A 110162-nucleotide genomic window follows, 5' to 3' on the forward strand; every position below is an offset into this window, starting at 1 on the left:
CCCGCTGTCATGGGCGATCGCCGTCGACGACATCGATGCGACGCGGGCCGAGGTCATCGCCGCCGGCCACACCCCGGGCGATGTCCAGGAAGGGGCTCGCACCACACCCGACGGCGAGCACCTGTCCTGGCGGACCTGCGAGCTCGGACCGGGCGCCCTGCATCCCTACCTGCCGTTCCTCATCGACTGGCGCACGCCGCTGCCGGCCGGACCGCCCGACGGACCCCGCCTTCGCGCGGTCGTCCTCGCGGTCCCCGAGCCCGAACCGCTCGCCGAGCTGCTCAGCGGATGCGGCCTGCGTCGCCGCCGCGCCCCAGGTGTTCACCTCGGCGACGGCCGGGTGGACGTCGAACTGCGGGAGGGCCCCGGCCGGCTGGTCCGCGCCGAGGTCGAGCTTCCCGCGACGCACGCCGGCCCGACGGTCCTCGACGGCCTCGACGTCACGGTCCGGTAAGCGTCGGCCACGACCCGGTGGCCGTGGCGCCGAGGCGGTCGAGGGTGAAGGGCCGCAGCGGGTACGGGCGGTCACCGTCGAGCACCCAGGTGGTGAGCGCCTCGGCGACGGCGGGGGCCAGGGCGAAGCCGTGCCCGCTCCAGCCGGCGGCCACCACGACCGAGGGCAGGCCGGGCAGGGTGTCGATCACGGGGATCAGGTCGATCGTGCTGGTGTCGGCCCGGCTGTTGTCCACGGCCAGGACCTCCGCCCCGGCCAGGGCGGGCAGGGTCGCGGCCAGGTCGGCGAGGGTAGTGCGGAGCACGTCCGGATCGGTCGTCCCGACCCCCGCGACGGGATCCCAGCCGCCGGGCCGTCCGCCGGAGAGCATCACCGCGCCGTCGTCGGTGACCTTCACCGACAGCGACCGGCGGCCGTGGCCGAGCTGGTGGTTGAGCACGAACCCGGGTGGGGCGGTGACGAAGGTGATCTGGGTCGCCTTCTCCCACAGGTGCAGCGTGACCCCGACGGCGTCCCTGAGCAGGCGCGGCGTGGACCGGTTGGCCGCGAGGACCACGCCGCGGCCGGCGCGCAGCCGCTCCCCGGTGGCCAGCTCCAGCGTGACCGCGGCGCCGTCCGCGTCCGGCGCGAGCCCCGCCACGGTGGTGTGTTCGACGACGGCGGCGCCGAGCCCCTCGGCCGCCTTCGCGAACGCCCTGGTCGTGGCCGGGTGGTCGGCGGTGCCGTCGTGCGGGGTGTAGAGGGCGTACCGCACGTCGTCGGCGATGCCGGGCTGCATCTCGTCCAGGCGGTCCCGCTCGACGATCTCGGACGGCACGCCCGCCGCCCGCTGCGCCTGCGCCCTGGCCGCCAGGCTCTGCCAGCCGGCGACGCCGGCGATCTCGACGTCGTAGAGGTTGAGCAGGCCGTTGCGTCGATAGCCGGTGGCGGCGCCGAGCAGGCCGTCCAGCTCGGGCCACAGCTCCAGCGCCCGGCGCGCGAGGGGCAGCTCGCGCAGGTCACGGCCCCCGGCCCGGACGCCCCGACGGCCCGGACCGCCGGACGCACCGCAGGCCAGCTCCCGCGCCTCCAGCAGCGTCACCTCGGCGCCGCGGCGCGCGAGGTTCCACGCCGTCGCGGCACCCACCACGCCCCCACCGACGACCACGTACTCCACGGACCGCACCGGTACACCCTCCATCTCAGCCGACCCTTTCGAGGAAACGTTGCGTGCGTTCGTGCCGGGGCGCGTCGAGCACCCGGGCGGCCGGCCCGTGCTCCACGATCCGTCCCCGGTCCATGAACACCACGGTGTCCGCGACCTGGCGCGCGAAGCCCATCTCGTGGGTGACGACCAGCATCGTCATCTCGATCTTCGCCAGGTCCCTGAGCACCGCGAGCACCTCGCCGACCAGCTCGGGATCCAGCGCGCTGGTCGGCTCGTCGCAGAGCATCAGCTTCGGCCGCATGCACAGGGCGCGCGCGATCGCCACCCGCTGCTGCTGCCCGCCCGAGAGCTGGGCGGGGTAGGCCGCGTGCTTGTCCGCGAGGCCGACCCTGCCGAGCAGCTCCTCGGCCCGAGCGACGGCCTCACCGCGCGGCACCCGCTGCACGCGGATCGGCGCCTCGACCAGGTTCTGCAACACCGTGAGGTGGCCGAACAGGTTGAACTGCTGGAACACCATGCCGATGCGTCGGCGCGCGATCCGGGTTTCCCTCGCCGTCGCCTCGACCAGGTCGCGGCCGCGCCGGCGGTAGCCGACCAGCTCCCCGTCCACCGCGATCGTGCCGGCCTGGATGTTCTCCAGGTGGTTGATGCAGCGCAGCAGGGTGCTCTTCCCGGACCCGGACGGTCCGATCAGGCAGACGACCTCGCCTGGTTCCACCACCAGGTCCACGTCGCACAGCACGTGCAGGGAGCCGTAGAGCTTGTGCACGCCACGCATCTCGACCGCCGGGCGCGCGCTCATCGCCCGGCCTCCAGCGCGAGCTGGGACAGCCTGCGGGAGCCGGCCGCCGACGCGCCGGCCCGGCCCCGGTTGAAGTACCGCTCGACGTAGCGCTGCGCGACGGTGAGCACCGCGGTGAGCACCAGGTACCAGAAGGTGACGACCAGCAGCAGCGGGATCGTCTCGAAGGTGCGGGCGTAGATGATCTGGGCGCTGTAGAGCAGCTCGGGCATGGAGATCACGCTGACGATCGAGGTCGTCTTCACCACGTTGACGAACTGGTTGGTCAGCGGCGGGACGATGGCGCGCATGGCCTGCGGCAGGATGATCCGCCGCATCATCAGCCAGCCCGGCATGGCCAGCGCCTCGGCGGCCTCGCGCTGGCCGTGGTCCACCGAGATCAGCCCGGCGCGGAAGATCTCCGCGCAGTACGCCGACTCGTGCAGCGTGAGCCCGATGATCGCGGCGCCGGTCACCGTGACGACGGTGTTGGTCGCCACCGACACGAGGTCCGGGCCGGACGGGATGCCCAGCGCGAGCCTCGGGTACAGCGCCGCCAGGTTGTAGAGCAGCAGGAGCAGCACCAGCAGCGGGGTCGCGCGGAACAGCCAGATGTAGGCGAGCGAGATCGCGTTGAGCACCTTGTTCGACGACTGCCGCATCATCGCCAGCGCGACGCCGACCACGATGGACAGCGCCATCACGACCACTGCCAGCTCGACGGTCCGCACCAGCCCGGCGAGGATCGCGGGGCCGAACACGTAGCGGCCGAACGTCGCCCACGCGAAGTTCTCGTTGGTGACCGCCGAGACCAGCAGCACCGCGACGGCGAGCGCCACCAGCACGCCGGCGACCCAGTCCCCGTACCTCCTCCTGGACAGGATCCGCGCCGGGAGCTCGGTGGCGCCGGCGGCCGGAGTGTCAGTCATCACCGTCATGACCTTCCGTCGAGGATGTCGGTGTGGTCGAGCTCGTTGTCCCGCAGGCCCCACTTGTCGAGGATCGCCAGGTAGGTCCCGTCCGCCATCAGCCGCCGCACCGCCTCGTGGACCGGGCCGGTCAGCGGCGAGCCCTTGGCGAAACCGGCGGCCACCAGCGCCCGCTTGTAGCGGCCGGCCAGCCGGAACAGGCCCGGCGACTTCGCCGCCACGTACTGGGTGAGCGAGATCGAGAAGTAGAGGACCTCGATGCGGTCGGCGCGCAGGGCCAGCGCCGCGGCGGTCCCGGTGGGATACAGGCGCAGCTGCCAGTCCGGGCGGCCGGCCCTGGCGCAGGTGTCGGCCGCCTGGTCCAGCTGGCCCTGCTGCACGGACCCGACCACCACGCCGACGACGCGGCCACACAGGTCCGGGTAGGAGTGGACGGCGAAGTCCGTGTCGCTCCTGGCCAGGAAGCCCTGCCCGCCGTTGTAGTAGGTGACGAAGTCGGCCTTCTTCTGGCGCTCCGCCGTCGGGCTCAGCGAGGCCAGGATCATGTCGTAGCGCCCGGCGGCCAGGCCGGGCACGATGGCGTCGAGGCTGGTGGGGACCGGCTCCGCAGGCAGGCAGAGCACGTCGGCGATCGCCTGGCTCATGTCCCGGTCGAAGCCGACGATCGTCGCGTCGTCCTCGGCGTGGTAGCCCATCGGCGGGCTGTCCGGCACCATGCCGACCAGGACGCCGCCGCGCTCGCGCACCGCCGGGGGCACCGCCGCCGCCAACGCCGGATCGCACCGCCCGTGCGGGCGCTCGACCAGCGCCGGGTCCGGGGCGGCGGACGAACCCAGCGCGCACCCCGACATCGTCAGCGCCAGGACCAGCGACCACGCGGTCAACCTCACGGTGGGCGTCACGCCCTCACCTCCGCCGCGTCGCACCATCGCCTGCGATGTAGTGTGTACTGCATGAAACCGAGAACGTCTAGTGGCCACTAGATGACGTCCGACCTGACGAAGCGGATCGCCCAGCTCCGGGACCAGCTCGGCGACGGCGGGCTCCGCGTGGTCGACTTCCTCGCCCTGCACCCGACCGAGGCCTCGGTCTTCTCCGCGCGGGAGATCGCGGACCGGGCCGGCGTGAGCGACGCGACAGTCGTGCGCACCGTCAAACAGCTGGGCTACAGCGGGCTCGCCGAGATGCGCCGGGCGGCCGCCGCCATGCTCAACCCGGTGCGCGACCCCGAGCAGACCCTGGCCGAGCACCTGGTCCGCTCCGACGACGGCGGCCGGTTGCTCGACCGCATCGGCCTGGACGCCGCCCAGCTCGCCCGCGCCCTGCCGCGCGCCGTGCCGGCCGAGGTCTTCGAGACCGCCACCCGGATCCTCGCCGACGCCGGGCACGCCCTGATCGTCGGCTACGGATCGGCACAGCCCGTGGCCGACGCCCTGGCCCTCGGCCTGCGGCGCATCGGACGAACGGCCAGCGCCACCAGCCTGACCGGCTACAACTTCGCCGACGAACTGGGCCAGCTGAGCGCGGCGTCGGCGCTCGTGCTGGTCGCGCCGCTGCGCCACGTGCGCGAGCACGACGTGGCGATCAGCGAGGCGGCCCGCGCCGGATGCCCCGTCGTCGTGATCACCGAGGTGCTGGCCAGCCACTTCGCCGACCGGGTGGAGACCATCCTGGTCACCCCGTCCACCGAGAACACGCTGACCGGACCGCCCGTCGTGCAGCTCATGCTCGTCGACGCGCTACTGCTCGCCGTCGCCGCCACCGACCCGGACCGGGCACTCGAAGGCTGGCGGACGACCAACCGCCTGCGCACCGAGATCGTCGGCGGCAACATGGACGTGCCGTTGAACCGCTCCAACGCCGCGCGGGTCACCCGCGCACAACCGGACGCTACGCGCGGCCGGTGAAGCGGGCGAGGAGCAGCGCGAGCCTGGTGTCGCGCTGCGCGGCGGGCAGCCGGGCGCTTCGGGTGAGCGTGGTCAGGCCGTGCAGGGCGGCCCAGAACGTCTCCGTCAGCAGCGCCGGGTCGTCGTCGCCCGCGTGCGGCCGGACCGCCGTGGCAAGCTCGCCGAACCCCGCGTGCAGCGCGGCCGGCGCCTCGGGGGTGGCGAACGGCAGGGTGACGGCCTGCCGGAACATCGCGTCGTAGAGGGCGGGGCGCCGGTCGGCGAAGTCCGTGTAGGCGCGGGCGACCGCGGCGAGAGCGGCGTCCGCGTCCGAGGCCGCCGTCCGGGCGGCCCGCAGCTCCGTGGCCAGCTCGGCGAAGCCCTCCAGCGCGACGGCGGCCACGATCGCATCCTTGCCGTCGAAGTGGCTATAGAGCACCGGCTGGCTGTACTCGACCTTCTCCGCGAGCCGCCGGGTCGTCACCGCGTCCCAGCCCTCGGCCTCGGCGAGCTCGCGGGCCGCGATGACGATCAGCTTTTCCCGCTCCGCGCGCTCGCGCTCCCTGCGCGCCTGAATAGACATACCCCGACTCTAGCAGTGCTAGACAGCCTAGCGATGCACTGATAGTGTCGCTCGTGTTCCTAGCATCGCTAGCCAAGGAGTTCGGATGCTGACGTACGCCGCCTACGGTCTCGCCATCGCGTTGAACCTGATGTTGCTGTTGGTCGGGCTTCGGTTCCTGTTCGTCCCGGTCCCGGCGGCCGCCGGGTACGGGGTGCCGGCGAATGCCGACGGCGACCCCGCCTACCTCACGATCAAGGGCCTGCGCGACGGCGGCTACGGCCTGCTCGGCCTGGCCCTGCTGGCCTTCGTCGACCCCATGGCCTCGGCGTTGTTCATGCTGGTGCTCGCCCCCATACCCCTCGGCGACATGTTCGTCGTGCTCCGCCACGGCGGGACCAGGGCGACCGCGTTCGGGATCCACCTCACCACGGCCGTCGTGATGCTCGTCAGCGCCGCCCTGCTCTTCGCGGTCTGAGCGGTCCGAGCGGACTCAGCGCGGTCACCCGCCGCCGGGCGCGTCGACCCCCGGGCCGAGCAGCGCGACCCGCATCTGGGTGGCCAGCCAGCCGCGGTAGTCGACCTCGGGCCAGCCCCGCCGCAGCACCAGTGCGTCGTAGTGCGCCGGGTCGTTGAACAGCCAGAGCGCGTCGACGGCGCGGTCGAAGTCCAGGCCGGTGCGCAGTGGACCGGTCTCGACCACCCGCCGCACCACCATCGCGGCGCCCGCCCGGCGGTTCGCCGTCAACGTCGTCCAGAGCTCGGCGCAGTCGGCGGAGTCGCCCGCGGCGCGCCGGACGACCTCGAACAGCCGCGCGGCGCGCCCGGCGATGAGCGTGCACACGCCGGCGTAGGCGTCGAGCACCCCGGCCGGGTCGGTCGCCTCCCAGACCGGGGCGAACCAGGGCCGCTGGGCCACCGGCACCGGTTCGTCGTCGCCGGCCAGCGCCTCGTCGAGAACCTGGCGCAGCAGGGCCGGCTTCGAGCCGAAGGCGGCCGCCACCGTCGGCCGCGCGACCCCGGCCAGCTCGGCGATCTCGCGCAGCGAGGCCGCCGCGTAACCGCGCTCGGTCAACAACACGGTGGCCGAGGCGACGATCGCCCGTCGGGTCCGCTCGGCCGCCTCCGCCCGGGTCGGCGAGTGGTAGGCGCGGCGCCCGCCATTGACTTTCGGCATAACTTCACCATACTTGCGTCTATCCGATAGACAGCGGATATCCAAAACTGGAGCGGCCATGACCACGAACGGCCCCTATCTTCTCCAAGACGGCGAAGGCGACGCGTTGTGGTTCCTGGGCAGCCTGGCCACCGTCAAGGCCAGCGGCGCGCAGACCGGCGGGCGCCTCACGGTCGTCGAGTTCCTCAACCCGCCCGGCTTCGCCCCGCCACTGCACCGCCACCTGCGCGAGGACGAGGCCTTCTACGTCCTCGCCGGCACCGCCACGTTCCACTGCGACGGCCAGGCACTCCGCGCCGGACCCGGCGACTTCGTCCTGCTGCCGGTGAACCGCCCCCACACGTTCCTGGTCGGCCCGCACGAGCCGCTGCGCGCCCTGCAGATCACCAGCCCCGGAGGCTTCGAGCGGTTCGCCGCCGAGGTCGCGGTCCCGGCAGCCGAGCGCCGGCTGCCCGACCCCACCCCGGTCGACCCGGCCGCACTCGGCCACGCCGCCGCACGGCACGCGGTGGAGATCCTCGGGCCGCCGCCGTCCCGCTGACCGGCGGAGTCCTCCGAGCTTCTCCCTCGGTGACGGTTGGCCTTCCGGTTGAGGGCTTGGTGCCCTGGTCGCGCGGTGACATCGGGCGAAGGTCATGAGCCACGCACGCGAGGGACGGGCAGGCGTGGTGATCGGCGCCGGGCGCGATGGGAGCGACGCGATGAGTCAGGTCGAGGATCGCACCGAGGTGCTCGTCGAGGCCGTCAGGTCCGCGTTGCGGGCGCCGTCGGGCGACCGCGGTGCGGGTGTGCATGGCACAGGCCGTACGCGAGGGCGCATGGCTGCGGCAGGTCACCGGGCCGGCCCTGAAGCGCCGCCTGTCCGACGCGCTCGACGCCGCCGCCCGCGAACAACAGCGCTCCCCCGGCTACGCCGCCGAGCTGCAACTGTGGACCCGCCGCTACGCCGGCAGCCAGGCCGGGATCACCCCGGACAGCGTCGCCACCCCGCCGGTCGGCCTGGTCGGCGCGTCGCCGCCGCGGCCGACGAGCTCGCCCCGACGCCTCGGCGCGAGCTCAGCTCGGTGCTCCTGTACCTGTGACGGGGCGCCCCGTCGAGGCGACCGGATGGGGCCCTTGGACCTTGGGTGCGGGTGCCGGCTGCCCTAGGCCGCTGCCGGCCCGCGCGGCCACGCTGGGCGGGAGCCCCGGACGGCACCGGGGCGGAAGGAGACCGCAGCGATGGCACAGGCGGCGTTGACGAAGACGGCGTTCGAGCGCCGGCCGGTCGGGTCCACCAGCCGCGGCCTGATCGGGTTCACCCCCTGCCCGGTCGCGGTCATCCCGGCCGCATACAGCCGCCAGATGAGCGAGGAGACACGGCGATGACGGCAGGGACGACACAACAGGTGGGTGAGCTGATGAGCGCCAGGGTGTTCACCACCCACCCCCGGTGCGAGGCGGCGGATGCCGCGCTGGTGATCGGGCTGAGCGATGTCGGCGCGCTGCCGGTGCTCGACGACGGCCGGCTGGTGGGGATGTTCACCGAGGCGGACCTGCTGCGCCGCCAGCGCGCGACCGGCCGGTCGGACCTGCTCGTCGAGGACGTGATGGTTCCGGTCGCGCTGGTCGCGACCCCGGACGGCGACCCCGCCGAGCTGGCCGAGGCCATGCGTCGCCGTCAGGTCCGAACGGTGCCGGTGGTCGACAACGGCCGGCTGGTCGGCGTCATCACCGGCAACGACCTACCCGCGCGGGCGCGCCCGGCCTGATCACGCCGGGCTCGTGGGAACGAACAGGATCGCGTTCGGCCAGAAGTGCAGCGCGCTGCTCGCGACCAGCCCCACCCCGCCGTCGCGGGCGGCGACCGGCATGCCGAGCACCAGCAGCCCGGCCGGGTCGAACACCCCGGACCCCTGGCTGACCAACTCGTGCGGCCAGGCCCGTTCCAGCCGCCGCGCCACCGCCAGCCCGGGAACCTGAGCGGCGACCCGCCGCGCGGCGGTGTCGAGCAGCCACCGGCCCCGGGAGAGCGCGGCGCCCAGGCCCACACTGCGCTCGGCGAACGAGGGCGGCACTCCGTGGGCGAGCACCAGGCCGGTACCCAGGTGCGCGGCGGCATCGGCCGCGGCGGCCAGCACCTCGGCGTCCTTCGGGAGGTCACCGATCGCGACGGTCACGCCGGCCGGTCGCGGCGGGTGGTCGGGCGACGGCCGCGGCAGCAGGATCTCGTGACCGGCCAGCTCGGCCACGGCCCTGGGCAGGCCGCTGGGCGCGCCGTGGGGCGGGCGGGTCGAGGTCTGCCGCAGCGACGGCCGGCCGCCGTGGTCACGGCACCAGTCCAGGACCCACTCGGGCGGGACGGGGTCCGCGAGGAACACGACCACCCGCCGCCCGGCACGTCGCTCGGCGTCCGGCGCGACGGGCTGGGCCGTGACGAGCACGTCAGCCATGGTGGCTCACCTCCTAGGACGCAATCGTCGAGCCCGGCGCTGGCCCCCGGCAGGGTCGAACGTCTTGGCATCGGGTGGCCGGGGTCGTCGGTTCGCCCTCCGCCGTCCCCTCGCCCCCGGCCGTCGAGCTGATCGCCGGCGGCGGATCGGCCGGCGTGGCGCCGGTCGACGCCGCGACCAGCTAGCCCGTCCGGCGCTGGTGGTCGCGGAGCTCGGTGGCGAGCACCGCGACCTGGGTGCGCCGTTCCATGCCGAGCTTGCCGAGCAGCCGGGACACGTAGTTCTTGACCGTCTTCTCCGCCAGGTACATGCGCTGCGCGATCTGCCGGTTGGTCAGGCCCTCGCCGATCAGCTCCAGCAGCGTGCGCTCCCGGTCGGTGAGCCCGGACAGCGGACCCGGCTTCTCCACGCTGGCCCGCAGCCGGGACATCAGCGCGGCGGCCGCCCGGTTGTCCAACAACGACCGGCCGGAGCCGACCGTACGCACCGCCGAGACCAGCTCCATGCCCTTGATGTCCTTGATCACGTAACCGCCGGCGCCGGCCAGGATGGCATCCATCATGGCCTGCTCGTCGGTGAACGAGGTCAACATCAGGCAGTTCAGCCCGGGCAACCTGGAACGCAGCTCGCGGCACAGCTCCACGCCGTTGCCGTCGGGCAGCCGCACGTCCAGCACCACCACGTCCGGGCGCAACGCCGGGATGCGGGCCAGCGCCTCGGACACCGACGACGCCTGCCCGACGATCGTCAGGTCGGCTTCGGCGTCGAGCAGGTCGGCAACGCCGCGGCGCACCACCTCGTGATCGTCGACCAAGAAGACGTTCAGCACTTCTCGACACCCCTTCCGAGCGGGACCTCGGGCTCAGGGTACGACCGCCGGCCCGCACCGGACGAAGTCGAACGACCGGTGATCGGAAGGACCAAAGTCACCGATTCCGGGCGGCGGGAGCGTCGGCGGGGACGATCACCACCGGGACCTCGGAGTGCAGCGCGCAGTGCAGCCCGACCGGGCCGAGCAGCGCCTTGGCCAGCCCGCACCGGCTCCGGCGACCGATCACCACCAGGTCCGCGTCGCGGGCGGCCGCCAGCAGGACCCCCGCCGCCGGCCCGGCCAGCACCCGGATCTCCACCGGCACGCTCGCCAGCCGAGGGTCCGCCCCGGCCAGCCCGGTGGCCATCCGCCACGCCCGCGCACCCAGCTCGACGGACGGGCCGACGAGGCTCGGCGACGCGTCCGCGCCACCACCCTGGCCCGTCGATCGCCGTTCGGACGGGTCGTACGCCCACACCAGCCGCACTCCGGCGCCTCGCCGCGACGCCTCGGCCATCGCGTAGCGCAGCGCGTTGCGGGACGGGGCCGAACCGTCGATCCCGACCACTACCACCCCCGGCCGCCGGTCCGGGGCGCCGGCGTTCTCGCCGGCGCCGGACGCGACCTCGACCCCGGGCCAGGAGAGGCTCATCCCGATCGCCCTGACCACAACGGCTCCACCCGCTCCCACTCCAGGTCCAGGCCCGACTCGATGAGCAGCCACGGCGATGCCGGCAGCAACCGGCCGGCCACCACCATCCCGGCTACCGGACCACGGTCACCGTGCACGGCGCGTGCAGCACGCACGCCAGCCCGACCGAGCCCAGCAGCATGCTGCTGAACCCACCCCGCCCGCGATGGCCCACCACCAACAGGCCGGCATCGTCAGCGGCATCGACCAACACCTTCGCCGCCGCCCCCGCCGTGACGAACACCTCCACCTTCGGCGCCGCCGGATCCCCGGCCAGCAGCCGGTCCACCTCCGCCTGGGTCTGCTCACGGGCGTTCTCCGCGATCTCCTCCGGCGTGACCCCGATCGCCGGCCCCGCCGGCAGCGCCCAGTAGCTCGGCAGCTCGTACGCGGTGACCACACGCAACAGCGCCGAACGCCGCCGCGCCTCCTCCACCGCGACCCTCAGCGCCGCCAGCGAACCCTCGGAGCCGTCCACCCCGACCACGACCGTCCCGTTGTTGCTCATGCCGTCTCCCTGAAGTCTCGTCCGGTCTCGCGCCACGGTTCCGCGCCGAGGCCACGGCGACCAGCCACCAAAGCCCCCAGGCCCGGGGTATTCCGACCTTTTCTGGCGACGGTCGGGCCCATGGCGGCTCGGGTAGGGACGGTCGGCCCTACCGGCGGCACGTCCTCGGGGGCAGGTTGGGCGCCACACGGACACCCGAGTGAGGAGCAGCGAGATGAGCGTGCCACCAGAGGCGGTTGTTGCCGGCGTCGACGCTTCCTCGGACAGCGCCCGGGGGCTCGCCCGGGCGGCCGAGGAGGCCAGGGCTCGCGGGGTGCCGCTGCACGTGGTGCACGCGCTGCCCCCGATCTACACCGAGATGCCCCTGGCCCCGGCCGACGAGCGGGCGTTGTGGGACTCCGCGAAGGAGGTCGTGGACGCGGCGCTGGCGGCGCTCGACCCGAGGCCGGCCGTGCCGGTCACGTCCGAGGTGGTCAACGACCTGCCGGCGAAGGTGCTCATCGGCGCCAGCCGGCAGGCCTCGCTGGTCGTGCTCGGCGCGCGCGGGCACACCGCCCTCTCCGGGCTGTTGCTCGGCTCGGTGAGCCAGCAGGTGTGCTCGCACGCGCACTGCCCGGTCGTGGTGGCCCGCGAGACGGCCGATCCGAACGCGCGGCGGATCGTGGTCGGGGTGGACGGGTCGGCCGGCGCCGACCTCGCGCTGGGCTACGCCATGCAGGTCGCCGCGCGCGACCAGGTGCCGGTGACCGCGGTGTTCGGCTGGCGCGACCACGACGGCCGGACCACCGGCACCGGGGCCCCGGCCTGGACGCACACCGCCGAGCGGATCGCCGCCGCCGAGCGGCTGCTGGAGCGGGCGACCGAGGCCTGGGCGTCGAAGTATCCGGACGTGGCTGTCACCCGCGAGGCGATCCCGGTGGCGGCGTCCCGGATCCTGGCCGACGCCTCCGAACACGCGGCCATGGTCGTGGTCGGCACCAGGGGACGAGGCGGGTTCGCCGGGCTGTTGCTGGGCTCGGTCAGCCACTCCGTGCTGCACCACGCCCGCTGTCCGGTCGCCGTCGTGCGCTAGCAGCGCGCCCTCGGGCTACGCCTCCGGATCGGGTCGCAACCTGTCGTAGCGCCGGTTGAGGGCGCGGTCCTTGTTGAGCGGGGAATGCGCCTCGTCCGGTTCGGCATTGCTGGCGATGCCGACCGAGTTGAGCAGGCTCATCATGTCGACCAGGCGCGAGATGCGGACGTCGTTGTACTCGGTGGGGCGGCGATCGTCGGCGAGGGTCAGCTCGATGGCCCGGTCCATCCAGGGCACCTCGCTGTAGAGGCCGGCGCTCTGAGCGGCGCTCACCATGCTGTACCTGATCAATCCCGGTTGTTTGCCGCGAAGCTGTCCGATGGTGTGCTCGCTGAGCGGGAACAGCCTCCGGTGTGTACGCAGGTAGGACAGTTCCAGGGCGCGGGCGTGGCCGTACGTGCAGTACCGGCAGCCGTTGACCAGGGAGATGACGGTGCACAGCAGGTGGGTGCGGACCGGCCCGTAGAGCTTGAGCGTGCGCTGGTACCTGGGCATGTGGACCACGAACCAGACCAGCGCTCGGACCGGCCCGAGCTGGATGACGATGGCCGCCATGAGACGTGGGCGGAACCCCCACAGGTACATGCCCAGGCGCTCCAGCACGACCGTGGCACCGCGCTTGAGCGCGCTGGACGCCATGACAATCTCCCGGATTGAGAAATTCGATCATAACGGCCACCCAATTTGTGTGAACTATAGGTCCCTCATTTCACGCTGAGTCACCCCTCTTGGTACCCCGCATGTCAACGGCCCGCCGTTGAATTAGGCGCGAACAGGTGTTTCACCGGAGATCGGTGAGGTTATCGCCAACAACTGCCAACAGCGCTCCGCCAACGTGGATCACCGCTTGCGCTGCGTGATCGAATTCGAACACAAAGGACCGGCAATAGTTGCAGGCTCTAACTAACAATATGGAGACTCCGCCGCACACCTACCTGGGCGGCCGCGCACCCCGCACCGTGTGCTACACCCCAACATGCTGCGCGGCGCCGAGGGAAGGAAACCGATGGTCGAGCCGAGAACGCTGTCTGAGCAGGATCTGGCGGAGGTGCGCGCGGAGCTGTCCGCCGGCAAGCCGTCGACCGTGTGGTTCACCCCGGCGTCCGTCGGCGTCCCGACCGGGGGCTCGGCCAAGGTGGTGTCCCTCGGTGATGCGCCCGTGGGCGAGTTCATCCAGGTCAGGCCCGCGGGTTCGCGCGACACCATGTTCTGCTCGCCCGGCGAGCTGACCAGGACACGGCCGCCACGCAAACGAAAACCCCAACCTCCCGAACCGGCCGAGACGCCGACCAGCCCGCCGGCACCGTCGCCGCCCCGGACACCGACCGCGGACAAGGCCCCGCCCTCGGCACCGGCACCGGCACCGGCACCGGCGGCGGCCAAGAGCCCGGATCGTCGACGCCCCTCCGGAGTCACCGTCACCCTGACCGGCTCGGCCGAGGGTGAATGGACCGTCGAGGTGACGATCGGCAGAAAGCGCGCGGTGCGGCCCACCCCGGTGCAGCCGGCCGACATCGCGCAAGCGGCCCGCTCGCTGCCGACCGCGGTGACCGACGCCATCGAGGCATCGCTGGACGCCGCCCGCCAGCGCCAGGTCGAACGCGTCGAGCAGCTCCGCGTCGAGCTCGAAGCCGCACAACGCGCACTGGAAGAACTCAGCGGCTGACGCTCTCGGGTACGGGCGGCTCGAACGTGTGCCGGTGGACCGCGAACATCGCGTCGGGATCGGCGGGTTCGTCCCGCTCGCAGGCGCCCAGCGCGGCCAGCAGCGCATCACGGTCCATCCCGCACCCGATCACCACCAGGCTCGTGCCACGCGCCTGCCCCGGATCCCATCGAGACCGGGAGAACCGCAGGTGCTGCCCGACGGCGTGCAGCAGGTACCGCTGTCGGTGACCGTTCACCCCGAAGTGGACGAAGCCCTTGAGCCGGTAGGCGGTCGCCGGCCGGCGCTGCAGGAACTCGACGAGGCGACCGGGGTCGATCGGCCGGTCGGTGACGAACTCGATCGCCTCGTAGACGGCGTGCAGGTGACCCTCGTGATCACCGTGGTGCTCGTCGGACAGGGCCTGGCCGAGCATCAGCTGCCGGCCGGGAACCACATCGACGTCGAACAGGATCCTCGGCTCCACCGCGGCGTGCCGGGCGGCCAGCACGGGCGCCCGCTCGTTGAGCGAGCGGCACGCCTCGAGCACCCGCGACAGCCCGGCGGCGTCCACCCGGTCGGCCTTGTTGACGACCACCAGGTCCGCCAGCCGCACGTGCCGCTCCAGCGCGGGATGCCGGCTCCGGACCGACTCGAACTCCACCGCGTCCACGACCTCGACCAGCCCGCCGAAGCTCGTGTGCGGACTCCCCGCGTCGAGAACGAGGCGGACCAGGGCACCTGGCTCGGCGATCCCGCTCGCCTCGATGACGATCACGTCGATGTCCGACCCCGGCCGCGCGAGCTGATCGAGCAGCGGCCGGACGCCGGCCTCGTCGGCGACGCAGCACAGGCAGCCGTTGCCGACCGGGACCACTCCCTCGGCGCTGCCGCCGACCAGCATCGCGTCGACGGGGATCGAGCCGAAGTCGTAGACGATCGCCCCGATGCGCGCGTCCAGGCTGCGCGAGAGCAGGTGGTTGAGCAGCGTCGTCTTCCCCGAGCCGAGGAAACCGGCCAGTACGAGCACGGGGACCGGGCGCGGCACGCCCCCAACCATATCGGCGGCGCCGGGGTCACTCCCGGCGAGCCGAGCGGAGGGAAACGAGATGCAACCCGTCTACGTGCTGGACTCGGCGAACGGGCACGTCGTGGCGCGCGGCGCCCGTACTTCACCGCCGGCGGGGACTACGACCTCCGGTCGAACAGGTACACGAACGGTGAGCTGGTCATCGTCGAGCTCGGCGAACTGACCTGAGCGGAGGAGGACGTCATGCTCAGTGAGCGGGAGCGCCACATCTTCGGCGAGATCCAGCGGCGGCTCGTCGCCGAGGACCGGCGAGGCCACGACGTGGTGATCGTGTTGGTCGGGGTGGTCACGGCGGCGTGCCTGGCGGTGGTGAGCGCGATCGTGGTGGCGGCCGCGCTGGTGCTCTCCTGGTTCGCCAGAGATCGGCACCGCGAGGAGTGATCGGGCGGCAACTGTAGACTCGTCGAAACCGAGCGCGGTGGGTCGAAACCAACCGTGTGAGGTTTGGCCATAGGGGCGTAGCTCAACTGGTAGAGCAGCTGGTTTCCACGCCGGTCGGTGCCGTGTTCGAGTCCGGCCGCCCCTGCTGTGACGTGCCCGCGCATCCCTGTGCCGGCGGGCCGCCGGCCGCCGACTCCGGTGTCGGCGGTTCGGCGTCCTTACCGAGATTCGCGGGATGGGCGACGATGGTGGCCTCAGGTTGCCGTGTCACTCGGAGGCGTCATGGTTGCGGCACCCGGATCCGGCCGTTGGTGGCGTGGTGCGCGCGCCCGGTTCGGGCCGGACGCGATGGCCACCGTCGCGGAGGGCAGGCGGGTGGCCGCCGCCGTGCGGTCCGGCCTGGACGGGCCGGGGGCGATCGCGGCGGCCCGGCGGCTGCGCCGGTTGCTCGGCGCGGACGCCGTCGGGCTCGCGGGGCTGGACGGTGCCCTCCTGTGGTCCGGCGACCCCGCCGACCCGGAGGCGGCGACCGAGCTGGTGGGACGGGCGTTGCGCACGGACTCCCGGGCCGGCCGGGGCGGGCGGCTGGTGGCCCCGCTGGTGGCACTGCCGCTGCACGCCCGCGACGAGCTGGTCGGCGCGCTGGTCGTCGAGGGCGAGGTGGCCACCTCGGCGGTCAGGGAGGCGGCGGCCCTGCTCAGCGAGGCGTTGGACCGGGCCCGGCTGGAGGCGTCGTCGGAGGTCGCGGAGCAGGCCGAGCTGCGGGCGCTGCGCGCGGAGATATCCCCGCACTTCGTCTACAACAGCCTCACCGCGATCGCCTCGTTCGTCGGCTCCGACCCCGAGCGCGCCCGCGACCTGATGCTCGACTTCGCCGCGTACGCCCGGCACAGCCTGGCCCGCCACGGCGACTACACCACCGTCGCGGGCGAGTTCCAGGCGATCGAGGCCTACCTCGCGCTGGCCCGCGCCGTGCTCGGCGACCGGCTGCGGGTGCAGGTGCGGATCGCGCCGGAGATCCTGCCGGTCGCGGTGCCGTACCTGGCGCTGCAGCCGCTGGTCGAGAATGCCGTGCGGCACGGTGTCGAGCTGACCAGCGCGGGCGGGCTGGTCCAGGTGGCCGGGCAGGCCGAAGGGAGCGAGTGTGTGATCACCGTCGAGGACGACGGACCCGGCATGGACCCCGAGTACGCCGCGGACGTGCTGGCCGGGCGGGGCAAGCCCGGCAGCATGGGCCTGATGAACGTCGACCGCAGGCTGCGCACCGTGTTCGGCCCCGGCTACGGCGTCGTGATCGAGACCGCCGACGGCGCCGGCACCAGGGTCGTGGTGCGGCTGCCCCGGTTCCAGCCGGGCGTGGTCGCGCAGTGAGCACCCGGGCGTCGGACGGGTTGCGGGTGCTCGCGGTGGACGACGTCGCCCCGGCGCTGGACGAGCTGCGCCGGCTGCTGCTGGAGTCGCCCGACGTCGCCGACGTGGCGACCGCCGCGGACGCGCTCACGGCGCTGCGGCTGATCCAGGCCGGGCCGTTCGACGCCGTGTTCCTCGACATCTCGATGCCGGCGATGGACGGGATGGAGCTCGCCTCGCTGCTGGCCCGCATGACCGACCCGCCGGTGGTCGTGTTCGTCACCGCGTTCGAGAAGCACGCCGCGTCCGCGTACGGCATCGGCGCCGTCGACTACCTGCTCAAACCGGTGGGCAGCGAGCGGCTGCGCGGCGCGCTGGACAAGGTCAGGCGCTTCCTCGCGGCGGACGCCGGCGCCGCTACGGCACCGGTGGCGGCGGAGGTCGACGCGCTGGCCGCCGTGCCGGTCGAGCTGGCCGGGCGCACCCGGTTCGTCCGGCGCGACGACGTGCGGTTCGCCGAGGCGCAGGGCGACTACGTGCGCCTGCACACCCCGTCGGGCGCGCACCTGGTCCGGATCCCGATCTCCCGGCTGGAGGAGCACTGGCGGCCCGCCGGGTTCGCCCGGGTGCACCGCAGCTACCTGCTGGCGGTGCCCGCCGTGCGCGAGCTGCGCAGCGACGTCACCGGCGGGCTGCTGGCGCACACCGACGTGGGCGACGTGCCGGTGAGCCGCCGGCACGCCCGCGAGCTGCGGGAGCTGCTGCTCGACGCCGCGACCAGGGGCGAGTTCGACACCTCCGCCCGGCCGGAACCCCCGCCGTCCAGGGGCGAGCGCCGGTGACCCGCCAGCGCAGGGTCACGGTGGCCAGCCCGCAGACCCGGCTCGCGATGGCTCGCCGCCGCACCGGCGTGCGCGCCGAACCGCCGCACCTCGCCCCCTCCGACCTGGAACGAGCCCGCCGCGTGCACCGCGCGCAGCTGCGGTACGCGGTGCTGGCGGTCGGGCTGCTCGCCGCCCTGATCATCGGCATCCCGATCGTGCTGTTCGCGTTCCCGCACCTCGACGCCGTCCGGCTGGCCGGCGTTCCGGTGTCCTGGCTCGCCGTCGGCCTGCTGCCCTACCCGGCGCTGGTGCTGCTCGCGCGCTGGCAGCTGCGCAGCGCCGAGCGCACCGAGCGCGGCGGACCGGCCAAGAGGCGAGCGTGATCGGCGCCGCGATCGTCCTGGTGGTGGTGGTCACGCTGCTGATCGGGGCGCGCGGGGTCGCCGCGATCCGCAGCACGTCGGACTTCCTGGTCGCGTCGCGGCGGATCTCGCCGACGCTGAACGCCGCCGCCGTGTCCGGGGAGTACCTGTCGGCGGCGTCGTTCCTCGGCGTGGCCGGGCTGATGGTCAAGGACGGCGTCGGGGCGCTCTGGTACGGGGTGGGCTTCACCGCCGGGTACATCGCGATGCTCGCGCTGGTGGCCGCGCCGATGCGCCGGACCGGCGCGCTCACCGTGCCCGACTTCGCCGAGGCGCGGCTGGGCTCGCCCGGGCTGCGCAAGCTCTCCGGCGCCGTGGTGCTGGTGATCGCCACGCTGTACCTGGTGCCGCAGTTCAAGGCGGCCGGGCTGGTGCTCACGGTGGTCAGCGGCACGCCGTACTGGGTTGGGGTGGTCGTCGCGGGCGCGGCGGTGAGCATCACCCTCGCGCTGGGCGGCATGCGCGCCGCCACCTACGTGCAGGCGTTCCAGTTCGGGCTCAAGCTGCTGCTGTTCATCGTCCCGGCGATCTGGCTGGTCCTGCAGGTCGGCGCGGACACCCGGGCCGAGGCGCTGCACCCCGTCGAGTTCACCCGGTTCGAACGCGTGACGCCCGTGCAGTTCCGCCACGACGTCCGGCTGACGATCACCGAGCCGACGGCGGCCAGCACCGCGCCGGGCCGCCCCGTCGAGGTGCTCCCGCCCGGTCGCTACGACGTCGAGGACGGCAGCGTCTGGACCTTCCAGGCGGGCGCCGCCGTGCCGGAGCTGGCCGGGGCGCCGCCGCCGGGTGGCGCGGGCTGGGCGCGCCCGCTGCTGGACCCGAACGGCGCCGGCCACCCGCTGCTCGCGACGCTGTCGGTGCTGGTGGCGACCGTGCTCGGCACCATGGGGCTGCCGCACATCATCGTGCGGTTCCACACCAGCCCGGACGGTCGCGCTGCCCGCCGGACGGCGGCGATCACGGTGCTGCTGCTGAGCGTGTTCTACCTGTTCCCGGGGGTCTACGGCGCGCTGGGCGCGGTGTTGCTGCCCGAGCTGTACCTGACCGGCGGCACCGACACGGTCGTCGTCGCGCTGCCGTCGCGGGTGGACACCGGGTGGGCCGGCTCGCTGTTCACCGCGATGCTCTCCGCCGGCGCGTTCGCCGCGTTCCTGGCCACCTCGCTGGGCCTGCTGCTCGCCCTGTCCGGCGCGGTGTCGCACGACCTGCTGCCCGGGGCCACCGTGCGGCGGCTGCGGCTCACCACGCTGGCCACCGCGCTGTGCGTGGTGGCGCTCGCGCTGCCGTCGGTGTACCTGGACGTCGGCGTGCTCGTGACGTCCGCGTTCACGGTGGCCGCCTCGACGTTCTGTCCGCTGCTCGTGCTCGGGATCTGGTGGCCCCGGCTGACCGCGCGCGGCGCCGTGGTCGGGATGGTGGTGGGGCTGCTCGCGTCGGCGGGGGTGATCGGGACGGGCTTCGCGCTGGCCGTCCCGCCAGGGCTCGCGGCGATCCTGCTCGGCCAGCCCGCGCTGGTGTCGGTGCCGCTGGCGTTCCTGACGATGGTGCTGGTGTCGCTGCGCGGCAGGCCACCGGCGTGGGCGAACGCCGCCATGCTGCGGCTGCACCTGGACGAGACCGAGCGCTCCGCCGACGCCCGCTGAGTTCCGCGTGGGCCGCGACCGTTCGTCGGCATTTCGGACCGTTCGTCGGCCGTTGGTCGCGCCACCCGACGACGTGTCGCGCGCCACTTCCCCCGACGCCCCGTGAACGTTTTCCTGTCCCTCCGGTAGCTGGGCCGGTCGTGCAGGGAGGCATCGTGGGTACCGAGTCGTCACCACCGACGGACGTGCGCGACTGGGAGGCCGCCCAGGCGGAGCCCGAGTTCCAGGAGCTGCGGCGCCGGCTGCGCGGCTTCGTCTTCCCGGTGACCGCGCTGTTCCTCGTCTGGTACCTGCTCTACGTGCTGCTCAGCAGCTACGCCCCCGGGCTCATGGCGATCAAGCTGTTCGGCAACGTGAACGTCGGGCTGGTGTTCGGGCTGCTGCAGTTCGTGTCCACGTTCGGGATCACCGCCTGGTACGTCCACTACGCCAACCGGCGGCTCGACCCGCTGGCCGGCTCCATCCGTGACCGGCTCGAGGGGGAACGGGCATGACGCTCTCGCAGGGCGTGCAGGGCAGCAACCCGCTGCTCAACATCGCGATCTTCGGCGTCTTCGTCGTCATCACGCTGGCCATCGTGGTCCGGGTCAGCCGCCGCGCGAACCGGGGCGCCTCCGACTTCTACACCGCGGGCGCGGCGTTCTCCGGCCCACAGAACGGCATCGCCATCTCCGGGGACTACCTCTCGGCGGCGTCGTTCCTCGGCATCGCCGGCGCGATCGCCCTCAACGGCTACGACGGCTTCCTCTACTCGGTGGGCTTCCTGGTCGCATGGTTGGTGGCGCTGCTGCTGGTCGCGGAGCTGCTGCGCAACACCGGCCGCTACACCATGGGCGACGTGCTGGCGTTCCGGATGCGCCAGCGCCCGGTCCGCGCGGCCGCCGCCACCTCGACGCTGGCCGTGTCGTTCTTCTACCTGCTCGCCCAGATGGCCGGCGCCGGCGGCCTCATCGCACTGCTGCTGAACGTCACCAGCAAGTCCGGCCAGGCCGTGGTCATCGCGATCGTCGGCGTGGTGATGATCGCCTACGTGCTGATCGGCGGGATGCGCGGCACCAGCTGGGTGCAGATCATCAAGGCCGTGCTGCTGGTCGTCGGCGCCGGCGTCATGACGCTGTGGGTGCTCGGCCTGAGCGGGTTCAACCTCTCGGCGCTCCTCGGCGAGGCGGTCCAGCGCGGAGGCCAGGCCGGCGAGGCGCTGCTCAGCCCCGGCAAGCAGTACGGCAAGAGCGGCCTCACCAAGATCGACTTCGTGTCGCTGGCGCTGGCGCTGGTGCTCGGCACGGCGGGGCTGCCGCACATCCTGATGCGTTTCTACACGGTGCCCACCGCCAAGGAGGCCCGCCGCTCGGTGGTCTGGGCGATCTGGCTGATCGGCCTGTTCTACCTGTTCACCCTCGTGCTCGGGTACGGGGCCGGCGCGATCGTCGGCCCCGACGCGATCAAGAAGGCGCCCGGGGCGGCGAACTCGGCGGCCCCGCTGCTCGCCTACGCGCTCGGCGGCACGGTGCTGCTCGGGATCATCGCGGCGGTGGCGTTCGCGACCATCCTGGCCGTGGTCGCCGGGCTCACCATCACCGCGTCGGCGTCGTTCGCGCACGACATCTACGCCAACGTCATCAAGCGCGGCAAGGTCGACGGCAAGCAGGAGGAGGTCAAGGTCGCCCGGATCACCGCGATGGTGATCGGCGTCATCGCCATCCTGGGCGGCATCCTGGCCAACGGGCAGAACATCGCCTTCCTGGTCGCGCTGGCCTTCGCGGTGGCCGCCTCGGCGAACCTGCCGACGATCCTCTACTCCCTGTTCTGGAAACGGTTCAACACCGCCGGCGCGCTGTGGAGCATCTACGGCGGCCTCGGCGTCACCGTGCTGCTGATCATCTTCTCGCCGGTGGTGTCCGGCAAGCCCGTGGACCCGTCCACCGGCCGCAGCCCGTCCATGCTCCAGGGTGTCGACTTCAGCTGGTTCCCGCTGGACAACCCCGGCCTCGTCTCGATCCCGGTGTCCTTCCTGCTCGGCTACCTCGGCACGGTGCTCAGCAAGGACACCGGCGACCCGGCCAAGTACGCCGAGATGGAAGTCAGATCCCTGACCGGCGCCCACACCGAACATTCCGTAGCGCACCAACACTGAGCTGGATTCCGGTTTAGAGCTGTAGCTCGATTCGTTGGCCGTCCGGGCCGACCGTTACCAGCCAGTCGGTGACGGTCGGTTCGCCGCTCTCCAGCCACCATCGGTAGGCACCGGTCACGTCGTCCCATAGCTGGCGCGGTCCGGCCTGCTCGACCGGGTAAGGCGGGTGTGTCCGCAGCTCCAGCGATGCCCACGAGCGTGTGTCCGGTGCGTACAGCCAGAGCTTGCCGAGGTCACCCGTGGTCTGCCACGACCACCAGATGCCGGTGACGCGCAGTCCGATCGCGGTCGCGGCGTCCCGGTTGCCGGCGACGCGGTGCGGATGAAGGTCGGTGGTCGACTTCGCGATGGCTGGCGCGGTGAAGTCCGCGCCGTTGACCCTCGGTTCCCTCGCGGCGCGCAGCGTCATGAAGGAGGCGGGGCCGGCGAGACGTCCGGACGCGGTCCCGTCGTCGTGGCGGGTCAACACGACGACACCGGGTGAGTGGTAGCTGTTGGTCAGGGGCACGACGATCCGTCCGCCGGGCGTGGTCTGGTCCACCCACGGGTAGGGCACGGTAGTCACGCCGACGGTGCTGATCGCCCGGTCGTAGGGTGCACCGTCGGGCCAGCCGAGCGCGCCGTCACCCACGATCGTGGTGACAGCGCCGTAGCCGGTGGCGTCGAGCGCTGCCCGTGCGTGGGCGGCCACGGTGGGGTCAATCTCGACCGTGGTCACGTTATCGGCGCCGACCGTGTGCGCGAGCAGCGCGGCGTTCCAGCCGGTGCCGGTGCCGATCTCCAGAACCCGCTGACCGGGTTGTGGGTCCAGCTCGGCGAGCATCCCCGCGACCACCGACGGTTGTGACGAGGAGGAGGTGACCTCGAAGCCGGTGCCGTCGGGGGCGGGGTGCCCGTCGTTCACCTGGGTGTTGATCGCTTCGTTCGAGTACACCAGCTCGAGCCAGCGCCCGGGATCGTCGGCCCGGCGTAGTGGCACGAGGTCATTGCCGGGCCGGCCGCGTTCGTGCAGGTAGATGACATCGGGGACGAACCGATGACGTGGGACCGTGTGCAGCGCGGCGGCCCAACGGTCCGTGATCTCGCCTTGGTCGCTGAGATCGTGTAGAAGCCGCCGCGACAGCACCTCAGGTTGGTCAGTCACTTCTTGCCGTGCTTACCCGGGTCTGGCTCCTTGGGTATGTTCGGCGCTTGTCCGTCCTTGCTCGGGTCGACTGGCGGTTTCGGCGGATCGTGCTTCCCCACGGCGGGCATCCTTCCTGTTGTGGTTACCTTCCCTGGCCACCGGCGCGGCTAGAGCGCCGGCGTCCACTTCCATGGGCGCGGGCCGTGCTCGCCGCGTAGGCATGCCGTGCGCAGGGCGGCCTCGGCGCGGGCCGGCGGGTGCTCGGCGGCGCGCTGGGCGGCGTAGCAGGCCATGCGTAGCTCGCGGATGTCGCGGAGCAGGTCGAAACCGCCCCAGGTCGTGACGTCGTGGCCGTAGCGGTCGGTGAAGTCGCGGTAGTCCCGCTCGGTGATCCAGCCGAACGAGGTGTGTTTGATCGCGGTCGACACGAGATCCCATTCCGGCGGCCCGACCGAACAACGTTCGAGATCAAGCAGCACCGTCTGCCCGTCGGCCGTGACCACGACGTTGCCGACCCAGGCATCCCCATGCACCACACAAGCCGGAAGCCCCGTAGGCCGGCACTGGTAGCAGTCGCGCAGGTCGGCGAGGTGCTCGCGCAGCCAGGTCCGATCGTCGTCGACCAGCGTCGCGGCGGCGTCGATGCGTTCGGCGAGCCGGACGAACGGGTCAAGCTCGGCGAAGCTGGGCGGCGGCGCCAGGTCGTGCAGCCGGCGCAGCGCCGCGGCCACCTCGGCGGGTGTGCCGTGCCGGTGCGGCGGGAGCTGCCGCCAGAACGTGACGGCCCGCCCCAAGATCTCCACGGGCTGGTCGATGTTGTCGAGCGGGGTGACGGCCGGGATCGCGTGTTCGGCGAGCCAGCGCGCCACCCGTACCTCTCGGCGCGCGGTCGCGGTGGCGCCAGGACGCGCGATACGGGCCACGATCTGACCGGACAGAGCAAAGATCGCGTTCTCGCCGAGGCGTACACACTCGGCCCCGGCGGGATCGATACCGACCTGTGCGCAGGCCTCGGCCAGCGTCCGGACGTGGCCGTCCAGATTGGTGTTCACGACTCCAGAACCACCGTCGTGATGCGGCGGCGCAGGTCGGCCACGTCCCCGATGTCGGTGTGACGGTTGGAGTAGCGGGCAAGCTCCCGGAGGTCGTCGGCGGCGCGGGACGACCGGACGACACTGGCGGCGTCGAGAGCGCGGTGACCGATCACGATCGCTTCCCTCGGGTCACCGGTTGCCATCGTGAGACTCGCCAGCTTGATGTGAGAGATCGTCCGCGATCGCGCGTAGGCGTTGGTGTGGCCGGCGACGGAGGCGGCCAGCCGGTCACGAGCCGGACCCGGCGACCGTCCCTGAACGGCGAGGTCGAACAGGGCGTGTCCGGTGTCGCCGGAATGCTGCGCGGCGTCGTAGTAGGCCATCCACGGCGGGTCGTTCGCCGGCCTGGCGTGGGTGAACGCCTCATCGGCACGCCCGACCGCGAGCAAGGCATCCCGTACCCGGCCCATCTTCGCCAGCGCACGGGCGTGCGCGGTGTGCAGCATCGCGCGCTCAGTGGCGGTGAGCCGGTCCGCCCGGACCAATGCGTATTCGGTCAACGTCAGGCCGTCGTCGGGCTGGCCGACCCACGTCGCTTGTCGCGCCATCGACGAGAGCACCTTCGCCCGTAGATGCCAGTCGCCGGCCTCCTCGGCGCACGCCAGCGCGAAGCGGAAGATGCGGCGGGCGTCGTCGTGGGCGAAGGCGTCGAACGCCATGAACGCGAACGTGTGCGCCAGGTACCCGACCGCAGAGAACAGCGGTGCCCGGTGCTGAGCGGCGTAGCGCGCCTGATCGAGAAGGCCTGCTGACCAGCGCAATTGTGCGAGCACGGCCTCCCGCGCCAGCCCTCCGCCGAATGTGTGGTCCCAGCTCGCGAACACTCTTGCGGCGGTGCGGATCTGCGCTACCTCCGTGGCTCCCACCCGGTCCGGTATCGGGGTCGGCTCGCTGCCGTCCAACAGGTCCAGGACCGGCGCCAGCGCCAGCCCTCCCGCGCCGAGCGCCGAGGCCCGCGCAAACGCCCTCCGGGTCACCTCGGAGACCTTGACCACGGCCCGACGCTTGTTGCTGAATCCCAACGCCACATCGCTGGGAGCGTTCAGCACCGCCCGCATTGCCTCGCGATACAACTTCCCCGGCCACCGGATGACGCCCCGTTCGAGCTTGCCGACATAGTTCGCGTCCATCTCCACGACCCTGCCGTGGTGGTGGAACACGTGAGCGTTCACCAACTCGGCCAGCTCATGTCGCGACAGACACTCGCCCGGCTGATCAGTCGAGTTCATCCGCTCCCGGGCCGCACGTAGCTGCCCATTGGCGTCAGCCACTCCGACCCCCCGTTGTGACCCGTGCTCATCGTGACACGCACACAACACCCGCGGCAGCCCAAACGGCAACCGGGACGATTGCAATCCTCCCCGAACTCTCCCCTTGACATCTGCGACCTTGGAAGCCTCGCGCGCCCGGCCAGCGACGAAGGTATCCGTCGTGATCAGCGAAGACACCCGATGCGGACCGAGCGGTCCCGGAAGCGGCGACCTGCTCATGGCCTGGATCAGCTTCTGGCGGGCGAAACGCCGGGGAACGCGGACAATGCGCGAGGCAAAGGCCCGACGCGCGGCACAGACCGCAGACGGCCAGCACCAGCCGAGGGCCGGCTCGTGAGGAGACGTCACGCGGTCTACGCCGTGCACGCCGTACGCCCCGAAATGATCTGCTCCACCGAGGTCATCTGGACCCTCCAGGACGACGCCGAAACCTACGCCCACGACCTGTCCACCGACCCCGGCGTCCTCGCCGGAGCGGTCACCGAGTTCGTCCTCAACACCCCCGGCGACCGGCACCCGACCGCGCTCTACGTGAACGGCCAACGGCAGGAGGTGCCGCACCTGTCCGACGACCGCAAGATCGCCGCGAACGGCTACATCCAACACCCAACCCAGCGACGGAACAGACGCCTGTGAACCGGCGGCTGTCCAAGGCGTTGACCACCGTGGCCCAGGGAGCGGACCGCGAGATGACCGCAGTCGACATCTGCCGCCGCGCCCACCTACCCCCAGGCGGGATCTACGACGTGCTGATGAAGGCCACCCGGTTCGGGCGGGTGACGAGCCGCTGGGAGCACGTCAACGAGGCGATCCGGCCTCGGAACCGCCTGTACCGGCTCACCCCGGACGGCAAGCAGCGCGCCGCCGAGATGAGCGCGCCCCCATAGATCCCCGTGTCAGACCGTGACGGGTGGAGCCCGGGAGTGACACCGCTTCCCTTCGGCTCCTTACCGGACGGCACGGGCAACACCCCGCCCCGGGAGGCGTCCGAGATCCCGACACCTCCCGGGGCTGGGTCCACCAATGAGACGGCGCTAACCCCAGCCTGTGACGGTACGAGGCATAGACTGCGCCCGATGCCGCCAGCAACGCGCACGCACACAGATGCCAGGCGCGAGCTATAGGCTTCCGACCATGAGCGACATGGACGATATTGGCGCACAGTGGCAGAAAGCCGAACGCGATGACACCTTGACGTGGTGGAACGCGCCGGACTTCCTCGCAGCGAAAAGGCGCCTGCTAGATCTCTTTGAGCTCGTCCCCTCCATAAAGCAGGAGAGCGGGCGGCGTGAGTGGTGGCGGATCGTAGCTGCGCTCGGTGATGCCAGGAACCGCGCAGGGGAAATGGATTCGGACGAGCTGCAACAGCTCATGCACAACCCGCCACCATCTGCAGATGAAGCTGTTGAACGGCTTGCATCGGCTGTAGTGCCGGTACTGGAGGACCGGACCTACGGGCGGCACATGCGGCACGCACTCAGAGAGGGAGCCGGAGAGCGCTTTGCGAGCCGGGAACGAGTCGAGGACGATCGTATCGCAGCTGTCGCGGAGTCACTGCTCCAAATGCTGTCATCCGAGCCGTTCCCCACGCTAATCATTCAGCTCGGGCATGCGAATGAGCCAGGGATACCAAGCCGGGCTTTTGGCAGAATGTGGCTGGACGACGCGACATCTTCTGCATGGACGGTAGTTCGAAGCTTCCACTCCGACGTAGCCAGATGGGGGCGCTACTGATCTTCCTGGCGGTCCAGAGACGCCGCTAAAATCTTCGCCGACAACTTCTCGGCGACATTCAATATTCGCCCGAACTATCAACTCGTCCAGCACCAAACGGATCCGCAGATTGATAACTAATTTGAGCAGTGCGCGCAACCTGAAGGTCTCTAGGACGTGGGCGTGATCGAACGGTTAAATCGATCTAGGGCGCACGAGCTTGCGGCGTTCCGCCAGCTCGCACCCTCGCCACTGGCGGTCGTCAAGCCACAATACGGCAATATCCAGTTCGTCGCTAAGCAACTGGCGAAGGCTCGGGCCGATGTCCTCGCTGAAAGCTGCCACCAGCAAGATCGTAGCTCGAATCTCGGCCTCGAAGAGCTGGAAACGATAGGTCAGCAGTTGTCCGATCGCCGCCCTAACAGCGTCGACGGCCCTCCCGCCCTTGACGGTCTTGACCTCGACAATGCACTGGGCCTCACCGGTTCCTGTCGGCTTTCGTAGCACGAGGTCGATGGGATGCTCGCTGGTGACGGCCCAACTGAGCGCATGCGCGTGCCGTTCGAGGTCGTTCACAACTGCCTCATGCAGGCGTGTCTTGACCAGCGTCCGAGGCGCCAACTCGACCGTGTAGTCATCGCTGCTCTTGGGAACGAAACGACGCATGCTTGCGGGCATCGGACGGTTGTCATCGGCGCGAGGGTCGCTGTTGATCCAGGCCGCTCCGGTTGCGTCGTCCAAGACGCTGGCCGCGCTGTCCAGGATGCGCAGCATGGACCGGAGATCCCGGGACAGTTCCGCATCCCCCGGCTCCTCCTGCAGGCGGTAGGTCTTGGCCGCAATGCTGCCGGCGGCGTATCCGCGCTGCCGGGTCCCTGTTCCGAAGTGGTTCATATCAAGCGGCTCGTCCTTAAGCGAGATGGCTGCCCGTATCCGGTCGGCACGTCGCCTCAACTGAGTTCGCGCTTCCGCAGCGCCCAGCCTCAGGCGGAGTTGATCGCCGCCTTGTTGCACTGTCAAGGTGGCGGCTGCCGAGTCGGCGTGGCGGATTAGCGCGACGTACAGTCCTTCCTGGGGACGCACGGTGATATCCGGGTGGAAGACACCGATCCAAGGAGTGGCTGTCAGGCCGCCGCGCCCAACGTGCCCGGTAACTCTGTAGCCGACTGGAGTGCTCGCCTCAAAGTCCGAAACGATCTCGCGCATGCAGCGACCTGCCTCGATCAAGGTCGACACGCGCGACAGTTCGGTCATCAGCGCGTGTAGGGCCGTTCCGGCGCTCATCGGTCCCCCGGGTTTGCCTCTGGAGCCCGTCCCTGCTCCACCCAACCTCTTGCTATCGGACTTGACCGTCAATAGTTACCTGGTTCGATCAACGTTCGGATCGTCGAACCCCGGCAGGCGCCCCGTACGCGTGGGCCAGTTGCGGGCCAACAGTGCGGTGACTCAGCAAACAGCCTGGTCAGGCACGAATCCGGCCTCTCCTCCGGAGGCGAGAGCGCAGGTTCGAATCCTGCTGAGGGCATCACTGACTCCGTGGCGGCCCGTCGCCGGTGGTCGAGGCTAGGCCGGTGTCCGGGTCGGTGGGTGGGCTGGTTGGCGGGCGGCGGTGCCGATGAGCAGGCCGGCGAACGGGATGGCGGCCAGCGCGATGCTCAGGGCGGTGCTGCCGCCGGTGACAAGGGTGAAGTTGGACAGCACCAGCCAGAGGGTGGCCAGCAGGCCGACGCATGCCAGCGCGGGGGCGATGCGGGCCTGCCAGTGCCGGCCGGCGACCTGGTCGCGGTGGCGGGCGAAGTAGGCAAGGACGGCCAGGGAGGTCGTGAACATCAACAATACGACGCCGACCGTCGCCACGCCGGCCATCGAGCCGAAGACGCCCACCAGCGGGTCGACGCCGAAGACCGCCAACGCCAGAACGATCACCGCCGCGGTGGCGGTCTGCACCAGCGAGGAGAACGCCGGGGAGTCGTGCCGCGGGTGCACGGTGCCCAGGCGCGGCGGTAGCAGGCCGCGGGTGGAGAGCGCGAACTGGTAGCGGGCGATGACGTTGTGGAAGGACAACACGCAGGCGAACAGGCTGGTCAGCAGGAGCACGTTGACGATGTCGCGGCCCAGTCGGCCGAGCCAGGCGTCGGTGGTGTCCAGCAGCATGTTGGCGTTTCCGTCGAGGGTGGCCTTGGCGACGGTGGCCACCTGGTCGGGGCCGATCGCCACCACGAACGACCAGCACGTCAGCGCGTAGAAGCCGCCGATGATGAGCACCGCCGCGTAGGTGGCGCGCGGGATCGTCCGGTCGGGGTCGCGGGCCTCGTCGCGGAACACGGCGGTCGCCTCGAAGCCGATGAAGCCGGTCGTGGCGAACAGCACCGCGACGCCCAGCGCGCCGCCGGCGAACACGTCCGGGTGGAACGACGCGAGCGTCAGGCCGGCGGGGCCCGGCCTCGCGGCGATGGCGATGTCCAGGACGAGCACGATGCCGATCTCCAGTGCCAGGGCCACGCCGAGCACCTTCGCGCTGAGCTCGATGTGCCGGTAGCCGAGCAGCGCGACGATGGCGAGCACCGCGAACGAGTAGGCCGGCCAGGGGACCTCGGGGCCGCCGTAGAACCGCACGGCGTCGCCGATGGCCCAGCCGACGTAGCCGTAGATGCCGACCTGGATCGCGGTGTAGGTGATCAGCGCGACCACGGCGATGCCGGTGCCGGGCCGCCTGCCCAGCCCGACCGTCACGTAGGAGAAGAACGCGCCGGCCTCCGGGACGTGTGGCGTCATCGTCACGAAGCCGATGCTGAACAGCAGCAGCACCAGGGCGGCGATGAGGAACCCGACGGGCGCGCCCGGGCCGTTGCCCAGGCCCATGGCCAGCGGCATGTTCCCGCCGATCACGGTCAGCGGCGCCGCGGCGGCCACCACCATGAACACGACGCCGACGGCACCGAGGCGCCCGGTGAGACGGTGCCTGCTCATCGGTCCTCCGAACGGTTGTCGAATGCCCGCCGCAGCAGGTCGTGGTCGATCGCGTGGGCCGTGACCCCGTGCGGACCGGTGAGCGTCGTGGCGGCCACCATCGCGTTGAGGATGGCCTCCTCGGTGGCCTCGATGGTCATGTCGAACAGCCGCGTCATCAGTTGCGGCGCGACCATCCGCAGCGGTATCTCGGGGCGCGCGGCGTGCGGGTCCTCGTCCCAGGCGTACGGCGGGATGCCGGTGTTGCCGGTCGCGAACGCGAGCATCAGGTCGCCGCTGTACTGCTCGCCGGTGCCGCCGACCCGCGCCACGGCCAGCGCGGCACGCTGGGCGAGCCGGGTGCACTGGTGCGGCAGCAGCGGCGCGTCGGTGGCGACGATGACGATGATCGACCCCGAGCCGGGTTGGTACCGGTCGGGCGACTCGGGAAGCGGCACCCGGTCCGGTCCGATCAGCCGCCCGACCGGCACGCCGTCGACCTGCAGCCGCTCGCGCCGCCCGTGGTTGGCCTGCACCAGGACGCCGACGGTGTACCGACCGTTCGCGGTGCCGGACACCCGCGACGCCGTCCCGATGCCGCCCTTGAAGCCGTGGCAGATCATGCCGGTGCCGCCGCCGACGTTGCCCTCCGCCACCGGCCCCGGACCGGCGGCCGCCAGGGCCGCGTCGACGTGCTCGGCGCGCACGTGGTGGCCGTTGATGTCGTTCAGCAGGCCGTCGTACGTCTCGCCGACCACCGGCAGCGACCAGTAGACGCCCGGCCCCCTCGCCCGAACCTGCGCCCGGACCAGCGCGTCGCGGACCACGCCGACGCTGTGCGTGTTCGTCAGCCCGATCGCCGAGGTCAGCTCGCCGGACTCGCGGATCCACTCCAGTCCGGTGAGCTCGCCGCTGCCGTTGAGCCGGTGCGCGCCGGCAAAGACGGGTTCGGTCCAGATGTCGGCGTGCGGGAGCACGACCGTCACGCCGGTGTGCACCCCGGACGGCTCGTCCAGGGTCACCTGCCCGACGCGCACGCCGGACACGTCGGTGATGGCGTTGTCCGCTCCGGTCGGGTGCCAGCCGACGACGATGCCGAGATCCCTGGCTCGCACGCTGCTCCTCCGGGGGAAGTTGTTTTCACTGACGGAAAATAATGAGCCCGCCCCGGTGATTCCGCAAGGGGTCGGCGCGAGAATGGGCCGGTGCCACGACCCAACCGACAGCGCGAGCGACGACAGGAGATCCTCGACGCCGCCATCGACCTCATCGAGCGTCACGACCTGGCCACCCTGCGCGTCACCGACGTGGCGGCCGAGCTCGGGCTGACCGCCAACGCGGTGCGGTACTACTTCAAGGACATGCACCAGCTGCTGTCCGAGCTGGCGCTGCGGTCGGACGTGCGGTTCTACGACGACCGCCTGGCCATGGTGCGGCGCACGGCGGACCCGGCCGAACAGCTGGCGCTGACGATCGCCTCCGGGCTCCCGACCGGACCCGAGGACGCCGAGTGGCGGGCCATCTGGCGCGCGGTGCTGGCGGCGGGCTTCGAGCTCGACCAGCGCCGCGAGGTGCAGGGCATCTACCACCGGCAGGTGGGGCTGTACGCGGAGATCCTCGCCGGGGGCGCCTCGGCCGGACGGTTCGCGCTGCGGGGACCCGCCCAGGACGCCGCCATGACGCTGATGGCCATGGAGGACTACCTCGGCTACCGGATCGTGGCGCGCGATCCCGACGTCACCAGGGCCACCGCCCTGCGGCTGATGCGCCAGTACGCCGAGATCGTCACCGGGGTCGCGCTGCCCGCGACGAGCTGAGACGCGTCAGCGTGCGGTGAGGCCGGCGCGGCGGTCGCGGTCGGCGAGGGCGGCGGCGTACAGCTCGATGTCGCGCAGGCCGACGCCCCGCCCGCTCGCCCGCAGCCGGGCGACCAGTGGCACCACCTCGTCGGTCCACCACCGCTGCCCCAGCTCGCGCGGGCCGACCCCGACCAGGCCCCGCCGGAAACCCCAGGCCTCGGCGGCGTCGGCCAGCCGCGCCCAGTCGGCGGGGCTGTCCAGCCACAGCGTGGGCCGGGTGTCGGCGGGCAGCGACACCCGCGTCAGGAACTCCCGCTCGGCCGCCTTGCTGGCCAGGTGCGACAGCCGCAGGCACCACATCGCGTAGGCGGTGGTGCAGATGCGGCGGACGATCGCCGGCACGCTGTGCTGCTCGCGCGCCCTGGCCACGGACACCCGGTGGTGCCCGTCGACCACGAAGTACATCTCGCCGAGCTGGATCAGCTCCACCCGGGGCAGCGCGATCCCGGCGGCGACCGCCTCCGCGACCGACCGGTGACGCGCCCGCAGCGCCTGGTTCAGCAACCGGAATTGCGCGTCGAAGTCCCCGGCGCGGCCGACGGTGCCGACGATCCGCTCGGTGCGCACGTCGTCCGGGTAGACGATCACGTCGCCGTCCCGTCCCAGCGCGGCGATCGCGTCCGCGAAGAGCACGGGCGCGCGGTAGTCCGGGTCGTCGCCGCGCAGGTCCCGCAGCCACCGGCTCATGCCCTCACTGTAGGGACTCGATCACGTCGGCGGCCGCCGACGCCCCACCGGCGGCCGGCCAGGCGCGGGCCGTTGGCGAACTGGTCGGCCGCCTGCGGCACCGCGACCCCCGCTCCCGGACGACGACGTCGTTCGGGATGTCACCGAGCCCGGCGACGTCGGTGTACGGGCCGACGGCGAGCACCGTCGTCCAGCCGGTGCCGTGCATGGCCGTGATGCAGTCGCGCCAGAACCCCGGCCGGTCGCTGAAGGCCGACCCCAGCGACACCAGCAGCAGCGGCCGGTCCGGCGGTGTGCCGAGATCGGCGAACGAGCCCTGGTGCGAGCGGTCGCCGATCACTGGTCCGACGAAGGTGTAGCGGGCGCGGTCGACGCGGTCGAGGTTCGGCTGCATCGCCTCGGGGATCAGCACCACCGACCGGTCCGGCGCGCCGAGGAACTCCCGGTTCCCGAGCCCGACCCCGACCTCCGCGAGCCAGCCGTCCATCTCCGACTGCCAGGCCAGGCCCTCCGGGGTGCCGTAGAAGGCATACGCCTCGGCAAAGTCCTCCTCGAAGGTGTCCCAGGCGATCATGTGCGGGGCCAGCTCCACCCTCGGCAGGTCGTGCACCCGCGAGTACGCGTGCCCGGCCCAGCCGCTGCCGTCGTAGCACAAGACGTCCGGCCTGTCGTGCTCCAACGCCGGGCTGACCTGCGCGTAGGCACCGCGGGCCTCGTCGGACAACAACCGCATCACCTCGATCCCGCCCTCGGGCCGCTGCTCCCCCTTCGCCGGGTCGGGCAGGTCGGTGTGGATCAGCAGCGGGGTCGCGCCGGTGGCCGCGACGGCGGCGGCGAAACGGTCCGGGACCGGGTAGGTGACGCGGTGGCCGCGCGCGACCAGCTCGGACATCACCGACAGGTTGGGGTGCACGTGACCGTGCGCGGCGCACGTGGACATCAGAACGTGGCTCATCAGGACTCCTGGCTCGAACGGGCGGCGGCGGCGGAAGGCGAGCGCCTGGCTCAGCCGCACAGGAGTTCGAGAACCACGACGACGATCATGCCCGGCCCCGCCGGCCGGCTCACCCCAATTCCCCCGACCTGGCGGCGCTCGGCATCCGTGCCTCTGTTCCGCTGTTCCGCGAGTCGGGCGTTCTGGCACACCGAGTCGCGGGTTCTGGCACACGGTTCGACACCGGTCGGCGGTCTCGGATGTGCCGAAAACCGCGACTCACTGTGCTGAAACGCGCGACTCGCCGACTAGATGTAGCGGGGCCGCCCGGCCCGGGCGCCGGCGATGATCTGCGCGAGGTACACGACGGTCATCATGGCGAACGGCACGGTCCAGCCGCCGGTGACGTCGTGGAGCAGGCCGAACAGGAACGGCCCCAGCGCGGCCAGCAGGTACCCGATCCCCTGCGCCATGCCGGACAGGCGCGCGGTGTCCTCCCCGGTACGGGCGCGCAGCGCGATCACCGTCAGGACCAGGGAGAACACGCTCATCCCGATGCCGACGAACAGCGCCCACAGCACCGGCGCGGCCCTCGGGGCGACCATCAGCCCGACCACGCCGAGCAACCCGACCAGCCCGAGCAGCACGATCCACCCGGTCTGGCTGCCCCGGCGCGCGGCCATCGCGGGCACCACCAGGCTGATCGGGACCGCGACCAGGGAGACCGCCCCGACCAGCATCGCCGCCGCCGGCCGGCTGACGCCGGCGTCCATCAGCACCAGGGGCAGCCAGCCGAGCATGATGTAGGCCAGGAAGGCCTGCCCGCCGAAGAATACGGTGACCGTCCACGCCAGGCCGCTGCGCAGCATCGACGTACCCGCCGGGCGGCGTTGCGCACCGCTCGACAGGCGCGCGGCCGCCCCGCTGCCTCCGCGCCGGCGCGCGTGGTGTCGGTACGCCACCGCCCACAACCCGAGCGCGAGCACCGCGAGCACCGCCCAGCCCGCCAGCGACCAGCGCCAACCGCCGAGCGCGTTGTCCAGCAGCGGGCTCAGCCCGGCGCCGAGCGCGCCGCCGCCCTGCAGCGCGGCGGTGTAGATGCCGGTCATCAGGCCGATCCGCAGCGGGAACGAGTCCTTGACCACCACCGGGATCAGCACGTTGGCCAGCGCGATGCCGGAACAGGCCACCAGCGTCCCGCCGAGCATCAGGAACGGGCCGTCCAGCACCCGCACCACCAGGCCGACCCCGAGCACCCCCATCGCCGTCCCGACCGCCGGCCCGATCCCGAGGCGGCGCGACAGCCACGGCGCGGCCAGCCCGGCCACCGCGAAGCACAGCCCGGGCACCGTGGTCAGCAGCCCGGCCCAGGTGGTCGACGCGCCCATCGCATCGCGCGCCTTGTCCAGCACCGGGCCCACGCTGGTGATCGCCGGCCGCAGGTTCATCGCGGCCAGCACCACGGCGGCCGCGAGCAGCACCCCGCCCGCCGCGCGCTCGAACCCGGCGTGCGACGCGCTCGACAGTTGCTCCCTGGCCTCAGACCTCACCGACACACGGACTACCATCCCAGACGTAGGATGATTGGTTCTATCGATTGTGACGTGTCAGTCCCGGCCCGCGCGCCAGACAGGGCCGGATGTCCCCTCGGAGGCGCATCGTGGCGCTCGAAACCACCCGGCGCGCCGGGCTCGTCGACCAGGTGATCAGGCAGCTCCGCACGGCGGTGACCGGCGGCGAATGGCCGATCGGCGGCCGGATACCGCCGGAGACCGAGCTGGCGGCGACGTTCGGGGTGGCCCGCAACACGGTGCGTGAGGCAGTCCGCGCGCTGGCCCACGGCGGGCTGCTCGAGGTGCGCCAGGGCGACGGCACCTACGTGCGGGCCACCAGCGAGGTGTCCGGCGCGGTGCGGCGGCTGTGCGGCAGCGAGCTGCGCGAGGTGCTGCAGGTCCGCCGCACCCTGGAGGTGGAGGGCGCCCGGCTGGCGGCGAGCTCGCGCACCGAGGAGGAGCTGGCCGAGCTGACCGAGCTGCTGCACCGCAGGGACCGGGCCAAGGCGCGCATCGCCGAGCCCGGACAGATGGCCGAGTTCATCCGGCTGGACGCCGAGTTCCACCTCGCCGTCGTCGGTTCCGGGCACAACACGCTGCTCACCGAGCTCTACCGGGGGCTCACCGAGGTGGTCGTCGCCAGCGTGGCCACCACGTCGGGGGACGCCAACGACATCGGCCACGGCCGGCTGCTGGACGCGATCGCCGCGGGCGAGCCGGACCGGGCCGCCGCCGAGGCCGGTGGCTTCCTCACCGAGCTGCTGCACGAGCTGGCCAGCCCGGGCGAGTGAGCCTACGACACCAGGTCCGCGTTGCGCGTCTCCCGAATGGCGCAGGCGAACGCGGCGGACACCATCATCATGACGACGAGATAGACGGTGACTGCCCAGGTCGCCCCTCCCGTCGCGGACAGCAGCGCGGTGGCGATGAAAGGCGCGACCGCGCCGCCGACGAGCGTTCCGGCGGTGAAGGCGACGGAAACTCCCGAATACCTGACGCGAGGGCCGAACAGCTCCCCGAACATCGACGGCTGGATCCCGGCAATGGCGAGCAGGCTGGCGTTGAACAGCACCAGCAGCACCAGTATCAGCGCCGGTGGCGCGGTCTCCAGCAGCGAGAAGTACGGGATCGAGATGACCAGGCTGAGAAAGGTCGCGCCGAGGAGAACCGGGCGCCGGCCGCACCGGTCGCTGAGCGCACCGGCCGCGATCGGGATGCCCAGCGACAGGATGCTCGTCACCATCAGGATCGTGAGCATGGTGGACTGATCCAGGTGGCGCTGTGTCGTCAGGTACGAGATGGAGAACACATTGTTGATGTAGTAGCCGACGGAGGCGCCCCACCACATTCCGCTGGCCAGCACGAGCTCGCGGCGGTGTGTCCTGACCAGCTCGACCAGCGGGACGGCCGGTCTCTGGGCGTTGCCAGGCCGCCCGCCTTCCATCACCGGCGACTCGGACACCCGTGAGCGGATGAACACGCCGATCGCCACGACCACGATGCTCAGCAGGAACGCCAGCCGCCAGCCCCAGCTCAGGAACTGCTCCTTCCCGAGCACGGAGTTCAGGACCAGGATCATTCCGGTCGAACTCAGCGAGCCGATCTGGGTGGCCATCGCCGGCCATGAGGTGTAAAAGCCGCGCTTTCCCGGAGGGGCGTGCTCCAGCGTCAGGAGTTGCGCGCCGGCGGCCTCACCGCCGAGCCCCAGTCCCTGCCCGAGCCGCAGTATCACCAACAGCACGGGTGCCCAGATCCCGATCGAGTCGTAGGAGGGCAGCAATCCGATCAGGAAGGTGGAGACACCCATGATCGTGAGCGTGACAACCAGCACCGGTTTTCGCCCGACGCGATCGCCGAAGTGGCTGAAGACGATCGCGCCGAGCGGCCTCGCGCCGAAACCGACCGCAAAGGTTGCAAACGACGCCAACGTGCCAACCAACGGCGATACGGCGGAAAAGAAGACATTTCCGAAGACGAGCGCGGCCGCCGTGCCGTACAGGAAGAAGTCGTAGTACTCCAGGCCGTTCCCGATGGTGCTCGCGACGGCGATCTTTCGTATGGTCCCTAATCGGGCCGAGCCTTCCCTGACGTCGGTGTCAGCCATGGACGATCTCCTTCTGGGGCGCCTCGAACAGGGCACGTCTGCAAACGGTTGCTCAGTGTTGGTCAATCGTTCCTGGATGTCAAGGTTCGCCCATAGAACGCCGTGACCGGCCACGATGGCCCTCAGCGCCCGCGTCGTACGGACCGACGCTTGCTGTCAACCCGGGTTGAGCTGGCAGGCTCGACGGGCGAGATGTTCCGGCCGGGTCGGGAGGAGTCCCCGGGTGACAAGTGCCGAATGGAAACAGGAGATGCGCCGCACGATCGCGGCCATCTCGGACGCTCAGTATGCGCTGCTGCAGGCGAACACCGAGCTGACCGGAAAACGGTTCGGGGTGGCCGGTTACGGCGACCGGGTTGCCCTGATCGACGCGGCGGCGCTGGAGCTGGCGGCCGGCAAGTGGCTGTACAACAGGTCCACCGGAGAATGCGCCGACTATGCGCGGCGGACGCCCTCGGTCGAGGATCTCCGGGTCGCCCGCGACCGCCTTCATACGGCAATCCAGCTTGCCGACGCGAGCCGGACCGGGAGCCGGGCTCCCGCCGCCGGGCAGTGCACGAACGCGGGCACCGAGATCTCGTACTACGGCGAGGTGCCGATCGTGCCGAGCATCTGCCCGGTCGTCATCCTGCGTGGCGACTCACGAGCCATGGGTGCGCAGTACGTGCGGCAGTGCGTGGACATCTTCGGCAGGTTCGTTTTCGAGCACGTGGCGGCGCGGGACATCTCCGGCGAGAAGGTGGAGATCCTGCGTTCCTGGGAGCGGGCGATGCGCGAGCACACGCCCGAGATACTCGACATGTGCGCCGGCATGGCGGACGGGGCCCGGCAGGTGGACATTCCGCTGAGCTACGAGCACGCCGTGGCGATGTGGACGGACCTGCGCCCACCCGCGCCGGAGCCGGCGCCGATCGGCGTGCTCGATGCCGAGGGCGGCGAGGAGCTGGGCGGCTATTTCGGCCTTGTCCGCATTCCTACCGGCGAGACCGGCACCTGTTCGGGGGCGGCGGCCTGGGGCGGTGCCACCCGGGACGGCCGGGCCTGCTTCGCGTCCTCCACCGACCACGACTGCACCTTCCAGGTCACCATTGTCGCCTACCCGGACGACGGGTATCCGTTCGTCTATACGCCGTTCTCGGTGAACGGTTCGATTCCCGGGCTCGGCAGGTTCGGGTTCTCCGGGCATCCCGGTTTCAACGGCCGGGGCGTGACCTATGTGCACCACGGCGGATACGAGAGCTGCGCCGAACCCAGGGAACTGTGGGGCTATGGCGTGACCCGTGGCGCCGCGACCATGCACATCCTGCGGTATGCGTCCAGCGCCCGCGAGGCAATGCGCATGGAGCTCGGCTTTCCGGTGGGCGACGCGGGCCGGATCCTGGGCAGCGCCGGCGGGTTCTACGTCGATGACGAGTACGGCTATGTCCTGGAGGACCGCACGCCGGGCCGGCCGGTCTACCGGGAATCGACGAGCGATCCCGACGGCGCGCCACACGATTTCCTCTACGCGACGAACAACCTGCTCAGCCCGGATCTGGGCCACGGGTTCTGCCCGCCGCCCGGCGGATATCGGTACGGCACCGACACCGGCTGGTTCACCCCCGACCCGCAGCGGGTCGGCGAGGCGTCGCCGGGCGCGGTGACCCGGCAGCTCTGCGCCGCGTCCAGCTTCTCCCGCAACGCGTACCTGTACCGGGGGCTGCTCGGGCAGAGCGGCACGATCTCGCCGGAGTCGCTGCTCGCGCTGTTCCGGACCGGCCCTCGGTTCGCGGCGAGCGCCTGGGCCGGCGGCGACGGTGGCGGTGGCGGGCGCCGAGGCCTTTCCGGAGACCTGGTGGAGGCATCGGTGGGCGGGCGGCACAACGCCTTCATCGCGTTCGGCTCGCCCGCGACCGGGCGGTACAGCGGCGCGATCGGCCTCATGGCGCCCAGGGAGAGCTTCGCCAACGGGACCGCGCACGGCTACTGCTACGTCGACGAGACGGGGGTGCCGTGGGAGCTGCGCCTCGGCGAGAGCTGCGAGTCGCTGGTCGCCGACGCGCGGGCCACGGCGGAGCGCGACATCGAGTCGGCCGACCGGCTGCTGCGGAGCGCCGGTGCGGCGGCCGATGCGCCGTTGCTGCGGCGGTTGCTGGGCACGGCCCGCGCCGAGCTGGACGCCGGCGGCCCGGGACGATCCGGCGACGTCGACGCCCTGGCCCGCGCCTGCCGGGCGTTCACCCGTGCCCAGGTACGCGCCCGGCAGGTAGTGGACGCGTTGAAGGGAGGCCCGGATGGGCCATGACGCCGAGGTCGTCGTCCCCGCCGGAACGAGGGTCCAGATCCGCTACACGCTGTTGGAGCCCGGGGAGCGGGCCGCTCAGCTGCCCGCCGACACCCGCGCGGTGCCGTACGAGGTCCGCGCGAAGGGGCTGCTGGTGGCCGACACCCGGGTGGGCGGGCGCGCGCGGATACGGACCCCGACCGGGCGCAACCTCGACGGCGTGCTGGTCGCGGTGGAACCGGGCGACGACCACACCTTCGGCACGCCGCACCCGGTGCTGGTCCGGCTGGCCGACGACCTCGCGCGCCGTCGCCAGGAGCGGGAGAACGCCCGATGAGCTATGACTCGGTGATGGCGCGCAAGGCGGAGATACTGCGCGCCTCGACCGGAATCGACTACCCGGGCCTGGCCCTCGGCCGGCTCGCCTTCGACACCGAGTCGCTGATGGCGCGGGTCGGGTACGACCTGCCGGAGGTGCGCGCCGTTCAGCTGCGCGCCGGGGTCGGCGACACCCCGCTGCGCGAGCTGCACAACCTCACCGGGCTGGTGCGCGAGCACGCCGAGCCGGGCAAGGGCGCCCGCATCCTGGTCAAGGACGAGGCCGCGAACCCGTCGGGCAGCTTCAAGGACCGGCGCGCCTGCCTGTCCGCGCACCACGCCCGGCGCGCCGGGTTCGCCGGGCTCGTCGCGGCCACCAGCGGCAACTACGGCGCGGCGGTGGCGGCGCAGGCGGCCGCGAACAACATGAAGGCCATCATCATCCAGGAGGCGTTCGACAGCCGAGGCCTCGCGCAGCCCGAGATCCTGGAGAAGGCTCGCAAGTGTGAGGCACTGGGCGCCGAGGTCATGCAGACCACCGTCGGCCCCGAGCTGTTCTACGTGCTGCTGCGCACGCTGGAGGAGACCGGCTACTTCAACGCCTCGCTGTACACGCCGTTCAGCATCGCGGGCATCGAGACGCTCGGCGCGGAGATCGCCCGGCAGACCCGCGCGCTCACCGGCCGCGATCCGGACATGGTGCTGGCCACGCACGCGGGCGGCGGCATGGTGACCGGAACCGCGCGCGGGCTGCGGGCCGCCGGGGCGCACAACACGGTGGTGACCGGCGTGAGCGTGTCGCTGGAGGGCCTGCACATGGCCTCGGACCGCGACTTCAACCGCAAGTCGTTCACCACCGGCCACACCGGGTTCTCGGTGCCGTTCACCACCTGGCCCGACCGCGTCGACGTCCCGCGCAACGCCGCAAGGCCGCTGCGCTACCTGGACAGGTTCGTGCTGGTCACCCAGGGCGAGGTCTTCTACACCACCGAGCTGCTCGCCCGGCTGGAAGGCCTCGAACGAGGACCGGCCGGGAACACCTCGCTGGCGGCCGCGCTGGTGCTCGCGCGCGAGCTGGACTCTCACCAGACGGTGGTCGTCAGCGAGACCGAGTACAGCGGCGCCGGCAAGTCCCCCGCCGCGCAGCTCGCGTTCGCCGCGCGCCAGGGCATCGACATCGGGTTCGGACCGTCCGAGGAGGACCGCCCCGGCACGGCGATCCGGGTTCCGCGCCGGCTGGACGAGCTGGGTGTGCGCGAGGTGGACCTGGCCTCGCTGCGGGCGTCCTACCTGCGCCGGGCGGCCGCCGAGCTCGGTTCGAACGTGGGCGACGAGGCGGGGTTCCTGGCCGAGGACAGCCGCTCGAGCCTCTCCGAGGTGCACGCCGCAATGGCTGGAGGTGACCGTCATGACTGAGTCCGACGCGGACCTGCTGGCGAAGGAGGCGAAATACCTGTCGCCCTCGGCGCGGATCGGCTTCTTCCCGCTGGTGGTCGACCACGGGAACGGCTGCTGGTTCACCGACCGGTCGGGGCGGAGGTTCCTGGACTTCCATTCCATGGCGTGCGTCCTGAACACCGGGCACAATCATCCTCGGGTGGTCGGCGCGATCCAGAAGCAGGCGGACAGGCTGATCCACGTGAACTCGGCCTACATGACCCACGAGGGCCTGGTCACGCTCGCCGCCCGGCTGGCCGAACTGTGCCCCGGAACCGTTGCCCGGCGCGTTGCCTTCGGCCTGTCCGGCAGCGACGCGAACGACGGCGCCATGAAACTCGCTCGCGCGGCCACCGGACGCTCGCGGATCATCGCGTTTCGGCATTCCTATCACGGCAACACCTACGGCGCGCTGAGCATGTCGGCGGTCAGCCTCAGCATGCGCCGGGGGTTCGGCCCCGAGATACCCGACGTGCATCACGTGACGTTCCCCGACGTGTACCGGATGGACGGCGACATCACCGACAACTGCATCGCCGAGCTGGAAGACCTGTTCGCGACGCGGATACCGGGTGACGAGGTTGCCGCGGTATTCATCGAGCCCGTTCAGGGCGATGCCGGAATCGTCGTTCCGCCCGCTCGATATCTGGAGCTATTGGCGGAACTGTGCCGGCGGCATGGGATTCTCCTGGTCGCCGAGGAAGTTCAGACCGGAATCGGCCGCACCGGCGCCTGGTTCGCCTGCGAACGGTTCCCGGTGGCGCCGGACATCGTCGTGTGCGGCAAGGCGCTCGGATCCGGCATGCCCGTTTCGGCGGTCATCGCCCGCGCCGAGCTGATGGACGCCTGGTCGGCCCCCGGGCACGTGTTCAGCACCGCGGCGAACGCCCTGTGCTGCGCCGCGGCGAACGCGACCCTGGACATCGTCGAGGACGAAGGCCTGCTGGAGAATGCCGTGCGGATGGGCCAGCGGCTGCGGGCGGGGCTGGTCGCGCTGGCCGCCGGGCACGAGGTCATCGGCGACGTGCGCGGCGACGGGCTCATGCTGGGCGTCGACCTGGTGACCGACCGTGCCACCCGCGAACGCGCGCGGACCGTCGCCGCGTCGGTGGTCGCGGCGGCCTTCGACCGGGGGCTCTACCTCACGTTCCTGCGCGGCAACGTGCTCAGGATCGCCCCGCCGCTGACCATCGGCCCCGACGAGGTGGACCTCGGCCTGGAGATCCTCGGGCGGTCACTGGACGACGCCGTGGCCGGGCGGGTGCCGGAGGCGGACATCGCGGCCGTGGTGGGGTGGTGAGGGTGGACGAGCGGCTGTTCCGGGACACGGTGGGGAGGTTCGCGAGCGGGATCGTGATCGTGACAGGGGTCCACGACGGAACGCCGCGCGGCATGACCTGCCAGTCGTTCGCCTCGCTGTCCACCGAGCCGCCCCAGGTCCTCTTCTGCCTGGCCCGCTCCTCGGCGAGCTGGCGCGGCATCCGGGACTCCGGGCGCTTCTCCATCAACGTCCTGGCCGACGACCAGCAATGGCTCAGTGACAGGTTCGCCCGGACGGGCGCGGACAAGTTCGACAACGTTGCATGGCAGCCCGGCGAGAACGGCGCGCCCCTGTTCGAAGGTTGTCTGGCTCATATCGAATGTGACCTGCGGACGGTGTACGACGGCGGTGACCATGACATCGCCGTCGGATCGGTGCGATCCGTACGATCTGCCGTGGGCTCGTCACCACTGCTCTATTTCAGGGGGTCGTACGCGGGCGTGAGGTAATGCTCGACGGTCGCCCGGAAGTTCGGACATTGCTCCAGCGTGTTTTCCAACGGACAGTCGAGTAGGTGGCTGAGGTAGCTCCGGGCGGTGTCGAGCTGCGCCATGTGGTTCTCGATGTCGGCCAGCTTGGAGGTGATGGTGTCGCGCCAGTCGCGAGCCTGTGACTCACCGGTGAGGATGAGAGCGATGTCGTCGATGGCGAGCAGCCCGGTGGTTCTCCACAACTTGATCAAAGCGATTCGGTAAAGCTGGTCGGTGTCGTAACATCGACGGCCGGATCTCCGATGCGGCTCACCGAGAAGCCCTCGGCGCTCCCAATAGTGCAGCGTCGACCTCGGCAGGTCGAATCGCGCCGCGACATCTGTGATCGTGAACAGCTTCTCCATTCTTCTATTTGACATCAACCTCGGTTGAGCTGGCAAGGTTTTGGGCGTAACGATGAGGGAGGGTTATTCATAACTCCGGCCAGTGAGGGTGGGCCGGAGGTCCGCCCGAGCGCCGGAGCCGCGCCGGACCGGCGTGACCTGGGAGATCGACGTGACGGCGCGTCACCGCCGAAGGCGGTGTTGATGAATAACCCGACTTTGAATAAGACACAGGAAGGACGAACAGCATGAATACCGATCCGCGCACGGCCGACGCGATTGTGTCGCGCGTTCAGGAGATTTCGCCGCTCCTGGAGTCCCAGGCGGCGGCCAACGACGCGGCCGGCCGGCTCAGCGACGAGACCGTCGAGGCGCTGCGGGACAGCGGGGTGCTCGGGATGCGCGCGCCCGAGGAGTACGGCGGCGCGAACCTGGGGCCGCTCGGCACGCTGCGGGTGCTGGAGGCCGTCAGCTACGGCGACGCCTCGGCCGGCTGGGTCAGCGCCGCGACGACGATCATGGCGAACGTCCTGCACTTCCTGGACGAGGAGACGGCGTCCAAGATCTACGCCGACGGCGTGCCGTTCCTCGCCGGCCAGCTCGCGCCGGGCGGGACCGCGGAGAAGGTCGAGGGCGGCTACCGCGTCTCGGGCCGCTGGTCGTACGGCAGCGGGATCGTGCACGCCAACTGGGTGTGCGGCGCCGCGCACGTGGTCCGGGGCGGCGAGCGGAGCAACGAGATGATCGGCTTCCTGGTGCCGAAGGACCAGGTCGAGCTGGCCGGGAACTGGGACGTGGTGGGGCTGCGCCCGACCGGGAGCTTCGACTACACGATCACGGACGCGCACGTTCCCGAGGCGTTCAGCCTGGGCGACTTCAAGACCGGCACGATGCGGTGGGGCGGCGACGCCACGCTGCCCGGGCTCACCGGCTGGTTCAACGTCGCCCAGTCCAGCTGGGGGCTCGGCGTGGGCCGGCGCGCGCTCGACGAGATCGCCGCCTTCGCCCGCCGACCGGCGAAGCGCGGGGTCCGGCTGGCGGACTCGGAACCGTTCATGCGGGAGTACGCGTTCGCGGAGGCGCAGCTGCGCAGCGCCCGCGCCTGGATCGTCGAGACGTGGTCGGGCATCGAGGCGCGGCTGGCCGACGGCGAACCGCCGACCACCCGCCAGCTCACCCTGGTCCGGACCGGGTCCATCTACGTCAGCGACGTCTACCGCGACATCGCGACCTTCGCCTTCCGCCAGGGCGGCGGCACCGCCCTGCGGGAGGGCCCGCTGCAGCGCGTGTTCCGCAACGCCATCTCCGGCGGCCAGGCGATCCAGGTGTCGCACCAGATGTACGACCACTGCGCGCGCGACCTGCTCGGTGAGGCGGACGGCATGAGCTGGCGGATCCACGAGCTGGTCCGGTCGGGCGCATGAAGGCCGACCGCGCGCGGCGTCCGGTCGTCGGGGTGATGCTCCAGTCCAAGGAGGGTTTCGTCGAGGCCGGCCCCGAGGAGCTGGCGGCCGGTGAGAGGTCGATGTGGCCGGCGAACAACCCGGACTTCTGGCCGGTGCCGCTGCGGACCGCGGTCGCCGAGAACACCGACACGCCCTCGATGGTGGCCGCCGCGCCGGCCGCCGTCCGGGGCGTGGTGGCGGCGGCCCGGCGGCTGGACGAGCACGTCGACCTCATCGTCGGCGGCTGCGGGTTCATGTGGGCCGCCCGCGACCGGCTCGCCGGCGCCACCTCCACCCCGGTCATCGCCAGCACCCTCGACCTGCTGGACTTCGTGCTCGGCATGTCGAGCCAGCCCGTCGGCGTGATCACCTACAGCGCCGCGGCGCTGGGCGAGCTGGTCGAGGAGCACCCCGAGCGTGCCCGCATCCGGCTGCTCGGGCTGGACGAGCTGCCCGCCTGGTCGGCGCTGGGCCGGACCGACTACGTGGCGCGGGGCGGCTGGTCGCGGGCCGAGCTGGGCAGGGAGCTGGTCGGCCGGCTCGCGGAGAGCCTGTGCGACGGCGGCGAGCTCGCGGCCGTGAACGCGATCCTGGTGGAGTGCGCGGCGGTGCCCGTCTTCCGCGCCGAGATCCGGAGCGTCACCCCGCTCCCGGTCTTCGACGTGTTCTCCCTGGCGGCCGCCGCCATGGCCTGACCCCCGCCGGCCCCGCCGGATCGGTGACGCAACTCGTGGTGCAAACTGTTGCAGGTATTCTGGAAACGAGTTGCGGCTTCTGGCGGGGTCGACGGGTGGTCGGGTGGCACAGCGGATAGAGCGCCCTCAGGTGACGATGCGCACGATCGCGGACGAGGCGGGCGTGCACGTGTCGACCGTCTCCCGGGTGCTGAGCAGGAACCTCACCGCGGAGTCCGAAGCCCGGCTGTCGGACGGCGCGCGCCGGGTGCTCAAGGTCGCGCGCAAGCTCGGCTACGTCCCGGACACGCACGCGGCCAGCCTGCGCGGCCGGCGCACCAAGATGCTCGGCGTGCTGGTCCCCCGGCTGGCCGACGTGGTGCTGGCGAACATGTACGAGGCCATCGAGGAGGCGGTCACCGACCTCGGCTACCAGAGCGTGGTGGCCACCACCCGCGACCAGCCCGAGGAGCAGCGGCGCCGGGTCAGCCTGATGATGAGCCGGCGCGTCGACGGCCTGCTGGTGGCCGACGCGTCGCTGGCCGGCGGGTACGTCGACGAGCTGGCCGCGCGGGACGTCCCGTTCGTGCTCGTCAACCGCCGCTACCAGGACTTCGTGGCGGTGACCTGCGATGACGAGCTGGGTGGCCACTTCGTCGGCACCCACCTGGCCGACCTCGGGCACGAGGTGATCGCCATCACCGGTGGCCTGCCGTACGCGAGCACCACCCAGGACCGGGTCGCCGGGGTGCTCGGGGCGTTGCGCGAGCGCGGCCTGGACGTGCCCGAGGAGCGGATACTGCTCACCGGCATCACCGGGCCGGACGGACGCGCGGCCGCCGACCGGCTGCTCGCCGCCGAACCCCGCCCGACGGCGATCTTCGCCGCCAACGACTGGGCGGCGATCGGCGTGATGGGCGCGCTGCGGGACCACGGGCTCACGCCGGGCACGGACGTGGCGGTGGTCGGCTTCAACGACATCCAGGTCTCGGCCGACCTGCCGATCCCGCTGACCACCGTGCGCAACCCGGTGCGGGACATCGGCGCCACGGCCGCCCGGCTCATCGCCGACCGGGTCGAAGGCCGCCCGGTGTCGTCGGTGCTGGTCCAGCCGAGGCTGGTGGTGCGCCAATCCAGCGACCCCCGGATGGCACAGCGTGCCCGGACTCACGCCGTCGCGCCCTGACCCGTCCGAGGACAACCGCCCCGACAACCGGCCGGGTCACGGGCTCCGCACACACCGAGTGGCCGCCGCACACATGTCCAGACCTGTGTGCTGCGCCGCAACGCTGTGTGCCGTGCCCCGCGGGCCACGCGGCCCCGGTACCGATCACGCGAGCAGGGCCTGGGCGTGGCCGCCGAGGATGCCGGGTAGGTGCTCGGCCGGCGCCTGCGCGCGCACCAGGTCGACGGCCTTGCGCGCGGACCAGTACGGGTAGTCGCTGGAGAACAGCAGCCGCTCGGGGCCGACGACGCGCATGAGCAGGGCCAGCGTCTCGGGCTGGTTGCAGACGGTGTCGAAGTACAGCCGCCGCAGGTAGTCCACGAACGGGCGGTCCAGGTGCGGCCACCAGCCCTTGCCCCGGTAGACCTCGATCCGTCCGTGCAGGTAGGGCAGGGTGCCACCGGCGTGCGGGTGCACGATCGTCAACCGGGGGAAGCGGTCCAGGACGCCGTCCACGATCAGCGCCATGGTGGCGAAGCTGGTGTCGAACATGTAGCCGATGGGCACCTCCATCCGGGACGGGGTCACCCTGGGCTCGCGGAACGACCGGGTGGGGTGCAGGAAGACCGGCAGGCCGAGCCGTTCGATCTCGGCGTAGAGCGGCCACAGCCGGGGCGCGGCGACCGACTCGCCGGCGATGTTCCCCGGCAGCAGCACGCCGCGCAGCGCCAGGCGCCGCACCGCGTCGTCCAGCGTGGCCAGCGACGCGTCGGTGTCGGACAGCGGCAGGTGGGCCAGGCCGAGGAACCGGCCGGGGTGGGCCTTCTGGGCGCGCGCCATCTCCTCGTTGAGCAGCGCGCACAGCTCGCGGGCCTCGCCGAGGTCGCGGTCGGCCAGGTCGCCGGTGACCGAGGCGCTCACCACGGCGGTGTCGATGCCGACGGTGTCCAGCACCCGCACCTGGTGGTCCAGGTCGGTGAACCGCCTGTCGAACGTCCACACCTCGTCGGCGGAGATCTCGTACAGATAGCCCTCGGGGGTCCGCCGCGAGCGGGGGTAGGCGTCCCGGCCCAGATGGTGGTCGAGCAGCGCCGGCGGATGCCAGTGCCACTGGCTGTCGACGACATGCATCAGGAACCGTCCTTTCGGGCCTGGGCGACCAGCGCGCGCACGCGCGCCGGGGTCAGCGGCAGCTCGGTGCCGAAGCACCTGCCGAGCGGGCGCAGCGCGTCGTCGACGGCGGCGGCCAGCGCCGGGCCGGGCCCGATCGACCCGCCCTCCCCCATCCCCTTGATGCCCTGGATGGTGAACGGCGACGGGGTCTGCAGGTGGGTGACGCCGATGTGCGGGATGTCGGTGGCGCCGGGCAGCAGGTAGTCCATGAAGGTGGTGGCCAGCGGCTGGCCCTGCTCGTCGTAGACGAACTCCTCCAGCAGCGCGCCGCCGAGGCCCTGGGCCACCCCGCCGTGCACCTGGCCGGTCACGATCAGCGGGTTGATCATCCGTCCGCAGTCCTCGACCACGTGGTAGCCGAGCAGCGTGACCCCGCCGGTGTCCGGGTCGACCTCGACCACGCACAGGTGCGCGGCGTTGGCGAAGGTGCCCCCGCCGGGCTCGGCGTCGTAGGACGACACGGCCTCCAGCACCGGTTCCATGCCGCGCGGGAGCTTCTCCGGGCGGTGGTAGGCCCAGCGGGCCAGGTCACGGACGCCGACGCTGCGCCACGGCGCGCCCTTGACGACGGCCGCGCCGTCGACGAGCTCCAGGTCGGACGGGGCGGCCTCCAGCACCTCGGCGGCGAACTCCAACAGCTTGTCCGCGACCTGCCGCGCGGCCTTCTCGCTGGCGCCGCCGGCGAGCACCGCGCTGCGGCTGGCGAACGTGCCGTGCCCGTACGGGGTCTGCGCGGTGTCGCCGAAGCGGACCTTGATGTCGGCCAGCGGCAGGCCGAGCTGGTCGGCGACCATCTGCGCCATGGTCGTCTCGTGGCCCTGGCCGTGCGAGTGCGTGGACAGCTGCACGGTGACCCGCCCGGACGGGTCCATCCGCACGGTGGCGGTGTCGTAGCCGAAGATGATCGGCACGCCGCGCTTGACGAACTCCGAGGTCGCGTGCGCGCTCTGCTCGGTGTAGCAGGAGATGCCGATGCCCAGGTAGCGGCCCTGTTCCCGAGCCGCCCGCCGCTCGGCCCGCAGCCGCTCGTACCCGCTGTCCACCAGCAGTTTCTCCAGCGACTCCCGGAAGCTCCCCGAGTCGTAGAGCAGCCCGGTCACCGACCGGTACGGGAACTCCTCGGGGCGGACCAGGTTGCGCCGGCGCACCTCGGCCTGGTCGATGCCGACCTCGACGGCGACGGCGTCCATCACCCGCTCGATGGAGAACGCGGCGGCCGGCCGGGCGACGCCCCGGTACGGCCCGAGCGGGGTCTTGTTGGTGGCCACGCTGAACGCGTCGCACTCGTAGTTCTGGATGCGGTACGGCCCCGGCAGGATGCCCAGCGCCATGCCGGTGTCCATGGTGGACGTCCACGGATACACCGAGTAGGCGCCGCAGTCGACGTAGACCCGCGCCCGCAGCGCGGTCACCACGCCGTCGGCGGTGTACGCCGCCCGCACCTCGTGGTGGTGCTCGCGGGCGTGGATGCTGCCGATCATGTGCTCGACCCGGTCCTCGATCCACTTCACCGGGCGGCGGGTGCGCACGGCCAGCAGGCAGACGGCGATCTCCTCGGGGAACAGGTGCCCCTTGATGCCGAACCCGCCGCCCACGTCCGGCGCGATGACCCTGACCTGGTTCTCCGGCAGGCCCAGCGCGTCGGCCAGGCCGGTGCGCACCAGGTGCGGGATCTGGGTGGCCGTGTAGAGGACCAGGGTGTCCTCGGCCTGGTCGTAGTGCGCGATGCAGCCCCTGGTCTCCAGCGGGATGCCGGAGTGCCGGTTGTTGACCAGCTCCAGGGTGACGACACCGTGGGCGGCCTCGAACGCGCCAGCCACGTCACCGCCCTCGAAGTGGCGCTTGATGAACAGGTTGTCGGTCCAGCTCTGGTGCAGCCGGGGCGCGCCGTCGGCGATCGCGGCCGGGATGGACGCCACCACCGGCAGCTCGGCGTAGTCCACCTCGACCAGCTCGCAGGCGTCCTCGGCGACATACCTGTCCGAGGCGGCCACGGCGGCGACGGTCTGGCCGGCGAACCGGACCCGGTCGGTGGCCAGCGCGGGGAACTCGGTGGACTGCCAGGTGTCCATGGTGGAGTCGCAGACGATGCCCCGAGCGGTGCCGTGCAGGTCGGCGCCGGTGAGCACGGCGTGCACGTCGGCGCGGGCCAGCGCGGCGGCGGTGTCCACCGCGCGGACCTCGGCGTGCGCCAGCGGGCTGCGCACGAACGCGGCGTGCAGCATCCGGGGCAGCACGATGTCGTCCACGTAGCGCGCCCGCCCGAGCAGGAACCGGGGGTCCTCGGTGCGCTTGACGCTGGCGCCGAACAGCTTGGGTTGCCTCGCGTCCGGCGTGCTCATCGGGCCATCTCCCGAGCGGCGTGCCGGATCGCGTCGACGATGAACACGTACCCGGTGCAGCGGCAGACGTGGCCGCTCAGCGCGCCCCGGATCTCCTCGTCGGTCGGGTCGGGGTTGTCCTCCAGCAGCTTCGCGCCGGCCAGCACCATGCCCGGGGTGCAGAAGCCGCACTGCAGCCCGTGCTTCTCCCAGAACGCCCGCTGCACCGGGTGCAGGTCGTCCTCGCCGTCGGCCATGCCCTCGATGGTGGTGATCTCCGCGCCCTCGGCCTGGACGCCGAACATCAGGCAGGACCGCACCAGCCGCCCGTCCAGCCGGATGGTGCAGGCACCGCACGCGCCGTGCTCGCAGCCGACGTGGGTGCCGGTCAGCGCGAGGTCCTGGCGCAGCACGTCGCAGAGCAGCTTGCGGGCCGGCACCCGGACGGTCTCCGGTCGGCCGTTGACGGTCATCGACACGGTGTGCATGTCAGGCTCCGATCCGGGTCAGGGCGTCGGACAGGGCGCGGACGGCGAGGGTCCGGACCAGCTCTCGATCGACACCGTCGCCGAGGGATGCGGCCACCGCGTCGCCCGCCCAGGCGAGTTGGTCGGGGCGCAGCCGGGTGCCGGTCAGCGCCCGCTCCGCCTCGGCCAGCCGCAGCGGGCGCCCACCGACCCCGGCCACGCCGATCCGCACCCGCCGCGCCGAGGCCGACACGTCGACGGCCATGTCGACGGCCACTGCGGCCACCGCGAAGTCGCCGGCCTTGCGGGCGAACTCGCGGAACCCCCAGCCGCCGGCCCGTGACGGCACCGGCCAGCGCACGGCGGTGAGGATCTCGTCGGCGGCCAGCGCGCAGGTGAAGTGGTCGACGAAGAACTCGGCCGCCGGCACCGTCCGCCGCCCCGCCGGGCCGGCCACCACGAACTCCGCGTCCAGCGTGACCGCCACGCACGGCAGCTCGGCGGCCGGGTCGGCGTGCGCCATGCTGCCGCCGATGGTGCCCCGGTTGCGGATCGCCGGGTAGCCGATCAGCGCGGCGGCGTCGGCCAGCAGCGGGCAGGCCGCCGCGACCAGCTCGGAGGAGGCCAGGTCTGCGTGCCGGGTCATCGCGCCGACCTCCAGGACGCCCGCGTCGACCCGGATGCCGTCCAGCCCGGGCACCCGGCCCAGGTCGACCAGCGCCTCGGGCCTGGCCAGCCGCAGGTTCATCAGCGGGACCAGGCTCTGCCCGCCGGCCAGCGGCTTGGCCTCCCCGCCGTGCTCGGCCAGCAGCGCGACGCACTCCTCGACGCTGCGCGGCGCGTGGTAGCGAAACTCCGCCGGCTTCATCGCCGCGACCCGGCCGGCTTCATCTCCTCGACGACCACGTCGCCGTCGATCACCACCGGCTCGTCGTCCAGGAACAGGCTGCAGTCGCGCATCGGGATGTCCAGGTGGCAGGCGGTGTCGTTCGGGCCGCCCAGCTCGTTGTTCGGGCCGATGGAGAACATCACGTTGCCGTACACCGAGCGCAGCTCCATGCCCATCCCGCCGGGGAACGACGGCGGCCACAGCCCGTGCCAGTGCGCGCGCTCGTCCAGCCCCCAGCCCACGTGCGACATGCCGTAGCCCCTCGGGTCCCGGAACGACTCCATGTACGACCTGATCAGCTCGGCGTCCAGGCCGCCCCGGATGTCGGTGATGAAGCCGCGCTCGATCCGGAACCGGACCGGGCCGCTGACGTAGGTGTTCTGCGGCAGCAGCGCGTCGCCAGGGCCGAGCACGATCTCGCCGTCCACCCCGTCATCCGCCCCGCCGGTGAACACGAACGCGGCCGGCCAGTGGTCCCAGCGGCCGGGCTGGTCGGTGTAGCCGTACTCGGTGATCGTCGGATAGGCGCCCAGCCGGTAGGTCACGTCGGTGCCGTGCGGGTTGGTGAACCGCAGCGTCGACGCCTTGGCCAGCAGCTCGGCGCCGGCCTCCACCCGCTCCCGGTGCTCGGGCGTGGGGAACAACCTGGCCAGCAGCTCGATCGGCTCGACCGCGCTGAGCACCCGGGTGCCGGCCTCCTGGATGGCCATCTGCGCGGGCGAGAACAGCAGGAACACGCAGTCGATGACCAGGTCGGCCCGGCTCAGCGCCGCCACCGCCTCCGGGTTGTGCGCCAGCTCGGACGCGCCGACCGCCCAGGTGCCGTCCGTCGGCAGCCCCTCCGGCAGCCGCAGGTGGTAGGCCCTGGCGCCCAGGTCGCGGGCGGCGTAGAGGAACGCCTCGGCGTAGTTCTCGCGCCGCCGGCCCTGGGAGAGCACGACCACCCGCTCGCCCTCGTGCACCCGGCACAGCCGCAGGTGGCGGCGGAACAACTGCTGCATCTCGGTGGGGTTGATCACGGCTCGCTCCCTTGGCTGGTCAGGAACTGGGTGAGGACGACTCGGCAGCCGGGCCAGTTGTCCCACGGCACCATGTGGCCGGCCGCCGGGACGGTCAGCACCGGCACGCGCGGGTTGGCGGTCCGCAGCTCGCGCGCGCCGGCATCCGTCACCACCGGGCTGTCCTCGCCCCTGACCAGGACCGCCGGTGGGCGCAGCGCCGGCCAGTGGGCGAAGAAGTCCTCGTCGTGGAACCCCCGGTGGGTTTCCAGGACGGCGGTACGGTCGCAGCTGGCCAGCTCCTGCGCGCGGATCCGAAGCTGCGGCGCCGGCCAGCCCGGGTAGTGGCGGCGGACCGCCTCCTCGGTGGTGCCGGCGTACGCCTCGTCCAGCTGGGCGGCGAAGGCGGCGGCCGTGGTGGGGTACGGGTCGCGGCCGGGGCCGGACAGCGGCGGGTCGATGAGCACCAGCGGCCCGTGCGCGCCCCGGGACCGGACGCTGTACGCGGCGGCGATCCGGGCGCCCAGCGAGTGGCCCACGACGGCCGGGGCGGTCAGGCCGAGCGCGGTGACCAGCGCGGACACGTCGTCGGCGTAGTCCGCCAGCCGGTAGCGGCCCGGCGCTGCCCGTTCGGTGCCGCCGCGCCCGCGCAGGTCGGGCACGTGCACCCGGTGGGTCTGCGCGAGCGCCACGGCGATGAACTCGGCGGCCAGCGCGGTGGTGGTGATGCCCGGAAGAACCAGCAGGTCGGGGCCGGTGGCGCCGTAGCTCAGGACGCGGTGGCGCAGGCCGTTGGCGTTCACCGTCCGGGAGCGTCCGCTCGGGGTGATCATCGGGCGGGTGTCGTCACGGAGGTGAGGTAGCCGCGCACGTCGGCGCCGTCGACCACGTCGGCGTACTTCTGGTCCATGTCGAACAGGTTCGCCTCGTGCGGCTCCCGCGCCCGGTCGGCCACGCAGTCCTCGGGCACCAGCACCGGGTAGCCCAGCGTCACCGCGTCGACCACGCTGGCCCGGACGCAGCCGCTGGTGGTCGCGCCGCACACGACGAGCGTGTCGACGCCCCGGTCGGTGAGCATGGCGTGCAGCTCGGTGCCGGCGAACGCGGACGGCCCCTTCTTCACCAGCAACGGCTCGCCGGCCCGGCGCCGCAGCCGCCCGTCCAGCTCCGCCGGCCGGGATCCGACGCGCAGCTCGGCGAGGCCGGGCGCCTTCGCCAGCCACGCGCCCGCCTCGTCGGCGTCGCCGTAACCGATCGTGGTGAACAGCACCGGCACCGCCACCTCGCGCGCGGTGTCCAGCACGGCGGCGGTCGCCTCGACGGCGGCCGACATGTCCGAACCCGTCGGGTACGCCGGGTCGGTGAACCCGAGGGAGAAGTCCACCACCAGCACCGAGGGCCGCCGCCCCCGGCGCACCCGGCCGCCGAACCCGGAACGCCGGTAGCGCTCCACCAAACCCGCCGTCGTGCCCACTCATCCTCCCGACGCGCAATGTGAAGGAAACACTATGCAACCGTTTGCGACCTGTCAACGAACGTGCCCATCGCGCCAGAGATTGCCAACGCGACCGCGCCTGACCGCTTGACTTGAGCAATCGTTCGCCGATAATAGAGCGAACGGTTGCGCAGAGCAGGCACACCGAGGAGGCCGCCAATGACGACAGCCGCACACACCTCAACCACCTCAGGCCGGGGCCGACGCGAGCGCCTGGTGCTGGCCCTGTGCTTCGCGGTGATCCTGTTCGACGGGTACGACCTGATCGTCTACGGGGCCGCCGTCCCGGCCATCCTGCGCTACCAGCCGTGGGGCGTGACGGCCGTCGAGGCGGGGGCCATCGGCAGCTACGCCCTGGTCGGCATGTTGCTGGGGGCGCTGATCGCGGGCCGGCTCACCGACGTGGTCGGCCGGCGGAAGATCATGCTGGCCAGCATCACCTGGTTCTCCCTGGCCATGGTCGGCTGCGCGCTGGCGCCGAGCCCCGAGCTGTTCGGGCTGTTCCGGTTCCTCGGCGGCATCGGGCTGGGCGGCGCGATGCCCACCACCATCGCGCTGACCACCGAGTACAGCCCGGTGCACCGGCGCGGGCTGAACAACGCGCTGATGTTCTCCGGCTACACCGTCGGCGGGATCCTCGCCGCCGCGCTCGCGCTGGTCCTGATGCCCACGTTCGGCTTCCGCTCGGTGTTCTGGGTCGGCGCGGCGCCGCTGGTCCTGGTGGTACCGCCGCTGCTGCGCTACCTCCCGGAGTCCGTCACCTTCCTGGCCGCCACCGGGCGCCGGCCCGGCGCGCTGGAGCTGTTCTCCCGCCGCCACCGCGCACCGGCGGCGCTGTTCGCCGTCGTCAGCTTCGTCGGACTACTGCTGATCTACGGGCTCAACACCTGGCTGCCGCAGATCATGAAGTCCGCCGGGTACTCGCTGTCCAGCTCGCTGCTGTTCCTGGTGATGCTCAACCTCGGCGCCATGATCGGCACCGTCGTCGCGGCGCCGCTCGGTGACCGGATCGGCATGAAGCCGGTCACCGTCGTCGCCTTCGGCACGGCGGCGGTCTCGATCTTCCTGCTCAGCCTGCCGATCCCCGAGCTGCCCAGGTACGCCGTTGCCGCGCTCGCCGGGTTCGGCACGATCGGCACCCAGATCCTGGTCAACGCGCACATCGCGATCCACTTCCCGGACGCCATCCGCGCCACCGCCCTCGGCCTGGCGCTCGGCGTCGGCCGGCTGGGCGCGATCGCCGGCCCCGCGTTCGGCGGCCTACTCATCGCCCACGGCGTGAGCACCGCGTGGAACTTCTACGCGTTCGCCATCCCGGCGCTGCTCGGCGTCGCCCTGGCCGCCCTGCTCCCCGCCCGCACCCCCGACTGGACGCGGCCCACCTGAACGTCCCGCGAGCCAGGCCCCGACGACCATCAGCACCGACCCGACGCCCTGCACCACCGTGATCGACTCGCCCAGCCACAGCCACGAGCAGGCCAGCCCGAACACCGGCACCAGGAACATCGCCGACGACGCGGTCGCGGGCCCGATCCCGCGCACCGCCGCGTAGTACATGACGTAGGCCAGCGCCGTGGGCAACACCGCCAGGTAGCCGAGGTTGACCCAGAACCCCGCCGGCAGCGCGGACCACGAGGTCGCGGCGAACGCGGGCACCGCCACCACGCCGAGGGCGAGCGCGCCGGCCGCGGTGGCATAGGTGGTGACGGTGAACGCGGGCAACCGGCCGAGCACCGGCGCCCCGCGGATCGTGTACGCCGCCCAGCACGCCGCCGCCCCCAGGTACAACAGGTCACCCACCACCCGGTTCGACCCACCCGGCGGGATGCCGACGAAGAACACCACGGCCCCGCACACCGCCGCGCCCAGCCCGAGGGCCGTCCGCGCCCCCGGCCGCCGGCGGCCCAGCAACGCACCCACCGCCGCCGTGATCACCGGTGCGGTCGCCGGCACGATCACGGTGCCGTCGGCCGACGGCGCCAGCGTCAGGGCCAGGAAGAAGAACATGTTGTAGCCGAACACGCCGAGCATCCCCAGCCCGGCGATCCGGCCCAGCTCACCCACGGCCGGGCGGGCTCGGCCGAGCACCGCGTGCAGCCCGAGCAGCACCACCGCGCCGAGCCCGAACCGCAGGAAGGCCGCCGCCTGGTGCGGCATCGCGTGCACCGCGAACTTCGAGGAGGCGAACCCGCTGCCCCACAGCGCCACGACCAGAACAAGCGAGAGACGAGTACGCACACCGTGGATCCTCCGGGCACCCGAGCGGGCCGTCTTGCACGCTGGTGCGGGCACAATGACCCGGTGGAATGGGTGCGTTACCGCAGGCTGGCCGACCGGCCGGTCGAGGCGATGCAGGCCCACTTCGAGCGGCACGTCTACCACCGGCACACCCACGAGACGTACTCGTTCGGGCTGACCGAGTTCGGCGCGCAGTCCTTCGACTGCCGGGGCGAGTCACGCACCAGCGCGGCGGGCATGGTGATGGCGTTCAACCCGGACGAGCCGCACGACGGGCGCTCGGCCGCCGAGCAGGGCTTCACCTACCGCATCGTCCACCTCGGACCCGAGCTGATCGCCGACCTGCTCTCCGACAAGACCGCCCGCCCCACCGGCCTGCCGCTGTTCGCCGAGCCCGTGCTCTACGACGCCGAACTGGCCCGCGCCCTCGGCCTGCTGCACACGAGGATCTGCACCGACGCTGGAACGCTGGCCCGCGACGAGGCGCTGGCCGGCACCGTCGCCGCCCTGGTGCGCCGAGGCGCCCGCGGCGCCCCGCTCGAGTCCTCCGCCGCACAACTCACCCACCGCGCCGAGGCGACCGCCGCCCGCCGGGCCCGCGCCCTGCTCGACGAGCTGTACCTCGACGACCTCACCGCCCAGGACCTGGCGGCCGCCGCCGGATGCAGCCGGTTCGCCCTGTTCCGCGCCTTCAAGGCCGCCTACGGCCTCGCCCCCAGCGACTACCAGCGCCAGCTCAGGTTGCGCGCCGCCCGCCGGCTGATCGCCGCCGGGCACTCGCTGGCCGACGCGGCCGCCCGCTCCGGGTTCACCGACCAGGCCCACCTGACCCGCTGGTTCCGCCGCTGCTACGGCATCACCCCCGGCACCTACCGAGGGGTGGCCGGCCGGGCGATCTGAGGCGTGCCGAGGTCGTTGTTGTCGATCACGACGGACGCCAGGTCGCTCGGCCGGCACCTGTCGAGGTAGAGGCGTTGGCCCTGGACGTAGCGCCGGTTGGACGGGGCCGCCGGGTCGGGGTCGAGGTCGCCGCGTTCGGCGGCTCGGGCCAGCGAGACGGCGAAGTCGACGTGGAGAAAGACGCTGTAGTCCCAGTAGGAGCTCAGTTCGGGCCGGTGCAGGAAGATCCCGTCGAGGATGAGGATCGCGTTGCGGGGCGCGTACGACCAGACCTGCTCGGCCGGCCGGTCGGTCGCGTGGTCGAAGGCGCGGGTGCAGTACCGCCGGTCGCCGGCCGGGCCGAGCGGGTCCAGCAGCATCGCGCGCAGCTTCGGGTAGTCGTAGGAGTCCTGGAAGAAGCCCTCGGGAGAGTCGCGACCGAGGCGGTAGCGGATGCGTCGCGGGTGGTGGAAGCCGTCCACGCCGGCGCGGATCGTCGGCCGTCCCCACGGCGCGATGGCGGCGGCGACCTCGTCGGCGAACGTCGTCTTGCCCGCGCCGTCGACGCCGTCCACGCCCACTCGGACGACCCGGTCCGGATGCAGCTCGGCAACGCTCGCCGCGATCTCCACGAGGACCGCCGCGCGCCTCGGTGTGCGAATCACTAGGGCAACGATGCCACTTGCCGTCTTATCGACGTGATGTATACATTACGCCTATGTCGGGTCTACGAGCCGTGAGCGGGCGGGGCGAGAGCGCCCAGGACGCGGCCTACCGTTGGTTGAAGCGCCACATCGGGTCGCTGCCGCGCCAGGAGGGCACGTTCCTGACCGAGGCCGAGGTGTGCGAGTCCACCGGCACGTCGCGGACGCCGGTGCGGGAGGCGCTGCTGCGGCTAGAGGCCGAGGGCTTCCTGCAGATCGTGCCCAAGAAGGGCGCGTACGTCCCGCCGATCACCGACACCGAGGTGGAGGCGGTGATGCAGGCCCGGGGGCTGGTGGAGGACTGGTGCGTGCGGCGGGTGGCGCCGGTCGCCGGCGGGCTGCCGGTGGAGCTGGAGCGGCTGATCGCCGAGCAGGAGGGGCTGCTGGGCGACCCGGTGGCGTTCATCGAGTGCGACCGGGCGTTCCACCGCGCGATCGTCCGCACCGCCGGCAACGCGGTGCTCAGCGAGTTCTACGAGACGCTGCGCGACCGGCAGGTCCGGATGGGGCTGCGCGCGATCGCGGCGGCGCACGACCGGGCCCGCTGCGTGCTGGCCGAGCACCGGGCGATCCTGGACGCGGTGCGCTCGGCCGACTCGGCTGCCGCGTCCGAGGCGGTGGCCACGCACCTGAGCAGCACGCTGGCCACGCTGCACCTGCCCGGCGTGGCGCAGTGGGTCGACACCGACGAGTCCGCCGGCGGGGTGTCCTGATGCGGGTGGCGTTGGTGCAGGTGGCCAGCCCGCCGGGCGAGCCGGTGGCGCGGCGCCGCGAACGGGTGGGCCAGCTGGTGGCCGAGGCGCGGGGCGCCGACCTGGTGGTGCTGCCGGAGCTGTGGCCGTCGGGCTACTTCGCGTTCGACAGGTACGAGGAGCTGGCCGAGCCGCGCGACGGCGACACGGTGGCCTCGGCGCGGGAGTGGGCGCGGCGGCTGGGCTGCTTCCTGCATCTCGGGAGCTTCGTCGAGCGCACCGCCGAGGGCCGGTTGCACAACACGGCGGTGCTGGTCGACCCGGCCGGCGAGGTGGTCCACACCTACCGCAAGATCCACGTGTTCGGCTACCGCTCCCGCGAGGCGCAGCTGCTGACCCCGGGCGAGGACGTCACCGTCGCCGACACTCCGCTGGGCGCCCTGAGCGCCACGACCTGCTATGACCTGCGGTTCCCCGAGCTGTGGCGGGCGCTGGTGGACGCCGGCGCGCACACCGTCGTGGTGCCGGCCGCGTGGCCCGCCGAGCGGCGCGCGCACTGGCAGCTGTTGACCACCACCCGGGCGCTGGAGGAACAGGTGGTGCTGGTGGCGTGCAACGCCGTCGGCGTTCAGGGCGAGACGGCGCTCGGCGGCCACAGCCGGGTGGTCGACCCGTGGGGGACCGTGCTCGTCGAGGCCGACGACCGGGAGGGCATCACCCACTGCGAGGTCGACCCGGCCGTGGTGGCCAAGACCCGGGCGGAGTTCCCGGTGCTGGCCGACCGCCGCCTGGGCTGATCCCTGGTATCGAAACACAGAGAGGACGTTCACTTCCATGCCGAGCTTCCGGCTGCACGCCGTCGACACCGGCGAGGACCTCGCCTTCGAGCCCAGGCGGCTGATCGTCGCCGGCTACACCGGGCGGGACGCCGAGGCGGTCCGGGCGCACATCGCCGAGCTGGCGGCGATCGGCGTGCCCGAGCCGGCGTCGATCCCGACCTTCTACGACCTAGACCCCGCGCTGCTCACCACCGGCCCGCTGGTCGAGGTCACCGGCGAGAACACCTCCGGCGAGGCCGAGCCGGTGCTGGTCCGCCACGCCGGCCGCCACTACCTCGGCGTCGGCTCCGACCACACCGACCGCGACCTCGAACGCACCGACATCGGCGCGTCCAAGGCCGCCTGCCCCAAGCCGTTCTCCTCCCAGGTCGTCACGCTGCCGGCGGAAGCCCAGTGGGACGGCATCGAGCTGGCGTCCACTGTGGACGGCGTGGACTACCAGCGCGGCACGCTGGCGGCCCTGCGCACGCCGGACGACCTGCTGGCCCGGCTGGCCGACACGCTCGGCGAGCTGGACGGCGACCTGGTCGTGTTCGGCGGCACCCTGCCGCTGCTGACCGGCGACTTCCGCCCCGGCACCGGGTGGCGGACCTCGCTGCGCGCCGGCGAACACACGCTGACCTGCTCGTACGAGACGAAACGGAGGACCACCTGATGCGCGGTGGAGCCGACTACCTGGCCGCCCTCAAGGACGACCGGGAGATCTACCTGGACGGCCAGCGGGTGCACGACGTGGTCCACCACCCGGCGTTCGCGCCGATCGCCACCACGATGGCCGAGCTGTTCGACCTGGCCGCCGACCCGACCAACGAGATGACCTACCGCGCGCCGGAGATCGACGCCGAGGCCAACTGGGTGTTCTCCATCCCGCGCTCGCGCGAGGACCTGACCGCGCGCCGCCGCGCCATCGAGACCTGGGCGCGCCACACCCACGGCTGGGTCGGCCGCAGCCCGGACCACGTCGGCGCGTTCCTCGCCGGGTTCGCCGCGCACCCCGAGGCGTTCGCCGCCGAGCACCGCGACCTCTCGTCGAGCGTGGTCGAGTACCACAAGCGGGTGCTGCGCGAGAGCCTCTACGTCTCGTACGCGATCATCCCGCCGCAGGTCTCCCGGGCCACCACCGCGCACGCGTGGGACGGCGAGTTCATCCAGGTCGGCGTGGTCGCCGAGCGCGAGGACGGCATCGTGGTGCGCGGGTCGCAGATGCTGGCCACCGGCGCCGCGGTCGCCGACGAGATCTTCATCTCCTGCATCAAGCCGCTGACCGCCGAGGACCGCGACTTCGCGCTCGGCTTCACCGTCCCGGTCGCGGCGTCCGGCCTGAAGCTGTACTGCCGCCGCCCGTACGCCACCGCCGCCAGCAGCGGCTACGACTACCCGCTGTCCACCCGCTACGACGAGACCGACGCGCTGGTCGTGTTCGACGACGTGTTCATCCCGTGGGAGCGGGTGTTCGTCGACCGGGAGGTGGCCGGGCTGCGCCGCCAGTTCTTCGACACCGGCGCCCACGTGCTCGGCAACTGGCAGGCCCAGATCCGGTTCGCGGTGAAGCTCCAGTTCATTGCCGGGCTGGCCCGCAAGATCACGTCGGTGAACGGCGTGGACAAGATCCCCGGCGTGCAGGAGAAGCTGGGCGAGCTGGCCAGCGTCGCCTCGCTGGTGGAGTCCGCCGTGCTTGCCGCCGAGTACACGGCGGAACCGGACGACGCCGGCATGTGGCGGCCCGGCGGGCGGGCGGTGTACGGCGCGATGGGCCTGCAGGCCGAGCTGTACCCCCGGGTGCTGGCCATCCTGCGCGACCTGGCCGGCGGCGGCGTGCTGCAGCTTCCGGCCAGCGTGGCCGACCTGCACAACCCGGCCACCCGCGCGGACATCGACAGGTACGTGCAGTCCCCCGGCGTCGAGGCGGTCGAGCGGATCAAGCTGTTCAAGCTGGTCTGGGACGTGGTCGGCTCCGAGTTCGCGGGCCGCCACCACCAGTACGAGATGTTCTACGCCGGCGCCCCGTTCGTGGCCAAGGGCTACGCCTACCGCAACTACGGCTACGAACGGCACGTGGCCGACGTCGAGGAGTTCCTCGCCGGCTACACCGCCGAACCCCCGCGCTGAACCCTCACCACAGGAACGGAGTTGCCCCATGGCCAAGCCCGAACACGAGTTCTTCCCCGTCGACAAGGTCGAGTTCACCCCGTGCGCCGGCGTGGTCGCCGAGCTGACCGAGCGGATCCTCGCCGCCGACCCGGACGCCGGCGTCGCCACCCGCATCCTGCGCTTCGAGCCCGGCACCGACACCACCCCGAACGGCGTGCAGGTGCACGACTTCTGGGAGGAGGTCTACATCCTCGAAGGCTCCATGACCGACCTGCGGCTGAACGAGACGTTCTCGGCCGGCACCTACGCCTGCCGTCCGCCCGGCATGGAGCACGGCCCGTGGCGCAGCGAGGAGGGCTGCACCACCTTCGAAGTCCGCTACCGCGTGCGCTGAGGGAAGGAGCGGCGAAAATGGATCCCGTTTCCGACTTCCTCCGCCAGTACGGCCGCACCGAGGACGACCTGCTCGACGCGCGGACCCTGAACGCACCCGGGGTGTTCGCGGGCGAACGGGAGTTCATCGAGTTCGCCGAGCGCGACTACGGCACCGACAAGCACTGGGCGTTCGAGATCCGGCCCGAGGAGTGCGCGCTGATCGTGGTCGACATGCAGGAAGACTTCGTGAACCCGGCCCACCCGATGTGCGTCCCGGAGGCGTACCGGCAGGTGCCGCGCATCCAGCACGTCATCGAGGAGTGCCGGCTGGCGAACGTTCCGGTCATCTACACCGAGCACACCATCGCGCCGGACGTCGCCCACGACTTCTACCAGTACTGGCCGCCGATCAAGGCGGGCGCCATCGCCGAGGGCAAGCCCGGCAGCAGGGTCTACCACGGGTTCAGTCCGCGCGAGGGCGAGCGGATCATCTCCGCCAAGCACACCTACGACTCGTTCGCCGGCACCGACCTGGACTACGCGCTGCGCAACCGGGGCGTGAAGACGCTGATCATCAGCGGCACCCTGACCAACTTCTGCTGCGAGTCCACCGCGCGGACCGGGTACTTCCTCGGCTACCACATCGTGTTCGGGTCCGACATCAACGCCACCGACAGCGCGCTCGCGCACGAGGCCACCCTGCGCACCATGCGCCGGGGGTTCGCGCGCGTGCTGGACCACGGGCAGATCGTCGACACGCTGCGCGGCACCGACGCGCTGCACCAGGCCGCTACCAGGGCCGCGCGGTGAGCACCATGACGACGGTCGACCCGGTGGCGATGCGCCGCGCGATGGGCCGCTTCGCCACCGGCGTCGCCGTCATCACGGCCCTGGACGCCGAGGGCACCCCGCACGGCATGACGCTCAACTCGCTCACCTCGGTCTCCCTGGACCCGCCGCTGCTGCTGGTCTGCTTCAACCACGGCGCGCGCACCGCCACCGCCGTGGCCGACACCGGGCGGTTCGCGGTGTCCGTCCTGGCCGCCCGCCAGGAGCCCATCGCACGGCGCTTCGCCGCCCGGGGCGACGACCACTTCGCCGGCCTGCCGCTGTCCTACGGGCGGCACCGGGTGCCCGTCGTCCCCGACGCCCTCGCCCACCTCGAATGCACGGTCGACCGGACAGTCACGGCCGGTGACCACGTCGTGGTGTTCGGGCTGGTGGAGCACACCTGCGAGCGCGACGGCCAGCCGCTGGCGTTCCTCTCCGGGCGGTTCGGCGACTACACCGACCGGGGCCACGACCCGGTGCCCTGGTCCTTCTAGGCCTTCTCGGAGTCACGATGACAGGAACGGTCGCCCGCAAGTCCCACACCAGCCTGCCGCTGGTCGCCGGCTCCAGCCTGGCCGGCACCGCCGTCGAGTGGTACGACTTCTTCCTCTACGGAACCGCCTCGGCGCTGGTCTTCAACAAGCTGTTCTTCCCCGGCTCCGACCCGCTGGTGGGGACGATGCTGGCGTTCGCCACCTACGCCGTCGGGTTCGTCGCCCGCCCGGTCGGCGCGGCGGTGCTCGGCCACTACGGCGACCGCAAGGGCCGGCGCGCGACGCTGATCGCCAGCCTGCTGCTGATGGGTGTCGCCACGTTCCTGATCGCGCTGCTCCCGCCGTACTCGGCGATCGGCGTGACCGCGCCGGTGCTGCTCGTGCTGCTGCGGCTGGTGCAGGGGTTCGCGCTCGGCGGCGAGTGGGGCGGCGCGGTGCTGCTGGTCTCCGAGCACGGCGACAGCCGCCGCCGCGCGTTCTGGGCGTCCTGGCCGAACGTCGGGCCGCCGCTGGGCAACCTGATGGCGGCCGGTGTCCTCGCCCTGCTCGGCGTGCTCATGCCCGCCGACGCCTTCCTGTCCTGGGGCTGGCGCATCGCCTTCGCGCTGTCCGCGCTGCTGGTGGTGCTCGGCCTGTGGCTGCGGCTCTACGTCGCCGAGACGCCGCTGTTCTCACGGGAGCGGGCGAATGCCACCGGGCTGCCCGTCGGCGTGGTGATACGCGAGCACTGGCGCCCGGTGCTGCTCGCCGCCGCCACCCGGTTCGGCGAGAACGCCGGGTTCTACATCTACTCGCTGCTCGTGATCACCTACGTCACCAAGATGCTGGGCCTGTCCCAGTCCACCGCGCTCGGCGCCGTGATGGTCGGCCAGGCCGTCGCGGTGGTGACGATCCCGCTGTTCGCCGTGCTGGCCGACCGGATCGGCCGGCGCCCCATCTACCTGGCCGCGTCGGTGGCCACCATCGTCTGGGCGTTCGTGTTCTTCGGCCTGCTGGACAGCCGCAACACCCTGGCCATCGTGACCGCCGTGACCGGCGGCCTGCTGATCTTCGCCGCCTACAGCTCGGTGATCGGCGCGTTCTTCTCCGAGCTGTTCCCCACCGAGATCCGCTACTCGGGCGTCTCGCTCGCCTACAACCTGGCGTCCGTGCTCGCCGGCTCGCTCGCCCCGCTGATCGCCCTCGCCCTCTACTCCGCGTTCGGCACCGGCTACGCCATCGCCGCCTACCTCGCCGCCATGGGCGCCGTCTCCCTGGTCGCGTCGCTGATCGCCAAGGAGACCCGCTCGGTGGACCTGGCATCGGTGAACCCTCCCGGCGGGCGCTCCCGCTGAGCGGTCAGACCAGGGGAAGCACCGAGGCGGGTAGGCTCCGGGCCACAGAAGTCAAGCCCCCGACGCAGCGCCAACAGCCCGGGGGAAGGCCCGAGGAGCAAACTCGGACATGACCGATCCAACTGACGCCCCTGATACGCCGGAAGCAACCCGGCCCACGTTGTTGAAAGCACTCCTGCGTCAACGGCGCTGGCAGACGTACAAGCGGTTCCGCAGGGAGTACAACCGGGCGGCGGCCACGGTCGACCGCGAACTGGTCGGCACGTACCCGAGCGATGCCCAGTACCGACGCTGGATCAACGGGCGAATCGGTGGTGTCCCCCGCTCCGAACCGTGCGCGGTGCTCGAAGCGATGTTCCCCGGCTACACCGTCGAGCAGCTATTCGAGCCTTATCAAGATGGCCGGAGCGCGGAGCACCGCGAGACTAACACTGAGGTGCTCACCAGCGCGGATAGTCCGCCGGTCGGTGGTCACCACTCTGCAAATTCCGACACCTCAAATGGGTCAGAAAGCGAGGTGAAGGACGTGAACCGAAGGCAACTTTTCAATACGGCCGCGACGTTTGCTCCTGCCCTCATATTGCCCGCGTCCGTGCCGGTGCGTGTCGACATGGGCGATGTTGACCAGTACAAGCAAGACATGGAGTACCTGCGGGCGCTTGATCACGCGTCCGGCTCCAGCGAGAAGGTTTACCACTTGGCGGAGCATTCGCTGGGCCACCTGGTACGGATCATGGAGACTGCTTCGTATACACCTGGCGTTGGCAATCAGTTGCGATCGATTGCCGGAGAGTTGATGGCGTTGGCCGGCTGGTTGTCATTCGACGCCGGTCGTTATCGAGATGCTCACTCCTGGTACCTGAAGGCCCAGCACGCCGCGCGCATCTCCGACGACACCGATACAGAGGTGTATGCGCTCAACGCGATGTCCCTGGCGGCCGATCACGAGGGCCGGGGCAGGGACGCGGTCGATCTTGCCCAGGCCGCTAGCCGGATCGCGCGGCGGAGTCGTCCCACTCCTCGGCTGTTGTCGCTGCTGGCGGCGCGTGAGGCGTGCGGTCACGCGCACAACGGCGACAGCGCTGCCACGTGGCGGGCGTTCGGCCGGGCCGAGGCTGATCTCGATCGGGGCCAGCACGATGATGATCCGGCTTGGTTGACGTTCTGGCGGCCTGCCTCGCTCGCCACGCAAGGTCGCCGAGCCGCCTACTGTCTGGGAGATCTAGACGAGGCGGAGCTGCAAGCTCGGGAAGCGCTAGCAGCCGGCGACCAGAAACATTATCGACGTAACTACACCATTTACCAGGCCAATCTAGCCATCGTTCTGACCGCGCGAGGCAACGTGGATGAAGCCGTGCCTGCTATCACAAGCGCGGCTAAAGAGGCCACTCAGATCAGCTCGGTGCGGCTCACTACGAAGGTCAGATCAGCGGTTCGCGATCTCAATGCGCACCACGGGGAAATGCCCGCCGTGCGCGAGTTGACCGAGTGGACCACCACCAATCTACCAGCGCCGGTCAGGGATACGAGCGCATAGCGGGATCTTCATGACCGCGCCATGACCGCTTAACGACCGCGAGTGACCGGTCCAGCGGCCTACCGATGCCGCACGCGCGTGCGCGACCGTTGACGCATGATCGACTACGGGAGTGGATCGGGACGGCTCGACCGCGAGCCACCAGCGACGGTGACCTTCGGCTTGATGCTGGACATGACCGACTACCACGTCGACGCCGTCTATGACCCCAAAGACCCGTACCCGCTCGCGGCGTGCGGAGTGCACCTCGTTCCCGGGATCTTCATACCCGGCCCGGTCCTGCTGCATCGTCGCTGTCTGGCGGCCATCCCGGACCCGGATGACGTCGAGCTCCGCCCGGCGTCGGCCGTCCGGCGGCGGGCGCTGGACGCTGACCCGGACGACCAAGCCGGACCCGTCCTCAAGGTTGTCCGTTGGCGTCTGGCTCGGCTCTACGACCGGCGGATACGTCGCGCCCTGGCGTCGGAGTGGTGTCGTGGCTGACCGGAAAGCAAGGAGACGCGCGCGATGAACACGTCAAGGTGTCTTGTGGTTCTCGAAGTACAGCGTGGTGTTCTCCTCCAAGCCTCGATAGGCGCCTACGAGGAGGCTCCACATGTCCGACCTAAGATACCGCTCACTCTCTCCAAGCGACAAGAAGGCAAACTCGCTGATCTCATTATCAACGATTCTAATACGATCGATCGTATCCGAGTTTAGTACGCCACCATCGAATATGAAGATCAGCTGATCATCCCATGGACCACGGGGGCCGACCCAATCGACAACTAGGAGGCGTCCAACACTGACGTCGATGCCGAGTTCTTCTCTCAGCTCACGCTTGACGGTTGACACCAACGACTCATTCGCCTCAGCCATTCCGCCGGGCACGTCCCAGAAGTCCTTGTACACAGGATTGACAAGTAATGCACGGTCGACACCGTCTCGGAGTAGCAGATCAACCGCTACACGCTTTCGCGCCTGCGCGCGTTGCCCTCCGCGAGGTAGGCGAACCGATCGGGATCATCGGAGTAGCTTGTGCTGGCCAACCGATATCATCACCCTCAGAACGAGCGCGCTCAGCCTTGAATTCTCCCACGACGCGAGGAGCGCGCGAACCTCTTTCACCTCCGGAGGCGTCCGACAGCTCGTGCCGGGGCTGGGAGGCCGTGCGCGGGCACGAGTCGGCCTTCGCGGTCTTCCGGGCGCCGGGGCGGCGGGGCGGCGGCAGTTATAGGCACCTTCCTCGAGCGCCATCGCCGCCCACCTCGCCGCCATGGGTCTCGGTGAACGGGCGCACGTGACGTCACCTCGCCGTTCGATATATCACAGGTCAGTTGCCATACAGCCGACCCTGCAACGGGACGGTGGCCAGGACGGTCAAGGTTTGGTTTCGACGACCGGCCGTTCGACCCTTCGGACCTAGACGCGCTCCCCTGCCGGGTGTCTACTCCCGAGTCCTCAGGAGAGGAGCGAGCCATGAGCGGCCTGGTGAAGCGGAGCCTCGGCGACCCGGAAGAGACTCGACAGTTCAAGGACGGAATGGGCCAGCTCGAGCTGGTCAACCTCGACGAGGGTGGGGTCGGGCGCGCGACCTTCCAGCCCGGCTGGCAGTGGTCCAAGCACGTCAAGCCGATCGCGGGCACGGACAGCTGCATGTCCGCCCACCTGGGCTACATGATCTCCGGACGGATGACGGTCCGGATGGACGACGGGCAGGAGGAGACGTTCGGCCCCGGCGACTTCATGAGCTGTCCGCCCGGTCACGACGCCTGGGTCGTCGGCGACGAGCCGTGTGTCGTCATCGACTGGCAGGGCTTCGTCGACTACGCCAAGGAGGGCTAGTCCATAGTCAGGCCACAGCTCCCTCCTAACTTCCCGACCTACTATCTCCGTACGTAGATAGGAATTGCTGCCTGGTTGGGACGGAGGGAGCACGCGGCCATGAGAAGCGCTCGGCTGGGGCTGGCGAAGGGGTGGCCGGCGCGCGGGTCGCTGCCCAGGGTGTTGCGGCGGTTGACCCCGAACAGCTTCGGCCAGGCCGGGGACGGTCGTGAGCGCGCGCTGGCGCGGCACGTGCTGGCCACCACGCCGTCCGGCGACCTGGACGCCGTGATCGCGGCGATCGACGAGTTCGCGTACCAGAAGGCCCACCTGATCAACGTCGGCGACGAGAAGGGCGCCATCCTGGACGCCGCCGTGCGCTCCGCCGAGCCCCGGCGGCTGCTGGAGCTGGGCACCTACTGCGGCTACAGCGCGCTGCGGATCGCGCGCGTGATGCCGCCCGGCGCGCGCCTGGTCAGCATCGAGCGCGGCGCGGCGAACGCGCGGATCGCCTCCCGCATCCTGCGCCACGCCGGCGTGGCGCAGCGGGTCGGCGTCGTGGTGGGCAGGCTCGACGACGGCGGGGCCACCCTGGCGCGCCTGCGCGAGCGGCACGGCTTCGCCCCCGGCGCCCTGGACTTCGCCTTCCTCGACCACGGCAAGGAGGAGTACCTGCCCGACCTGGAGCGCATCCTCGCCCAGGGCTGGCTGCGCCCCGGCTCGATCGTGGTCGCGGACAACATCGAGAACCCGGGCGTGCCGGACTACCTGCGCTACATGCGCCGGCACCAGGGCACCCTCTGGCGCACCACCGAGCACCACACCCACGTCGAGTACCAGCACCAGCTCCCCGACCTGGTCCTCGAATCCGAGTACCTGGGCATCCGACCCGACTAGCCGCGCATCCTCGGGTCGCGCGTGGGGTCGGCGTACATCAGGTGGCAACCACGGCTGATCGCCTCGGGACGCAGCTCGTAGTGCCAGGGCTCGTTGCGGTAGATCTGGCACAGCCCGTACCGGGCGCCGTGCTCGGACAGCCACGCGGTGGCGTCGGCGCGCCCGACGTCGATCGCGTGCCCGGACACGTGGGGAGACGTGTCCGCGGTGGCGACCCATCGGGCGGCCTCCTCCTCCGAGCCGTACTTCGCGACGGCGTCGCGTAGAAGCTGGTTCTGGTACGCCCGGGAACGCCAACCGCTGTTGACGTAGAACACGACACCGTCGGCGGCGGCGTCCATGGCCGCGTCGCGCAGGGCCTGCAGCAGGTCGGGGTCGAGGTTGGCCACGCCGGGATACCTGTCGTCGAACACCGTCACGCCGCCGGGGAGGCCGCCGTCGGCCTCGGCGGCCGTATCGCCGAGGCGGTCGCGCAGGGCGTCGATGAGCGAGGGCGCCCGGTAGACCAGGGTTCCGATGATCGCGGCGGTGACGACGACCAGGCCGACGGCGGTGGGCCGGAACGTCCCTCGGGTCGCCGTGCGTGCTGCCACTGTCTGACTCATGCCACCAGTTCAGGCGGCGCGGCGTTGCCGGCGCGTATCCGCTTTTCGGTACGCCGGCGATATATCCGGGCTCGTAGCATCGGGCGCATGCGCGTGTTGGTCGTCGAGGACGAGCCCTACATGGCGGAGGCCATCCGCGATGGCCTGCGCCTGGAAGCGATCGCCGCCGACATCGCCGGCGACGGCGACACGGCCCTGGAGCTGCTGAGCATCAACGCCTACGACCTCGCCGTGCTCGACCGCGACATCCCCGGGCCCTCCGGTGACGAGATAGCGAAGAGCATCGTCGCCTCCGGCAGCGGCATGCCGATCCTGATGCTCACCGCCGCCGACCGGCTCGACGACAAGGCCTCCGGGTTCGAGCTCGGCGCCGACGACTACCTCACCAAGCCGTTCGAACTTCGCGAGCTGGTGCTCAGGCTCAGGGCGCTGGACCGCAGGCGCGCGCACAGCAGGCCGCCGGTGCGGGAGATCGCGGGCCTGCGCCTGGACCCGTTCCGCCGCGAGGTCTACCGCGACGGCCGCTACATCGCGCTGACCAGGAAGCAGTTCGCCGTGCTCGAGGTTCTCGTGGCCGCCGAGGGCGGTGTGGTCAGCGCCGAGGAACTGCTGGAACGGGCCTGGGACGAGAACGCCGACCCGTTCACCAACGCCGTGCGCATCACCGTCTCGGCGCTGCGCAAGCGCCTCGGCGAACCCGGGATCATCGCCACCGTGGCCGGCGTCGGCTACCGCATCGAGGCCCCGGCGTGAGCGTGGACAGGCAGCCCGGCATGAGCGTCCGCCTCAGGCTCACCCTCAGCTATGCGGGGTTCCTCATGCTCGCGGGTGCCATGCTGCTCGGCGCGGTCTGGGTGTTCCTGCTGCGGGACGTGCCGCTGCGAAATCTCATTCCCCGCCTGGCCTACTTCCCCCTCGTCTTCGATCCGAGCAACGCCGGCCCCATCATCTTCGGCCCGGCGGCGGTCCTGGTGCTCACGTTCCTGCTGGTGTTCGGCCTGGTGGGAGGGTGGATCCTCGCCGGCAGCATGCTCGCCCCCCTCACGCGCATCACCAATGCCACCCGCATGGCCGCGGCCGGATCGCTCTCGCACCGGGTCCGGCTGCCGGGACGCGCGGACGAGTTCCGCGAGCTGGCCGACGCGTTCGACGCCATGCTCGCGCGGCTCGAAACGCACGTCGCCGAACAGCGGAGGTTCGCCGCGAACGCCTCCCACGAGCTGCGCACCCCGCTGGCGACCACGCACGCGCTGCTCGACGTGGCCCGCAACGACCCGAGCCGCGACACCGGCGAGCTCGTCGAACGCCTCCGCGCCGTCAACACCAGGGCGATCGACCTCACCGAGGCGCTGCTCCTGCTCAGCCGCGCCGACCAGCGGTCCTTCGCCCGAGAACACGTCGACCTGTCCCTCGTGGCGGAAGAGGCCGCCGAAACGCTGCTCCCCGTCGCGGACAAGCGCGGCGTCACCATCGAGACCTTCGGCGACATCACCCCCGCCAGCGGCTCACCCGCGCTCCTGCTGCAGCTCGCGACGAACCTCGTTCACAACGCGATCGTCCACAACCTGCCCGACGGGGGCGCCGTGTGGGTCAGCACCGGCGTTCGCCCCGGGAGCGTGGTGCTCACCGTCGAGAACACCGGCGAGGAGCTCACCCGGGAGTTGGTCGCCACGCTCGCGGAGCCGTTCCAACGCGGCGCCGAACGCGTACGCACCGACCACGCGGGTGTCGGCCTCGGCCTGGCCATAGTCAGGAGCATCGCCCAGGCGCACGACGGAGCCCTCACCCTCACCCCCCGCCCCGGCGGTGGGCTGCGCGCCACCGTGGAACTGCCTACCGTGTGATCGGGAAATCGAAGTAGGTGTCCGGGTAGGGTTCGTCCTTCAGCGAGTAGTGCCACCACTCGTACTCGTATGAGCGGAAACCGCAGTCCTCCATGACGGAACAAAGGTATTGCCGGTTCTCCGCCTCGACCTGCGCGATTCCTTGTGCGCCATGATGCGAGATCGGATCCATCAGGTCATGGTCGCCGCCCATGGGGGCGAGCTCACCGGTGGTCAGGTGATACAACGTCAGGTCGACCGCGCCGCCTCGGCTGTGGCCGGACCTGGCGGCGACGTATCCCCTCTCGAACATCTCGACCCTGTCGATGTTCGGATAGTGTCGCGTCTTCGTCCGGCCGTCCTCCGGCTGTTGTGACCAGCGCACGAAGCAGTCCACGGCGCGTTGCGGGCGATAGCCGTCCCAGAGAAGCAGGCCGAAGCCGAGGGACGCGGCCTTTTCCCGCACGCTTTTCAGGGCCGTGCACAGGGCTGTCGTCCCGACCACCCGATTGACCAGGTAGCCGTCGACCGGCTTGCCGGTGAAGTTGGCCCAGGTGGCGTACCTGGCATCCCACCGTATTCCGGGTACGAACTCGTCCACGAAGACGAAGTCATCGATCACCGTTGGTTTCCCCCAGGGTCAACGACACCATCCGGTCGATCACTTCGGAGAACGGCAGTCCGGCGGCGGTCATCATTCTCGGATAGCGGCTGTACGGGGTCATGCCGGGCAGGGTGTTGACCTCGTTGAGCACCACCGAACCGTCGTCCTTCAGGAACGTGTCCACCCGCGCGAGCCCCCGGCAGCCCATGGCGCGATAGATGGCCTTTGCGGTCTCCTGGACGAGCGCGCGCGAATCCGGCGAGATGTCGGCCGGGACGATGAAAGTCGCGTTCTCGGAGCCGCTTTCGGGCGCGCTCTCCTGGTGGATCCTGAAGAAGCCGTGAGACAGTGCGACCTGGTCCACCTCGCCCGCGATCAGGTCCGTGTCGTTCCCCAGTATCGCGCACCCCACCTCGCTGCCGACCACCGCCTCTTCGATCAGCACCTTCGAGTCGTACTGTCGTGCCGTTTCGATCGCGCTCGACAGTTCTTCTTTCGTGGACACCTTGCTGACCCCGAAGGACGAACCCGAACGGGCCGGCTTCACAAAGACGGGATAGGCGAGCCGGTCGGGGTCGACGGTGTCGCCCGCCATGACAATCCGGTAGTTCGGTGTGGCGATTCCCGCGCTGCTGGCGACGGTGTAGGTAAGGGTCTTGTCCATACACACGGCGGAGCTCTGGATGTCGCAGCCGACGTAGGGGATGCCGGAAAGCTCCAACAGGCCCTGGATCGCGCCGTCCTCGCCGAGCTTGCCGTGCAGCACGGGGAGCACGACGTCCAGGCCGATCGCCTCGTATTTCCCCTCGTCCAGGACCAGCAGGCCGCGCACGTCCCGGTCCGGTGAGAGCACGGCCGGGCGGCCGGCGTCGTTCTCCCAGTCCGCGCCGGGGCCGTCACACAGCCTCCAGGCACCGCCCTTCGTGATCCCGATCCAGTACGGTTCGTACCGGCCGGCATCGAGGTTCTGTTCGACCACCCGCGCGGACTTGACGGAGACGGGATGCTCCTCGCAGGCGCCGCCGAACAGAATCCCGACCTTCAACCTATCCATGCCGTCTCCCACTTTCGAATTCCAAGCAGTTGATGATGCTGTTCTCGACTGTGTCGCTCAGGGCGTGGTCCGTGTAGTAGGCGGTGTGTGGGCTGATGAGCACGTTCGGCATCCGCTGTAGCCGCAACAGGAGCCCGCTCTCGATGGGCTCGTTCCTGCGGTCGGCGTAGAAGATGCCCTCCTCCCCTTCCAGGACGTCCAACGCCGCGCCGCCCAGGTCACCGCATTCCAACGCCGCGACGAGCGCCTCGGTGTCGATCAGCGGCCCGCGTCCGGTATTGACGACGAACGCGCCGCGCCTCATCCGCGCGATACGTTGGCGACCGAGGAGATGGTGCGTGTCCGCGGTGAGCGGGGTATGGAGGGTTACGATGTCGCTCTGCCGTAGCAGCTCGTCAAGGGGAACGTAGTCGGCGGCGGCCCTGGGACAACTGTCATGAGCCACAATGCGGGCGCCGAAACCCCGCAGCCGGTCTATGACCGCCGCGCCGATGCGCCCCGTTCCGATGACCCCGACGGTCAGGTCGCGCAGTTCCCTCCCGCGCACGTCGTTGAGCCTGTAGTCATGGACGTCGGCGCTGCGGACCATGGGCTTCGCGTGTCGTATCGCCATCAGCATCAACATCAACGTGTAGTCCGCCACGCTGTCGGGCGAATAGGCGACATTCTCAACGGAAATGCCGACGCTCGCCGCATACTGCACATCGATATGGTTGTAGCCGATGCTCCTCGTGGATATGTACCTCACGCCGGCCCGACCGAGCGCGAGAAGGGTGGAGTTCGTGATCCGAGCCTTGTGACCCACGCTGATGCAGCGGTTTCCGGATGCCAGCTCGACATTGGCCTCGGACACCGCCGCCTCGGTGATCGCCGGCGCGACGCCGAAGCGAGGCGCCAACTCCCGGAACAGCACGGCCTCGTCCGGCGCGCAGCAATAGACGGTCATTCCCACTGCCGGGGCGGCCGAGGTCGCCGTCGAACCGGGGCGGCGGGCCGCTGTTCGCGCTGGCTCGCTGTAGGTCATGCCGCCCAGTCAAGACAGCGCGGTGTTGCCGGTACGTATCCGGTTTTCGATACGCCGACGATATGTTACCGACGAGTAGCGTCGAGGGCGCGGCGCTCACGTACGCTCACAACGGTGAGCCTTCGTCAGTTCGAGTACGCCCTGGCCGTTGCCGAGGAGGGTTCGGTGACGGCGGCGGCGGAGCGGCTGCACGTCGCCCAGCCGTCGATGTCCCAGCAGATCCGTGGCCTGGAGCGGGAGCTCGGCGTGAGCCTGTTCGCCCGCACCCCGACCGGGCTGGTGCCCACCGTGGTCGGCCGGGCGTTCCTGCGGGAGGCGGAGGCGGCGGTGAACGCCGCGCGGCGGGCGAGGGAAACGGCGCGCGCCGGCGCCGACGAGCTGGTGGGCGAGCTGGTGGTCTCGGTGCAGATGGGGTTCGGCACGCGGCAGCTGCCGGCCGCGCTGGGCGCGCTGCGCCGCCGTTTCCCCAGGCTGGAGGTCACCGTGTTCGAGGAGCCCAGCTCCGCCGAGCTGGAGCGGCTGTGCCGGCGCGGCGTGCTGGACCTCGCCCTGATGGCGGCCTGCAAGCGCAGCCCCGCCGACGCCCACCACCTCGGCGACGAGGAGTTCGTCGCGGTGCTGGGCGCCGGGCACCCCCTGCTCGCCGCCGACCGGGTCGAGCCGCGCGAGCTGGCCGGGGAACCGTGGGTGCGGTTCGACCGCGACAGCGCGCTCGACGGCGTGCTGCTGGACGTGCTGCGGGACAACGAGCTGCCCCCGACCACCGTCGCCAGGGTGTCCCAGACCGCGACGGCCGTGCGCTGGGCCGCGGACGGGCTGGGGGTGACGCTGGTTCCGGCCTCGGCGGTGCCGGACGGTTACGAACACCTCGTTCGCCCGGTGTCGCCGGCCGTGTACCAGCCCGTGATCGCCGTGCTTCGGCAGCGCCCGGGCCCGGCGGAGACGGCCCTGCTCGAGCTGCTGGGCCAGCAGACCTGGTCCGACGCGGCTCAGAGCTCGGCGCCGGTGGTGTAGGTCGCGTCGAAGGCGAGGAACGCGGCCGCGACGGCGATCTCCTCGGGGGTGCCGAACCGCCGCATGGGGTTGTCCGCGACCCGCTCCGCCTTGAACCGCGCGGCGGCCTCCTCGGTCATCCCGTGGCCCAGGATTCCCGTGTCGATGGGGCCGGGGCTGACCGCATTCTTGTCGCGGCATCTGTCCATATCGGCATCAGCCCCTGGGAAACTCGCCGCCGTCGACGACGAGATTGCTCCCGGTCAACCAGCTCGCCTTCTCGGACACGAGGAACAGCACCGCGTGGGCGATGTCGTCGGGCCGACCGTCGCGCCCCAGCGGCGTGGTCGCGGTGCTCTGTTCCGACGCCCCGGCCAGGCTCGCCCACCGCTGCCGCGTTTCCTGGCCGCCGGGGGTGGCCGTCCTGCCGGGGGTCACGGTGTTCACCCTGATCCCGAACGGGGCGAGTTCGAGCGCCAGCCCCCGGCTGTAGTTCTCCAACGCCGCCTTCGCCGCCGTGTAGTGCAGGAACGGTGCCACCGGGGCGGGGACAGCGGCCGAGGACACGTGCACGATCGCCCCCGAACGCCGTTCCCGCATCCCCGCCGCCAGCAGCGAGTCCAGCCGCACCGACGCCAGGAAGTTCAGGTCAAGCGCGTCCTGCCACGCTTCGTCGGGGATGGCCGAGCTGCCCTCGTACGGCCGCGCTCCGCCCGCGTTGTGCACCAGCACGTCCACCCCGCCGAGCGCCTCCCGCGCGGCCTCCGCGAGCGCCCGCGCCCCGGCCCGGGTCCGCACGTCGGCCGGCACGAAGCTGGCCCCTTCCGGCACCGTGCTCGTCCCCGACCTGGCGGTCGTGAGCACCTTGGCACCCTCGTCCAGGAGCTGGCGCACAATGGCCGCCCCGATCCCGCGAGAACCGCCTGTCACCAGAGCCCGCTTCCCGGCCAGCTCGCGCGATCCGTTCTCAATTGTGGCCATCGCCACCGTTCCTTTCGACGAAGAAGAACCCCTTTCTCACGCTACGTCTGAAAAGGAACGAGAGACAAAGACCAAAAGTCAGCGGACGATATAGGGAGTTCCTATAGGCCTGGTACCGCGCTAGCGGTCGAGGCTCGCGCGCAGACGGCCAACCCGTCGGTGAACGCGCCACGACCGCAGCTGGTGGAGCAGTATGCCCCAGCCCACCGCCACGAGGCCGCAGTTACTGAAGTCTCTGGCGGCGTTGCACACCGCCAACATGAGCAGTACGCCGCCGGTAACGAGATCAGACACGCTCTTGCGGGGCACGTATTCAAGGCGGTCGGAGGCCAGCCGAGCGGCTGCCGACTGGATCTGTCGATCGGCTGGTACGGGGCCGCATACCGCGGCGCACACCGCCTCCGCGCCCTGCGCGTCGGTGGCCGACGGGCCAATCAGCTCGTGCGCCCGGTTGCGCGCGCGGCGTATCCGGCGAGCGTTGTACAGCGCCACGAGCCCGCCGCACAACACCCCGAACAAGACTCCCCACGCTCCCCAGTCGAGCAGTTCACGCACTGTGCCCACGTGAAAGAAGGTGCCGCCGAGCCCCGTAGCGGTGACAATGCCGGTGACTGCCAGCCCGCTCAAGGAATACCCCGAGTACCACAGGTGCGTCAGAACAAATCGCACCGTTCCCCCCTGTCCGCCACAGTTGACGACCTCGGCGTATCCCCCTTGAGCATTCGATGGTAGGTCCTTGTCCGACCTCCCGCATGGCCACCATGACGGCGCCGCAATATGCCGAAGCGACTAGTCCCAGGATTCGGCCGGCGGTGCGACGCCCGCGGCGGGCAGGCCGTCGTAGAAGCCGTCGCCGGAGTACGAGGTCATCTCCAGGTGCAGCCCCCAGGAGGTCCGCAGGTAGAACCAGCGCTGGCCGGCGACCGGGGCGTCGGGGTCGACGCCGTTGGGACCCGCCATCAGGGTGACGGAGGGGACCTCGCGGAAGTAGGCGTAGGCCGCGTCGATGTCGTCGACGTAGAAGGCGAGGTGGTGGCCGCCGATGTCGCTGTTGGCCGGGGGTGTGGTGCGCTGGTCGGGGCTGGTGTACTCGAACAGTTCGAGGTTCATGGTGCGGCCGAGGCGGATCATGGCCAGCCGGCAGGAGGCGTCGGGGTGGACGTCCAGCCTGGTCCTCATCGCGGCCGGGCCGGTGAAGGGGCCGTCGGTGAAGACCAGCCGGCCGCCGAGGTGCTCGGTGAAGAAGCGGACGGCGTCGTCCAGGTCGGGGACGGTGAAGGCGACGTGGTCCACGCTGCGCAGGGTGGGGACCCGGTTCGAGGTCATGGTCTTCCTTTCACGCGGTGAGCTCGCCGGCGGCGGCGGTCCGCAGGGCGAGTGCGGCCACCGTCGGCGCGGGGTTGACGGCGGCCGAGGACACGAACGGGGAGCTGTCGACGATCCAGAGGTTGTCGACGTCGTGCGCGCGCAGGCCGGGGGTGACGACGCTGGTGGCTGGGTCGGTCCCCATCCGGGCGGTGCCGCACTGGTGCGAGCTGGCCTCGATGCCGAGCTCCTGGTGCAGCACGACGGGATAGCCGGCGCGCCGCGCGACGTGTTTCATCCGCTCGACCAGCCGGCGGTGCGCCCGCAGGTTGGTGGCCTTGCGCGCGAGGACCACCCGGCCGCCGGCGCCGAGCGTGACCCGGTTCTGCAGCAGCGGCAGGTCCTCGGACTGCAGGAACAGGTCGATCGTGTGGCGGGTGACCGCGTCGAGCACCGGCAGCGGGATCCGCTTGCGGGCGTTCTTGACCATCGGCCCCCGGATCTTGCCGAGCCCCTGCACGTTGCCGAGCGGGTACGGGGTGTCCGGCCCGGCGGAGTACCAGTCGTTGATGCCGATCGTCTTCTGGAACACGACGTCGTTGCGCCGGCGCGGGTCGGCGGCAAGGAAGAACGTCGTCACGTGAGCCATGTAGTTGCGTCCGACCTGGTCGGAGGCGTTCGCGAGCCCGTTCGGGTGCGCGTCGGAGGCGGAGCGCAGCAGCAGCGCCGCCGAGTTGACGGCGCCGGCGGAACAGACGAACCGGCCGGCCTCGATGCGCACGGCCCCGGTCCGGTGGCGGGCGTGGGCGGCGACGACCCGCCGGCCCGAGGGGTCGGTCTCCAGCCGCTGCACGGCGGCGTTGGTCAGGATCGAGACGTTGCCCGAGCGCAGCGCCGGGCGGACCGCGCTGACGTCGGCGTCGCCCTTCGCGTCGACAAGGCACGGGAACGCGTCGCAGGTCGCGCACCGCACGCAGGCGCCGTTCTCCCCCAGGTCCACCGCCTGCGGCAGCCCGAACGGGTGCAGCCCCTGGGCGCGGACCGCCGCCGCGAAGCCCTCGATGGCGGGCTCGTGGCCGATGAACGGGTGCGGGAAGTCCGTCGAGCGCCACGGGTCGGTCGGGTCGTCGCCCAACGTGGCGTGCACCCGGTAGATCCGTTCGAACTCGGCGTAGTGCGGTTCGAGGTCGCGGTAGGTGAGCGGCCACGCCGGTGACACGCCGTCGACGTGCTCGACCTCGCCGAAGTCGTGCTCGCGGAAGCGGGGCATCGTCGCGCCGTAGAACTTCGTGCTCCCGCCGACGTAGTGGTAGTTCCCCGGCAGGAAGCCGCGCCCGTTCGGCTCGTACCAGTGGGCGGAGTTCTTGTACCGGTTCTCCATGTGCACCGCGCGGGGCGACCAGTTCTGCGGCTCGCGCGGCAGGAAGTCGCCCTGCTCGACGATGAGAATGCGGGCGCCGCTGTCGCGCAGCGCGTAGGCGAGCGTGCCGCCACCCATGCCGGAGCCGATGATCGCGATGTCGTAGCGAAGGGTCGGCTCGGGATCGGTGATCACCGAGGCGAGGTGGTCGGTCAGTTCGGGCATCGTCGCACGGTAGCCCGGCCGCCGGGGCGCGGCCCATGCACAGCCTGTGCAGCCGTGCCCGGCGATGTGTCACAGGTTGGGCGCTGCGCCGGGTGGGGTGAGTTGCCGAGACTGCTCCCCAACCGTCAGCGCCGATCAGGAGGATCCGAGATGAACGGCCCACCGACCGACGACGAGCAGCTCAGGGCGCTGGGGTACGAACAGAAGTTCACCCGCGAGATGAGCCTGTGGGCCACCTTCGCCCTCGGCTTCCTCTACCTCTCGCCGCTGGTCGGTGTGATCGCGCTGTTCGGCCAGGGGCTGTCCACCGCCGGCCCGCCGTCGATCTTCTGGATCGTGATCGTGGCGGGCGGGCAGTGGCTGGTCGCGCTCGTGTTCGGCGAGGTCGTCTCGCAGTACCCGCTGGCCGGCGGGCTCTACCAGTGGGCGCGGCGGCTGTGGGGCGGCCGGTACGCCTGGTGGCTGTCCTGGGTCTACCTGTTCACCGTCATGATCGGCATTACCACCACCGCGTTGTTCAGCGCCGACTTCGTCGCCAGCCTGTTCCTGGGTACGGCCGAGGACCCGGGCGCCTCCGCCGCGCACAGCCCGGGCGCGACGCTGCTGATCGCGGTCGTGGTCGCGGCGCTCGGCCTGGTGCTCAACGCGACGGGGACCAAGACGCTGGCCCGCATCGCGAAGATCGGGCTGGCCGCCGAGCTGGTGGGTGTGATCGCTGTCGGTCTGTACCTGTTGGTGTTCCAACGGCACAACTCGTTCTCGGTCCTGTTCGACAGCATGGGCACCGGGGCCGGCGGCTACTTCGGCCCGTTCCTGGCCGCGTCGCTGGTCGGGCTGCTGCTGTTCTACGGCTTCGAGGCCTGCGGCGAGGTGGCCGAGGAGGTGCCGAACCCGGCGCGCCGCATTCCGTTCGCGATGCAGCTGACGGTGCTGGTCGGTGGCGGCGCGGCGCTGCTGGCGTTCGCCGGGTACCTGCTGGCCGCGCCGGACCTTCCGGCGATCGTGTCGGGCGCGGACGCCAAGCCGATCCCGTCGATCCTGCAGGCGGCGCTGGGGACGGTCGGGACGAAGATCTTCCTGGTCATCGCGCTGACGTCGTTCCTGGCCTGCGTGATGGGGCAGCAGGCGGCGGCGAGCCGGCTGGTGTACTCGTTCGCCAGGGACCGGATGTTCCCGGGCAGCGGGTGGTTCGCCGTGATGTCCGCCCGGCGGCGGGTGCCGTTGCGGGCGCTGCTGTCGGTGAACGCGGTGCCGGTGCTGTTGTTCGTCTTCGCCTACTTCGCCCCGGACTCGATCTTTCGGATCGCGGCGTTCCAGATGCTCGCCGGCTACTGCGCGTTCCAGATGGTGGTGCTCGCGGCGCTGCGGGCCCGGCTGCGCGGGTGGCGCCCGGCGGGGCCGTTCACGCTGGGCCGGGCCGGGCTGCCGGTGACCGTGGCGGCGCTGGGTTACGGGGTGCTGGCGATGGTGGTGCTGAGCCTGCCCAGCGGGGATGCGGACCTGCCGTTCTACGACCGGTGGATCGCGCTCATCGGGTTCCTGGTGGTGGCGGTTGCCGGCCTGGTCTATCTGCTCACGGCCAGGCCGGACCGGGCCTCCGACGCGCCCCAGGGCGATGCGATCGAGGTGGCCGAGCGGATGCGGGCGCGGCGGCGGCAACCTGACGCCGCCCTGGACCGCGCGCCCGCCGAGCGAAGCTGACACCGCCCACGGCGCGAGTTCCGCCGGCGGTGAAACCCGGCCCGACCGGGCACAACGCTCACTACCGTCCGGTCTCATGACGACGGTTACCACGCGCACGGTCGAGTACCCGGCCGACGGTCTGACGATGATCGGGCACCTCGCGCTGCCGGCCGGTATCGACCGACGGCCCGCGGTGCTGCTCGGTCCAGAGGGCACGGGGCTCAGCGACGTCGAGCGGCGCCGGGCCGACGCCCTCGCCGAACTGGGGTACGTGGCGCTCGCCTTCGACATCCACGGCGGGCGCTATCTGGGCGACCCCGAGGAGATGCTGGCCCGTTGCCTGCCGCTGCTCGACGACCCCGACCGGATGCGGGGCATCGGCCACGCGGCGCTCGATGTGCTGCGCGCCGAACCGCGGGTCGACCCCGACCGGATCGCCGCCGTCGGCTACGGCACCGGTGGCGCGATCGCGCTGGAACTCGGGCGCGACGGCGTCAACCTGCGCGCGATCGGGACCGTCAACGCACTGACCACCGGCCGGCCGGGGGAGGCGGCGCGCATCCGCTGCCCGGTGTGGGCCGGGGTCGGGTCGGAAGACCCGATCATGCCGCCCGCGCAACGGGACGCATTCATGGCCGAGATGCAGGTCGCGGGCGTGGACTGGCGCCTCGTGGTCTACGGCGGCGCCCTGCACGCCTTCCACCACCCGCCGGTCGACCATCCCGTGGTCCCCGGCGTCGGCTACCACCCACGGCATGCGCGGCGAGCCTGGCACGACGTCGTCGACCTGCTCGCCGAGTGCCTGCGGTCGTCGCCCTGTCCCGACCGATGATCGGCCTCGACCGTCGGTGCTGGCCGTCAGCGCTCGGCGTAGTGGTGCGGGATGTGGTCCACCAGGTGCCCGGCGAACTGGTAGGCCTGTTCGACCAGCTCGCGGAGGTGGTCGCTGGTGATCCGATAGACCACCCGACGGCCGTCGCGGCGGGTTTGGACCAGGCCGGCGATGCGCAACCGGCCCAGGTGCTGGGACACCGAGGAGCGGGTCGCGTCGACCTGGGCGGTGAGCGTGGTGACGTCCTGCTCACCCTCGGCAAGCAGGCGCAGTAGGTGCAGGCGGACGGGTTGGGCGAGGTGGCCCAGTACGTCGGCGGCGAGCTCGAGCCGGTCGCCGGTGGTGGGTTGTCGCAGCGGGCTCGCACCTGCCACGTTGTTGTGCGCGCGCATGGTTGCATGATGGCGGGCGGTCGCGCATGCTGGCAAACGTGGGCTCGCACGGTCATGGGCACGGTCATGGGCACGGGCATGGACATGGACATGGACATGGACATGGACATGGACATCGGCATGGGGCCTGGGGGGCGTTGCGGTCGGTGTTCAGGCCGCACAGCCATGACGCGGCGGACTCGGTGGACTCGGCGCTGGAGGCGAGCGCGGAGGGCGTCCGGGCGGTGAAGATCAGTTTGGTGGCGCTGGGGGCGACCGCGCTGGCCCAGGCGGGCGTCGTCGTGGTCACCGGGTCGGTGGCGCTGCTGGCCGACGCGATCCACAACTTCTCCGACGCGCTGACGGCGGTGCCGCTGTGGATCGCGTTCGTGCTCGGCCGCCGGCCGGCGTCGCGCCGCTACACCTACGGGTACGGGCGCGCCGAGGACCTGGCCGGGGTGTTCATCGTGGGGATGATCGCGCTGTCGGCGGTGGTGGCGGGCTACGAGTCGATACTGCGGTTGGTCTCGCCCCGGCCGATCGACAACATCGGCGTGCTGGTGGCCGCGGGGCTGGTCGGGTTCGTCGGCAACGAGCTGGTCGCGGTGTACCGGATCCGGGTCGGGCGGCGGATCGGCTCGGCCGCGCTGGTCGCCGACGGGCTGCACGCCCGCACCGATGGCTTCACCTCGCTGGCCGTGGTGCTCGGCGCGCTCGGGGTGCTGGCCGGGTTCCCGCTGGCCGACCCGATCGTCGGGCTGCTGATCACCATCGCCATCCTGTTCGTGCTGCGCGGCGCCGCGCGCGACATCTACCACCGGCTGATGGACGCCATCGACCCCGCCCTGGTCGACACCGCCGAGGCCAGCCTGCGCGCGGTCCCCGGCGTGCTGGACGTGACCTCGCTGCGGCTGCGCTGGGTCGGCCACCGCGTCCGGGCCGAGACCTCCATCGCCGTCGACCCCGGCCTCGGGATCGTGGCCGCCCACGACATCGCCACCGAGGCCACCCACCGGCTGCTGCACGACGTACCGAAGCTGGTGGCCGCGTCGGTGCACGTCGGCCCCAGCGCCGAGGACTGGCGCGACCACCACGCCGCGATCGCCCACCACCCGCAGGCCCTGGAACCCGGCGCGATCCGCTGAGACGCCGAGGTGGCGCAGGGGTGTGCGAGGTCGGGGTGCGGTGTGCTGAAACGCGCGACTCAGTGTGCTGAGACGCCCGACTCGCGGGGTGGTGGGAAAGGCGAGTGCGCGCTTCAGGGGGCGGTGGTGCGGGAGATGCCACGGCCGGCCAGGACCACGGCGGGGGTGAGCAGGTGGGTCGCCGGGTCGGCGCCCACGACGGAGAGGGCGGCCACCACCCGGTTGCGGGCGTCGGTGATCCGGGTCGCCACCGAGTGGGCGCCCCGGCTCATCTCCTCGCGCACGACGGCGACGCCGGTTCGCCGGCACTCGGCGAGGGCGGCGCGCAGCTCGGCCGGGTCCGTGGTGGTCGCGGGGGTGTAGCGGGTCAGGCCGTCGGCGGTGACCTGGGCGAACAGGTCTTCGTCGGCGTGGGCGAGGAGTACCTTGCCGACGGCGGAGGCGTGCAGCGGCAGCCGCCCGCCGACCTGGGACACGACGGGCACCGCGTGCGGGGTGGAGATCCGTTCCACCACGAGCGCCTCGGCGCCGTCCAGGACGGCCAGCTGGACGTGCTGCTGGGTGGCCGCGTGCAGGTCCTCCATGACGGGCATCGCGCGCACCCGCAGCGGCAGCCCCCGGGGGTTGAGCGCGCCCAGCTCCCAGAGGCGCAGGCCCGTCACGTAGGCGCCGCCGGGCAGCCGCTCCAGCGCGCCCCAGCCGACGAGCTCGCCGACCAGCCGGTGCGCGGTGGCGTGGCGCAGGCCGGTGAGCCGGCAGATCTGGGTGAGCGTCAGGTCCGGGTGTGCGGGGGTGAACGCGCCCAGGATCGCCAGCGCCCTGGACAGCACCGTGCGGCCGCGCTCGGGGCTGTTCGCCATGGCGTCCCGCCTCCCCACGACAGCCAAGAATGTCCGTTCACCGGACATCATGCTGCCCGACCGGACCGCGGCGCCGGAAGGTGTGTGCCACCTCCCCAACGGCGTGGTCAGGAGATGCCCAGTGGCTGTCACCGGTTCTGTTCCGACACGGGTCCGCAGCACGTGGTGGGTGCTGGCGATCTGCTGGGTGACCATCGTGGCGGACGGCTACGACCTGATCACCTTCGGTTCGGTGCTCCCCGACCTGCTGGCCTACCGGCCGTGGGGCCTGACCCCGGCCCAGGCCGGCCAGCTCGGCGGGTTGGCGCTGCTCGGGACGCTGGTCGGCGGCGTCGCGGTGGGCACGCTCACCGACGTCCTCGGCCGGCGGCGGATCATGTTGGGCTGCCTGGTGTGGTTCTCGGTGGCGATGCCGCTGACCGGCCTGGCGCCGAACCCGGAGATCTTCGGGCTGTTGCGGTTCGTCACCGGGCTCGGGCTGGGCGGGGTGGTGCCGACGGCGATCGCGCTGACGATCGAGTACTCCCCGACGGCGCGGCGGCAGTTGCGCAACGCGGTGATGTTCTCGGGGTACTCGGTCGGTGGGGTGCTGGCGGCGGTGCTCGCGATAGTGGTGTTACCGGTGGGAGGTTTCCGCGCGATGTTCTTCATCGGGGCGGCGCCGCTGGTGCTGGTCGTGCCGGTGGCGTACCGGCTGCTGCCCGAGTCGGTCGCGTTCCTGGCCGCCCGTGGCCGGATGGCGGAGGCCCGGCGGTACGCCGCCCGCTACGGGCTCGAACCACCGGAGCCGCCGTCCGGAGCCACGGCCGGGGCGTGGCGGCTCGACTCGGTGCGGGTGTTGTTCTCCGGCAGGTACCTGCGGGCCACCGTGCTGTTCTGGCTGATCTCGGTGATCGGCCTGCTGTTGGTGTACGGGCTGAACACCTGGCTGCCGGAGCTGATGCGCCGCTCCGGGTACTCGATGGGCTCGTCGTTGGCCTTCCTGCTGGTGTTCAACGCCGGCGCGGTGGTCGGGGTCATCGGGGCCGGCGCCCTCGCGGACCGGGTCGGCGAGCGCACCGTGATCTGCGGGTCGTTCCTCGTCGCGGCGGTCTCGGTGCTGGTGTTCGCGCTGCGCCCGGCCACCGCGCCGCTGCTGGTCGCGGCGGCCGCCGCCGGTTTCGGCGCCAACACCCAGACGCTGGTCAACGCCTTCGTCGGCGGCTACTACCCGGCGTCGGCCCGCGCGACCGCGCTGGGCTGGGAGTTCGCGGTCGGGCGGATCGGCGCGATACTCGGTCCGGTGTACGGGGGCGTGATCGTGACCGCCGTGGCCACCGGGGCGCTGGCCCCGAGCTGGAACCACTACGCGTTCGCCCTGCCCGCGCTGCTGGCCGCCGGCCTGGTCCTGCTCGTCCCCCGGGAGGTTCGATGAGTCCGCGCGTGGCGGTGGTGGGTGGCGGCATCGGCGGCCTGGCCTCGGCGGCGATGCTGCACCGCGCCGGGATCGAGGCCACCGTGTACGAGCAGGCGGGCGCGCTCACCGAGGTCGGTGCCGGGCTGGTGGTGTCCCCGAACGCCGCGCGCCTGCTGCGCCGGATGGGCCAGCTGGACCGGTTCGCCGAGCGGGCGGTGCCGCTGCGGGTCGGGTGGGAGTTTCGGCGCTGGGCGGACGGGCGGGTGCTGTTCAGCCAGCGGCTGGGCGAGCTGTGCGAGCGCCGCTACGGCGAGCAGTGCTACGTCGCGCACCGCGCCGACCTGCTCGACGTGCTGCGCGCGGCGGTGCCCGAGGCGTCGCTGCGGCTCGGGCGCCGCCTGGTCGGCATGCGGGTCGGCCCGGACGGCGTCGAGCTGGACTTCGGCGACGGCTCGCGGGCGGTCGCCGACGCGGTCGTCGGGGCCGACGGGGTGCACACCACCGTCGGGCGGTTCGTGGCGGAGGCCGGCCCGCCTCGGCTGTCCGGGCTGTGCGCCTACCGCTGCCTGGTGCCGGCGGACCGGGTTCCGGCGTTCGCGCTGCGCCCGGTCCAGACGCTGTGGCTGGGGCCGGACCACCACCTGGTGCACTACCCGATCCGGGCCGGGGCCTTGGTCAACATCGTGGCGTTCGGGCCGGCGCGGGGCTGGCAGGCCGAGTCGTGGTCCGCCGAGGGGCGCATCGAGGACCTGCGCGCCGAGTTCGCCGGCTGGGCCGACGAGCTGACCGCGCTGCTGGCCGGCGCCGACCGGGTGGGCCGCTGGGCGCTGCTGGACCGCGACCCGCTGCCCCGCTGGACCCGAGGCCCGGTCGCGCTGCTCGGCGACGCCGCGCACCCGATGTTCCCGTTTTTCGCCCAGGGCGCGGCGCAGGCGATCGAGGACGCCGCGGTCCTCGCCGGCTGCCTGGCCCGCCGGCCGGACGACCCGGCGGCCGCCGTGCGGCGCTACGAGGCGATCCGCCGCCCGAGGGTCGGCCGCGTGCAGGCGCTCAGCCGGGACCGGCAGCAGAGCAACCACCTCCCGGACGGGCCGGCCCAGCGCGCTCGGGACAGCTCGTTCGCCGGCGAGGACCCGTTGACGCACAACGGCTGGATCTACGGCTACGACGCCGAGCACGCCGCTTCCTGACGTCAACGGCGGCGGGCCGTGCGCGACGGCGGCTCGCCGAAACGCCGCTGGTAGGCGGCCGAGAAGCGGCCCAGGTGGCCGAACCCGAACCTCGCCGCCGTGGCGCTGACCGAGTCCGAGGTCTGGGTCAGGTGCCGGCGGGCGGCGTCGAGCCGGCGCTCGCGCAGGTGCCTCATCGGGCTGGTGCCGAGGTGTTCACCGAACGCGCCGGTCAGCGTTCGGGCGCTGTAGCCGGTGGCGGCGGCGATGTCGCCCAGCGTGATCGGCTCGGCGAGGTTGTCCTCGATGAACTCCAGTGCCCGGCGCACCGACCGGGGCCTCGGCGGCGACTGCCCGGTGCGCAGGGCCTCGCTGTAGCTGTGGCGGTGGGTCAGCAGCAAGGCCGTCGCGAAGGTCCGCAGCTGCCCGAGCCGCATCGCCGGGTGGTCGGACAGGGAGTGCCCGGCGCCGAGCTGGTCCAGCATCGTGTCCAGCACCAGCCGCAGCCCGTCGGACCGCCGGTGTGCCAGGTCGAGGGCGAAGTCGAACCGCACCGGCCCGTCGGGCGCGGCGCCGAGGAGGTTGGCGAGCTCGCGCTCGACCAGGTCGCGGTGCAGCCGGATCCCGACCGTCCGCGTGCCGGACAGCGCGGGGGCGAGATGGTGCACGTCGCCGGGGTTGAACACGCCGATGAGGTCGGGCCCGCCGACGATGCGCTCCTCCCCTTTCGCCGAAAGCAGATCACCCGAGATGACCACGTTGACGAAATACGAGGACTCCGAGCCTCCGCCCGCGATGTCCACGCAGATCCGCGAGTCGACGAAACCCACGGTGAACTGATCGGTGACGATTCCGCGCACCTCCGCCGGGGAGTGCGCCGGCAGCAACCCGCCGGCCCGGATGTCGCTGCGAAAAGTGCGGCAGAGGGCGTCGATCAGTTCGGCGGGATCCTCGGTACGGGTGACGGGGTACCGCCGCAGAATCGCCGTCGACGCCATTTCTTCAGTTTACCTCCAAAACTGGATATCGCTCGCCACGAATGGATAGCTCGACAGCGCCGCGGTTCATAACATCCCGAACCATGAGCGCGCTGAGCCACGACCCGGATGTGATCAAGGTCGTCCACACCTACGGCGTGGGCCTGCACACCACGGAGACCGACCCGGACGTCCACGACCCGCAATGGCAGCGGCGGCAGGTGCGCGGGTTCGTCGAGTTCGCGGTCCAGGCCGAGGCCCTCGGGTTCGACGGGATCACCGTGACCGAGCACCACGCGCCGTCGATGACCTGCCCGTCCCCGCACCTGCTGCTGGCCGCGGCGGCCGAACGAACCACCCGGATCCGCATCGGCACGGCCGTCACCACGCTCCCGCTCTACAGCCCGATCCGGGTGGCGGAGGAGGCCGGCACGCTGGACCTGCTCAGTGGCGGCCGGTTCGAGCTGGGCATCGGCCGGGGCGTCCCCGGCGAGACGCTCATGGCGACCGGACGGGACCTCGACCCCGACCGGCTGATGCGGCAGTGGCTGGAGGGCCTGCGGCTGCTGTGGACCGCGCTGACCGAGCGGGACTTCACGTTCGACGGCGAGTTCACGCAGGTCACCCGGCCCACCACCATCGCGACCCGGCCGTTGCGGGACCCGTTGCCGGTCTGGCTGGGCGGCGCGAGCCTGGACTCGATGGGCCAGGCGGCGCAGCGCGGCTGGAACATCATGCGCAACTTCGGCACCCACGAGGACCACCGGAACGCCTTCGAGCACTACGTGAAGACCGGCGCCGAGCACGGGCACTCGCTGTCGGGGGCGAACCTCATGATCGAGCGCTTCGTCGCCCTCGGCGAGACCCCCGAGCGTGCCGAGCGCAACCTCGACCGCATGACCAGGGCGTACGGGCGGTTCATCGCCGTCTACACCGCGGGCGGGCTGCGCGCCGTGCCCGAGACGGACGCCGAGTTCCACCTCGACAACGCCGCCAGGAAACGGCGACCGGTCATCGCGATCTCGGGAACCCCGGAGGAGATCGTGCGGAGCCTGCGGCAGACCGTCGAGGAGACGGGCGCCCGCCGGCTGCTGGTCGAGACGTTCTCCTCCGACGAGATGGAGCTGTTTGCGCGCGAGGTCCTGCCCGCGCTCAGGGAACACCCGTGAACACAGTTCTCGACGCGATCGACAACGCCCGCCTGACGTCCAGATACTGGAGTATGACGAGCTTCGTACTCATCGTCGGGGCGCTCGAGTTCTTCGATCTTCTCGTCATCAACTTCGTCGTCGTTGTCATTGCGCGGGAGTGGAACCTGACCTTCGGCCAGACGACCGTCATCCTTCTCGCGGCGGGCATCGGCTCCATTCTCGGCTCCTTCATGTGGGGCCATCTCGGCGATCGATATGGCCGGAAACGCCCACTCATGGTCGCGGTCGCGCTGTTCTCCGCCTGCTCTCTCGCAATGGCGTTCGCCCCCTCGGGGGTTGGTGGTACCTGGCGCTGTTCCGGGTCCTCATCGGAGTCGCGGTGCCGGCCGCGCCCATCCTCGGCACGCCGCTGGTCCTCGAGTACACGCCGACGAGGTACCGCACGTTCCTCGGCGCCTACGCCTCGGCGGGGCTCGTCTCGGTGGGCGGCCTGCTGGCCAGCACGGTGAGCGCCCTGCTGATCACGACGATCGGCTGGAGGGGCCTGTTCGTCGTCGGGGCGGCGCCGATCGTGCTCGTGGTGTGGGGCGCGGTGGCGGTTCGGGAGTCGCCGCGGTGGTTCCTCGCCGCGCAACGCCCGATGCAATGCGTGGGTGAACGCTGGTATCTGTACCTGAGCCATTTCTGGCACTCGGGCTGGACGGTGATGGACGTGACCGACGCCGAGTCGCCGGAGCTCATACGCTTCGTCGAGGGCCCGACCAACACGCTGACGTCCCAGGTCCAGGTGGCGGACGGGCTGATGGTGACGTCGCTGGAGAAGCCGTTCGCGGAAATCTACGGCGCGGATACCGACAGGTTCGAGGAAGGCGTTCTCGCCTTCGACGTCGCCACCGACCCGGCTAGCCCCGTCCCGGTCGGCAGGTACAGCACCGGCGGCGTCGGCACCCACCGGAATTTCTGGGCCGGCGGACGGTACGCATATCTCGCGGCCCAGCCGGACGGCTTTGACGGGAACATGCTGGTGGTCCTGGACCTGGCGGATCCTCGCAATCCGGTGGAGGCGGCGCGCTGGTGGTGGCCCGGCCAGGCGGCGGACGACGACGACGAGCCCAGCCCATACGACCATTACATGCACGGTCCGGCCTATGTACACGGACAGCGGGCGTATGTCAGCTACGGTCGGGTCGGGGCGGTGATCCTGGATGTTACGGATCCGGCCGAACCCGCACTGGTGAGCCGAGTGGACTTCGGCGACCTCGGTAGCGTGCTGGGTTGCCACTCGGCCGTGCCGATCCCGGATCGGGACCTGTTGATAGTCAACAGCGAGGCGATCAAGGAAGGGTACGACGAGCCGTTGAACTACGCGTTCATCGTGGACATTGCGGATGAACACCGTCCTCGGATCATTGGCCAACTGCCGATTCCAACTCCGGAAGAACGCACCGGATTCCGGAACTACCAGGAGAAGGGCGGGCGCTTCGGCCCGCACAACCAGGCGCACCATCAGGGGCATTCGGTGTTCAGGGTCATGGACGACCACGTCCTGATGACGTACTTCAATGCCGGGCTGCGGCTCTACGACATTCGTGACCCGTACAATCCGGTGGAAAGCGGCTACTTCGTCCCGACCGACCCGCCGAAAAGGCTCGGGCCGCTTCCCTCGGGGCGGCTGGTCAACCAGTCCGAGGACGTGATCGTCGATGCTCGCGGCTACGTGTACAGCACCGACAAGAACCAGGGCCTGTTCGTCCTCCGGTTCGACGACCTGACATGACCGACTACAACCCTTTCGACCACACGACACCGCCCGCCGCCTCAGCCAGGCGGATCCGGCGCGTGGTGACGGGAGTGACCGGCGACGGCAGGTCCACGATCGTCGTCGACGACGTCCCCGCCGGTCGCGCCGGCCACGGGGTTCCCGGCTATGTCGTCACCGACCTGTGGCGAGACGCGACAGGTCCGGAGGACACGGTCGGGCCGCCGCCGGGCGGCAGCGTGTTCCGGATCCTGGAGCTGCCGCCGGACAGGGACTGGCGCTTCGACGGCGACGGGAACGAGGTCATTCCGCCGGCGTTCCACACCACCGACTCGCTGGACTACGCGGTCGTGCTCGACGGAGCAGTCTGGGCACTGCTCGACGACACCGAGGTCGAGCTGCACGCGGGCGACGTGCTCGTCCAGCGCGGTACCTATCACGCCTGGTCGAACCGCTCGGACCGGCCCTGCCTGCTCGCGTTCGTCCTCATCGCGGTCGACCCGGGGCGAGCACGATGTCGAAGCGGGCACTAGCCCAGTCGCGGCCGGCGAGGTCGCGCCCGTCCGGGGTGGCGGAACCGGCCGGGTGCTGTGCGAAGTCGACGACCAGGGAGTCCTTGACGCCGAACACCGCGTCCCTGGCCAGGTAGCCGTCCCCGCGCACGAAGATGTGCGTGACCAGCGTGCGCAGGCCCGGGGCGCTGACCTTGAAGTGCAGGTGCGAGGCGCGCATCGGCGAGCGGCCGGCCGCGGCGAGCAGCGCGCCCACCGGGCCGTCGTGCGGGATCGGGTACGGGGTCGGGGTGAGCGCCCAGAACCGGTAGCCGCCCGTCTCGTCGGTGAACAGGTGCCCGCGCGCGGCGGTGCGGTCGTCGTCGTACTGCACGTCGTAGAGGCCGTCCCCGTCGGCCTCCCACACCTCGATGCGCGCGCCGGGGACAGGGTGGCCGTCCGTGCCCGTGACCGTCCCCTCCACCCAGCACGGCTGCCCGGCCGCGGCCGCGGAGATGTCGCCGCCGAGCGGGATCTCCGGGGCGCCCTCGACGAAGAACGGCCCGAACACGGTGGCCTCGGTCGCGTTCGCGTACGCCTCGTTGTTGATCGCGATCGTCTGCATGGAGGCGCCGAGCACGTCGGAGAGCAGGATGAACTCCTGACGTTTGGCGTCGGTGATGCGGCCGGCCTCGGTGAGGAAGTCGATCGCGGTGCGCCACTCCGCCTCGGTCAGCCGGACCTCGCGCAGGAACGCGTGCAGGTGCCGGGTCAGCGCCCGCATCAGCTCCGCGAGCCGCGCGTCCCCGGCATGCTCGAAGGAGGCGATGACCTGGTCCACCACCGCCTGTTCACGTGCTGACTGCTCGGTCATGTGGTGGTCTCCTCGTCATGTACGGGGTCGGCGCCGCGCCACGCCGCGTCCAGCAGTCGTCGCAGGCCGGCGGCGGTCACCGGGCGCGGGTTGTGCTTCGGCACCGCCGCCAGGATCTCCGGGACGGCGTCGTCGATGTCGGCCTCGGCCAACCCGTGGTCGCGCAGCGCCCTCGGCGCGTCGAGGACGGCCCGCAACCGCTGCAGGCCCGCGAGGGCGGTGTCGGTGCCGAACGCGCCGGCGATGCGTTCCTCGGCGTCCGGCGCGGCCGGGGCGTTGAAGGCCAGCACGTACGGCAGCACCACCGCGTGGGTCTGGGCGTGCGGGAGCCCATAGCGGCCGCCGAGCACGTGACAGATCTTGTGGTGCAGGCCCGAGCCGGCCGAGGCGAACGCCACCGCCGCCAGGTACGCCCCGTACAGCACCTGCTCGCGCCCGGGGAGACCGCCCGGCTCGGCCACCACCCGAGGCAGCCCGGCCGCCAGCGCGCGTATCCCCTCCCCGGCCAGCGCCCGGTCGATCGGGTCCGCGCGCGGCCCCCACATCGCGTCCACGCAGTGCGCCAGCGCGTTCAGCCCGGACGCGACGCTCATCGCCACCGGCAACGACAGCGTCAGCGCCGCGTCGTAGACCACCGCGCGCGGCAGCACCCGGTCGTCCACCCCGGTGGTCTTGCGCGCGCCCTCGGTCAGCCCCCACACGTTCGTCGCCTCCGAGCCGGCGTAGGTGGTCGGCACCGCCACGATCGGCAGCCCGGTGCTCAGCGCGACCGCCTTGGCCAGCCCGGTGGTGGACCCGCCGCCCACGCTGACCAGGACGTCAGCGCGGTCCGCCGCCAAGCGTGCCCGCCGTGCCACCTCCACCGGAACGTGCATGGCCACCTCGTCGTGCCGTACCGCCACCGCCACGCCGGCGGTGACCCGGCGCGCCAGGTCCGCCTCGGCCGGCGCCGCGATCACCATGACCCGCGAGCCGCCCAGCCGCCGCACCGACTCCGCCACCATCGCCCCGGCCTCACCGGAGGCGAAGCGCACCGCCTGCGGCAGCGTCTCGTGCTCAAACCGCACCGAGGACCCCGCCGAACAGCCCGGTCAGCTCGGTCACCGCCGCGTCCGCCGCCGGGCTGAGCCCCGGCATGCCGAAGAACGGATGGATGAGCCCGGGATAGACCCGCAGCGCGGTGCGCACGCCGGCCTGGAGCAGCCGGGCGGCGTAGACGATCCCGTCGTCGCGCAGCGGGTCGAAGCCGGCCACCCCGACGACGGCCGGGGCGACGCCGGCCAGGTCGGCCGTCAGCGCCGGGGAGATTCGGGGGTCGGCGGCCAGCGCGTCGTCGTCGTGGAAGTAGTACCTGCGCACGGTGTCCAGGTCGGAGCGGTTGAGGAAGTAGCCCTCGGCGTTCTCCTCGACCGATGGGTGGCGCGCGGCGAAGTTGGTCACCGGGGACGCGAGCAGCTGGCCGGCCACCGGGATGCCGGCGTCGCGGGCGGCCAGCGCGGTGACGGCGGCCAGGTTCGCGCCCGAGCTCTCGCCGGCCAGCCCGATCCGGTTCGGGTCGCCGCCCAGCTCGGCCGCCGAGTCGACGGCCCAGCGCAGCGCGGCCAGCGCGTCGTCGACCGCGGCGGGGAACGGGTGCTCAGGGGCGAGCCGGTAGTCCACCGACACCACGCACGCGCTCAGCTCGTGCGCCAACCGCCGCGCCACGTCCTGCATCAGGTGCGCGCTGCCCAGCGTGAACCCGCCCGGATGGAAGTACAGCACGGTGGCCACCGGGTCGGTCACCGGATGGATGATCTTCCCCCGAAGCCCGTCCCCGCCGATGACGGCGTCCCGGACGCTTCCGGCCGGGGCGAACTCGGCGGGGTCCCAGCCCGCCTCGATCGCCTCGGCCATCCGCCGGCGGGCCTGCTCGGGCGTGCCGGCGAAGGTCTCCGGCGCGCCGGCGGCACGCAGCGAGGACAGGAACTCCGCGATCTGAGGGTCCAGCGTCATGACAACCTTTCGGTGAGAAGACGGTCGTGGGATGCGGCGGCGAGCGTGCGCGCGTGGTCCAGCAGGCCACCCACCAGCGCGCCGCCGCGCTTGCGGACCACGCCGCCGACCAGCACGGTGTCCACGTTGCCCGGGTGGGCGGAGGCGACCAGCGCGGCCACCGGGTCGCTGATCGGGAACAGGTTCGGGTCGTCGGCCCGGACCAGCACCAGGTCGGCGGCCTTGCCCACGGACAGGCTGCCCACCCGATCGCCCAGCCCGAGCGCGTCGGCGCCGCCCTGGGTGGCCATCGCGAACACCTCGTGCACGCTCAGCGTGCCGTCGTACCGGGAACGGCCCTCGGCGAGCTGGCCGCGGTGCGCCGCCAGGCCGACCCGCATCTGGGTGAACAGGTCGGCGGCCCCGAACGCCTCGGTGTCGCTGCTGAGCGCGGTGGTGATCCCGAACGCCCGCAGCCGGTCGATCGGGGTGTGGCCGATGCCGGGCAGCCCCTGCTCGTGCTGCGGCGCGACGGCGACCGACACCCCCGCGCCGGCCATCATGGCGAACTCCTCGTCGCTGGACTCGCTGCAGTGCACGAACGTCAGGTCCGCGCCCAGCAGCCCGGCGCGATCCAGCCGGCCGATCGCGCCCATGGCCCCGAACTCCGGCCCGCAGCCCATGTGGATGGAGGTACGGATGCCCAGCTCGCGGGCCATCGCCAGGTCCGCGCGGGTGACGTCCATCGTGGACAGCTCGGGGCCGCGCGCGGCCAGCTGCAGCGTCACCAGATCGTCGTCGTCGGCGAGCAGGTCGCGGCGGATCCGGCGCACGTCGTCGGTGTGCGGCCGGTCGCTGCCCTGGATCCACGCCGCCAGGTCGACCAGCGGCCAGCCGTGGCCGAACACCGCGCGGATGCCGCTGTCGCGCAGCGCGGCGACGGCCCGGTCGCTGTGCGCGGGCGAGTTCTGCACGTGCGACCAGTCCATCAGCGTGGTGGTGCCGGCGTCGAGCGCGGCCAGCGCGCCGAGCAGGTTGCCGGCATAGACGTCCTCGGGGCGGTACCTCGGCCCGAGCCGGCCGAACATCTCCCCGAAGTACGTGGTCAGGTCCATCTCCGTGCACCGGTGGCGCACCGAGGACTGCCAGGTGTGCTTGTGCGCGTCGACCAGGCCCGGGATCACCACCATGCCCCGCGCGTCGATCACCTCGGCGCCCTCGCGCGGCAGGCCCTGGCCGATCCGCGCGATCCGGCCGTCCTCGACCAGCACGTCCGCGCCGCGCACCGTGCCCAGCGCCGGGTCCCCGGTGACCACCCACGCGCCCTCGGCCACCAGGACCCGGGTCATCTCCGCTCCCCTTCCAGGGCCGCCCGGTAGGCCGCCGCCACCTGCTCGTCGCTGGGCCGCCCGTCCCAGGCGCGCGCCACATAGGCGTCCGGACGCACCAGCACGGCAGCCGCCGCCGCGCCGGGCAGCGCGCCCGAGGCCGTCACCGCGGTGATCCGCTCGGGCAGCTCGCGCGGACCCCCGTCCGCCTCCGCCAGCACAAAACCCGCGCGCCGCGCGGCGACCTCGGTGTAGCTCGCGCCGTGCGGCGAGCCCACCGCGAAGTCGCCGACCCTGACGCCGTCCGAAGGATGCGGGTCGCCGTCGCGGTGGTACGAGGTGCCGAACCCGCTGAGCCGGTCCCGCAGGCTCGCGTTGACCTCCGGGATCGGCACCAGCTCCCGCTCGACGAAGTCCTTGAGCGCCAGCCCGCCCGGCGAGAAGTCGAAGTGCAGCGCGCACTGCGCGGCCACGTCGTCCATCAGCGCCACCAGCACCGGATGCCGCTCGTCGTGGTAGCTGTCCAGCAGCGCGTCCGGGGCGTGGCCGGCCGCGACCCAGCCCAGCTTCCAGCCCAGGTTGAACGCGTCCTGGATGCAGTAGTTCATCCCGATCCCGCTGGCCGGGTAGTGCACCCGGGTCGCCTCACCGGCCAGCAGCACCGGGCCCCGGCGAAACCGCGGCACCATCCGGTGCGCGTCGCCGTAGCGCGACAGCCACTTCGCCGAGCGCACCCCGAAGTCCGTACCGAAGATCAACCGCAGCGACTCGCGGACCTCGTCGACGGTCACCGGCTCGGACTTCGGCACCTGCCTGCGGTGTTCGGCCACGATGATGAACCGGGTGGTCCGCTCGCCGAACGGGTAGCTGAGCACCCAGCCGTGCTCGTTGCGGGCCATCCGCATCGACGCCCGCCACGGGAACGGCAGGTCGGCGTCCACCGCCACCGCCGTCATCCGCGTCGGCCGCCCCGGGAACGGGATCCCCGCCCCCGCCCGCACCGCGCTGCGCGCCCCATCGGCCCCGACCAGGTACGACGCGGTCACCTCGACCGACCGGCCCGCGTCGTCGCGCGCGGTGACGACCACGCCGTCGGCGGTCTCGGCGTGCCCCAGGTAGGACACGCCCCGGCGCAGCTGCGCCCCCTGTTCGGCCGCCCAGTCCGCGAGCAGGTGCTCGGTGGTCGTCTGCGGCAGGATCAGCGCGTAGCCGAACTTGCTGTCCAGCTCGTCGTAGCGCAGCCCCAGCAGCCCGGCGTACATGTAGCGCGGGACCTCGAAGTCCGGCCGCCACCGCGCCGCCGCCGCCCGGAACCGGCCCATCAGTCCCCGGGCGTCGAACAGCTCCAGCACCCGGGGCTGGATCACCCCGGCCCGCGAGTGCGTGTCCCCCGTGCGCCGTTCCAGCACGACCACCCGGGCGCCGGAGCGGGCCGCCTCGGCCGCCACCGTCAGCCCGGCCGGGCCGCCACCGACCACCACGACATCGGCGCCGTTCGACATGGACGTCCTCCTCACCGGTGAGCGGACAATTGACCGCTGTACGGTCACTTGACCGGAAAGGAGCATGCGACCCGGGGGCTGAACTGTCAATAGCCGAACGGACGTCCGACCGTAGAGCGGCTAGTCTGTGGGCCGTACGCGGTCGAAGGGAGCCAGATGCCACGCGAAGACGCCGGGCCCGACTTCGTCGAGGCGCTGGCCCGAGGCCTCGACGTGATCAGGTGCTTCGGCACCCGCCCGGTAGCCATGTCCCTGACCGAGATCGCCACCGCGACCGGCCTGGCCCGCCCCACCGCGCGGCGCATCGTGCTCACGCTGGAACATCTCGGTTACGCCCGCACCACGCCCCAGGGCGTCGTCCTCACCCCCAGGGTGCTCGAACTGGGAGTGGCCTACACGCTGTCCACCGGCCTGTGGGACGTGGCCCAGCCCCACCTGCTCGACCTGGTCGCGCGCACCAACCAGGCCGCCTCCATCGCCCAGCTCGACGGCTCGGACATCATCTACGTCGCCCGCGCCGAGGTCCCGAAGGTCGTCGCGCTGCGTGTCGACGTCGGCACCCGGTTCCCCGCGACCAGCACCGCCCTCGGCAAGGTGCTGCTCGCCGCGCTGGAGCCCGAGCAGCTGCGCGCCGCCCTGGACACGCCGACGCGCTCCCCCGTCACACCGGACAGGCCCGCCGCACCCGACCGGCTCGACGCCGAGCTCCGCGAGGCCCGCGCCCTCGGCTGGGCCTCCACCAACGAGGAGATCGCGCCCGGAATCCGGTCCGTCGCCGCCCCGCTGCGCGGCGGCGACGGCCACACCATCGCCGCGGTGAACATCACCGTGATCGCGGCCGAGGTCAGCTACCAGCGCCTCATCGACGACCTACTGCCGCTGCTGCTGCAGGCCACCAGCGGCATCGGCCGCGACTACGAGCTCATCCATGCCGCGCCCCAGCGCGTCGCACCATCTCGTTGATCCAGATGGGCGCGAACGGTGACGTGCAGTTCGGCGGCGTCGGGTAGTCCTCGAGCACCCGCAGGCGCTCGCCTATGTCGATGGCGCGGGCGCGGTGCTCGGGGTGCTCGATGCCGATCTGGGCCAGGCAGTGGTTCATCGCCCACTGCAGCCGGTCCGGGGCGCCCTTCATCTCGGCCTCGATGACGTCGAGCAGCCCGGCGAGGTCGAGGCCGTCGGGCTTCTTCGCCACCCGCTCGGTGGTCAGCGCCCAGCCGGCGCCGGCCACCACCGGGTCCGGGTCCGCGAGCCAGGCCTGGCGCAGCTCCTCGGCGTGCGGGCTCTTCTTCACCACGTAGTTCACCAGCCAGTCGTGCGCCTTGGGGGTGCGTGCCCGGCGCAGCATGGCGTCCAGCTCGTCGCGCTCGAACGCCTTCGGGCGGCAGACCAGGGTCGCCAGCAGGCGGGCGGCGGTGTCATCGGTCGCCCAGAGCTGGCGCGCGAGCTCCTGGTGCGTCTTCAGCCGCTTGGCCAGCGCGCGCAGTTTCGTGAGGTTCACGCCGTGGTCGTCGCCGTGCCTCTCGTTCACCTCGCGGGTCTTCGGGTCTTCGAGCGCGGCCAGCTCGGCCATCACCTCGTCCAGGGTCGCGTCCGCCACCTCGGCCTCCCGTTCGTCGGCGCGTGCCCATCGTGGCAGCGGCGAAATCTCCGCCGACCACCGGCTACATCGCCGATACGCGCGGCCGGCGTTCGTCCTTAGCCTCGCCACCGGAGTGTGGTCGCCCGCCGTGCCGTGATCGATGCACAACCGCGCGGGCCCGGCGGGGGTCGGTAGGGGCATGACGTTGTTCGGCTGGGTACGGGTGGTCACCGTCGCGGTGTGCGCGCCGGCGATCGTGTGGCTGGCGTGGCTGGTCGGGCGGACGGTGGGGCGGTGGGCGGCGCAGGGGCGGCCGTTCGTCGCCGTGCCCGGGGTGACGGTCCTGGTGGGGATGCTGGTCGCCGTTGCGCTGTTGGCCTGGTTCGGGGTGGCGGCGGGGTCGGCGAGCGCCGGCGCGGCACGGGCGGCGAGGCACGGCACGCGGTTGACCGTCATCGCCGGCAGGGTGGCCGTTCTGTTCATCGGGTTGGTCGCGGTGGCGTCCGGCGGTGTCGAAGCCCTGGTCACCGCCGGCGTCCTGGTCGTGACCCTGACGTCGAGCGGCATCGTGCTGCACCGGGCGTCGGCGCGGCTGTCCCGGTCCGGCGCCGCCGACGACCTGCCCTATCCGACCCCGCTGCCCGCCTCGGCCCGAACCGCGCACGTGGACGCGGTGGTCGATCACGGCTTCCGGGCCACCGCGTGGGGCGTCCTGTTCATTCCCGCCCTGTTCCTGCTCGTCACCGCGCTGGTGTGGGACGGCTCGGTCGAGGACGGCCTGTGGGTGCGGCATCCGTTCGTCGCGTCGGGCCTGCTCGGGGGCGGGCTGCTGCTGGTGATGATCATGATCCCGGCGATGGTGCGCCACACCCGGGCCAGGAACCGGCACAAGGCGCTGCTCGCGGCCTACGGCATCGAGGTGAACGACGCGGGCGAACGGCTGCCGCCCCGCCGCGCGCGGTGACGAGCCGTCCGGACGGCGCGCGACAGACATCTTGACATCTAATCGTTCGATATCTAACGTTTACGGTGACCGAGAGGGGACCGGCGATGGCCACCGAGACGCGAGCTGATGGCGACACGCACCGTTGGCTTGCGCTCGCGGTCGTCTCGCTGGCGCAGTTGATGATCGCGCTGGACGCCACCGTGATGAACGTGGCGCTGCCGTCGGTGCAGCACGCGCTGGGACTGTCCGACGGCGACCGGCAGTGGGTGATCACCGCGTACACGCTGGCGTTCGGTGGGCTGCTGCTGCTCGGCGGCCGGTTGGTGGACCGGCTGGGCCAGGCGCGGACGTTCCTGGTCGGGCTCGTGGGATTCGCCGTGGCGTCGGCCGCCGGCGGCCTGGCGGCCGGGCCGGTGTCGCTGGTGCTGGCCAGGGCCGCGCAGGGGGCGTCGGCCGCGGTGCTCGCGCCGAGCGCGCTGGCGCTGCTGTCGGTCACGTTCACCGCGCCGCGCGAGCGGGCCAAGGCGTTCGCCCTGTTCGGGGCGATCGCGGGCAGCGGAGGGGCGGTCGGCCTGCTGGTCGGCGGCGTGCTGGTGGGGCAGCTGAGCTGGCGCGCCTGCCTGTTCGTCACGGTCCCGGTCGCGGCGGTGGCCGCCCTCGGCACCCGTTACCTGCCGGTTCCATCGTCGGCACAGTCGCCGTCCGGACCCCGGACCGGTCTGGACGTCCCGGGCGCCGCGCTGGTGACCGCCGGGCTGGTGGGGCTGGTCGCGGGCTGCTCCCGGGCGGCGAGCGACGGCTGGGCGTCCGGCTGGACGATCGGGCCGCTCGCGGCCGGGCTGGCGCTGGTCGCACTGTTCGGGTGGCGTCAGGCGCGCACCGAGCAGCCGCTGCTTCCCCCGCGCATCCTGGCCGACCGAGCCCGCGCGGGCGCCTGTCTCACGGCCGGGGTCGCGGTGGCCGGCATGCTCGGGGTGTTCCTGTTCCTCAGCTACTACCTGCAGGTGGTGCTGCGGTACTCGCCGGTGGTGACCGGGCTGGCCTTCCTGCCGCTGTCGGTCGCGGTGTTCGGCTCCGCGCAGCTGGTCGCCGCGCGGTTGCTGCCGCGCTACCCGGCCCGCGCGCTGATCGTGCCCGGGCTGCTGGCGGCCGCCGCCGCGATGGGCCTGCTCACCCGGCTCACCCCGGACAGCGGATACGCCTCGCTGGTGCTGCCCGCCGAGATCCTGCTCGGCGCCGGCCTGGGCTGCGTGTTCACCCCGGCCATCAGCACCGCGACCGCGCACGTCGAGCGCCGGGACGCCGGGATCGCCGCCGCCGTGGTGAACACCGCCCAGCAGGTCGGCGGCTCGGTCGGGCTCGCGCTGCTGAACACCGTGGCCGCCTCCGCTTCTGCCGGCTACCTGGCGGGCGGGACGGCCGCGCTCGTGCACGGCTACACCACCGCCGCCTACGTCGCCGCCGGCCTGATGCTCGCCGGCGCCGCGCTGGCCGCACTGCTGATCCCTGGAAGGAGCACCCGATGATCCTGGTCACCGGAGCCACCGGCCACGTCGGCGCCGAGCTGGTCCGCCAGCTCGCGGCCGCCGGCACGAGCCCGATCCGCGCGATGACCCGCCGCCCCGAGTCGATCGACCCCCCGCCCGGCGTTGAGGTGGTCAAGGGCGACGCCGACGACCCGGCCGGCCTGCACCACGCGTTCGCCGGCGTGGAACGGGCGTTCCTGATGTCCGCCCAACCCACCGGCCCCCGGGGCGAGCGGCCCACCCACCTCCCCCGGCTGGTCGACGCCGCCGCCCGCGCCGGGGTGGCGCACGTGGTGGCGCTGTCGGTCTTCAGCGGCGGCGAGGGCGACGACGCGATCGCCGAGTGGTGCGGGCACATCGAGGACGCGGTCACCGGCTCCGGCATGGGCTGGACCCTGCTGCGCCCGGGCCGGTTCATGTCCAACGCGCTGCACCTGGCCCGCCAGATCCACCACGGCGACCAGGTCACCATCCCGTTCGCCAACCGGCCGGCCGCCTCGATCGACCCCGCCGACATCGCCGCCGTGGCCGCGCTGGCGCTGACCACCGACGGCCACCACGGCGCCGCGTACCAGCTGTCCGGCCCCGAGGTGCTGACCCCGACCGAGGAGCTGGCGATCCTGGCCGAGCTGCTGGGCCGGCCGCTGCGCGCGATCGACCCGCCGCTGGACACCGTGCGCGCCGGCATGCTGCGCGGCGGCGTCCCGGAGGACGTCTTCGACGCGATGGTGGCCCGCACCGTGGGCTCCGACGTCGGCACCGAGCTGCTGCCCACCGTGGCCGAGCTGCTCGGCCGCCCTCCGACCACGTTCGCGCGATGGGCGCGAGCGCATCTCGACCACTTCCGCACCGAAGGGAAACCCGCCCATGTCTAGCACCGAAGAGCAGGTCCTGGAGTTCGGCCGGCGCTGGGCCGACGCCGAGCAGCGCGGCGACGCGGACGCGCTCGACGCCATGGCCACCGACGACTTCACCCTGGTCGGCCCGTTCGGCTTCCTGCTCGACAAGTCCCAGTGGGTGCACCGCTACCGCTCCGGCGCGCTGGTCACCCAGGAGCTGACCTGGCGCGACGTGACGGTCCGGGAGTACGGCGACACCGCCGTCGCGGTCGGCGTCCACGCGCAGCGGGCCGCCCACCAGGGCCGCCAGAACGACGGGGAGTTCCGCTCCACCCACGTCCTGGTCCGCGCCGCCGACGGCTGGCGCCTCGCGTCCATGCACCTGAGCCGGATCGCCACGCCGCCGGCCTCCTGACCCCCGAAGGGACCGCCATGACCAACGACCTGAACTTCGACGTCCTGCTGCGCCACGAGGAGACCGCCGGCCACGTCTCCCTCTGCGAGAACACCGTGCCGGCCCACTGGGCGGGCACCCCCCTGCACCACCACGGCTTCGACGAGGCCTGGTACGTCCTCGACGGCACCCTCACCCTGCAGCTCGGCGAGAAGATCCTGCGCGCCGGCCCCGGCACCGTGACCTTCGCCCCCCGCGACACCATCCACGCCGTCGCCAACCACGGCGACGTCCCCGCCCGCTACCTGCTGGTCTGCACACCGGCCGGGTTCGAGCGCTACTTCGACGAACGCCAGGCCGCGATCACCGGCATCGCCCCACCGCCCGAGGCCCGCAAGGGCTACCCCGTCACCCACGTCGTCGGCCCGGTCATCCGGGCAGAAGGAACCAACCCGTCATGACCGTCGAGCTCAACCACACCCTCGCGCCGGCGCCGGACAAGCACGCCGCCGCCAGGTTCCTCGCCGACATACTCGGCATCCGGACCGGCACGCCATGGGGACCGTTCGTACCCATCCCACTGACCAACGGCGTCAGCCTCGACTACGTCGACTCCACCGACTACCGTGGCCAGCACTTCGCCTTCCTGGTCGACGACGCCACCTTCGACGCGATCCTCGGCCGCATCAGGGCGGCGGGCGTCCCGTACTGGGCCGACCCGTTCCACAACGAACCGGCCGAGATCAACCATCTGTTCGGCGGGCGCGGCCTCTACTTCAAGGATCCCGCCGGGCACAACATGGAGATCCTCACCAGGGACGCACCGGCGAGCCTCACCGGCTGAGCACGGGACCGGGCGGGCCTTCCCGCGATCCGTACGCTGATCCGATGTTGCGCGGACGTGACGCGGAGCGGATGTCCATCGACTCGCTGCTGCGCCGGGCCGGTGAGGGGCACGGCGGTGGCCTGGTCATCGGCGGGGAGTCGGGCATCGGGAAGAGCGCGCTGCTGGCCTACGCGCGCGAGCGGTCCGGCGGGTTCGGTGTGCTCGACGCGGTCGGGCTGGAGGCGGAGACCGGGCTGGGCTACGCCACCGTCAGCCAGCTGCTGTTGCCCGTGCTGGGCCTTCGGGACCGGCTTCCGGCGCCGCAGGCGCGGGCGCTCGGGGTGGCGTTCGGCCGCCACGACGGCCCCACCCCGGACCGGTTCCTGGTCGCGCTGGCGGCGTTGTCGCTGTTGTCGGAGAGCGCCGGGGAGCGGCCGGTGCTGTGCCTGGTCGACGACGCGCACTGGGCGGACCGGCCGTCGCTGGACGTGCTGAGGTTCGTCGCCCGCCGGCTCGTCGCCGAGCCCGTCGCGATGGTGCTGGCGTCTCGGGTGGGCGAGCGGGGCTCGGTCGAGGGGGCCGGCCTGGACGTGCTGACGCTGTCCGGGCTGGCCCGCGACGCCGCCCGCACCCTGCTCGTGGAGCACGGGGGGAGCCGGCTCACGCCCGCCGAGCAGGACGAGCTGCTGGACGCCAGCGCGGGCAACCCCCTCGCAATCCGCGAGTTCGTCCGCGCCGGCGTGCGCCCCAGCCCGTCCGGCGAGCCGCTGCCGCTGGCCGAGGGGCTGCGGCGGGCGTTTCGGGCCAGGGTGGCCGGGCACGACCCGGACGCGCGGCGGCTGTTGCTGCTCATCGCGGCCGCCGGCGCCGGGCAACTGGACGTGGTGCGCAAGGCGGCGGCCTCGCTCGGGGTGGACGCCTGCGCGCTCGAGTCCGGCGCGCTCGACGAGCTGGTCGCGGCGCGCGGGCCCGGGCTCCGGTTCCGGCATCCGCTGATCAGGTCGGTGGTCTACCACGATGCCGGGCCGGGCGACCGCCGCGCCGCGCACCACGCGCTGGCCGAGGCGCTGCGGTCCGAGCCGGCCGAGGGCGACCGGCGGGCCTGGCATCGCGCGAACGCGGCCGAGGGCAGCGACGAGACGGTCGCCGCCGAGCTGGAGGCCGCCGCCGAGCGCGCCATCCGGCACGCCGGCCCGGCCGCCGCGGCCGCCTCCCTGGAGCGGGCGGCGGAGCTGACCCCCGCGCCCGAGAACCGCCGGCGGCGGCTGGTGGCCGCCGCCTCGGCGTGGCTGCAGGCCGGCGACACCGCGCAGGCCACCACGCTGCTGGACGGCCTGGACCTGGCCCCCTCCTCGCGGGGCGCGCTGGCCGACCAGGCCGTCGAGCTGCGGGCGCTGATCGCGCTGCGGGCGGGCTCGCCGGCCGAGGGCGTGGCCCTGCTGTCCCGGATCGTGCCCAACGCGGTGCGGGCCGTCGACCGGGCCGTCGATCGAGACAAGACCGTCCGGCTGCTGCTGCTCCTCGGCGAGGCGGGGTTCATGGCCGGCGCCCTGGACGTCTGGCCCCGCATCGCCCTGGCCGCCCGGGAGCTGACCGAGCGGTCCGCCGAACCCGACGACGGGCTGCTCGGGCTGCTCCAGGCGGTCTACGCCACGCTGCTGGGCAACCGGGCCGAGCTGACCGCCCGGCAGATCGCCGCGCTGGAGCACCTCGACGAGCCCGCCACGCTGGTCGGCGCCGCCGGGATGCTCACCGTGACCGGCCACTTCGAGCTGTCCCGCCAGTACCGGGACCGGGCGATGCGCCGCGCCCGCACGCTCGGCGCCGCCGGAAGCCTGGCCTGGGTCCTGCTGTCCCGGGTGCACGACGAGCTGCTCGCCGGCCGGCTCGGCACCGCCCGCGCCCACGCCGAGGAGGGCCACCGGCTCGCCGGGGAAACCGGCCAGCCCAACACCGCGTGCCGCCACCAGAGCCTGCTCGCGCTGCTCGCCGCCCACGAGGGCAGGAGCGCCGACGCCCAACGCCTCGCCGAGGACGCGCTCACCCAGGCCACCCTGCACGACCTGCCCGACGTCACGGCCTGGGCCCGCCAGGCGCTGGGCCTCAACGACCTCATCGCCGGGCGGGCCGTCGACGCGCTGCGCCAGCTCGAAGCCATGGCACACCCCGGACGGACCGCCCTGGGCACCGTCGTGCACGCCGTACCCGACCTGGTCGAGGCCGCCGCCCGGGCCGGCCGGCCGGATCGCCTGGACGGCGAGCTGCTCGCCCGCTTCAACGACTGGGCCGACAACACGCGGGCACCCGAGCTGCTGGCGCTGGCCGCCCGCTGCCGCGCCCTGCTGGCCGCCGACGACGACGTGGAGTCCGAGTTCGCCGCCGCGCTCGACCTGCATGCCCACGCCGGCTGGTCGGTGGAGACCGCCCGTACCCAGTTGCTGCTCGGCGAGCACCTGCGCCGCCGGCGCAGGCGGGCCGACGCCCGGGGTCCCCTGCGCGAGGCGCTGGAGGGTTTCACCAGGCTGGGCGCGCTCGGCTGGGCGGCCCGGGCGCGCGCCGAGCTGCGCGCCTCCGGTGAGTCGGGCAACGACCCGGCCCCGAACGCGCTCGCCGCGCTGACCGCCCAGGAGCTGCGCATCGCCGTCGCGATCAGCGAGGGCGCCACCAATCGGGAGGTCGCCGCGCAACTGTTCCTCAGCCCGCGCACCGTCGACTACCACCTGCGCAAGGTGTTCAGCAAGCTCGGCATCGCCAACCGCGCCGCGCTGGTCCGGCTCGTCATCGCCGACCACGGCGTCGACCGGTGACATAGCCGATTCGCCCCGATCTTCGCTTCTCTAGCGTGACCTCGGTAGTGCTCGTTGCCCAACCGAACGCGGACTCCCGAGGTCACCAGCGACATGAAGACGACGAGCACATCGCGGCGCACCATCGGCGTCCTGGCCACATCGATCACCGTCCTGGGCCTTGTCCTGGGCGCGGCGGGCCGCGCGGGCGATCGGGGTGTCGTCACCGCCGCGCCGGCCCCGGTCGCCTCCGTCGCCTCTGTCGCCTCCGTGCCATGGGCCACGGTGACGGATCCGGGCAGCGGAGCCTCGGTACGGCTGGCCGGGCCGGCGCAGCCGGGAACCATGCCGGTCCAGGGCCGCCTGATGCTGTACAAGTACGTCGCCAGCCTCCCCAACGACGGCGGCCAGCAGCGGCTCAACGTCACCGACCTCGCCGCGCCCGTGCGCGACCCGGAAGCGATGACGAAGAAGATCGCCGACCAGGTGGGCGGCACCGTGATCGCCAGCAAACCGGTCACGGTGAACAACTACCCCGGCGGCGACTTCCGGGTCACGACCGACATGGGTGGACGGCGGGTGCTCGTGCTCGGCCGGGTCGCCTACACCCCGCGCCACAGCGTCCAGGTGCTCACCCTTGCCCTCGTCGAGAACGAACGGGACGCCGTCCCACTGCACGAGCAGGCGGTCGCCAGCCTGCGCATCCCCTGACCGTTGAGGAGTTCGCCGATGAGAAGGTCCACCGCTCGAGACAGGGCAGCGCTGTCGGGGGCGCTGAGCGGGCTCGCGTTCGTGGTGGCGATCGGTGGTGCGAACCGGCTCGCCAAGGGGCCGTTCCCCCGGCCGGGCTCCACGGCCGAGGAGATCCGCACCTACTACCGCGACAGCAGGGCCGCTGCCCGGTTCAGCGTCGCCTGGCAGGCCCTCGCCGTGCTCGCCCAGGTCCGGTTCACCGCGTCCGTCGCCCGGCTCGCGGCGCGGCACACCCGCCGGCCCGGCTTGATGCGGACGGCCACGCTGGTCAGCGGCGGTGCGGCGGCGGCGTGCCTGGCGGCGTCGGCCGCCACCCAGAGCACCTTGACGATGCCGATCGAGCGGGACGACGAGGCCGTGCTGGACACCACCCGGCGCGTCTTCGTCGCGGGCGGCCCGGTGCACGGCGTCGCCTACGGCGTCTTCACCGCGCTGCTCGCCGAGTCCGGTCGGGACGCCGGCCTGCTCGGACCCGCCGCGACGCGGGTCGGCTGGCTGTCGGCGGCGGCAAGCCTGCTCTCGCCCGCCTACTTCCGCTGGGAACAGGCGGGGTGGCTGATCCCCATCGGCAGGTTCTCCGGATACCTGGTGAGCGGAATCCTCGGCGCGCGACTCAGCCGCCCTGACTCCCCAACCGCGGCGGCGCCGGCCGGGTCATGACGGTCGTCAGACCGCACGCACCGCGTGCCGTCACCATGAGGAGTCCGGATGACCGCCCGAGCCCGAGCCCCGCTGGCCGCCGCCGCACTGGCGGTGGCCACGATCTTGTTCGGCACCGCCTGCACGACGTCGTCCCAGGTGTGTGACCTCACGTCGTGCAAGGTCAACCTGACCGGAGAGCAACGGGTCAAGGTCAGGCGGATCCTGTTGCACGTCGGCCCCATCGAGCCGAACACGGTGACCGTCGCGAGCGGCGGGGACGCGGCCCGCCTCTCCGCCGGGCAGGCAGCCGTGCTCGGCGGCACCCGGGTGAAGGTGGTCTCGGTGAACGCACCGCACGTCAGCCTGGTGGTCGAGTGACCGTGTCCGGGTCAGAGCCGCCACGCTCGGCGGTACCGAATGTGCAGCGTCCGAGGCGAACGGGCGGCAAGCCGGTCGGTCACCGCATGCCGGGAAGCGGGCCTCCGTGCAGCCATTCGGCTTCGGCGCGTTGGATGTCGTCCTCCAGCGGGCCGCCCCTGGTGGGGGACTCGGCGGTGACGGGGTAGCCGCTGCGGGACAGGATGTATGCCAGGCCGGCGTATTCGCGGGGGAACTGGCCCGCCGCGTCGGCATCGACGTCGAACCGACCCGTCGGGCTGGTGAACGCGCACAGGTCGTAGATCGACGCTCGGTACGCGATGCGCCAGGAGTCGCCGAGGCGAACCAGGCAGTCCAGGAAACGAATGTGCGTGACGGCGCCCAGGTCGAGGTCGAGCTGGTCGGTGAGCAGCTGCGCGTCGGTCTCCGCCAGGGCTCGGTCACCCAGCACCGTGATCAGCGGACTGGCGATCACGTGCTTCGACCGCAACGACCTCCCGGACGCGCGCCGCCGGCAGCTGGCGACGAAGTCGTCGGCCGAACCGTGGAACCACGCGAGGTCCAGGAACGCATCGGGCGCGAACAGGTCGGCGAGCCGGTCCCACCTGCCGGCGTCGCGGTGCCGTCCCCAGGCGGTCATCAGCTCGGCGATCGAAGCCCAGTCGCTCATACCCCGACCGTAAGCCGGCGCGGGTGCGCCCGACGGCCAACCGATGCCCCGGAACGGACAGGGGGCGACCTACCCTGAGAGCGGGAGGTGATCGGCGTGGCGGGGTCACCGATCCTGAGCATCGAGCGGGCCGGGTCGCAGCGCCACCGGCGGCTCGACAGCCACTCGCACCCCGAGCCGATGCTGCTGTGGGCCAGCACCGCGACCGTCACGATGCGCACCGCCGCCCGCGACTGGCTGGTCCCGCCGGGCCACGGCCTGTGGGTGCCGGCCGGCGCGGAACACAGCGAGACCACGCTGCGCGACGGCGAGGTGTGCGTCGTGCGCATCACCGCCGCCGACTGCCCGATCGCCTGGCCCGAGCCCACCGGCGTGTCGGTCGGCCCGCTGTTGCGCGAGCTGCTGCTGCACCTGTCCCGGTGCCGCCGCGACGACCCCAGCCGCCACCACGCCGAGTCGCTGCTGTTCGGCCTGCTCACGCCGCTGCCGGCGCACACCATCCAGCTGGCCATGCCCAGCGACCCTCGGGTGCGCGGCGTCGCGGAGAGCCTGGTCGCCAACCCCGCCGACCCGCGCGAGCTGGCCGTCTGGGCCGGTGAGGTGCACAGCGCGGTCCGCACCCTGTCCCGGCTGTTCGTCAGCGAGACCGGGCTGACCTTCGCCCAGTGGCGCACCCACCTGCGCATCCGGGCCGCCGCCGAGCACCTCGCCGCCGGCGCGTCGGTCGGCGCCACCGCCCGAGCCATCGGCTACCGCAAGCCCAGCGCGTTCATTGCCGCCTTCCGCCGGACCACCGGCCAGACCCCCAGCACCTACCTCCGGCACAACCCACCGTCCTAGTGGCCGCCACGCAGCCGGGTCTCGTCGAGGTCCAGCTCCTGGCTGATCTCGAGGTTCGTCCGCCCGCTGATCTCGCCGCGACCGTAGAGGCGATGCAGCGCGTCGCGTTCGGCCCGCAGCAGCCGCAGCCGCAGCGCCTGGTCGTCCTCGGGCGCCTCCGTGTCGGCCCGGCCGTCGGACTCGTTGTCCAGCAGGCCGCGCAGCCGGTCCCGGCGCAGCTCGAACACCTGGCGCATCGCTTCGGTGCCCGCCGTGTCCCGGCGCTCCTCGGCCGTCATGCCGTCCAGCTCGCGCAGCGCGGCGTCCACCGTGGCGCGCCTGGCCCGCAGGCCCTCGGTCCGTTCCCGCTCGCCGGGGCTCAGGCGCAGCCGGCGCAGCAGCGCCGACAACGGCATCACCTGGCCGACCAGCGTGGCGAGCACGATCACCATGGTGAGGAACAGCAGCAGGTCGCGGCGCGGGAACGGGGCGCCGGACGGCGTCAGCACCGGGATCGACATGATGACCGCCAGCGACACCGGCCCGCGCGGCCCGCACCAGCCGAGGACCAGCCGCTCGGCGCGCGGCATGGACACCACCGCCTCCTCGCGGGACGGCAGCCGCGCGAGCACCGGCTGGATGAACAACGCCCACCCCATCCGCACCAGGACCGTCACCGTGACCAGCGCGAGCGAGGCCAGCGCCAGGGTGGCGACCGAGTAGTCGTTCACCACCTCGACCATCGCCGGCACCTGGATGCCGAGCAGCACGAACAGCAACGCGACCAGCAGGGTGTTGAGCACCCGCCAGAACGTCTCGGTCTGCACCCTGGCGGTCGGCGCGACCAGCCCCCGGCCCCGGGTGCTCTGCCACACCGCCGCCGTCACGGTGGCCAGTACGCCCGAGGCGTGCAGCAGGTACGCGGGCACGAACGCGATGAACGGCGTGACCAGGGAGAGCACGACGTGGCTCGGGCCGTCCCTGATCCGCCCGCGCAGCCAGGTCACGGCGAAGCCGACCAACAGCCCGGCGCCGATGCCGCCGCCGACCTCGACCAGCGCCCCGACCGTGGCCGAGCCCGCCGACTGCTGTGTCCCCACGCTCGCGACGGCCATCGCGAACAGGCTCAGCGCCACCCCGTCGTTGACCAGGCCCTCCCCCTCCAGCACCGTGACCAGCCGGCTGGGCGCGCCGGCCTTCTGCAGCACGGTCGTGGCCGCCACCGGGTCGGGCGGCGCGATCGCCGCCCCGAACGCGATCGCCGCCGCCCACCCGACGTCCGGGAACAGCGCCAGCAACGTGGCCGCCGCCGCGGCCGCCGTGGCCAGTACCAGCCCGAACGCCTGGCCGATCACCGGTACCAGGTGGTCCACCGTCTCCCTGGGATCGCTGAAGAACGCCGCGTAGTAGAGCAGCGGCGGCAGGAACAACAGCAGCACCAGCTCCGGGGACAGCTCGGGGCGCCCCAGGCCGGGCAGCAGGCCGGCGGCGGCGCCGATCAGCACGTACACCGCCGCGTCCGGCACCCCGAGCCGGTTGGACAACAGCCGCCCGAGCAGCACCGCCACCGCGAGGGCGACACCGACGGCAAACATCTGACCCGCCACGTCACCTCTGCTACCCGTTGATCGGCGGGCCATGCCTGGCGCGGGGTTGGCCTCGGGTAAGCGGAACCGAGGCCACCGCTCCCGTCACGGCGGCCCCGGCTCGCCACCGTTCGTGAGGGGGTGGACGAACGGCGGCGATGTCTACCCCCTCGTGCCATGCCTAAACCGTGTAGACGCGCGCCCCT

Annotated in this window: 117 protein-coding genes, 1 tRNA gene and 2 pseudogenes (1 of these 120 only partly in view); 67 read left to right on the plus strand and 53 right to left on the minus strand. The window is 71.9% G+C overall.

All coding sequences use genetic code 11. The features are described from left to right. On the plus strand, positions 1 to 454 hold the 3' portion of the coding sequence (locus tag N912_RS53415) for a VOC family protein (protein WP_051580515.1). The gene continues 218 nt to the left of window position 1, outside the view; 454 of the gene's 672 nt are visible here — the last part of the coding sequence; its start codon lies off the left edge, out of view; its stop codon occupies positions 452 to 454. On the opposite strand, the gene N912_RS53420 is transcribed toward N912_RS53415, so the two are convergent. The 4 genes from N912_RS53420 to N912_RS53425 are packed head-to-tail and all read right to left on the minus strand — an operon-like array spanning position 441 to position 4213. Beyond that, positions 441 to 1634 (minus strand): FAD-dependent oxidoreductase, encoded by a 1194-nt coding sequence (locus tag N912_RS53420; protein WP_051580516.1) that lies wholly within the window; start codon positions 1632 to 1634, stop codon positions 441 to 443. The two genes, N912_RS53415 and N912_RS53420, sit on opposite strands and share 14 nt — an antisense overlap. A gap of 1 nt (position 1635) precedes the next feature. Then, positions 1636 to 2403 (minus strand): amino acid ABC transporter ATP-binding protein, encoded by a 768-nt coding sequence (locus N912_RS0120625; protein WP_028923891.1) that lies wholly within the window; start codon positions 2401 to 2403, stop codon positions 1636 to 1638. After that, the gene (locus tag N912_RS0120630; RefSeq protein WP_028923892.1) at positions 2400 to 3311 is read right to left on the minus strand and encodes an amino acid ABC transporter permease; all 912 of its coding nucleotides are present in this window, start codon (positions 3309 to 3311) and stop codon (positions 2400 to 2402) included. The genes N912_RS0120625 and N912_RS0120630 overlap by 4 nt, the downstream gene beginning before the upstream one ends. A gap of 5 nt (positions 3312 to 3316) precedes the next feature. Then, positions 3317 to 4213 carry a transporter substrate-binding domain-containing protein gene (locus tag N912_RS53425; protein WP_169747919.1) on the minus strand — a complete coding sequence of 299 codons (897 nt, stop codon included), beginning with the start codon at positions 4211 to 4213 and terminating at the stop codon, positions 3317 to 3319. An 81-nt stretch (positions 4214 to 4294) separates the two neighbouring features. Here N912_RS53425 and N912_RS53430 point away from each other — a divergent pair, with 81 nt between their 5' ends. Further along, a complete protein-coding gene (locus N912_RS53430) occupies positions 4295 to 5218 on the plus strand; it encodes a MurR/RpiR family transcriptional regulator (RefSeq protein ID WP_037065785.1) in 924 nt (307 codons plus the stop codon). Here the strand turns inward: N912_RS53430 and N912_RS0120645 are convergent. After that, positions 5202 to 5780 (minus strand): TetR/AcrR family transcriptional regulator, encoded by a 579-nt coding sequence (locus N912_RS0120645; RefSeq protein ID WP_028923893.1) that lies wholly within the window; start codon positions 5778 to 5780, stop codon positions 5202 to 5204. The genes N912_RS53430 and N912_RS0120645 overlap by 17 nt on opposite strands. A gap of 85 nt (positions 5781 to 5865) precedes the next feature. On the opposite strand from N912_RS0120645, the gene N912_RS0120650 reads away from it, so the two are divergent. Further along, a complete protein-coding gene (locus N912_RS0120650) occupies positions 5866 to 6237 on the plus strand; it encodes a DUF4267 domain-containing protein (RefSeq protein WP_028923894.1) in 372 nt (123 codons plus the stop codon). 24 nt (positions 6238 to 6261) lie between these two features. Here the strand turns inward: N912_RS0120650 and N912_RS0120655 are convergent, their stop codons facing one another. Continuing rightward, positions 6262 to 6936 carry a TetR/AcrR family transcriptional regulator gene (locus tag N912_RS0120655; protein ID WP_028923895.1) on the minus strand — a complete coding sequence of 225 codons (675 nt, stop codon included), beginning with the start codon at positions 6934 to 6936 and terminating at the stop codon, positions 6262 to 6264. A 58-nt stretch (positions 6937 to 6994) separates the two neighbouring features. Here N912_RS0120655 and N912_RS0120660 point away from each other — a divergent pair, with 58 nt between their 5' ends. From N912_RS0120660 to N912_RS53435, 4 genes are all read left to right on the plus strand, one after another. Then, positions 6995 to 7477: a quercetin 2,3-dioxygenase gene (locus N912_RS0120660; protein ID WP_028923896.1), complete on the plus strand. Its 483-nt coding sequence runs from the start codon at positions 6995 to 6997 to the stop codon at positions 7475 to 7477. Between the two features lie 251 nt (positions 7478 to 7728). Further along, entirely contained in the window at positions 7729 to 8085 is a 357-nt protein-coding gene (locus tag N912_RS0120665) for a hypothetical protein (protein ID WP_156993812.1), read from the plus strand. A gap of 72 nt (positions 8086 to 8157) precedes the next feature. Next, positions 8158 to 8304: a hypothetical protein gene (locus tag N912_RS63600; RefSeq protein WP_156993814.1), complete on the plus strand. Its 147-nt coding sequence runs from the start codon at positions 8158 to 8160 to the stop codon at positions 8302 to 8304. Then, entirely contained in the window at positions 8301 to 8687 is a 387-nt protein-coding gene (locus N912_RS53435; protein ID WP_084211058.1) for a CBS domain-containing protein, read from the plus strand. The genes N912_RS63600 and N912_RS53435 overlap by 4 nt, the downstream gene beginning before the upstream one ends. Here N912_RS53435 and N912_RS60535 read toward each other — a convergent pair whose 3' ends face one another. The 4 genes from N912_RS60535 to N912_RS0120695 all read right to left on the minus strand — a co-directional run bounded on the left by N912_RS60535 (position 8688) and on the right by N912_RS0120695 (position 11378). After that, positions 8688 to 9368, minus strand: coding sequence for a hypothetical protein (locus tag N912_RS60535; protein ID WP_051580519.1), 681 nt, complete (start codon positions 9366 to 9368; stop codon positions 8688 to 8690). It abuts the gene before it with no gap. Between the two features lie 181 nt (positions 9369 to 9549). Next, a complete protein-coding gene (locus N912_RS0120680) occupies positions 9550 to 10197 on the minus strand; it encodes a response regulator (protein ID WP_028923898.1) in 648 nt (215 codons plus the stop codon). A gap of 97 nt (positions 10198 to 10294) precedes the next feature. Next, the gene (locus N912_RS53440; RefSeq protein ID WP_051580520.1) at positions 10295 to 10831 is read right to left on the minus strand and encodes a universal stress protein; all 537 of its coding nucleotides are present in this window, start codon (positions 10829 to 10831) and stop codon (positions 10295 to 10297) included. A gap of 112 nt (positions 10832 to 10943) precedes the next feature. Continuing rightward, positions 10944 to 11378, minus strand: coding sequence for a universal stress protein (locus N912_RS0120695; protein ID WP_028923899.1), 435 nt, complete (start codon positions 11376 to 11378; stop codon positions 10944 to 10946). A gap of 214 nt (positions 11379 to 11592) precedes the next feature. Between N912_RS0120695 and N912_RS0120700 the strand changes: the two genes are divergently transcribed. Then, on the plus strand, positions 11593 to 12450 hold the full coding sequence (locus N912_RS0120700; protein ID WP_028923900.1) for a universal stress protein: 858 nt from the start codon (positions 11593 to 11595) through the stop codon (positions 12448 to 12450). 15 nt (positions 12451 to 12465) lie between these two features. On the opposite strand, the gene N912_RS0120705 is transcribed toward N912_RS0120700, so the two are convergent. Further along, positions 12466 to 13089, minus strand: a complete 624-nt coding sequence (locus tag N912_RS0120705) for a hypothetical protein (RefSeq protein WP_028923901.1) — start codon at positions 13087 to 13089, stop codon at positions 12466 to 12468. Positions 13090 to 13426: 337 nt separating this feature from the next. Here N912_RS0120705 and N912_RS0120710 point away from each other — a divergent pair, with 337 nt between their 5' ends. Then, positions 13427 to 14116 (plus strand): DUF6319 family protein, encoded by a 690-nt coding sequence (locus N912_RS0120710; RefSeq protein WP_156993816.1) that lies wholly within the window; start codon positions 13427 to 13429, stop codon positions 14114 to 14116. Here the strand turns inward: N912_RS0120710 and N912_RS0120715 are convergent. Then, positions 14106 to 15143: a CobW family GTP-binding protein gene (locus tag N912_RS0120715; RefSeq protein ID WP_051580521.1), complete on the minus strand. Its 1038-nt coding sequence runs from the start codon at positions 15141 to 15143 to the stop codon at positions 14106 to 14108. The genes N912_RS0120710 and N912_RS0120715 overlap by 11 nt on opposite strands. Before the next feature lie 225 nt (positions 15144 to 15368). On the opposite strand from N912_RS0120715, the gene N912_RS0120720 reads away from it, so the two are divergent. The 8 genes from N912_RS0120720 to N912_RS0120755 all read left to right on the plus strand — a co-directional run bounded on the left by N912_RS0120720 (position 15369) and on the right by N912_RS0120755 (position 21942). Next, the gene (locus N912_RS0120720; RefSeq protein ID WP_028923904.1) at positions 15369 to 15566 is read left to right on the plus strand and encodes a hypothetical protein; all 198 of its coding nucleotides are present in this window, start codon (positions 15369 to 15371) and stop codon (positions 15564 to 15566) included. A 71-nt stretch (positions 15567 to 15637) separates the two neighbouring features. Next, a tRNA-Gly gene (locus N912_RS0120725) sits at positions 15638 to 15711 on the plus strand. A gap of 137 nt (positions 15712 to 15848) precedes the next feature. Continuing rightward, positions 15849 to 16937: a sensor histidine kinase gene (locus N912_RS0120730; RefSeq protein ID WP_028923905.1), complete on the plus strand. Its 1089-nt coding sequence runs from the start codon at positions 15849 to 15851 to the stop codon at positions 16935 to 16937. Next, the gene (locus N912_RS0120735) at positions 16934 to 17758 is read left to right on the plus strand and encodes a LytR/AlgR family response regulator transcription factor (RefSeq protein ID WP_028923906.1); all 825 of its coding nucleotides are present in this window, start codon (positions 16934 to 16936) and stop codon (positions 17756 to 17758) included. The genes N912_RS0120730 and N912_RS0120735 overlap by 4 nt, the downstream gene beginning before the upstream one ends. Further along, positions 17755 to 18123, plus strand: a complete 369-nt coding sequence (locus tag N912_RS0120740; RefSeq protein ID WP_028923907.1) for a hypothetical protein — start codon at positions 17755 to 17757, stop codon at positions 18121 to 18123. Before N912_RS0120735 ends, N912_RS0120740 begins: the two co-directional genes overlap by 4 nt. Further along, positions 18120 to 19808: a sodium/solute symporter gene (locus N912_RS53445; protein WP_051580523.1), complete on the plus strand. Its 1689-nt coding sequence runs from the start codon at positions 18120 to 18122 to the stop codon at positions 19806 to 19808. Before N912_RS0120740 ends, N912_RS53445 begins: the two co-directional genes overlap by 4 nt. Positions 19809 to 19960: 152 nt before the next feature. Then, on the plus strand, positions 19961 to 20302 hold the full coding sequence (locus tag N912_RS0120750; protein WP_051580640.1) for a DUF485 domain-containing protein: 342 nt from the start codon (positions 19961 to 19963) through the stop codon (positions 20300 to 20302). Continuing rightward, positions 20299 to 21942, plus strand: a complete 1644-nt coding sequence (locus N912_RS0120755) for a solute symporter family protein (protein ID WP_028923909.1) — start codon at positions 20299 to 20301, stop codon at positions 21940 to 21942. Before N912_RS0120750 ends, N912_RS0120755 begins: the two co-directional genes overlap by 4 nt. Before the next feature lie 13 nt (positions 21943 to 21955). On the opposite strand, the gene N912_RS0120760 is transcribed toward N912_RS0120755, so the two are convergent. The 3 genes from N912_RS0120760 to N912_RS0120770 form a co-directional block, all read right to left on the minus strand. Further along, positions 21956 to 23086 carry a methyltransferase domain-containing protein gene (locus N912_RS0120760; RefSeq protein WP_156993818.1) on the minus strand — a complete coding sequence of 377 codons (1131 nt, stop codon included), beginning with the start codon at positions 23084 to 23086 and terminating at the stop codon, positions 21956 to 21958. A 149-nt stretch (positions 23087 to 23235) separates the two neighbouring features. Further along, positions 23236 to 24120 carry a phosphotransferase enzyme family protein gene (locus N912_RS0120765; RefSeq protein WP_051580525.1) on the minus strand — a complete coding sequence of 295 codons (885 nt, stop codon included), beginning with the start codon at positions 24118 to 24120 and terminating at the stop codon, positions 23236 to 23238. Further along, the gene (locus tag N912_RS0120770; RefSeq protein ID WP_028923912.1) at positions 24117 to 25433 is read right to left on the minus strand and encodes an NsdA family TPR-like regulatory protein; all 1317 of its coding nucleotides are present in this window, start codon (positions 25431 to 25433) and stop codon (positions 24117 to 24119) included. Before N912_RS0120770 ends, N912_RS0120765 begins: the two co-directional genes overlap by 4 nt. A 333-nt stretch (positions 25434 to 25766) precedes the next feature. Between N912_RS0120770 and N912_RS0120775 the strand changes: the two genes are divergently transcribed. The 3 genes from N912_RS0120775 to N912_RS63605 all read left to right on the plus strand — a co-directional run bounded on the left by N912_RS0120775 (position 25767) and on the right by N912_RS63605 (position 27167). Continuing rightward, the gene (locus N912_RS0120775) at positions 25767 to 26069 is read left to right on the plus strand and encodes a hypothetical protein (protein WP_156993820.1); all 303 of its coding nucleotides are present in this window, start codon (positions 25767 to 25769) and stop codon (positions 26067 to 26069) included. Between the two features lie 53 nt (positions 26070 to 26122). Then, positions 26123 to 26320 (plus strand): helix-turn-helix domain-containing protein, encoded by a 198-nt coding sequence (locus tag N912_RS53450; RefSeq protein ID WP_156993822.1) that lies wholly within the window; start codon positions 26123 to 26125, stop codon positions 26318 to 26320. A 247-nt stretch (positions 26321 to 26567) separates the two neighbouring features. Beyond that, a complete protein-coding gene (locus N912_RS63605) occupies positions 26568 to 27167 on the plus strand; it encodes a hypothetical protein (RefSeq protein ID WP_156993823.1) in 600 nt (199 codons plus the stop codon). Between the two features lie 174 nt (positions 27168 to 27341). Here the strand turns inward: N912_RS63605 and N912_RS0120785 are convergent, their stop codons facing one another. The 3 genes from N912_RS0120785 to N912_RS0120795 form a co-directional block, all read right to left on the minus strand. Further along, complete coding sequence (locus N912_RS0120785) at positions 27342 to 28400, minus strand: MrcB family domain-containing protein (protein WP_037065790.1); 1059 nt, start codon at positions 28398 to 28400, stop codon at positions 27342 to 27344. Between the two features lie 309 nt (positions 28401 to 28709). Beyond that, positions 28710 to 30116, minus strand: coding sequence for an APC family permease (locus tag N912_RS0120790; RefSeq protein ID WP_037065792.1), 1407 nt, complete (start codon positions 30114 to 30116; stop codon positions 28710 to 28712). Then, positions 30113 to 31210, minus strand: a complete 1098-nt coding sequence (locus N912_RS0120795; protein ID WP_028923916.1) for a DmpA family aminopeptidase — start codon at positions 31208 to 31210, stop codon at positions 30113 to 30115. The genes N912_RS0120790 and N912_RS0120795 overlap by 4 nt, the downstream gene beginning before the upstream one ends. A gap of 90 nt (positions 31211 to 31300) precedes the next feature. On the opposite strand from N912_RS0120795, the gene N912_RS0120800 reads away from it, so the two are divergent. Next, entirely contained in the window at positions 31301 to 31912 is a 612-nt protein-coding gene (locus N912_RS0120800; RefSeq protein WP_028923917.1) for a TetR/AcrR family transcriptional regulator, read from the plus strand. A gap of 6 nt (positions 31913 to 31918) precedes the next feature. Here N912_RS0120800 and N912_RS53455 read toward each other — a convergent pair whose 3' ends face one another. From N912_RS53455 to N912_RS0120815, 3 genes are all read right to left on the minus strand, one after another. After that, positions 31919 to 32641, minus strand: a complete 723-nt coding sequence (locus N912_RS53455; RefSeq protein ID WP_051580527.1) for a hypothetical protein — start codon at positions 32639 to 32641, stop codon at positions 31919 to 31921. A gap of 4 nt (positions 32642 to 32645) precedes the next feature. Then, positions 32646 to 33596, minus strand: a complete 951-nt coding sequence (locus tag N912_RS53460) for a glycosyltransferase (RefSeq protein WP_084211114.1) — start codon at positions 33594 to 33596, stop codon at positions 32646 to 32648. 287 nt (positions 33597 to 33883) lie between these two features. Next, positions 33884 to 35023, minus strand: a complete 1140-nt coding sequence (locus tag N912_RS0120815) for an MFS transporter (protein WP_051580641.1) — start codon at positions 35021 to 35023, stop codon at positions 33884 to 33886. A 212-nt stretch (positions 35024 to 35235) separates the two neighbouring features. On the opposite strand from N912_RS0120815, the gene N912_RS0120820 reads away from it, so the two are divergent. Further along, complete coding sequence (locus N912_RS0120820) at positions 35236 to 35919, plus strand: FadR/GntR family transcriptional regulator (protein ID WP_028923919.1); 684 nt, start codon at positions 35236 to 35238, stop codon at positions 35917 to 35919. A gap of 2 nt (positions 35920 to 35921) precedes the next feature. On the opposite strand, the gene N912_RS0120825 is transcribed toward N912_RS0120820, so the two are convergent. Then, entirely contained in the window at positions 35922 to 37232 is a 1311-nt protein-coding gene (locus tag N912_RS0120825) for an MFS transporter (protein WP_037065794.1), read from the minus strand. A 223-nt stretch (positions 37233 to 37455) separates the two neighbouring features. Here N912_RS0120825 and N912_RS0120830 point away from each other — a divergent pair, with 223 nt between their 5' ends. The 5 genes from N912_RS0120830 to N912_RS53475 are packed head-to-tail and all read left to right on the plus strand — an operon-like array spanning position 37456 to position 43020. After that, the gene (locus tag N912_RS0120830; protein WP_156993824.1) at positions 37456 to 39516 is read left to right on the plus strand and encodes a C45 family peptidase; all 2061 of its coding nucleotides are present in this window, start codon (positions 37456 to 37458) and stop codon (positions 39514 to 39516) included. After that, complete coding sequence (ortA, locus tag N912_RS53465) at positions 39506 to 39832, plus strand: 2-amino-4-oxopentanoate thiolase subunit OrtA (RefSeq protein ID WP_051580529.1); 327 nt, start codon at positions 39506 to 39508, stop codon at positions 39830 to 39832. Before N912_RS0120830 ends, ortA begins: the two co-directional genes overlap by 11 nt. After that, positions 39829 to 41229, plus strand: coding sequence for a 2-amino-4-oxopentanoate thiolase subunit OrtB (gene ortB, locus N912_RS0120840; RefSeq protein WP_028923922.1), 1401 nt, complete (start codon positions 39829 to 39831; stop codon positions 41227 to 41229). Before ortA ends, ortB begins: the two co-directional genes overlap by 4 nt. Continuing rightward, on the plus strand, positions 41222 to 42550 hold the full coding sequence (locus N912_RS53470; protein ID WP_037065937.1) for an aspartate aminotransferase family protein: 1329 nt from the start codon (positions 41222 to 41224) through the stop codon (positions 42548 to 42550). The genes ortB and N912_RS53470 overlap by 8 nt, the downstream gene beginning before the upstream one ends. A 2-nt stretch (positions 42551 to 42552) precedes the next feature. Next, positions 42553 to 43020 (plus strand): flavin reductase family protein, encoded by a 468-nt coding sequence (locus N912_RS53475; RefSeq protein ID WP_169747920.1) that lies wholly within the window; start codon positions 42553 to 42555, stop codon positions 43018 to 43020. On the opposite strand, the gene N912_RS0120855 is transcribed toward N912_RS53475, so the two are convergent. After that, positions 42987 to 43406, minus strand: coding sequence for a MerR family transcriptional regulator (locus N912_RS0120855; protein ID WP_028923923.1), 420 nt, complete (start codon positions 43404 to 43406; stop codon positions 42987 to 42989). The two genes, N912_RS53475 and N912_RS0120855, sit on opposite strands and share 34 nt — an antisense overlap. 227 nt (positions 43407 to 43633) lie before the next feature. Between N912_RS0120855 and N912_RS53480 the strand changes: the two genes are divergently transcribed. From N912_RS53480 to N912_RS0120870, 3 genes are all read left to right on the plus strand, one after another. Then, the gene (locus tag N912_RS53480; RefSeq protein ID WP_084211060.1) at positions 43634 to 44809 is read left to right on the plus strand and encodes an acyl-CoA dehydrogenase family protein; all 1176 of its coding nucleotides are present in this window, start codon (positions 43634 to 43636) and stop codon (positions 44807 to 44809) included. Continuing rightward, complete coding sequence (locus tag N912_RS0120865) at positions 44806 to 45525, plus strand: aspartate/glutamate racemase family protein (protein WP_028923924.1); 720 nt, start codon at positions 44806 to 44808, stop codon at positions 45523 to 45525. The genes N912_RS53480 and N912_RS0120865 overlap by 4 nt, the downstream gene beginning before the upstream one ends. Positions 45526 to 45661: 136 nt before the next feature. After that, the gene (locus N912_RS0120870; RefSeq protein WP_037065948.1) at positions 45662 to 46690 is read left to right on the plus strand and encodes a LacI family DNA-binding transcriptional regulator; all 1029 of its coding nucleotides are present in this window, start codon (positions 45662 to 45664) and stop codon (positions 46688 to 46690) included. 144 nt (positions 46691 to 46834) lie between these two features. Here the strand turns inward: N912_RS0120870 and N912_RS0120875 are convergent, their stop codons facing one another. The 7 genes from N912_RS0120875 to N912_RS0120905 are packed head-to-tail and all read right to left on the minus strand — an operon-like array spanning position 46835 to position 53991. Continuing rightward, positions 46835 to 47800 carry an amidohydrolase family protein gene (locus N912_RS0120875; protein WP_028923926.1) on the minus strand — a complete coding sequence of 322 codons (966 nt, stop codon included), beginning with the start codon at positions 47798 to 47800 and terminating at the stop codon, positions 46835 to 46837. After that, the gene (locus tag N912_RS0120880; RefSeq protein WP_028923927.1) at positions 47800 to 50184 is read right to left on the minus strand and encodes a xanthine dehydrogenase family protein molybdopterin-binding subunit; all 2385 of its coding nucleotides are present in this window, start codon (positions 50182 to 50184) and stop codon (positions 47800 to 47802) included. Before N912_RS0120880 ends, N912_RS0120875 begins: the two co-directional genes overlap by 1 nt. Next, complete coding sequence (locus N912_RS0120885) at positions 50181 to 50651, minus strand: (2Fe-2S)-binding protein (protein WP_028923928.1); 471 nt, start codon at positions 50649 to 50651, stop codon at positions 50181 to 50183. The genes N912_RS0120880 and N912_RS0120885 overlap by 4 nt, the downstream gene beginning before the upstream one ends. A 1-nt stretch (position 50652) precedes the next feature. Further along, a complete protein-coding gene (locus tag N912_RS0120890) occupies positions 50653 to 51498 on the minus strand; it encodes an FAD binding domain-containing protein (protein WP_028923929.1) in 846 nt (281 codons plus the stop codon). Beyond that, positions 51495 to 52520 (minus strand): 2,5-dihydroxypyridine 5,6-dioxygenase NicX family protein, encoded by a 1026-nt coding sequence (locus tag N912_RS0120895; RefSeq protein ID WP_051580642.1) that lies wholly within the window; start codon positions 52518 to 52520, stop codon positions 51495 to 51497. The genes N912_RS0120890 and N912_RS0120895 overlap by 4 nt, the downstream gene beginning before the upstream one ends. Before the next feature lie 14 nt (positions 52521 to 52534). Beyond that, positions 52535 to 53350 (minus strand): alpha/beta fold hydrolase, encoded by an 816-nt coding sequence (locus N912_RS0120900; protein ID WP_028923931.1) that lies wholly within the window; start codon positions 53348 to 53350, stop codon positions 52535 to 52537. Next, positions 53347 to 53991, minus strand: a complete 645-nt coding sequence (locus tag N912_RS0120905; RefSeq protein WP_028923932.1) for an isochorismatase family protein — start codon at positions 53989 to 53991, stop codon at positions 53347 to 53349. Before N912_RS0120905 ends, N912_RS0120900 begins: the two co-directional genes overlap by 4 nt. Positions 53992 to 54171: 180 nt before the next feature. Between N912_RS0120905 and N912_RS65805 the strand changes: the two genes are divergently transcribed. Further along, positions 54172 to 55398, plus strand: a complete 1227-nt coding sequence (locus N912_RS65805; RefSeq protein ID WP_245645362.1) for an MFS transporter — start codon at positions 54172 to 54174, stop codon at positions 55396 to 55398. 18 nt (positions 55399 to 55416) lie between these two features. Here N912_RS65805 and N912_RS62130 read toward each other — a convergent pair. Continuing rightward, positions 55417 to 56406, minus strand: a pseudogene (locus tag N912_RS62130) (DMT family transporter); the annotation flags it as partial. On the opposite strand from N912_RS62130, the gene N912_RS0120920 reads away from it, so the two are divergent. Continuing rightward, positions 56314 to 57150, plus strand: coding sequence for an AraC family transcriptional regulator (locus tag N912_RS0120920; RefSeq protein WP_028923933.1), 837 nt, complete (start codon positions 56314 to 56316; stop codon positions 57148 to 57150). The pseudogene N912_RS62130 and the gene N912_RS0120920 overlap by 93 nt on opposite strands. Here N912_RS0120920 and N912_RS0120925 read toward each other — a convergent pair. Then, a complete protein-coding gene (locus tag N912_RS0120925; RefSeq protein WP_028923934.1) occupies positions 57120 to 57794 on the minus strand; it encodes a nucleoside/nucleotide kinase family protein in 675 nt (224 codons plus the stop codon). The two genes, N912_RS0120920 and N912_RS0120925, sit on opposite strands and share 31 nt — an antisense overlap. A 53-nt stretch (positions 57795 to 57847) precedes the next feature. On the opposite strand from N912_RS0120925, the gene N912_RS53495 reads away from it, so the two are divergent. The 10 genes from N912_RS53495 (at position 57848) to N912_RS0120975 (ending at position 66509) form a co-directional block, all read left to right on the plus strand. After that, positions 57848 to 58546, plus strand: coding sequence for a GntR family transcriptional regulator (locus N912_RS53495; protein WP_051580534.1), 699 nt, complete (start codon positions 57848 to 57850; stop codon positions 58544 to 58546). Beyond that, positions 58546 to 59322, plus strand: coding sequence for a carbon-nitrogen family hydrolase (locus N912_RS0120935; RefSeq protein WP_028923935.1), 777 nt, complete (start codon positions 58546 to 58548; stop codon positions 59320 to 59322). Before N912_RS53495 ends, N912_RS0120935 begins: the two co-directional genes overlap by 1 nt. 37 nt (positions 59323 to 59359) lie before the next feature. Beyond that, complete coding sequence (locus tag N912_RS0120940) at positions 59360 to 60019, plus strand: DUF2848 family protein (protein WP_028923936.1); 660 nt, start codon at positions 59360 to 59362, stop codon at positions 60017 to 60019. Further along, a complete protein-coding gene (locus N912_RS0120945; protein ID WP_028923937.1) occupies positions 60019 to 61473 on the plus strand; it encodes a 4-hydroxyphenylacetate 3-hydroxylase family protein in 1455 nt (484 codons plus the stop codon). The genes N912_RS0120940 and N912_RS0120945 overlap by 1 nt, the downstream gene beginning before the upstream one ends. Before the next feature lie 28 nt (positions 61474 to 61501). Then, positions 61502 to 61849 carry a cupin domain-containing protein gene (locus N912_RS0120950; protein ID WP_028923938.1) on the plus strand — a complete coding sequence of 116 codons (348 nt, stop codon included), beginning with the start codon at positions 61502 to 61504 and terminating at the stop codon, positions 61847 to 61849. A 17-nt stretch (positions 61850 to 61866) separates the two neighbouring features. After that, the gene (locus tag N912_RS53500; RefSeq protein WP_037065797.1) at positions 61867 to 62640 is read left to right on the plus strand and encodes a cysteine hydrolase family protein; all 774 of its coding nucleotides are present in this window, start codon (positions 61867 to 61869) and stop codon (positions 62638 to 62640) included. 5 nt (positions 62641 to 62645) lie between these two features. Next, complete coding sequence (locus tag N912_RS0120960; protein WP_211261324.1) at positions 62646 to 63155, plus strand: flavin reductase family protein; 510 nt, start codon at positions 62646 to 62648, stop codon at positions 63153 to 63155. 17 nt (positions 63156 to 63172) lie between these two features. Beyond that, positions 63173 to 64489: an MFS transporter gene (locus N912_RS0120965; RefSeq protein ID WP_028923940.1), complete on the plus strand. Its 1317-nt coding sequence runs from the start codon at positions 63173 to 63175 to the stop codon at positions 64487 to 64489. Between the two features lie 109 nt (positions 64490 to 64598). Beyond that, complete coding sequence (locus tag N912_RS60540) at positions 64599 to 66026, plus strand: NsdA family TPR-like regulatory protein (RefSeq protein WP_156993825.1); 1428 nt, start codon at positions 64599 to 64601, stop codon at positions 66024 to 66026. A gap of 96 nt (positions 66027 to 66122) precedes the next feature. Beyond that, positions 66123 to 66509 (plus strand): hypothetical protein, encoded by a 387-nt coding sequence (locus N912_RS0120975; RefSeq protein ID WP_028923941.1) that lies wholly within the window; start codon positions 66123 to 66125, stop codon positions 66507 to 66509. Between the two features lie 33 nt (positions 66510 to 66542). Here N912_RS0120975 and N912_RS53510 read toward each other — a convergent pair whose 3' ends face one another. Next, a complete protein-coding gene (locus tag N912_RS53510; RefSeq protein WP_245645382.1) occupies positions 66543 to 66962 on the minus strand; it encodes an NUDIX domain-containing protein in 420 nt (139 codons plus the stop codon). A 522-nt stretch (positions 66963 to 67484) separates the two neighbouring features. Here N912_RS53510 and N912_RS0120985 point away from each other — a divergent pair. Together N912_RS0120985 and N912_RS0120990 are read left to right on the plus strand one after the other, a co-directional pair. Further along, positions 67485 to 67850: a cupin domain-containing protein gene (locus N912_RS0120985; RefSeq protein WP_028923942.1), complete on the plus strand. Its 366-nt coding sequence runs from the start codon at positions 67485 to 67487 to the stop codon at positions 67848 to 67850. A gap of 99 nt (positions 67851 to 67949) precedes the next feature. Continuing rightward, positions 67950 to 68726, plus strand: coding sequence for an O-methyltransferase (locus N912_RS0120990; protein WP_037065799.1), 777 nt, complete (start codon positions 67950 to 67952; stop codon positions 68724 to 68726). Here the strand turns inward: N912_RS0120990 and N912_RS0120995 are convergent. After that, positions 68723 to 69319, minus strand: a complete 597-nt coding sequence (locus N912_RS0120995; RefSeq protein ID WP_028923944.1) for a M15 family metallopeptidase — start codon at positions 69317 to 69319, stop codon at positions 68723 to 68725. The genes N912_RS0120990 and N912_RS0120995 overlap by 4 nt on opposite strands. 99 nt (positions 69320 to 69418) lie before the next feature. Between N912_RS0120995 and vanR-Sc the strand changes: the two genes are divergently transcribed. Then, a complete protein-coding gene (gene vanR-Sc, locus N912_RS0121000) occupies positions 69419 to 70084 on the plus strand; it encodes a VanSc-type vancomycin resistance response regulator transcription factor VanR (protein ID WP_028923945.1) in 666 nt (221 codons plus the stop codon). 20 nt (positions 70085 to 70104) lie between these two features. Then, positions 70105 to 71175, plus strand: coding sequence for a sensor histidine kinase (locus tag N912_RS0121005; protein WP_281176283.1), 1071 nt, complete (start codon positions 70105 to 70107; stop codon positions 71173 to 71175). Here the strand turns inward: N912_RS0121005 and vanX are convergent. Genes vanX through vanH form a run of 3 tightly spaced genes read right to left on the minus strand, consistent with a single transcriptional unit; the run spans position 71165 to position 73758 of the window. After that, positions 71165 to 71776, minus strand: coding sequence for a D-Ala-D-Ala dipeptidase VanX (gene vanX, locus N912_RS0121010; RefSeq protein WP_028923947.1), 612 nt, complete (start codon positions 71774 to 71776; stop codon positions 71165 to 71167). The two genes, N912_RS0121005 and vanX, sit on opposite strands and share 11 nt — an antisense overlap. Continuing rightward, positions 71766 to 72812, minus strand: coding sequence for a D-alanine--(R)-lactate ligase (gene vanA / locus N912_RS0121015; RefSeq protein WP_028923948.1), 1047 nt, complete (start codon positions 72810 to 72812; stop codon positions 71766 to 71768). Before vanA ends, vanX begins: the two co-directional genes overlap by 11 nt. Next, entirely contained in the window at positions 72805 to 73758 is a 954-nt protein-coding gene (gene vanH / locus N912_RS0121020; RefSeq protein ID WP_064745337.1) for a D-lactate dehydrogenase VanH, read from the minus strand. The genes vanA and vanH overlap by 8 nt, the downstream gene beginning before the upstream one ends. A gap of 192 nt (positions 73759 to 73950) precedes the next feature. Here vanH and N912_RS0121025 point away from each other — a divergent pair, with 192 nt between their 5' ends. After that, complete coding sequence (locus N912_RS0121025) at positions 73951 to 74850, plus strand: LysR family transcriptional regulator (protein ID WP_028923950.1); 900 nt, start codon at positions 73951 to 73953, stop codon at positions 74848 to 74850. Here the strand turns inward: N912_RS0121025 and N912_RS62135 are convergent. From N912_RS62135 to N912_RS0121050, 5 genes are all read right to left on the minus strand, one after another. Next, entirely contained in the window at positions 74826 to 75038 is a 213-nt protein-coding gene (locus tag N912_RS62135) for an SDR family oxidoreductase (RefSeq protein ID WP_028923951.1), read from the minus strand. The genes N912_RS0121025 and N912_RS62135 overlap by 25 nt on opposite strands. A 7-nt stretch (positions 75039 to 75045) precedes the next feature. After that, positions 75046 to 75810: an oxidoreductase gene (locus N912_RS0121035; RefSeq protein ID WP_028923952.1), complete on the minus strand. Its 765-nt coding sequence runs from the start codon at positions 75808 to 75810 to the stop codon at positions 75046 to 75048. 120 nt (positions 75811 to 75930) lie between these two features. Beyond that, the gene (locus N912_RS0121040; protein WP_028923953.1) at positions 75931 to 76479 is read right to left on the minus strand and encodes a hypothetical protein; all 549 of its coding nucleotides are present in this window, start codon (positions 76477 to 76479) and stop codon (positions 75931 to 75933) included. 120 nt (positions 76480 to 76599) lie between these two features. Beyond that, the gene (locus N912_RS53515; protein WP_051580537.1) at positions 76600 to 77136 is read right to left on the minus strand and encodes a VOC family protein; all 537 of its coding nucleotides are present in this window, start codon (positions 77134 to 77136) and stop codon (positions 76600 to 76602) included. Between the two features lie 10 nt (positions 77137 to 77146). After that, the gene (locus N912_RS0121050) at positions 77147 to 78700 is read right to left on the minus strand and encodes a GMC oxidoreductase (RefSeq protein ID WP_051580538.1); all 1554 of its coding nucleotides are present in this window, start codon (positions 78698 to 78700) and stop codon (positions 77147 to 77149) included. A gap of 150 nt (positions 78701 to 78850) precedes the next feature. Here N912_RS0121050 and N912_RS53520 point away from each other — a divergent pair, with 150 nt between their 5' ends. Together N912_RS53520 and N912_RS0121060 are read left to right on the plus strand one after the other, a co-directional pair. After that, the gene (locus tag N912_RS53520; protein ID WP_051580539.1) at positions 78851 to 80401 is read left to right on the plus strand and encodes an APC family permease; all 1551 of its coding nucleotides are present in this window, start codon (positions 78851 to 78853) and stop codon (positions 80399 to 80401) included. A gap of 76 nt (positions 80402 to 80477) precedes the next feature. After that, positions 80478 to 81215 (plus strand): dienelactone hydrolase family protein, encoded by a 738-nt coding sequence (locus N912_RS0121060; RefSeq protein ID WP_028923955.1) that lies wholly within the window; start codon positions 80478 to 80480, stop codon positions 81213 to 81215. Between the two features lie 26 nt (positions 81216 to 81241). Here N912_RS0121060 and N912_RS0121065 read toward each other — a convergent pair whose 3' ends face one another. Next, a complete protein-coding gene (locus tag N912_RS0121065) occupies positions 81242 to 81607 on the minus strand; it encodes an ArsR/SmtB family transcription factor (RefSeq protein WP_028923956.1) in 366 nt (121 codons plus the stop codon). 26 nt (positions 81608 to 81633) lie between these two features. Between N912_RS0121065 and N912_RS0121070 the strand changes: the two genes are divergently transcribed. Then, positions 81634 to 82731: a cation diffusion facilitator family transporter gene (locus N912_RS0121070; protein WP_051580540.1), complete on the plus strand. Its 1098-nt coding sequence runs from the start codon at positions 81634 to 81636 to the stop codon at positions 82729 to 82731. 113 nt (positions 82732 to 82844) lie between these two features. On the opposite strand, the gene N912_RS0121075 is transcribed toward N912_RS0121070, so the two are convergent. After that, positions 82845 to 83591: an IclR family transcriptional regulator gene (locus tag N912_RS0121075; protein WP_028923958.1), complete on the minus strand. Its 747-nt coding sequence runs from the start codon at positions 83589 to 83591 to the stop codon at positions 82845 to 82847. Between the two features lie 169 nt (positions 83592 to 83760). Between N912_RS0121075 and N912_RS0121080 the strand changes: the two genes are divergently transcribed. Both N912_RS0121080 and N912_RS0121085 read left to right on the plus strand, forming a co-directional pair. Beyond that, positions 83761 to 85005, plus strand: coding sequence for an MFS transporter (locus N912_RS0121080; protein ID WP_245645364.1), 1245 nt, complete (start codon positions 83761 to 83763; stop codon positions 85003 to 85005). Further along, positions 85002 to 86177, plus strand: coding sequence for an FAD-dependent monooxygenase (locus N912_RS0121085; protein WP_028923960.1), 1176 nt, complete (start codon positions 85002 to 85004; stop codon positions 86175 to 86177). Before N912_RS0121080 ends, N912_RS0121085 begins: the two co-directional genes overlap by 4 nt. Before the next feature lie 2 nt (positions 86178 to 86179). Here the strand turns inward: N912_RS0121085 and N912_RS0121090 are convergent, their stop codons facing one another. Then, positions 86180 to 87154: an AraC family transcriptional regulator gene (locus tag N912_RS0121090; protein ID WP_028923961.1), complete on the minus strand. Its 975-nt coding sequence runs from the start codon at positions 87152 to 87154 to the stop codon at positions 86180 to 86182. A gap of 83 nt (positions 87155 to 87237) precedes the next feature. Between N912_RS0121090 and N912_RS60545 the strand changes: the two genes are divergently transcribed. The 3 genes and pseudogenes from N912_RS60545 to N912_RS0121110 all read left to right on the plus strand — a co-directional run bounded on the left by N912_RS60545 (position 87238) and on the right by N912_RS0121110 (position 90576). Then, positions 87238 to 88302: an LLM class flavin-dependent oxidoreductase gene (locus N912_RS60545; protein ID WP_051580541.1), complete on the plus strand. Its 1065-nt coding sequence runs from the start codon at positions 87238 to 87240 to the stop codon at positions 88300 to 88302. Positions 88303 to 88355: 53 nt separating this feature from the next. Beyond that, a pseudogene (locus N912_RS53530) lies at positions 88356 to 90061 on the plus strand (MFS transporter). Beyond that, on the plus strand, positions 90058 to 90576 hold the full coding sequence (locus N912_RS0121110) for a cupin domain-containing protein (RefSeq protein ID WP_051580543.1): 519 nt from the start codon (positions 90058 to 90060) through the stop codon (positions 90574 to 90576). Before N912_RS53530 ends, N912_RS0121110 begins: the two are co-directional and overlap by 4 nt. Here N912_RS0121110 and N912_RS0121115 read toward each other — a convergent pair. From N912_RS0121115 to N912_RS53535, 5 genes are read right to left on the minus strand one after another with little or no spacing between them, the layout of a single operon-like run. Further along, positions 90530 to 91408, minus strand: a complete 879-nt coding sequence (locus N912_RS0121115) for a dioxygenase family protein (protein ID WP_028923964.1) — start codon at positions 91406 to 91408, stop codon at positions 90530 to 90532. The two genes, N912_RS0121110 and N912_RS0121115, sit on opposite strands and share 47 nt — an antisense overlap. Next, positions 91405 to 92475: a maleylacetate reductase gene (locus N912_RS0121120; protein ID WP_028923965.1), complete on the minus strand. Its 1071-nt coding sequence runs from the start codon at positions 92473 to 92475 to the stop codon at positions 91405 to 91407. Before N912_RS0121120 ends, N912_RS0121115 begins: the two co-directional genes overlap by 4 nt. Beyond that, positions 92465 to 93400 carry an alpha/beta hydrolase gene (locus tag N912_RS0121125; RefSeq protein WP_028923966.1) on the minus strand — a complete coding sequence of 312 codons (936 nt, stop codon included), beginning with the start codon at positions 93398 to 93400 and terminating at the stop codon, positions 92465 to 92467. Before N912_RS0121125 ends, N912_RS0121120 begins: the two co-directional genes overlap by 11 nt. Further along, positions 93397 to 94728, minus strand: a complete 1332-nt coding sequence (locus N912_RS0121130) for an amidohydrolase family protein (RefSeq protein WP_028923967.1) — start codon at positions 94726 to 94728, stop codon at positions 93397 to 93399. The genes N912_RS0121125 and N912_RS0121130 overlap by 4 nt, the downstream gene beginning before the upstream one ends. Continuing rightward, positions 94725 to 96209, minus strand: a complete 1485-nt coding sequence (locus N912_RS53535; RefSeq protein WP_051580544.1) for an FAD-dependent oxidoreductase — start codon at positions 96207 to 96209, stop codon at positions 94725 to 94727. The genes N912_RS0121130 and N912_RS53535 overlap by 4 nt, the downstream gene beginning before the upstream one ends. Before the next feature lie 156 nt (positions 96210 to 96365). On the opposite strand from N912_RS53535, the gene N912_RS0121140 reads away from it, so the two are divergent. Then, a complete protein-coding gene (locus N912_RS0121140) occupies positions 96366 to 97172 on the plus strand; it encodes an IclR family transcriptional regulator domain-containing protein (RefSeq protein WP_028923968.1) in 807 nt (268 codons plus the stop codon). Here N912_RS0121140 and N912_RS0121145 read toward each other — a convergent pair. After that, complete coding sequence (locus tag N912_RS0121145; protein WP_156993917.1) at positions 97132 to 97782, minus strand: DNA alkylation repair protein; 651 nt, start codon at positions 97780 to 97782, stop codon at positions 97132 to 97134. The two genes, N912_RS0121140 and N912_RS0121145, sit on opposite strands and share 41 nt — an antisense overlap. A gap of 208 nt (positions 97783 to 97990) precedes the next feature. Here N912_RS0121145 and N912_RS0121150 point away from each other — a divergent pair, with 208 nt between their 5' ends. The 10 genes from N912_RS0121150 to N912_RS0121195 all read left to right on the plus strand — a co-directional run bounded on the left by N912_RS0121150 (position 97991) and on the right by N912_RS0121195 (position 106881). Beyond that, entirely contained in the window at positions 97991 to 98755 is a 765-nt protein-coding gene (locus N912_RS0121150) for a hypothetical protein (protein WP_028923970.1), read from the plus strand. 65 nt (positions 98756 to 98820) lie between these two features. Further along, positions 98821 to 100263: an MFS transporter gene (locus N912_RS0121155; protein WP_028923971.1), complete on the plus strand. Its 1443-nt coding sequence runs from the start codon at positions 98821 to 98823 to the stop codon at positions 100261 to 100263. Then, complete coding sequence (locus N912_RS0121160) at positions 100260 to 101138, plus strand: NAD(P)H-binding protein (RefSeq protein WP_028923972.1); 879 nt, start codon at positions 100260 to 100262, stop codon at positions 101136 to 101138. Before N912_RS0121155 ends, N912_RS0121160 begins: the two co-directional genes overlap by 4 nt. Then, entirely contained in the window at positions 101131 to 101517 is a 387-nt protein-coding gene (locus N912_RS0121165; RefSeq protein ID WP_051580546.1) for a nuclear transport factor 2 family protein, read from the plus strand. Before N912_RS0121160 ends, N912_RS0121165 begins: the two co-directional genes overlap by 8 nt. Positions 101518 to 101534: 17 nt before the next feature. Next, complete coding sequence (locus N912_RS53540; RefSeq protein ID WP_051580547.1) at positions 101535 to 101957, plus strand: cupin domain-containing protein; 423 nt, start codon at positions 101535 to 101537, stop codon at positions 101955 to 101957. Continuing rightward, positions 101954 to 102340 carry a VOC family protein gene (locus tag N912_RS0121175; RefSeq protein ID WP_028923974.1) on the plus strand — a complete coding sequence of 129 codons (387 nt, stop codon included), beginning with the start codon at positions 101954 to 101956 and terminating at the stop codon, positions 102338 to 102340. The genes N912_RS53540 and N912_RS0121175 overlap by 4 nt, the downstream gene beginning before the upstream one ends. Positions 102341 to 102384: 44 nt before the next feature. Continuing rightward, positions 102385 to 105129 carry a helix-turn-helix transcriptional regulator gene (locus tag N912_RS0121180; RefSeq protein WP_028923975.1) on the plus strand — a complete coding sequence of 915 codons (2745 nt, stop codon included), beginning with the start codon at positions 102385 to 102387 and terminating at the stop codon, positions 105127 to 105129. 93 nt (positions 105130 to 105222) lie between these two features. Then, the gene (locus N912_RS0121185) at positions 105223 to 105819 is read left to right on the plus strand and encodes a hypothetical protein (protein ID WP_028923976.1); all 597 of its coding nucleotides are present in this window, start codon (positions 105223 to 105225) and stop codon (positions 105817 to 105819) included. Positions 105820 to 105837: 18 nt separating this feature from the next. Next, positions 105838 to 106521 carry a hypothetical protein gene (locus N912_RS0121190; RefSeq protein ID WP_156993829.1) on the plus strand — a complete coding sequence of 228 codons (684 nt, stop codon included), beginning with the start codon at positions 105838 to 105840 and terminating at the stop codon, positions 106519 to 106521. Between the two features lie 48 nt (positions 106522 to 106569). Further along, positions 106570 to 106881 (plus strand): hypothetical protein, encoded by a 312-nt coding sequence (locus tag N912_RS0121195; RefSeq protein ID WP_028923978.1) that lies wholly within the window; start codon positions 106570 to 106572, stop codon positions 106879 to 106881. A gap of 79 nt (positions 106882 to 106960) precedes the next feature. On the opposite strand, the gene N912_RS0121200 is transcribed toward N912_RS0121195, so the two are convergent. Then, positions 106961 to 107551 (minus strand): nuclear transport factor 2 family protein, encoded by a 591-nt coding sequence (locus N912_RS0121200; protein WP_028923979.1) that lies wholly within the window; start codon positions 107549 to 107551, stop codon positions 106961 to 106963. Positions 107552 to 107647: 96 nt separating this feature from the next. Between N912_RS0121200 and N912_RS66490 the strand changes: the two genes are divergently transcribed. Further along, complete coding sequence (locus tag N912_RS66490; RefSeq protein ID WP_281176284.1) at positions 107648 to 108391, plus strand: helix-turn-helix transcriptional regulator; 744 nt, start codon at positions 107648 to 107650, stop codon at positions 108389 to 108391. Here N912_RS66490 and N912_RS0121210 read toward each other — a convergent pair. After that, positions 108388 to 109965: a Na+/H+ antiporter gene (locus N912_RS0121210; protein ID WP_051580549.1), complete on the minus strand. Its 1578-nt coding sequence runs from the start codon at positions 109963 to 109965 to the stop codon at positions 108388 to 108390. The two genes, N912_RS66490 and N912_RS0121210, sit on opposite strands and share 4 nt — an antisense overlap. Between the last annotated feature and the right edge of the window lie 197 nt (positions 109966 to 110162).

Source organism: Actinospineispora acaciae DSM 45401, assembly GCF_000620785.1.
Classification (GTDB): Bacteria; Actinomycetota; Actinomycetes; order Mycobacteriales; family Pseudonocardiaceae; genus Pseudonocardia; species Pseudonocardia acaciae.

Coding starts and splice junctions, on each gene's coding strand:
- N912_RS53420 (WP_051580516.1), bottom strand. CDS start 1,634: ATGGAGGGTGTACCGGTGCGGTCCGTGGAGTACGTGGTCGTCGGTGGG.
- N912_RS0120625 (WP_028923891.1), bottom strand. CDS start 2,403: ATGAGCGCGCGCCCGGCGGTCGAGATGCGTGGCGTGCACAAGCTCTAC.
- N912_RS0120630 (WP_028923892.1), bottom strand. CDS start 3,311: ATGACTGACACTCCGGCCGCCGGCGCCACCGAGCTCCCGGCGCGGATC.
- N912_RS53430 (WP_037065785.1), top strand. CDS start 4,295: ATGACGTCCGACCTGACGAAGCGGATCGCCCAGCTCCGGGACCAGCTC.
- N912_RS0120645 (WP_028923893.1), bottom strand. CDS start 5,780: ATGTCTATTCAGGCGCGCAGGGAGCGCGAGCGCGCGGAGCGGGAAAAG.
- N912_RS0120650 (WP_028923894.1), top strand. CDS start 5,866: ATGCTGACGTACGCCGCCTACGGTCTCGCCATCGCGTTGAACCTGATG.
- N912_RS0120655 (WP_028923895.1), bottom strand. CDS start 6,936: ATGCCGAAAGTCAATGGCGGGCGCCGCGCCTACCACTCGCCGACCCGG.
- N912_RS0120660 (WP_028923896.1), top strand. CDS start 6,995: ATGACCACGAACGGCCCCTATCTTCTCCAAGACGGCGAAGGCGACGCG.
- N912_RS0120665 (WP_156993812.1), top strand. CDS start 7,729: ATGGCACAGGCCGTACGCGAGGGCGCATGGCTGCGGCAGGTCACCGGG.
- N912_RS63600 (WP_156993814.1), top strand. CDS start 8,158: ATGGCACAGGCGGCGTTGACGAAGACGGCGTTCGAGCGCCGGCCGGTC.
- N912_RS53435 (WP_084211058.1), top strand. CDS start 8,301: ATGACGGCAGGGACGACACAACAGGTGGGTGAGCTGATGAGCGCCAGG.
- N912_RS60535 (WP_051580519.1), bottom strand. CDS start 9,368: ATGGCTGACGTGCTCGTCACGGCCCAGCCCGTCGCGCCGGACGCCGAG.
- N912_RS53440 (WP_051580520.1), bottom strand. CDS start 10,831: ATGAGCCTCTCCTGGCCCGGGGTCGAGGTCGCGTCCGGCGCCGGCGAG.
- N912_RS0120695 (WP_028923899.1), bottom strand. CDS start 11,378: ATGAGCAACAACGGGACGGTCGTGGTCGGGGTGGACGGCTCCGAGGGT.
- N912_RS0120700 (WP_028923900.1), top strand. CDS start 11,593: ATGAGCGTGCCACCAGAGGCGGTTGTTGCCGGCGTCGACGCTTCCTCG.
- N912_RS0120705 (WP_028923901.1), bottom strand. CDS start 13,089: ATGGCGTCCAGCGCGCTCAAGCGCGGTGCCACGGTCGTGCTGGAGCGC.
- N912_RS0120710 (WP_156993816.1), top strand. CDS start 13,427: ATGCTGCGCGGCGCCGAGGGAAGGAAACCGATGGTCGAGCCGAGAACG.
- N912_RS0120720 (WP_028923904.1), top strand. CDS start 15,369: ATGCTCAGTGAGCGGGAGCGCCACATCTTCGGCGAGATCCAGCGGCGG.
- N912_RS0120730 (WP_028923905.1), top strand. CDS start 15,849: ATGGTTGCGGCACCCGGATCCGGCCGTTGGTGGCGTGGTGCGCGCGCC.
- N912_RS0120755 (WP_028923909.1), top strand. CDS start 20,299: ATGACGCTCTCGCAGGGCGTGCAGGGCAGCAACCCGCTGCTCAACATC.
- N912_RS53450 (WP_156993822.1), top strand. CDS start 26,123: ATGACCGCAGTCGACATCTGCCGCCGCGCCCACCTACCCCCAGGCGGG.
- N912_RS63605 (WP_156993823.1), top strand. CDS start 26,568: ATGAGCGACATGGACGATATTGGCGCACAGTGGCAGAAAGCCGAACGC.
- N912_RS0120785 (WP_037065790.1), bottom strand. CDS start 28,400: ATGACCGAACTGTCGCGCGTGTCGACCTTGATCGAGGCAGGTCGCTGC.
- N912_RS0120790 (WP_037065792.1), bottom strand. CDS start 30,116: ATGAGCAGGCACCGTCTCACCGGGCGCCTCGGTGCCGTCGGCGTCGTG.
- N912_RS53455 (WP_051580527.1), bottom strand. CDS start 32,641: ATGAGCCGGTGGCTGCGGGACCTGCGCGGCGACGACCCGGACTACCGC.
- N912_RS53460 (WP_084211114.1), bottom strand. CDS start 33,596: ATGAGCCACGTTCTGATGTCCACGTGCGCCGCGCACGGTCACGTGCAC.
- N912_RS0120815 (WP_051580641.1), bottom strand. CDS start 35,023: ATGAACCTGCGGCCGGCGATCACCAGCGTGGGCCCGGTGCTGGACAAG.
- N912_RS0120825 (WP_037065794.1), bottom strand. CDS start 37,232: ATGGCTGACACCGACGTCAGGGAAGGCTCGGCCCGATTAGGGACCATA.
- ortA (WP_051580529.1), top strand. CDS start 39,506: ATGGGCCATGACGCCGAGGTCGTCGTCCCCGCCGGAACGAGGGTCCAG.
- ortB (WP_028923922.1), top strand. CDS start 39,829: ATGAGCTATGACTCGGTGATGGCGCGCAAGGCGGAGATACTGCGCGCC.
- N912_RS53470 (WP_037065937.1), top strand. CDS start 41,222: ATGACTGAGTCCGACGCGGACCTGCTGGCGAAGGAGGCGAAATACCTG.
- N912_RS0120855 (WP_028923923.1), bottom strand. CDS start 43,406: ATGGAGAAGCTGTTCACGATCACAGATGTCGCGGCGCGATTCGACCTG.
- N912_RS53480 (WP_084211060.1), top strand. CDS start 43,634: ATGAATACCGATCCGCGCACGGCCGACGCGATTGTGTCGCGCGTTCAG.
- N912_RS0120865 (WP_028923924.1), top strand. CDS start 44,806: ATGAAGGCCGACCGCGCGCGGCGTCCGGTCGTCGGGGTGATGCTCCAG.
- N912_RS0120870 (WP_037065948.1), top strand. CDS start 45,662: ATGCGCACGATCGCGGACGAGGCGGGCGTGCACGTGTCGACCGTCTCC.
- N912_RS0120875 (WP_028923926.1), bottom strand. CDS start 47,800: ATGCATGTCGTCGACAGCCAGTGGCACTGGCATCCGCCGGCGCTGCTC.
- N912_RS0120880 (WP_028923927.1), bottom strand. CDS start 50,184: ATGAGCACGCCGGACGCGAGGCAACCCAAGCTGTTCGGCGCCAGCGTC.
- N912_RS0120885 (WP_028923928.1), bottom strand. CDS start 50,651: ATGCACACCGTGTCGATGACCGTCAACGGCCGACCGGAGACCGTCCGG.
- N912_RS0120890 (WP_028923929.1), bottom strand. CDS start 51,498: ATGAAGCCGGCGGAGTTTCGCTACCACGCGCCGCGCAGCGTCGAGGAG.
- N912_RS0120895 (WP_051580642.1), bottom strand. CDS start 52,520: ATGCAGCAGTTGTTCCGCCGCCACCTGCGGCTGTGCCGGGTGCACGAG.
- N912_RS0120900 (WP_028923931.1), bottom strand. CDS start 53,350: ATGATCACCCCGAGCGGACGCTCCCGGACGGTGAACGCCAACGGCCTG.
- N912_RS65805 (WP_245645362.1), top strand. CDS start 54,172: ATGACGACAGCCGCACACACCTCAACCACCTCAGGCCGGGGCCGACGC.
- N912_RS53495 (WP_051580534.1), top strand. CDS start 57,848: ATGTCGGGTCTACGAGCCGTGAGCGGGCGGGGCGAGAGCGCCCAGGAC.
- N912_RS0120935 (WP_028923935.1), top strand. CDS start 58,546: ATGCGGGTGGCGTTGGTGCAGGTGGCCAGCCCGCCGGGCGAGCCGGTG.
- N912_RS0120940 (WP_028923936.1), top strand. CDS start 59,360: ATGCCGAGCTTCCGGCTGCACGCCGTCGACACCGGCGAGGACCTCGCC.
- N912_RS0120945 (WP_028923937.1), top strand. CDS start 60,019: ATGCGCGGTGGAGCCGACTACCTGGCCGCCCTCAAGGACGACCGGGAG.
- N912_RS0120950 (WP_028923938.1), top strand. CDS start 61,502: ATGGCCAAGCCCGAACACGAGTTCTTCCCCGTCGACAAGGTCGAGTTC.
- N912_RS53500 (WP_037065797.1), top strand. CDS start 61,867: ATGGATCCCGTTTCCGACTTCCTCCGCCAGTACGGCCGCACCGAGGAC.
- N912_RS0120960 (WP_211261324.1), top strand. CDS start 62,646: ATGACGACGGTCGACCCGGTGGCGATGCGCCGCGCGATGGGCCGCTTC.
- N912_RS0120965 (WP_028923940.1), top strand. CDS start 63,173: ATGACAGGAACGGTCGCCCGCAAGTCCCACACCAGCCTGCCGCTGGTC.
- N912_RS60540 (WP_156993825.1), top strand. CDS start 64,599: ATGACCGATCCAACTGACGCCCCTGATACGCCGGAAGCAACCCGGCCC.
- N912_RS0120975 (WP_028923941.1), top strand. CDS start 66,123: ATGATCGACTACGGGAGTGGATCGGGACGGCTCGACCGCGAGCCACCA.
- N912_RS0120985 (WP_028923942.1), top strand. CDS start 67,485: ATGAGCGGCCTGGTGAAGCGGAGCCTCGGCGACCCGGAAGAGACTCGA.
- N912_RS0120990 (WP_037065799.1), top strand. CDS start 67,950: ATGAGAAGCGCTCGGCTGGGGCTGGCGAAGGGGTGGCCGGCGCGCGGG.
- vanR-Sc (WP_028923945.1), top strand. CDS start 69,419: ATGCGCGTGTTGGTCGTCGAGGACGAGCCCTACATGGCGGAGGCCATC.
- N912_RS0121005 (WP_281176283.1), top strand. CDS start 70,105: ATGAGCGTCCGCCTCAGGCTCACCCTCAGCTATGCGGGGTTCCTCATG.
- vanA (WP_028923948.1), bottom strand. CDS start 72,812: ATGGATAGGTTGAAGGTCGGGATTCTGTTCGGCGGCGCCTGCGAGGAG.
- vanH (WP_064745337.1), bottom strand. CDS start 73,758: ATGACCGTCTATTGCTGCGCGCCGGACGAGGCCGTGCTGTTCCGGGAG.
- N912_RS62135 (WP_028923951.1), bottom strand. CDS start 75,038: ATGGACAGATGCCGCGACAAGAATGCGGTCAGCCCCGGCCCCATCGAC.
- N912_RS0121035 (WP_028923952.1), bottom strand. CDS start 75,810: ATGGCCACAATTGAGAACGGATCGCGCGAGCTGGCCGGGAAGCGGGCT.
- N912_RS53515 (WP_051580537.1), bottom strand. CDS start 77,136: ATGACCTCGAACCGGGTCCCCACCCTGCGCAGCGTGGACCACGTCGCC.
- N912_RS0121050 (WP_051580538.1), bottom strand. CDS start 78,700: ATGCCCGAACTGACCGACCACCTCGCCTCGGTGATCACCGATCCCGAG.
- N912_RS53520 (WP_051580539.1), top strand. CDS start 78,851: ATGAACGGCCCACCGACCGACGACGAGCAGCTCAGGGCGCTGGGGTAC.
- N912_RS0121060 (WP_028923955.1), top strand. CDS start 80,478: ATGACGACGGTTACCACGCGCACGGTCGAGTACCCGGCCGACGGTCTG.
- N912_RS0121065 (WP_028923956.1), bottom strand. CDS start 81,607: ATGCGCGCGCACAACAACGTGGCAGGTGCGAGCCCGCTGCGACAACCC.
- N912_RS0121070 (WP_051580540.1), top strand. CDS start 81,634: ATGCTGGCAAACGTGGGCTCGCACGGTCATGGGCACGGTCATGGGCAC.
- N912_RS0121075 (WP_028923958.1), bottom strand. CDS start 83,591: ATGGCGAACAGCCCCGAGCGCGGCCGCACGGTGCTGTCCAGGGCGCTG.
- N912_RS0121085 (WP_028923960.1), top strand. CDS start 85,002: ATGAGTCCGCGCGTGGCGGTGGTGGGTGGCGGCATCGGCGGCCTGGCC.
- N912_RS0121090 (WP_028923961.1), bottom strand. CDS start 87,154: ATGGCGTCGACGGCGATTCTGCGGCGGTACCCCGTCACCCGTACCGAG.
- N912_RS60545 (WP_051580541.1), top strand. CDS start 87,238: ATGAGCGCGCTGAGCCACGACCCGGATGTGATCAAGGTCGTCCACACC.
- N912_RS0121110 (WP_051580543.1), top strand. CDS start 90,058: ATGACCGACTACAACCCTTTCGACCACACGACACCGCCCGCCGCCTCA.
- N912_RS0121115 (WP_028923964.1), bottom strand. CDS start 91,408: ATGACCGAGCAGTCAGCACGTGAACAGGCGGTGGTGGACCAGGTCATC.
- N912_RS0121125 (WP_028923966.1), bottom strand. CDS start 93,400: ATGACGCTGGACCCTCAGATCGCGGAGTTCCTGTCCTCGCTGCGTGCC.
- N912_RS0121130 (WP_028923967.1), bottom strand. CDS start 94,728: ATGACCCGGGTCCTGGTGGCCGAGGGCGCGTGGGTGGTCACCGGGGAC.
- N912_RS53535 (WP_051580544.1), bottom strand. CDS start 96,209: ATGTCGAACGGCGCCGATGTCGTGGTGGTCGGTGGCGGCCCGGCCGGG.
- N912_RS0121140 (WP_028923968.1), top strand. CDS start 96,366: ATGCCACGCGAAGACGCCGGGCCCGACTTCGTCGAGGCGCTGGCCCGA.
- N912_RS0121145 (WP_156993917.1), bottom strand. CDS start 97,782: ATGGCCGAGCTGGCCGCGCTCGAAGACCCGAAGACCCGCGAGGTGAAC.
- N912_RS0121150 (WP_028923970.1), top strand. CDS start 97,991: ATGACGTTGTTCGGCTGGGTACGGGTGGTCACCGTCGCGGTGTGCGCG.
- N912_RS0121160 (WP_028923972.1), top strand. CDS start 100,260: ATGATCCTGGTCACCGGAGCCACCGGCCACGTCGGCGCCGAGCTGGTC.
- N912_RS0121165 (WP_051580546.1), top strand. CDS start 101,131: ATGTCTAGCACCGAAGAGCAGGTCCTGGAGTTCGGCCGGCGCTGGGCC.
- N912_RS53540 (WP_051580547.1), top strand. CDS start 101,535: ATGACCAACGACCTGAACTTCGACGTCCTGCTGCGCCACGAGGAGACC.
- N912_RS0121175 (WP_028923974.1), top strand. CDS start 101,954: ATGACCGTCGAGCTCAACCACACCCTCGCGCCGGCGCCGGACAAGCAC.
- N912_RS0121180 (WP_028923975.1), top strand. CDS start 102,385: ATGTTGCGCGGACGTGACGCGGAGCGGATGTCCATCGACTCGCTGCTG.
- N912_RS0121185 (WP_028923976.1), top strand. CDS start 105,223: ATGAAGACGACGAGCACATCGCGGCGCACCATCGGCGTCCTGGCCACA.
- N912_RS0121190 (WP_156993829.1), top strand. CDS start 105,838: ATGAGAAGGTCCACCGCTCGAGACAGGGCAGCGCTGTCGGGGGCGCTG.
- N912_RS0121195 (WP_028923978.1), top strand. CDS start 106,570: ATGACCGCCCGAGCCCGAGCCCCGCTGGCCGCCGCCGCACTGGCGGTG.
- N912_RS0121200 (WP_028923979.1), bottom strand. CDS start 107,551: ATGAGCGACTGGGCTTCGATCGCCGAGCTGATGACCGCCTGGGGACGG.
- N912_RS0121210 (WP_051580549.1), bottom strand. CDS start 109,965: ATGTTTGCCGTCGGTGTCGCCCTCGCGGTGGCGGTGCTGCTCGGGCGG.